Source organism: Nitrospirota bacterium (assembly GCA_013388455.1).
GTDB lineage: Bacteria > Nitrospirota > Thermodesulfovibrionia > Thermodesulfovibrionales > SM23-35 > JACAFF01.
This window is the reverse complement of sequence record JACAFF010000001.1, coordinates 1-81,478: the sequence shown is the minus strand read 5'-3', so window position 1 is coordinate 81,478 and position 81,478 is coordinate 1. Positions and strand designations below refer to the sequence as shown.

The following is an 81,478-nucleotide window of genomic DNA, read 5'->3' as shown; positions in this document are numbered from 1 at the left end:
GAACCATTCAAGAGGAATTCATTGATAATAATCTGGATGTGATTTATGATAAACCACTATTTAACCAGAGACTTGCTGATTATATGATCTTTTATAATACTCAGAGACCACATAAGTCTCTGGGATTAAAAACCCTATTCAGTATTTAATCGAAAAAGGAGAAATGTCGCAAAAGTCTTTAATCCAAAAAATGCAATTGAATAATGCAGATGTTGCGAGAAAATTTATTTTTCGATACCTTAGCTTACCTTTAACTAATGGTTTTACGAATATTTTTATTCATTGAATAAATATGGATAATTTAATAATTTCATCGAGTTAAAAAAATTTTTGAGCAATATCTGCATTATTTTGGTTAACGTAATAATAAAAAATAGATTGATATGTTAAATAATATGCTGTTGACAGAAAATACTGTTTGGTTTACTCTATAAATAAAATTTTAGAATTAAATTTACACATATCCTTATGAAAGATAAGATTCTAAAAGCATTTGAAGAAAGCATTCAGGTTAAACAAAATTTTTTAGACGATAAAAATATTAATAGGATTTTTGAAGTAGCAAGAGTTATTGCTGAAGCTTTCAATGAAGGGAAAAAATTAATTCTTTTTGGCAATGGCGGAAGTGCAACAGATGCCTCCCATATTGCAGCAGAATTTGTAAACAGATTCAAAAGGGAACGTCCCGGGCTCCCTGCAATAGCACTTAATACCGATATGGCTGTAATAACCTCAATAGCAAATGACTATGATTTTTCAGAAATATTCTCCAAACAGCTTAAAGCAATTTCCGAAGAGGGTGATATTATTATTGCTATAAGTACAAGTGGAAACTCTGCAAATGTCTTGAAGGCAATGGATGTTGCAAAGAAAAAACGATTAACAACAATTGCATTTACAGGTTTAAAAGGAGAGAAATTTGCCTCAAAAGCAACATTTGCCTTCATAGTTCCATCAGATAATACTCCACGTATTCAAGAAACTCATATCACACTCGGTCATGTTATCTGTCAGATGGTTGAAGAGATACTCTTTGAAGCCCCAAGAAAAAAATAAACTACCTAAGAATCAAAAGCTAACGATTCTCGGCATTGACCCCGGAAGTATTAATTGTGGTTATGGTTTAATCAAGTCGCCAAACTATCATTTTAATTCTTATAAAAACAAATCCTTAACACCTATCTATATAACATCAGGAAGGATAACAATGTCTCCTAAAAGCCCTCTCTATCTCCGGTTGAAAAAATTATATGATTCAATCATAGATATTATAAGAAAACACCGCCCAACCGAAATTGTTATCGAAAGCATTTTCTTTGCAAAAAGTATAAAAGCAGCATTAAGCCTCGGACAGGTAAGGGGAGTAGCGTTCCTCGCAGCAGCATCTGAAGGTATATCCGTCTTTGAATATAGTGCTCGAGAGGTAAAAAAAGCAGTTACAGGTTTTGGAGGCGCTGAAAAAAGACAGGTTCAGGAGATGGTGAAAAGGATACTGAATATCCATACACAAAATTCTTCGATATCAGAGGATAGTGCAGACGCACTTGCTCTCGCAATATGTCATCTACATTCTATAGAATTTAAAGAAAAGATTAAGGAAAAGAATGATAGGATCATTAAGAGGAAAACTTATATTCAAACAACCAAATAATGTAATCGTTGAAGTTCAAGGTGTCGGATATCAGGTAAATGTATCTGTGGGAACATTATCATCCCTTCCAGATGAGGGCAGTGAGGTTTTCATGCACATATACACGCATGTACGTGAAGATCTCTTACAATTGTATGGTTTCATATCAGAAGATGAAAAAAAAATATTTATAACACTACTCGGGATAACAGGAATCGGACCCAAAATGGCCCTTAATATTCTTTCAGGAATCTCCCATAACGATCTTTTACATGCAATCGAAAAAGAGGATGTAGATGTTCTATGCAAAATTCCTGGACTTGGTAAAAAGACAGCTCATCGGTTAATTCTCGAACTCAGAGAAAAACTCCCTCCTGTAAAAACTCTGTATGATAGACTTTTTGATGATACCTTATCAGCACTGATAAATCTCGGATATAAGAAATCAGTTGCCATAAAAGCTCTGGAATTGTCATATAAAAAAGGATTTAAAGATATTGAAGGACTTCTAAAAGAATCGTTAAAATATCTAACAGGAGAAGTTATTGAAAAAAACTGATAAGCAAATCAATCCCTCTGTATCATCTACTATAGATGGTGATGACCTTGGCTTCGAGCTTACTTTAAGACCAAGGTCATTTTATGAATTTATAGGACAGGATAAGATTATAGAAAATCTTAAGGTATTCATAGAGGCCGCACAGAAAAGAAAAGAGCATCTTGATCATATATTATTTTATGGTCCACCCGGACTTGGAAAAACAACCCTTTCTCATATTATTGCCTCTGAACTTAATGTAAATATAAAGTCAACATCTGGTCCTGTACTTGAACGGCCTGGTGATCTTGCGGCAATTCTAACAAATATATCAGATCTTGATATTCTGTTTATTGATGAAATTCACAGACTACCTCGAATTGTTGAGGAAATACTGTATCCCGCCATGGAAGATTTTCAATTAGATATCATTATTGGTCAGGGACCAACCGCCCGCACATTGAAATTGAATCTTCCGAGGTTTACTCTTATAGGTGCTACCACTCGAACAGGTTTGCTTACCTCTCCTCTGAGAGAACGTTTTGGTGTTATAAATAGACTTGAATACTATTCACCTGATGATCTTAAGAAAATAGTCCTTCGTTCATCTCGGATATTAAAGACTGACATTGATGATGAAGCTGCGTTTGAGATTGCATGCCGTTCTCGTGGAACACCAAGGATTGCTAACAGATTACTGAGACGCATACGTGACTTTGCACAGGTGAAAGGCGATGGCAAAATAGATATTAATATAACAAAGAGTTCCCTTTTATCTCTTGATGTGGACGAAAAAGGTCTCGATGAAATGGATAGAAAACTTTTAACAATAATCATTGAAAAATACAATGGTGGTCCTGTCGGGATAGAAACTCTTGCAGCTTCATTAAGAGAAGATAAAGAAACTATTGAAGATGTATATGAACCGTTTCTTCTGCAGGAAGGTCTCATAGAAAGAACACCTCGCGGTAGACAGGCTACTCGAAGAGCTTACCAGCATCTTGGAATCAATGCACCACAGGGGTTATTTTAATCTTTGTATATGAAACTCCTGGTGCATATCTGTTGTGCCAATTGCTATTTATATCCATTTCAGTCACTGTTTTCAAAAGGATTTGAGGTAAAGGGTCTTTGGTTTAACCCCAATATTCATCCATATACAGAATATAAGATGCGTCTTGATGCTTTACATAAGCTTCAGAATTTATGGAATCTGGACATAGAATATGTTGATCATTATGGACTAAAGGAGTTCATAAGGGCGGTGGTAAATAGAGAAGAATACGGTGAAAGATGTTTTCTATGCTATTCAATGAGGCTTGAAGAAACAGCAAAGAATGCAAAAAAAATGGGGCTCGATGGATTTACAACCACTCTTCTTGTAAGCCCATATCAGAAATTTGATATTATATTAAACATAGGGAATGAGATTGCAAAAAGACATTCAATCCAGTTCTATAAAGAAGATTTTAGAACTGGCTGGAATGAAGGAGTAAAGTTATCAAAAGAACTTGGATTGTATAGACAGAAGTATTGTGGATGTATTTACTCAGAAATGGAGCGTTATTTGAATAGAAAGAGTGATATTAAGGAAATAAAATAAATGGGTGAGAGCATACAATATTTTGCCAGATTTCTTATAATCACCGGTGTTGTGATAATAATTCTTGGAGCTGTATTACTTCTATCAGGGAAAATACCATGGATTGGGAAATTGCCAGGAGATATTGTAATACAGAGAAAAAATTTTACATTTTATTTTCCATTAGCTACAAGTATACTTTTAAGTTTGTTACTGACTCTAATCTTCTGGATTCTGGGAAGGAAATAAGTAAATATGCTAAATAAAATAAGTTTTTTAGTAGTATTGCTATTGAGCCTAATTTTACCATTACAAACATATGCGGAGGAAAGCATAAGAGTATTAATTATCAATGATGTTTATTCAAGATTACCATCAAAAAATGAAAAGATTGATAAAATTGGTAGCTTGAAAGGTGATCTACTCGTTATGGGTACTCGCTATACTGGAAATATTGATATCTGGAAAGGCGATAATGGTCTTTATGTTGTAAATGAAATACCTATTGAAGAATATGTCAAAGACGTTGTTGCTGCGGAAGTAAATCCTGAATGGGATATTGAAGCACTCAAGGCCCAGGCAGTTGTTTCACGTACATATAGTTTATATCAAAAAAGAATGAATGGAAACTCAATATATCACATAGCTTCCTCGGTCATACATCAGGTTTATAAAGGAAGCAAACCTGATATAAGGATATCATATGCTGTTAGTCAAACACGGGGCGAAGTTCTTACTTATAATGGAGAACTGATCGAGGCATTCTATCATTCCACCTGTGGTGGCATGACAGAAAATCCAGAAGAAGTATTCGGAAAAAGTTATCCCTACCTGAAATCATCAGAATCATCCTGCGAAATCTCACCATATTCCTTCTGGGAGAAGATTATACCGCTTGAAGAAATCGAAAAAGCATTAGGTATACAAGATATCAAAGAAATATCAATAAAGTCCTATACAAAATCTAAAAGGGTGAAACAACTTGAAATTGTATATCAAACAGGAAAAACTATAATCACTGGTAACGATTTAAGAAAAGCACTCGGCTGGAGTCGTCTCCCCAGTACAAATTTTCAGATGACCAGAAATGGTGATACATTCATTTTTGAAGGAAAAGGTTATGGCCATGGCGTTGGAATGTGCCAGTGGTGTGCTTTAAAAATGTCCCGTGAGGGAAAAAATTATAAGGAAATCCTATCATATTTTTACCCTGGAACAGTGATAAAAATTAATGAAGGTTTCTGATTTCGATTTTTTTCTGCCTGAAAGTCTTATAGCTATACGTCCTCTCAAAAAAAGAGATGCTTCAAGATTATTAGTCCTTCACAGAGATGGGTCTATTGAACATAAAAATTTTACTGATCTACCATCTTATCTAAACAAGGGAGATATGCTTCTCATTAATGACACAAAGGTATTTCCAGCAAGGCTTACCGGCTACAAAAAAAATGGGGATAAACTGGAAATTTTGCTTGTGAAAGAAAAAGAGAAGGATGTATGGGAAATACTCTCAAAAGGCAAATTCACAGGTAGACTAACCTTTTCCGACAATTTCTCTGCAGAAATCTATCAAGGTAAAATTGCACATTTTTCATATTTCGGTGAATTATCAGAAAATATCTGGAAATATGGCAAAATGCCGTTACCCCCTTACATAAAGCGATTACCGGATGATTCAGATAAGGAAACATATCAATCAATATTTGCAAAAAACATTGGTTCTATCGCTGCTCCGACTGCAAGTTTGCATTTTTCTGAAAGAGTAATCGATGAGATCTCCAGCAAAGGAGTAATAATACGACAATTAACACTTCATATAGGGATCGGGACATTCAAACCGATAAGGACAGAAAATGTTGAAGACCATAGGATGGAAAGTGAGTATTTCGAGATAAATAATGAACTTCTCGAAGAAATTAAAAAAACAAAATCTACTGGTAATAAAATTGTATCAGTAGGAACTACAACCACAAGAGCAATTGAAGGATATTTTAATAATCGATGTAACATTAAATCAATTAACGGAAAATTGTTCGGTATAACAGATTACTTTATTTATCCTGGTCATACATTTAAAATCATTGATTCCTTAATAACAAATTTTCACCTGCCCCGTTCAACTCCTTTAATGTTAGCATCTGCTATAATTGGTAGAGAAAAATTGATCAATGCTTATAAAGAAGCTGTAGAGAGAAGGTATAGATTTCTCTCATATGGTGATGCTATGCTTATATTATGAAACATTCTGATTTTAATGAAAAAGAATCTGTTTACTTTATTAGCAAATGGGTTATTATTCTTGCGATAGTAATTACCTCATCTGTTGGGTTTACTCTTGGTTTTCTTGTAGGCAAAAGCGTTCAATCACCAACTTATCAACCACAGATAATCCCACAGGGAGGAGATTCTCTTCAGCAGGATGTATTATCTCAAGAAAATATTTCTTCACCACCATCGCTTGAACAGACACAAGATACTTCAGGGTCTTCATCTTTACAGTCACAACAAGATGTTAATCTTACTGAAACAAAAACAAATGAGCTAAATCAAACAAAGCAGAAGGTTCAATCAATGAAACCTGAAGAAAAACAACAAAAGAATACAAATCAGCAAACTAATAAAGCACCATCAAATAAAGCAGAGCAAGAAACAACAAAATTAGTTAGATATACTGTTCAGACAGGAGCTTTTAAGAATCCAACTGAGGCTGAATCTTTAAAGAAAATTCTTGAAAAAAAAGGATACAAACCATATGTTGTTCTATCAGAAACAAAAAATAATGAAAAGATTTACAAGGTGAGGGTTGGTGAATTCAATACAAGAAAAGAAGCTGAGATATTATCCCTAAGGATTAAGAAATCCGATGGATTGAATACATTTGTCACATTTAAATAAAACAGGAGTTATTACGATAACTTTAGAGATTGAGCTTGATGTAGAGAAAGAACAGAACCTACTTTATGGCGGGCTCGATAAAAATCTGAGGATAATTGAAGAATCCCTTGGTATAATAGCTTCACAGAGAGGCAATAAGGTATTTCTGCAGGGAACATCTGAAGCTGTTGAAAGAGCAGAAAAAATAATACAGGATATAAGAATTATCAGTTCGAATGGATATTCTCTTGGGCCAGAAGACATTCGATTTGCACTAAGATCAACAGGTTCCGGAGAAAAATATACCTCAGTCAAAGAACTTTTTTTAAATAACATTCCAATTTCATCAAAAAAGAGATTTATCATTCCGAAAACAGAAACCCAGAGAAAATATATAGACGCCATAAAAACCTATGATATAGTAATCGGTATCGGTCCTGCAGGCACAGGAAAAACATATCTCGCTATGGCAATGGCTATTAACGCTTTTTTAAAAAAACAAATAAGTAGAATAGTCCTTGCAAGACCCGCGGTAGAAGCCGGTGAAAAACTTGGTTTTTTACCTGGTGATATTTATGAAAAATTTAATCCATATCTGAGGCCGTTGTATGACGCACTCTTAGATATGATGGAAGCAGAGAAAGCGGGAAAACTGATCGAGCGCGGGGTTATCGAGATTGCACCACTGGCATTCATGAGGGGTAGAACACTTAATGATTCTTTTGTGATACTCGATGAAGCACAGAATACTACTACAGAACAGATGAAAATGTATCTAACAAGACTTGGTTTTAACTCAAAGACGGTTATAACAGGTGATATAACACAGATAGATTTACCACATGGAAAGTTATCAGGTCTTATCGAGGCTGAAAAAATACTTAACGACATTGAAGGAATAAAGTTTATATATTTTACAGAAAAGGATGTCGTAAGGCATAGACTTGTGCAGGAAATCGTTAAGGCCTACGAAAAATATGAAAAACGGTCAGCAGAATAAAGGCAAAATAATTTCTTTCTTCAAAAAAATTGGCGATAGCAGCACTCCAAAAATTAATGGCACAATTATAAAACATGGCAAAAGTGACCTCTTTATCAGACTTTATTTCATAATTCTCTGTGGTTTTATACTCGCATTTTCTATACAAAAGATTTTTGTATTTAGCATTGAACAGTTAATTGGTGGGGTTCTTATCTCCTGCCTCATAATGTTCATGCTATACAGGGATATAATGCGTTATAAACCAGCCTATATTAAGAAATACAATATGCTATTACTTCTTGGGCTTTTGCTAATAGGCACCCTCATTGTCTCAAGACTGTTTGCATATTTTTTTGTAAATCTCTCCAAAGGATTTGAATATAGCTCTCTGGATAGCGCCTTATTCGGTATTCCTATTGCAGCAGGCGCTATGTTTGTTTCACTTCTTTTTGATTTTCACACCTCCATTACCTTTTCTTTTGCTGTTAGTCTACTTACCGGTCTCTGGCTTCAGGATGCTTCATTTACATTTTTTGCATTCGTTGGTAGCATAACAGCAGCATTCAGCGTTATACGCTGCAAAAAGAGATCTTCCTTGCTTAAAGGTGGAGGTTATCTTATAGCAGCGAATATCTTTTCTGTAATAATAATACTTCTATTTAAAGGTGAACTCTATACTGCAAAAGCTCCCTCTTCAATAATGTTTGCTACTCTTGGAGGAATGAGTGTTGCTGCAATTGTATCATTACTTCTACCACTTATAGAATATTCTTTTAAGGTTACTACGGATATAAGTCTGCTTGAATTGCTTGATCTCGATCAACCAATCATGAAAAGCATGATGGTAAATGCTCCTGGAACTTATCATCATAGCGTCATTGTTGGAAATCTTGTCGAATCAGCTGCTGAGGTTGTAGGAGTAAATCCCTTACTGGCACGCGTTAGCGCTTATTACCATGATATAGGTAAAATTAAAATGCCTGAGTATTTTGTTGAGAACCAGATTGGCTCAATTAGTAAACATGATAAACTTACACCTCACATGAGCAGTATGATTATAATCAATCACGTAAAGGAGGGGGTTGAAATTGCAAAACAATATAAATTACCATCCCCTGTCATTGATATTATAGAGCAACACCATGGCACAATGCTTGTCAGTTATTTTTATGAGAAAGCAAAAGAGAAAGAACATGATGTTTTACCTGTTGAGGAAGACTATAAATATCCAGGTCCAAAACCTCAGACAAGAGTAGCCGCTCTCGTAATGATGGCAGATGCTGTCGAGGCAGCTTCAAAAGTTCTTACTGATCCTACACCTGCAAGGATTGCTTCGCTGGTGGACAGAATAATAAACCGTATTTTTCTCGAAGGACAGCTTGATGAATGCGAGCTTACTTTAAAGGACATTCATGAGATCAAGAAACGTTTCACCTACATACTTACAGGTATCTTTCATAAAAGAATAGATTATCCGGGTTTTGATTTTTCTGATGAAAGTTTTATTAAAGAATCAACAAAAACGAATAGTAATAAATCCAGAGAGGATAAAAAAAGTTCTAAAAAAAGCGTTCAAGCTGCTCAATCTCCAGAAGGCTGAACTGAGTATTCTTTTCGTAAACGACAGGAGAATGAGGGCACTGAACCGTCAGTACCGTGGTGTTGACAGAACAACAGATGTCCTTGCATTTCCACAACAAGAAGGTTACAAGTTAAAAGTTGCAAGCTACAGGCTAAAGAATAAAGAAGACTTTTTACGAAACTCTTTACCCTTCACTCATAACTCACCACTGGTTTTGGGTGATATTGTTATCAATATCCATAAGGCTAAATGCCAGGCAAATGAATTTGGCCTTACTTTTTATGATGAACTGAACAGGCTTCTCATACATGGTCTACTTCACCTTCTTTATTACGACCACGAAAAAAGCAGATATCACAATCAGAAAATGAGAAAAAAGGAAAAAGAATTACTCAATAGAATTTCTTGAAAACTGTTAACCTGAAAAATGTAATTAAAATAATGCAGATTTTGTGAGTAAATTTATTTTTCGATACTTTAGTGCACTTTTAACTGATGGTTTTACGAATATTTTTATTCATTGAACATACATCCCCCTTTAATTCCCCCCTTGGCAAGGGGGGACTAAGGGAGGTGTATCAAGTTAAAAAAGTTTTTAAGTAATATCTGCATTATTTGAGCTGATTAGAATCAGGATTGCAATAGCTTTAAACTATTGCAATCCTTTTATCATTATAAGGCTGAGGCCATTGGAAAGTATCAATAAGCCATATTAAATGCTTCAATAGTTTTGGGTGACGCTGTATATTCAGCTCCTCATCAAAAATAATCCCGATAAGGTAGATATTTTTAAATTTCTTAAGCCAGTCGACTTTACCTTCTACAAATTCTTCAGTCGTTTTTCCTCTATAATCAATGAATGATATTGAAAGTTTAACTTTTTCACCCTTATCTATTTTTTTGTCTGAGTATAAACCTATGCCTGACATTGATATATTGGCTATAGTTGTATTAATAATGGTATTCCCTTTTGGAATCATCAATTCTGCAGTTCCAAAAAAGTGATATCTATACCATTTTCTAATATCGACTTTGACCTTCTTTCTTCTTCTCTGTTTAATCATTTTTACTCCTGTTCTACTATAAAAGACCGGCTCTCTCCATAATAATCGGCACTTTGTCTTCCATCCCTATAGCCATTATATGAACACCATCACATATATTTTCTTCTTTTAGTTGTCGTATATGTCGAGCAGCTATATTAAGTCCAGCATCAAGAGCCTTCTCTTTTCCTGCTGCTTTGAGTTCATCTATTAACTCCTGAGGGACTCTGATACCTGGAACATTTTTATTCAAAAAACTTGCCATTCCAGCACTTTTTAAAATAACAAAACCTGCCAGAATTTTCACAGGAAATCTTCGTGCAAATTTCATAAACTCTTTAAACCTCTCTATATCGTAAATTGCCTGTGTCTGGAAGAAATTTGCACCGGCGTTTATCTTTTTTTCAAACTTGAGGAGTTGAGGTTCAAGAGGTGTAGCTTCTGGAGTTACAACAGCTCCCTGATAAAAGTCTGTGGCTCCCTTCAAATCATTTCCCGCCATATCTTTCCCATGGTTTAAACTGTCAACAATCTGGAGCAATTGTACAGATTCTACATCATACACTGGTTTCGCATTTTTATGATCTCCTGCTGTCACATGATCTCCAGTCATACAAAGCACGTTTTTGATTCCAAGAATATGTGCTCCTAAAAGATCTGATTGAAGACCTATTCTGTTTCTGTCACGGCATGTCATTTGAAAAATCGGCTCAAGGCCATGCTCAATAGCTATTTTGCATACTGCCATTGAACAGATTCTCATAACTGCTGACTGATTATCAGTAACATTAGCAGCATCTATCTTTCCCTTTAGTAGTTCAATGTGATGAAGCATCTCATGGATATCTGTTCCTTTTGGAGGTCCTATCTCTGCTGTAACAACAAATTTCCCTGAATTTATAGCCTCACGAAATGTCATATTAGCCCCCTCTTCTTAAACTTAATTTTAAAGAAAATTTAATTAAAACTGAATAGGTTTTATCTTGTTCAATCATTGATTACTGTCAAGTCCTATATCACTTCTATACCTCATACCTTCAAAATGTATCTTCTCTATATTTCTATATGCAACTTCCCTTGACTCTTTTAATGTCTTCCCTTTTCCTACGACATGAAGAACTCTTCCGCCATCAGTTACAAACCCTTTTTCTGGTGAATTATTTACTCCAGCAAAAAATATCTTGCAATCAGGGTCCTGTAAACTATCCAGTCCCGAAATCGGATAACCTTTCCCATAACGACCTGGATAGCCTGGATACCAGCCTTTACTTTTCCCATTCTTTCTCTGTCTTGTTCTTCCTGCAGCAGCAACAACATCACAGTAATAATCCTGACTCCATTGTATCTTTTTATGACTCAAAAAACCTTCAATAATCTGAAAACTTATCTCTGTAAGTGGTGTTACCAAACGAGGAAGAATTACCTCAGCTTCAGGGTCACCAAGACGAACATTTGCCTCAAGAAGATATGGGATATTATCAACAAGCATAAGGCCCATATAAAGTATACCTTTATATGGAACACCTGTCTTGTTTAGAAATCCGTGTATAAGAGGCCTCGCAACCTTCTCGCAGACAAGGTTTGTAAGTTTTTCACTTTCAAGGCGATGAGGGGAATAAGCTCCCATACCTCCAGTATTCAGACCTTCATCATTATCATATGCCCGCTTATAATCTTGAGCAACTGGCATTGGTGCCAAAGACTCACCATCCGTAAAAACAAAATAGGATATCTCTTTGCCAAAAAGTCTTTTCTCTATAACAACTTTATTGCCTGCATCCCCAAAAATCTTCTCTTCCATCAGTTCTTGAATAGCCTGAATCGCACCTTCTTTATCTGAACAGACAATAGAACCTTTACCCTGTGCAAGTCCGTCTGCCTTAACTACAACAGGATATTGAATATGGTTTATATAATCTTTGGCTTTTTGTGGATTATCGAAAATTTCAAATTCGGCTACAGGTACGCCTATTTCGCGGCATAATAATTTTGTATATGCTTTACTTCCTTCAAGTATACTGGCCATTTTTGTTGGCCCGACGATTGGTATTCCCTCACTATTAAAAAGATCCACGATACCATTTGTCAGAGGGCTTTCAGGACCAATAAAGACAAGCTCAACCTTTTCTTTCTTTGCAAAATCAAGAATTTCATCATTTCTTCTAACTGCCTCACATCTAATCTCGCGGGCAATACCAGCATTGCCTGGAGTACAAATTACTTCTTTTACATTTGGATCCTTCTTGAACTGCCATGCTATAGCATGTCCGCGGCCTCCGCTGTCAACAACCAGAACTTTCACTATATAGTTAATCTCTCCTGATATTTTTGGAATAATGATAATATTTTTTTAGCCTTATTTCTTTTTAAGGTACCTTTTTCAACCGCTATCTGAACAGTATATTTTCCGAGCTCCGAATAGAGACTTAGGAATTTTGGTATTTCTCGTGATATTGCTTTCAAATGGCATTCAACAATACTGGCGTCACCTCTTGAAATAGGTCCTGTAAGAGCATCCGGGATTCCTATATTCTCAATATTTTTTACAGTTCCCTTTATCAGAGGCATCATTGCCTTCAAAGAATCTTTTTTTCTGATACCGGCAGCTTCGTATAACTCTATCCCAAACCCTATTGTTGCTACGAGAAAATTTGATACAACAGCAGCACCTGCATGATACAAAGGTTTTTTTTCAACATCTAACATTATCTCTTTTCCACCAAGTGCTTTAACAATCTCACGTGCAATACGAGCAGCTTCTTCATCACCTTCAATACAAAAATAGGAATTGGATAAATTTTTAACTGCCTCTTTCACATCAGCAAGACTCTGAAGAGGATGTATAGAGGCAATATAGGCGCCTTTCCTTTTTGCAGAATTTAGGATACTTGAAGGTAAAGCACCACACATATGAAATACAACAGAACCTTTACGAAAACCCCCTTCTGAAGCAATCTTTCTACATACTTCCTCAATAGCTCCATCAGAGGTCGTAATGAAAATAATTGATGCATTATTGGCTACACTTTTAAGATCTGTTGTAACCACCCCTTCCCCAATAAACGTTCTTGCTTTTCTTGCTGAATCAAGTGTCCTGCTGGCTATACCAGCAATTGAATATCCTGACTTTTTGAGCAGATATCCTATTGCAGTTCCAACTTTTCCAGCTCCTATTATCGCTACCTTTAACATAAATTTAATTGAAGAATTTAATGAATCCCTACCACTCCCAAAATCCTTCGAGATGTATAATCCAAAAGAAATTTCGGTGCAGGAATTATTTGCAATCTTACATTATTTAACGGTAACAGTCTCTGATTTTTCTTTTAAAATGTATTTGTCCGGTTTTTGGTCTTTCCCCCAGTCTTTAGGACCTATAGTCTTTTTTATCTCGTCAAGTTTACCCAATTGCTTCATTCTTTCGTATATCAAAACCCATGCACATGGAATATCAGAACTGACTTCACATTTGCCGTTTTTAGTTCCTCCACATGGGCCATTCAACAAGCCTTTCGGACATCTTGTAACAGGACAAATTCCACCTGTTAGTGATAGAATGCAGTCTCCACATGCTGCACACATTTCAAAAAAATTACCTTCTGAATCAGCAACACCAATAAATTTTGTATTCATTGCTGGCAGAACAACAATTGAATTCAATCGTTCAGTAAGCTCCTGAACTCCAGCTCCACAGCCCATTGATAGAATAACTTCATACTGTGAAGATTCATCTTTTATCTGATCAACAAATTTTGGTTCACATTGCCTTCCTATTGTCCGTTCACCTATAAGAATATCATCGCTATTTTCATTAATCTTTTTTGCCATACGGATAGCAGAAGCAAGTAACTCAACCTGCCTTTTTCCTCCGCTCAAACACACAGCCATACAAGTACCACATCCAAGAACAAGAATCCTTTTATAAGGCTTAAGCATATTGCTTATCTCTGTAAAAGGTTTTATTTCTGCAACTACCATTTTATCACCTTCTTTTATTTGGCATCTTTATATCTTTTGTTAATCTTTATTTTCATATACTATCTTAAGACATTCAGCATCAATTCCGATATCTTTTAATATCTTTTTTGCATTCTCTACATGTTTAACTATCCATTTGTCACAACCTTTGAATCGGCATTCATCTTTCTCGCACTTTGTAATCTGCACTCTGCTTGAACCTTTTTCAAAAGGCTTTATGAGCTGTAAAGCATCAACACGTGCCATACATGGTTTACCAATAGAATAAGTATCGGCCTTATCTCCTTTAATCCTTTCAGGTTGATCATAATGGCAGAAAAATTCTATTGTGAATGCCTCTTTTTTATCACTCTTTGCTTCTTTTAGTGTTTTTTCCAATTTTCTCCGACTTTCCTCTTTGGTTTCGAGTCTAACATCAATTGCTGATGCAGGACATTCAGATGCACAGATTCCGCAAGCCTGACACTGGCTTATATCTATTTTTGCTTTTTCTTCTCCAGCCTCAGGAACTCCATAAGGACATACAAGAACACAATTAAAACATGCAACGCATTCATCTGATATTATTGCTCCTGAACCACAACTCAAACAACGCTGAGCTTCTTTGATAGCCTGTTCACGTGTATAACCTAAATTAACTTCTTTAAAGCTCTTGATACGATCTGCAACTGGAAGTGTAGGCATTTTCTGACGTACTGCTTTAACAATAAGATCTACAATCTTCTGATCCAGTGGACGCAAAACTTCAGGTTCTTCAATCTCTTTTGGAGGTAATTTTCTGAGATAACGATGTATTGCATCTGCAGCCCGTTTACCAGATGCTATAGCGTGAATGACACTCAGAGGACCGCTTACTACGTCACCACCTGCAAAAACACCTTTTAGATTAGTAGTTCCGCTTTCATCCTTTACTACTATTGTTCCACTTTTCCCTGATATTATTTCTACATCTTTAATATCATCAGCCTTTGGACTGTAGCCGATTGCAAGAATAACAGCATCAACATCAATTTCGAACTCAGAATTCACAACACGCACAAGTTTACCCTTCTTGGATCGGGAAGTCTCATCAAGTCGCATCCTTGCACAACGAACTTTCTCGACTTTCCCACTTCCGAGGAATTCAACAGGTGCAGTAAGAAATTCAAATTTTACTCCTTCATTTTCCGCTTCCTCAACTTCAGCTTTTCCGGCTGGCATTTCTTTCAATGTCCTGCGATAAACAACGGTCACATCCTCTGAGCCCAATCTTATACAAGTCCTTGCTGCATCTATAGCAGTATGACCTCCTCCAAAAATAACAACTTTTTTACCAAGAGATGGACGTTGTCCTTGACTCACTTGTTTCAGAAACTCAACCGCAGTAATAATACCTGCAAGTTCAACACCTTTACATTTTGGGAAAACACTTCTTTCACTCCCCAGCGCCAGAAATACCGCCTGATATTCATTAAGAAGTTCTTCAATGGAAAAATCTCTCCCAAGCAACTTTCCAGTCTTTGCCTCTACTCCCATGGAGAGAATAAAATTGATGTCATCTTTTACAACACTTTTAGGTAGTCTATATTCTGGAACACCCCTGCTGAGCATCCCTCCAAGTTCACTCTGTGCTTCGAAAACAGTAACTTTATACCCAAGTAAAGCCAGATCATGAGCTGCTGTAAGACCAGATGGACCTCCACCTACAACGGCTATCTTTTCAGTATAATAAGGGACCAAAGGTCTCTGAAAATATTTCAGATCCATGGTCTGATCAGCCGCAAATCTCTTCAAATTGGCAATAGCTATGGGCTCATCCACCTGTGCACGTCTGCATGCAGACTCACAAGCACGTGTACATATTCTGCCACATACTGAAGGAAATGGATTTACCTGACGAATAATACGTATTGCTGTCTCAAAATCACCGCGCGCGATTGCAGAAACATACCCTCGAACATCTGTATGAACTGGACATGCTGCCTGACATGGTGTCATAGTTTTAATATTCATTTAGAATCACTCTCCTTTGAGAACATTGTAACTTATATTTTTATAATAACTTATTTTAAAAAATAATCATATGTCTGTTATTCCTGCATGCATCTTTGCAGATTCAACGGTATTTTTCATAAGCATCACGATAGTCATGGGACCAACACCCCCTGGAACAGGTGTTATTGCCTTTGCTTTTTCTTTTACTGTTTCAAAATCAACATCACCAACAAGACCCGTTTCCAGCCTGTTAACACCCACATCAATCACAACAACTCCATCTTTAACCATATCTGCAGTTACTGTCTTAGGTCTTCCAGCAGCAACAATTAATATATCTGCTCGCTTAGTATGAGAAGCAAGGTCTCTTGTTCCTGTATGGCATATCGTAACTGTTGCATTTCCACCTTTTTTCTGAAGTAACATATTTGCAACCGGTTTCCCGACAATATTACTTCTTCCGATAACAACTACTTCTGCTCCTTTTGTATCAGTTCCGCTTCTTTTTAAAAGTTCGAGAATTCCGTGAGGAGTACATGGAAGAAATGTAGGTTCTCCGAGCATCATTTTTCCTACATTAACGGGGTGAAATCCATCTACGTCTTTCGATGGATCTATCGCATATAAAACATGAGTTTCATTAATATGCTTTGGTAGAGGCAGTTGAACAAGTATGCCATGAATCTTTGGGTTTTTGTTTAACTTTTCAATCAAAGCTAACAAATCTTGCTCTTTTGTATCTACAGGAAGATCAATACGCTCTGAATAAATTCCAAGTTCTTTACATGCCTTTTCCTTTGCTCCTACATAAACTTTCGATGCTTCATCTTCACCTACCAATATCGTAGATAGACCTGGAGTAATATTATATCTTTCTTTCAATTTGACTATTTCCTGCTTAAGTTCTTCTTTTATCTGTTTGGATATCTCAGAACCTTTAATAAGTGTTGCTGACATTTCGCCCTCCTTTTGAATTGTTTAAAAATGCTTATACCAGAGAATTAAACTCAGTCCTTCTTTTTTATAAGCTCCAGCAATTCTTCTCTTGTTGATTGCTTAGTTCTGAATATACCTCTAACTGCTGAGGTTACAGTCTTGGATCCAGATTTTTTTACACCTCTCATACTAATACACAAATGTTCTGCATCAATAATAACCATTGCTCCCTTAGGCTTGAGTTTTTCCATTATTAAATCTGCAAGTTGTGTGGTAAGTCTTTCCTGAACCTGTAATCTTTTAGCGAAGACTTCTACAGCTTTAGCAAGTTCACTGAGTCCAGCAATTCTGCCACCAGATGGGATATAGGCAACGTGGGCTTTTCCAATAAATGGTAGGAGATGATGTTCACATACAGAATAGAAAGGAATATCTTTAAGAAGCACCAGTTCATCGTGACTTTCACCTTCAATTGCTTTCAGAATTTCTTCGGTGTGTGTTTCAAGTCCTGCAAATATCTCTTGATACATTCTTGCAACACGTTCTGGGGTGTCTTTCAATCCTGATCTATCAGGATCTTCGCCAATACCTTCGAGGATTAATCTGACACCCTTTTCTATCTTCTTTAAGTCCATGACAACTCAATACTGCGATTAATAGGCAAATTTTAGCACTTGTAATGACCTGATGTCAAAATTATTAACCCAAATATTGCATTTTCGAGCTAATATGCACAGGTCTATAATAAACTATATGGCTTAATTTATGAAGCAAAATCAAGGATACATTATATTTTTATTTATCAATGATTCCTGAAAATACTCTTCTTACTTCATTCAGTAATTCATTATGCACTGAAGGAATTCCTGCCACAACATTTCCTGTTTCAAGATAATCACTATCACCTCCAAAATCTGTAATAACACCACCTGCCTCTTTTATAAGAATTGCTCCTGCTGCTATATCCCATGGACTTAATCCTATCTCAAAAAACCCATCACATCTCCCACACGCAAGGTAAGCAAGGTCAAGAGCAGCAGACCCTGCCCTCCTTATATCGCTTACTCGCGAAAAAATGCCCTTAAATACCTTAATATAAGAGTCTATAAGTTCTTTTTTCCGAAAAGGGAAGCCGGTTGCAATAAGACTATAACTGAACTTTCTCATCGATGATACACTTATAGGTTTTTCATTTAAAAAAGCCCCTTTCCCCTTTTCAGCAGTAAATAGTTCTTCCCTTGTCGGGTCAAAAACAATACCCAGAAGTATTTCTTCATAATATTTAAGTGCTATAGATACAGAAAAAACAGGATATCCATGAATAAAGTTTGTAGTACCATCAAGTGGGTCTATTATCCATTTATATATACCTGTATCTGCTGCCACCACAGACTCTTCTGCAAGAAAAAGGTGATCAGGGAATTTCTTTTTGATTATCTCTATAATGATTTTTTCTGATTCTTTATCTATACGTGTAACAAAATCTGATAACTGTTTGCATACAACATCTTTTTCAGTAATTTTTCCAATGTTATCAACAATGTACTTACCAGCATGATGTGCTGCCTCTACTGCAGTTTTCAAAAATACACTTTGTCCTTTTTCAAGCATAATTCATTAAATATATAATATTTTCTATAGCTTTATTATCCTTTTGTCAGTAATTATCATATCAACCTTTACATCGTGTAATTCTGATGGTACTGAATCTACGATCTGTTCTTCATATGCTAATCCAATAATTGGTATCTTTTTCTTCATACTTGCTAAAAGAATGTCATAATATCCTCCACCGTAACCTAATCTATTACCTGAACAATCAAAAGCTACACCGGGTGCTATAATAAGATCAATATCTTCAAGTTTAAATAACCTGTTTTCAAATATATAAGGTTCAGGGATACCCATATAACCTGACTTCAATTCGTTTAAATCCTTTATTTCATATAAAATTAGAGCCTGATTTTTTATATCCACCTTTGGAAGAATAACCCTTTTGCCCATGTTTATTGACTCTTTTATTAAGCTTAATGTCTCAACCTCTGATCTGAAAGAAGCATAAAAAAATATTATGTCAGCTTCTCGGAATTCAGGAATCAAAAATACTTTTTCCTTTATGAGAGAATTTTTCACATCTCTTATAATTTTTGGGATTTCATCTCTTTTTCTCAACACGATACTTCTGATATTTTTCTTCATAATATTTTGCCTGTAATTAAAACGATAGCATATAAAAAATAAAGGGCGCCTCCGAAAAGAATTGTAAAAGGTGAAATCCTTTTTCTGATAGTCAATTCCATAAGCACAATAATGGAAGATAAAATTGCTATTATTGCAGAGAAAAGTGCCATACCTGTTAATTTCCAATCAGTAAAAAGAATGCCAATGGAAACTGGGAAAGTAGATTGAAAAACCATAGCACCTGTTATATTCCCCATTGCAAGTGTATCACGACCTTTCCATGTCCATGTTATGCTGTTAAACTTTTCAGGCAGTTCTGTTGCAATGGGTGCAAGGATCAGTGCAAAAAGCATTGGGCTCATTCCAAATCGTATAGAGATGTGCTCAAGGTGTTTAACAAAAGTATGAGCCCCTGTAATCATAATTGCAAGAGCACCTGTGATCTGTAAGAATATCAGGAAGAAATGAGGGTTTTTTGATTCAGTCAATCCAGCCTTTCCAAGTAATCTACACAAATACATTCCTTCTGAATGCTCTAAATCAGCGCTTTCACATCTTAGAGTTTTATATGCATATAAAATATATCCTGTAATTAGCGTTACAGCAATCAGTACTGTGAATGACCTCCCTGTAATAAATGGTAATGATATAGCCATTGTATACATTGGCAGAAAGAATAAAAGATCTCTCTTTATTGAACTTATTTCAACTTGAAATTTGAAGTTTCTCTTTTTCCTCAAATAAGAGATTATAACCGTTAGCCCGACAACGAAAAAAGCGAGTGTTGATAACATGAATGGTGCTCCAAGAATTGCACCCATTCCTATATCTTTTGCTGATTCACCTTTATAAAAAAATATTGCAACTACAGGAAGTATTGTCTCAGGCAATGCAGTACCAACTGCAGCAAGGAGGCTTCCTACTACCGCCTGAGATAGTGAAAATTTTCTCCCCAGAGTTTCAATTCCATTTGTAAAACTTTCAGCAGATATCAATATCAAAAAAAGTCCAAAAAATAATAAGAGTATATCACCAATCATTAGCTTATTACGAGGACTGGACAGGGAGAGGTTTTCAAGACAGCATCAGTAACACTTCCTATAAGCATTCCTTTGATCAGACCCAGTCCTTTTGCACCCATTACAACCAGATCCATATCTCTCTCTTCTACAAATGAGATTATTTTTTTTACAGGATCACCCTCATAAATAAATCCCTGCTCTTTTAATGATAAATTTTCTAAAAATGAATTGAGAGTTTCTCTTGTCTTTTCTTTTAACTCATTTAATGCTCTATCTTTCTCTTTTTCTTGTCCTTGCAATCTCTTTATTCTTTTTATTAAATAATCCTGAGAAACGTGCAGAATCTCTAATTTTGCTGAAAAAATATCCTTCAATTGCAATGCAACATTTAGAGCCTTTTTTGATTGATAGGAAAAATCAACAGGACAAAGAATTTTGTTTATCTTTAAACTTTTAATACTTGTAGAATTAGATTTCTTACCCCTTACAACAAGCATCGGTATCTGAAGTCCTTTGATCAATTTTTCTGAACTGCTACGTCTAAAGGTATGTGTCATAAATCCAAGAATCAGCATATCAGCATTTATTCTTTTAAGAGTTGCGTGAAAAGATTCTTGAAGCCTTCCAATGATAACTTCGGTTTCTATATTAATAATGTTAGCACTACTAAATAGTTTTTTTACTGCTTCAAAATTTTTTTCTGCGTTCTTCTTTTCTTCTTCGATATAAGGGATTAAATAAGCTGGAGGAGTTACGATGTAATCAATAACATAAAGAAGATGCAAAGAAGCTCTTAATTTATCAGCAAAATACGATGCATAACTGATAATACTATCTGTCTTTGGGCCGAAATCGATTCCTATAAGAATTTTTTCAATTTTCATTTTTTCAAATATAATTTTTCTAATCTATTTTTTATTTCTTCTACATCCTTAACTGTTTCTGGTGATAATTTATATGGCGATAATCCCCGAATATCCGCTTCCATAACAGCATTGTTAAATGCAATAGCTCCTATAAATTGCATATTTTCTATGTTTTCTTTTATAAAATCTAAATCTTTGGAATCCCTTATTTTATTTGCTACAACAAAAACATTTTTGACACCAAGACCTTTTGCTAACTCTTTAACTGCTCTTGCTGTCTGTATACTTCTCTGTCCTGGTTCAACAACAACTATAAATGCATCAACAGACTCTGCTGTTCCTCTCGTCAAATGCTCTATCCCTGCTTCCATATCAACAATAACAACTTCACTACGTTGCAAAATCAAGTGTTTAAGCAAATTTCTGAGAAGCACATTTTCAGGACAGTAACATCCGGATGCTGCTGCCTTCAATTTCCCAATAGTCATGAGTGTAATATCGTTTATTCGATACCCGATTTCATCTGGTAAATCATCAACTTTAGGATTTAATTTAAATATTCCTCCCATCCTGCCTCTTTTCGTTCCTGTTCTCTCCTCTATAAGCTCTTGCATATCTGATATTGGTTTTATCTTTTCTGCTTTTTCTTTTGGAACACCAAGGGCAGATGCAAGATTTGCATCCGGATCTGCATCAACAGCAATTACTCTTTTGCCATCTGCTGAAAAAAGTTGACTCAATAAAGATGCAAGAGTGGTCTTACCTACTCCACCTTTTCCTGTTATTGCTATTTTCATAACTTCCCCTCTTGAGATGGTTGAAGGGGTGTATTTTCCTGAAAAAATTTATTAATCAGTCTAAACATTTCTTTGTTGAAGGCACACCCTTAATCCTCGGATCGATAGTTACAGCTTGCTTTAGTGCTCTACCCAGGGCTTTGAATATAGCCTCAATTATATGGTGAGTATTCCTCCCATACTGAGATTCTATATGAAGGGTAATTCCACTGTTGCTCACAAATGCAAGCAAAAAATCCTCGATAAGATCAGGGTCGAAGTTCTTTAATTTACTCTTCTTCGAAAACTGAACCCTGTATACAAGGTAAGGCCTTCCACTGATATCAAGGCTAACCAGAGCAAGCGCTTCATCCATTGGCACAGATGCCTGACCGTATCTTGATATACCTTCCTTTTTTCTAAGGGCTTGTTTTATTGCTTTGCCCAGCACTATTCCTATATCTTCTACTGTATGATGATCGTCAATCTCGGTATCACCTTTTGCTTTTATCTTCATATCAAAAAGCCCATGCTTACACATAAGTGAAAGCATATGATCAAAGAACGGAATTGAGGTATCGATTGTATAATTTCCTTTACCGTCAAGATTGACTTTAACTTTTATATCCGTCTCCTTTGTTTTCCTCTCAATTGTTGCTGTCCTCATATTCTTCTCCTATTCAACTCTTTATACACGCAACCTCCTTTAATGCCTTCAGAAAAATTCTATTTTCCTCTGGTGTCCCTACCGTCACCCTTAAGCATCCATCTACGACACCTTTCATATTTCTCACAAGCACACCTTTTTTAAAAAGTTTTTTATAAATAAAATCAGGATTTTTAACTTTGAATAATATAAAATTTGCTTCTGATGGATAGGGCTTTATATTCTCTATCTTTGAAAGCTCATCGTGAAGTCTTTTCCTTTCTGAAACGATTGATTTTATGATTCCTGTCCTGATAGATTTATCTTTAAGAACTGCACAGGCTATTGCCTGAGAAATAGAATTGAGATTATATGGCAGTCTGACCTTATTCACTTCATTGATGATCTCTTTATCCGCGATAAGAAACCCTACCCTCATTGCTGCCAGTCCTATTTTACTTAACGTCCTTAAAATAACAAGATTTTCATAGTCGCTAAGTAAAGGAATAAACCCTCTATCACTCGCAAAAGGCTGGTATGCTTCATCAACTACAACAATAGCTTTATTTTGGGTAGCATCTATTATTCTTAAAATTTTGTCTTTAGAAAAACAATTTCCTGTCGGGTTATTAGGAGAGCTAAGAAAGATTAACCTGGGTTTCTCTTTTCTGATAGCGTATAAAGTGCCTTTTATATCGAGGTCAAATTCATTCCCCAGAGGAATTTCAATCCTTTTCTCACCTATAGCTTGCGAAATGATCCCATACATCGAGAATGTAGGCACTGGATAAAGAACAGGGCCTCCAAAAGTTGTAATAAGATAATAAATTAATTCATCTGACCCATTTCCCTGAAGTATATTTTCGGGTTTTAATTTTAAATCTCTTGAAAGGAGTCTTTTAAGATCTTTAGCTTCTGGATCTGGATATCTATTAGTCTTTATAGATTTTAAAAACTTTTGCAAACCTTTAAAACCGTATGGGCTTTCATTAGCATCAAGCTTGACCTTACAATTAATCTCCTTTGCATTATATGCAGATAATGACAAAATATTGGTTTTAACAATGTCTTTAATATTCATTCCAAGTGAATTATACCATAACTTATTCAAAGTAACGTTGAAAACTAAGAAGATTCTCTTTAAAATTCTTCCAAAGAAACTTTGTAATACAGCATGCAATTGATCGTCCTTTAATTATCTTCTTGTGTGGTAAAATAATTCTTATCTGAGGAGAAATTACTGTGAAAATTGCATATTTTGATTGTTTTTCAGGAATAAGCGGTGACATGAGTCTTGGTGCTCTTATTGATGCAGGACTTTCGTATAAAAAATTGGAAAGAGAGATAAAAAAGATCCATATTGAAGGATATAAACTACATGTTCAAAAAGTTAAACGTTCATTTCTTTCTGCAAAGAAAGTCACTATTAAAATTTCTCAAATACCTTCAGTGAAAGCTGATAAAGCTATAAGAAGATGGAAAGATGCTGAAAAATTAATCAATTCATCTTCACTTTCATCAGTTATTAAAGAGCAAGGACTTAGAACGCTGAAGAGAATTTTTGATGCTGAAGCACGCGTTCATGGTATTTCATTTGATAAAGTCCATCTACATGAGCTCAGCGCTGTCGACTGTATAATTGATATATTTGGAACAATCATTGGTTTAAACCTTATGGGCATAGATAAAGTCTATTCATCCCCAATAAATCTTGGAAGCGGCGTCATCCAAACAAAACATGGTAAAATTCCTGTCCCTGCTCCAGCAACTGCTGAAATACTTAAGAATGTCCCTGTTTATTCAGGAGGAGTGTCTTCTGAGTTAACTACTCCAACTGGAGCAGCAATCATTAGAGAAATTTCGTCAGCTTTTGGTGATGTTCCGATAATGAAAATCAATAAGATTGGAATAGGTGCAGGAGAAAATAAATTTCAAAACTGGCCAAATGTATTGAGGATTTTTATTGGTGAAACTACAGATAAAAACACTTTTTTTGAAAATGAAATTATCACGGTAATCGAGACTAATATCGATGATATGAATCCTCAGATTTTTGAACATGTTATAGAGAAGCTTTACAAAGCAGGTGCTCTTGATGTCTATCTCACTCAGGTAATCATGAAGAAGGGAAGACCTGGCATATTGATGACCATACTTTCACGGATAGAACAGAGAGATAACCTAATAGAGATAATACTTCGAGAGACCTCTACAATTGGCTTGAGATTTTATGAAACTAAAAGGAGAATCCTTGAAAGGCAAATAAGAACAATAGATACAAAGTGGGGTAAAGTAAAAGTAAAATCCTCAAAGCTCAACAAAAATCTAAAAAAAATAACACCTGAATATGAGGACTGCAAAAAAATTGCAGATAAATTTAATGTCCCTCTTATTTCAGTAATGAGAAAAATTACATAATCAATTTTTATTTATTCGAGAGAATAACAAATGAAGATGTGCCGCCTCTGAATATAAGAAGCATAATGTCATCTCCAGGTTTTATTTTTGATACTATTAATTCATATTCTTTTGTATTTGTTACAGGATTTCTGTTTATTTCCCTTATAATATCTCCCTCATTCAAAACTGCATCAGCAGGGCTGTCAGCTTCAATTTGTGTTATTATAACCCCTTTGATTTTTTTAGGAATATTATAGTTACTGTATATATCAGGGGTAAGATCACTTACTGTTACACCATTTAAAAGATTGTTATATTCACCCTTTGACAGTTTTTGCATATCTGAAGGCAGTTCAGTAATAACAATCTTCTTTGTATACTTATGATTATCCCGAATAATTTTTATTTCAACCTCTTTACCTGGTAAGGTATTTGCCACCATATTTCTTAACTGATTAGGCTCTTCTACTTTCTTACCATTATACTCAATGATGACGTCACCTCGTTCAAGACCGGCCTTTTCTGCTGGACTGCCTTCTACTACATCACCAACAAGGACTCCCCAATCATCTTTTATATTGAACTGCTCGGCGAGTTCTGGAGTTAGGCTCTGAATAGTAATACCAAGCCATCCCCTTATAACCTTACCTTCTTTAATAAGACTATCCATTACTGTCCTTGCCATATTTATTGGAACGGCAAAACCTATACCCTGATACCCTCCGCTTGTACTGAAGATAGCGGTATTGATTCCCACAAGTTCGCCCTTCACGTTGACTAATGCTCCACCGGAATTTCCAGGGTTTATTGCTGCATCTGTCTGAATAAAATCTTCATAATCAGCTATCCCGACATTAGCTCTTCCCACTGCACTAACAATACCCATAGTAACTGTCTGGCTTAATCCATAGGGACTACCAATAGCAAGAACAGTCTCTCCAACTCTAAGTTTTTCCGAATCACCCAACTTTATTGTAGGTAGATTTTCTGCTTCTATCTTTATAACCCCTATATCAGTCATCGCATCTGTCCCAATAATCTTGCCTTTGAATTCCCTTTTATCTGACAGAGTTACTCTTATTTCTTCTGCTCCTTGAATAACATGATTTGCTGTTAAAATATAGCCTCTGGAATCAATAATAACACCTGACCCAAGATTTGCAGCCTTTCTTTCCTTTGGAGTTCTAAACTGGTCTCCAAAAAATCTTCTAAAAAAAGGATCATCGAAAAAAGGATTAATTTTCTCTCTCACCTTTATTGTTCGCGTTGTTGAAATATTTACAACAGCAGGCCTGACAGCTTCAACAATTTCAGCAGTCGCTTCTCCGATCCTGCTTAAAACATTTATTGATTTCTCTGAACTTTTTAATTCATTTGAATAGGCATATGAACCTAAATCAGCAATTAAAAAACAAAGAATAGCAGATATCAGAACTACTTTAAGAGAATAAAGCAAAGTTTCCTTTTCCAGTTTGTAATTCATGGTTCCTCCTGAATAAAATGTTTGTATATTTAATATAACACTTTTGATAATATAAGTTTAAAAGTATGATTAAATGAATTAAACAAATGAATATTGCAATAATAGGACTGTCAAATTCAGGAAAAACAACGGTTTTCAACGCGCTGACAGGATTGAATATTGAAACTCATCCTTATCCCTCACTTTCTGGAGAACCTCATAAAGGAGTAGTGAAAGTCCCTGACATGAGGCTCAATAAACTCTCTGAGATATTCAAACCAAAAAAAACTACTAATGCCACTATAGAATATATTGACTTCATCGGCTTAACCAAGGGTGAAATAGATCAAAACAAAAAGGTATTTGATGTTATAAAAGATGCTGATGCTTTGCTTCAAGTTGTCAGGGTATTTAAAGACGATAAAGTTTTCCATCCTTTTGGTAATATTGATGCATTAAGGGATATTGAAACTGTCGATTTTGAATTAATATTCGGTGATCTTGAACTTATAGAAAAACGGCTTAATAAAATTGACTACGATATAAAGCGCGGTAAAAAACCTGATGAATCCGAAAAAAAACTTCTTCTTAAATGCAAAAATTTTCTTGAAAAAGAAATACCTCTCAGTGAAATCCAATTCAGTAAAGAAGAAAAGATGACCATGAAGCATTTACAGTTCTTATCTCTAAAGTCTGAAATAATAGTATTAAATATTAGTGAAGATTATTTAAATACTGATAAGATAAAAAAGCTTGAAGAACATATTAAAAAATATCTTGAAAATAAGAACAGAAAAAAAGTATCTATTTTATCTATTTGCGGTAAATTAGAGATGGAACTTTCCCAATTACTTCCTGAAGAAGCCCAATTGTTTTTTAATGATTTAGGGATAAAAGAACCTGCTCTGAACAAATTAGTTCGTATGAGTTATTATATTCTCGATCTTATATCATTCTTCACATACACAGGAAACGAATTAAGAGCATGGAGTATTAGAAAAGGAGCTACAGCTCAAGAATCTGCTGGAAAAATTCATTCTGATATTGAAAGAGGATTTATACGGGCAGAGGTTATTTCCTATGAAGATTTTATAAAAGTAGGCAATATACATGCTGCGCGTGATAAAGGATTGCTACGACTTGAAGGAAAGACATACGAGGTGAAGGATGGAGATATAATCTATTTCAGGTTCAATATATGAATTCTACATACCCTATTCTAATTCATGTTTATTTTCCTCTCTATTTGACAATTCCCTGTAGACAAATGGTTTTGTACTAATCGGGAGTGAAGGAAAATTGTATAATTCTCTCAGGTCAGATGTCTTTATATTACTAAGAAAATAAACAATTCGTGAAAGAGGAGTATGATTATTCATAATTAGCGACAACTGGACTGTATATCTAACCGACCATTTTGGATGATTTGCTATCTGTCGAATAACTTGTGATGTTATTTTCTTCATACTTATAATCTTGCATATATCTCCTTCTGTTATATATGGACTTTCAAGACATATGTCAACAACTTCTTTCATGCCATCTTCGATAAGCCTTAGCAGTACATTATTACTTGCCCTTCTTGCAAGAGTCATTTTGATTCCTAACGGCAGCGATATTATTTTCTCAATAATATGTGCCTCAGCTTTTGCTCTTACATTTATAGGAATATTTTTATTCCTTGTAAGATCCGCAAGATCTAATATTTTCAAAGATTTTATTAGTGATAAAGAAATCCTTTGCGGAGTTTTCGGGTTTTTACAGAGAGCTAATTTAATGCGGTAACTGTCCTTCCACCGATTATCTGCATAGATAGATTCAATTATTTCAAAGGGGAGATTTCTTCTGCCAGAAAGAATCAGTACGTGATCCTCTGTGAGATTGGGATTTATCAAAATCCGCTGAAGCACTCTAATAGATGAATGATATAAAAACTTGTTTAATTCCTCTTCGCTTGCGCTACAAGCTAAATTAAGAGCGTCTTGTAAATCCTTCATTTTTATATTTTAAACTAATCTACATTATTGAAGAAATAAAAGATTCCAAAAAGACTGTCTGGATAGGTTAATTAATGAACTTCATTACAACTGCGACGTAACAATCTCGCTTTTCCTATATGAGATTGCCACTCCTGAATAAAGTTAGGCCCGTAATGATATTGATTTCACAGGCTTATAACTTTTTATCGCTAAGTTTGGTCATCTTTTTTAATTGACTAAAAGGTTTAAATTTTGTTAATTTAAAAAATTATTTTTAGGAGTCCTAGTGAAAATGAAAAAAACTAAAGAAAAACTGAAAAAAGTTGCTCCAGTAAAAAAATCAACAAAACCAACTAAAAAGAAAAAAATTTTGACTATCAGAGAAAAGAAAATAGGTGAAATAAAGAAAAAACTTTTAGCACAACGAAAAGCCCTTTTAGCAGAAGCAATAGCTGCACTTAATGAACTCCCTGAAAAGACTGTTTATCCTGATCTTGGAGATCAGGCATCTGCAGAAATAGATAGAAATTTTATGCTAAGGCTTAGAGGTAGAGAACGTAAACTTCTCAAAAAAATAGAAGAAGCTTTAGATAGAATAAAACTTGGCACCTTTGGTATATGCGATAAGTGTGGACAGGAGATTGATATTAGAAGACTTGATGCAAGACCTGTTACCACTATGTGTATAGAATGCAAAACCTTACAGGAAGAGGAAGAAAAACTGATGGAAGTATAAATTTTCTATCAGTATTATCCTCTCATCTTAAGTTCATATTTATCACATAAATCTGATTAAAATCTCAGAAATGCTCCGATATTACCCGCATCTTGAAGTTTCCTGTTTTTTGATATAACTTCTACAATCGCACCCTGTTCTATAGATTTCTGAGCAATTAGATCAACAATATAATTTACTTCATCTATTTCTCCTTTACAATAAGGACATGAAGCAACAGATTGAATCGTTAGATATCCGCATTCTTTACAAGACTTACCTGAATGTTTGAAATCTTTAAGAACTATGAGTTTCATAATCCTACCTTCCTGCAATGCGAGCAAAACATCTTCTATCCCTATTACCGCATTTTCATTCTTCATAGCTTTTGTAAGTAACTCTTCAACATCCGCATCTTCTTTCTTTTCTTCTACTTTCTGAAGAATGGGTTTAACTTTTTTTAATATATCTTTAGTTCCTGCCTGCATATCAGCCTGAAAAGTACCTATCAATTTTTCTGCTATATTCGATGGAAGCATTGTTTTAACTTTTGTAACCGCCTCTTCCGATCCTCCGATAATCAATCTTCCCACGTATTCCCGTGAAAGGAATGTTTCCATCTGTTTTAGCACATCCTTCAGGTGCAGATTGACATGGTAATCGATATGCCTTTCATAACTCTTTTCTGAGAGAGCAAACCATCCACCTTTTTTGTGTCTTCCTGGAACATCTTTAGTATATAATTCTGAATATTCTTCTATCTCCCCAAGATGTATAACAAAAAATCTTGCGACATCCCTTCCAACAAGCAGTATTGCATATCTCTGATGATTATCAAGGATGTCAAGAAGCGGTTTTATATAAGGTGTTTTATCAATAATAATTTCATTTTTTACAGGAACTGCAAGATGAAATTCTTTCCAGAAACCTCTTTCATGGCAACTGATAAGAGCGAGCCCGTTTTTAAATATTTTTTTATTGTTTTTTATATATGACTCAATCTTTCCAAGATCATTGCCTATCTTTTTCAAAATTGATTTATCTAAAGTTTCAGACGTTTTTTTTAACATATTTTTTACATGAATCATGTAGTCATTCTTTATATTCATTGCAGGGTTTACATTTAAATAAAGACTCACAAACATTGATCCATCAGTATGTATCTTTGCCATTTCTTTTAGTTCTTCTCGACTAAGCATTTTCCCCTCCTTCTATATGTCTGAATATTTCAAAGACAGAAATAAAAAGGGCAAGAACTAAAGGGCCCATAATAAAACCTATGAAACCAAAAATTTTGATACCTCCAAGCACACTGAAAAAGACAGCAAGAGTAGGCATTTTTGTTCTTCCACTTATAATAATAGGTTTTAATATATTGTCTACCATGCTGATCCCAAGAGAACCTACTATTAAAAGTATAATACCTTTCCCATAAAGACCTTGAATAAATAGATATCCTGTCATTGGACCCCATACTGAAAATGTTCCAAGCATCGGTAAAAAGGACATCACAGAAATAGCTGCCCCCCAGAGGACAGCAGATGGGATTCCGAGCAAATAAAACGTTATACCACCTATTAAGCCCTGAACAAGAGCAACAACAACCCCGCCATAAACAGTAGATATAATCATGTCCTTTACCTTTGATATCAACCTGTTCTTGTCCTCATCAGGAAAAGGTAGGTAATCCCTGATTCTCGACAAAAAGCCCGGTCCGTCTCTTAGGAAAAAAAATACTGCAAAAAGCATGAAGATAAAATTCAGGAAGACTATAGTAACATTTTTCAGACTTGATGATAATCTCATTACGATTTCATGCCCTATTTTTTTAATGTTCTCTGTGATAATCTTGCCAAAATCAACACCTTCCATCCCAAGATTACTCTGTATCCCGTCTACAATCTGAGATATTTTTGAATTAGTTAAGATGTTTTTGAGAGATTCAAACGTTCCGGAATTTAAACCTTCCAGAAAGTTTCGTATATCATCCACAAGAAGAAAAGATAAATATGTAAAAGGACCAAGTATGATCAAAATTATTATTGAAACAGTCATTGCTGATGCAAGTGATTTGTATTTCATATATTTAAGTAGAGATATGTATAATGGATAAAATACTATTGCAAAAACAATAGCCCATGCGATTGAGTTAAGAAAAGGGTCAAGTATTTTGTATGTCAGATATCCAAGTAGTGTTACTAAAAAAATAGATGTAATTGTATAAAATCTATTTACTGTCATAAGCCGCCGCAATAAAAGTTTGAAATAATTGAAGTGAAAGGTCGCTATTTTTAAGACGTTCTGGATGCCATTGAACTCCTACAAGAAATGAATAGTCTTTTTTATATAATGCTTCTATCACATTATCAAGAGAATATGCAAAAGATATAAGACCTTTTCCGAGGTCTTTAACTGCTTGATGATGTGTGCTGTTTACAGAAAACATTCCTTTTTGTAAAAACCTGTTTTCTGTGATCACAATATTATGATACCCTTTTTTATGATTAATTTCTACTCCATCCATAAAAGAAATATCCTGATAAAGTGTCCCTCCAAAGAATATATTGAGCATTTGCATACCATAGCAAATTCCAAGTATTGGTTTACCGAGAACTATCATTTGCTTTATTAGTGAAATTTCGAAATCACTCCTTACTCTTGAGACAACTTTCATTTCAGTCATTGTTGGCTCATGATAATAGAAAGGGTCTATATCATAACCTCCGGGAATCATAAGGCCACTTATGATTTCTGCATACTGAGATGGTTTTTTGACTGGAGGCAGGTAAAGTGGAATTCCTCCATTCATTGTTATAGCTTCTGCATAATCATTTTTTATTCTATAATAACCAGTTCTGCTTTCTATTATAATTCCGATAAAAGGTTTTCTTTCACTGTTTAATCTCATTTCCCGTTTCTCAGTATTCTTCCTGATCTACTCCCTGTTATTTCACCATCTTTTACAGCAGGAACTCCGTTAACAATAACATAATAAATTCCTTCTGGTTTTAAGAAAGGTTTTTCGAAAGTTGCCCGGTCTTTTATCTTCATGGCATCAAATATAACTATATCTGCATATGCACCTTTCTTCAAAATACCCCTTTTGTGTATTTTGAATATCAGGGCAGGTAATAGAGTTATTTTATGGATGGCTTCACTAAGGCTCATAATTGATTCGTCTCTTACATACTTTCCCAGAAACTTCGGAAAAGTACCAAATCCCCTTGGATGAGGATTTCCTTTACGTGTTATTCCATCAGTTGAACGTGAAGAGCTATCTGTTCCTAATGTAAGATATGGTAATGAAAGTAATCTTATAAGATTAGCCTCATCCATTGAGAAAAATATCGCACCAACCTTAAGTTTCTCATCTATGAGTAATTCAAATAACATGTCTACAGGGTCAAAACTTCTGTGCTTTGCAATTGAATAAAGACTTTTACCCTCCATCCATTTGTTTTTTCCTTTTGACACACTCGAAATATATATATTCTTCCAAAATACATCACTATTATCGGCTGTTGTCAGTTGTTTTTTTATCTTATTTCTTATATCTGAACTCTTCAGTCTTTCAAGTTCTTTTTCAAAACCTCCTTCAAAAACCCATGAAGGTAGAATTGAGTCAAGATCAGTAGATGAAGCGATATATGGATATCTGTCACAGCTTATCTTTATTTGCTTTTGTCGTCCTTCCTCTATAATTTCAATCATCCTGTCTATTTTGTGCCAATTCTTTCTTCCACTAGTCTTTATATGTGAAATATGAACCTTAATCATGGATTCCTGCCCTATGCGAATTGTCTCCTGAATAGATTCAAGCAATTTATCGCCCTCGCTTCTCATATGCGTCGTATATATGTGATTTCTACAGGATTTAGTTAGTTCTATTAATTCTTCAGTATCTGCATAAACCCCGGGTGGATAGATAAGTCCTGTAGAAATACCAATTGCACCTTCCGAAATTGTCTTTTTTAAAAGCGTTTTCATTTTTTCTAATTCATTATTTAGAGGTTTCCTGTCTTTATACCCAATTACGCTAGCCCTTATATTGCCATGACCTACGAGAGTTGCAAAATTCAGAGGTATTTTCCTTCTTTCGAGGAGATTAAGATACTCTCGTAAATCTAACCATCGTTCCTTAATATCAAATTCTTTCAAGTCATGTTCTCTTTGTTTTATGGCTTCTCCATAAAGTGGAGCAGCAGAAAGACCGCAATTACCGTTTATCTCGGTTGTGACACCCTGACACAGTTTTCCTTCTGCACGTGGATCAGCGAGAAGGGTAAATTCTGAATGCCCGTGGGTATCTATAAAACCTGGAGATACTACATAATTTTTTGCGTATATTGTTTGAGAACAATTGAATTTGGATATGAAATTTTTCTTTCTTGATTTCTTATTTACAAAAACAATTGTATCTTCTGAAATACCAATATCTCCTTCATAAGGTTCAGAGTTTGTTCCATCATAGATCAAACCTCCATGAATAAGAAGATCAATTCTCTTTTTTATCTGTCTTTCTATCATTGTAAAATCTCTCAGGGTTCTGTATGCTTGTTATAAAAAAGGCAATAAAATGTTTGATAAACCTTTGCACGATTCCAGAAGCTCTCTACACGTTCATTTTTTATTTTTTTTCGGTAATTTTCTGCGATTTGATCTTTTATGATTGGTAAATATTTAATTGTGAGTCCCATTGTTAAGAAAAATTTTCGAACAGGCACCCCTATTCGCTCAAGAGGCTTAAATATATTTCCCAGAGCATTAACAAAATCTTCAGGTTGTGTTGTTGAAGTTAATATCTTTGCTCCTGCTATCATAATAAAGATCCTCACTGTCCTGATATAAGCCATCTGTAAACCTTCATCTGTAATAACGAAAGAGCCGATTTTGTATAAAATTCTGCCTTTCTGAAAAAATATGTTGCTTAAAAATGTGAATGAAAGAAAAAGTGTAATTGGAACCCATCCTTTCTTAAGATACTGATAAGGAATTCTGATAAGAAAAAATGACATGACAACAAAAATAACTGTAAAGATTATAAGATTATCATTTAAAAATAAATATACAGTAAGAACAGCATACAGAAAAATCTTTATTTCAAGAGGCAATTAATTACCTTTAAATTTGTTTATTATTTTTCAATCCAGCAACCTTTTGTGTTGCAGGTATTGACGTGAAATAAGTTAAAATACCTTCAGAAATTGATTTAGCAATTTCCATTCTGTATGAATCTTGCGAAAGTAATTTTTCTTCTTCTATATTACTGATAAAGGAAACTTCAACAAGGACAGATGGCATTCTTGCACCAAAAAGCACATAAAACAATGCCTGCTTAACCCCGAGATTATGCCTTTCATCCAGATTTGTTATGAGAGATTTTTGAATATAATGAGCAAGCTTTATCGACTCATCCCTCTTATTCTGCCTCATCAGGTCATCGGTAATTACTTTCACGGTATCCATCTGCTTATACATTGACTTCATTTTTTTCAATGATATGGCATTTTCCCTCGCAGCAACCTTCATTGCTTCTTCATCATCTGTCCAGTTGAGTAAATATGTCTCAATACCTTTCGCCTGTCTGTTTGAGCTGGCATTTGCATGAACGGATACGAACAGATCAGCTCCCTTTTTGTTTGCAAATGCTGTCCTTTCTTCAAGCGACAGATATTTATCGTTTTCTCTGGTAAGATAAACTTCATTTATGGGGTCCTGCATAAGAATTTTTTTGATTCTAAATGCAATATCAAGAACAACATCCTTTTCATAAAGCCCGTTAGGACCAATCGCACCTGGGTCATGACCTCCATGTCCGGGATCAATTACAATTTTTCTTTTTACAGCAAATACACGTTCATCATCCTTTTCATTACCATAAATATCAATAACAAGCCTTACAGGATTATCGAGAACAAAAACATTAAAATCTCTAAATTCCTCCAGATCAAGAACTACTCTTGTGGTATTTTGATTAAACTTTCCTATTCTAACCGTTTTCAAAACTCCGTCTCCAATTTGAAATGTAGTTCTGAGACCCTTTACAATATCAGTATTTGCGAAGTCAAAATAAAGCCTTTCAGGGTCAGAAATCCGATTTTGTGAAAACTCAATATTTCCTGAAAGGTCAATAACTACTCTCGTGTAATCAGAAGATGACCAGTATCGGATATTCTCTATTTTTACATAAGTGGAAGCTTCTGTATAAACAGATACATAACAAGACAATAAAACAAAAAAACAGAATATAAAATAAATTCTTTTGAGGTTTAAAAACAAATTTTGTTCTCCAAACCTCTTTTTCTTTAATTTAAACAGCTTGTACTGAAACAATTTCTGGTATTTCTTTACGTAAATAAGCCTCTACCCAGTTTTTTAATGTATATGTTGACATTGGGCATGAACCACATGCCCCTTTAAGTTTTACATAAACAACTTTGTCTTTTATTTCAACAAGCTCTATATCTCCACCATCTCTTGCTAATCCCACCCTTATCTTTTTGAGAACTTCTTCTACCTTTTCCTTCACTTTCAAACCTCCAGATTTTTATTTAATAATAATAAAATAGAAAAATTTATTCAAGTTTTTATTTATTAAATAATATTAATAAAGCCAAAACTTGAGAATTACAAAAAAAATTTAAATATGTTAAATTAACTATTGTAGAAAAATACTGAGAAAAATTCCCTTTAAGTATTGTAAATCTATCTTTTTATAATAATTCAGGATATACGATTGATAAAAGATATATTCTTAAAAGCTTTTTTATTTTTCTTTATATTACAAATTTTTCTGTTTCAATCGCCTCTTCAAGCATTGGATATTTTTAAACAGGAAGGTGTCTGTTCACAGGATGAAGAAACATCTCAGGAATGTATAGAGGCACATATAACATCAGAAAGCTCATCCCAAAATGTTACTAAACAACCTCTTGAGAAAAAAGATATAGGCAAAATAAAGATACCTAATACAATTCTTACAAATCAAGGGAAAATAGTACTTTATTTTTTCTGGGGAGACGGATGCCCTCATTGCAAAGTTGAAAAAATCTTTCTCAATGAAATGAAAAAAAAATATCCTTCTCTTGAAATAAAAGACTATGAGGTCTGGTATAGTCAGAAAAACGCCTCACTCTTGAAAAAAATGGCTGAGGCGTATTACCTTCAGGCATCAGGGGTCCCAGTCACATTCATTGGTGAAAAGGCATTTGTCGGGTTTTCCGAACAGTCTAAAAAAGAAATTGCTAAAGCTATTGAAAATTGTTTATCAAAACCATGTGTAGAGCCATCTGTCATACTCTCTGGAAAAGAATCTATAAAAAAACATAATAAAGGGGTGGAAAAATCAGACATAGTAAGTGAATCTACAGAATTAGAATGTAAAGAGACCAGCAAAACAGTCTATATCCCATGGCTGGGTAATCTTAATATCACAGAAATGTCACTTCCGGTCATAACTATTGTAATAGCAGGTCTTGACAGTTTTAATCCATGTGCATTCTTCGTGCTTTTTGCACTTCTCGGAATTCTGATACATGCGAAATCCCGTGCAAAAATGTTTTTAATAGGATGCATATTCGTCTTTTTTTCCGGATTTACATACTTTCTCTTTATGGCAGCCTGGCTGAACCTTTTTCTTGTCATGGGACAAGTAGGTATTATCACAAAAATAGCAGGAATTACAGCAATTTTAATAGCAATAGTCAATATAAAAGACTTCTTCTTATTTAAAAAAGGCATATCTTTAACCATACCTGATACTGCAAAACCAAAACTTTTTGATCGTATGAGAAAATTACTGAAGTCATCCTCTCTTGTTTCAATACTAATAGGAGCTTCCATTCTTGCCATTGCAGCAAATTCATATGAATTACTTTGTACTGCGGGATTCCCCATGGTTTTTACAAGAATACTTACATTAAATCAATTGTCAATTCCCTTGTATTATGCTTATCTTGTTCTTTATAACTCCATCTATATTGTTCCTTTATTAAGCATCGTTATTATATTAACACTCACTCTCGGTAGGAAAAATTTAAGTGAATGGCAAGGAAGAATTTTAAAACTTGTATCCGGCACCATGATGTTAGGTCTGGGGGGAATATTATTAATAAATCCTTCAATTTTAAATAGCATGACTGCTTCAATTATGTTGCTTTTCGGGACCCTAATTGTTTCAGTTATAATTGTTTTTTTAACAAAAAGACTAAAATATTTTAAATAATCATTACTTGTTACACTTATGAAAAAAGTAATGTTTCTCTGTACAGCAAATTCTTGCAGGAGTCAGATGGCAGAAGGCTTTGCAAAGGAATTCGGCAAAGGTTCTATTGATGTTTATAGTGCTGGCCTGATATCAGCAGGCGTTCACAAAAGGGCAGTGGCAGTTATGAATGAAATTGACATTGATATATCAAAACAAAAATCAAAGTCAATTGATGTTTCACTTCTAAATCAGATGGATATTATTGTGACACTCTGCGTTCATGCAGAAGAATATTGCCCTTCAACTCCTCCTAATATTAAAAGAATTCATTGGCCTATCAAAGACCCTGTTGGGACATTAGGGACTGAAGAATATATAATGCACGAATTTAGACGTGCACGCGATGAAATAAAAGATAGGGTAAAAAAATTAATTGAAGACATTGCTAATTCAAAATTATGAGAAATAAACGTATCTAAGACATTGCTTATCCTCCTCTATATTTTTTTTTGATAGCTAAAATACTTTATCCAAAAAAGATAGCGATGCCTACTACTTATATCGATTTTTTATCAACTTTTTGGAAGAAGAACCAAAAAATTTTTCAAAATAAAAAGCCCCTGATAGATTTTCAGGGGCTTAAAGGTTTCATAATTAAAACTCTACGGTTTAACCACAAGCACAGGGCATGGTGAATATCCTATAACCTTTGCAGTAACACTTCCCATGAGAAGTCTTTTAAGACCTGTTCTTCCATGACTTCCCATTAAGATAATATCAGCCTTTTTCTCCTTTGCAAGGTCTGTTATTACCCTGTAAGCCTCACCTTCTCTCACATATGTTGTGGTCTTAATATTAGACTCCTCAGCCCTCTTTCTCACGTCTTCTACAAATCCCTTTGCTTTCTTAACCAGTTCCTCAAGCATTCCAGGGGCACGCGTTATGAACTCTTCGGTTACATCAACTACTGAAAGGACCATTAAATCTCCGCCATAAGACTTTGCAAAGTTTATTGCACTTTCTGTTGCGGCTTCACTATATTTCGAACCATCGGTGTTGAGAAATATAGTTTTCCATCCTATAGCAGAACCCCCTGGAACAACAAGGACATCTCTCTGGCTGTGTCCGATAACCCTTGCTGTTACACTTCCCATGAAGGCCCTTTCTATTTTTGACAGACCTTTTCTCCCAAGTACTATCAAATCGCAATTCTCTGCGTCTGCAAGGTCAACAATCCTTTCGTATATCTCTCCTTCTTCACAAACTGTTTTTATTAAAACCCTTTCAGATTTTGCTATATTTTGCGCTTCAGAAAGTGCCTTTTCACATGGCTCAGCCATAGCCTTTCTCATATCCCCGATAAATGTAGCTGAAAGGTCTCCTGTGTATGACGGGATTACTGAAACAACAGTAATCCAGCACTTTTCACTATTTGCCAGCTTTATCGCCTGTCTAAGTGCATTCTTACTCGATTCAGAGCCATCTATTGCAACAAGAATCTTTCTATATTTTCCCATGTTCTAAAACCTCTTTTGTAGAGTGTTGTAACTTCTCTTCCTTTATGCCCTTCCATAATGCAGTCAAAACAACAATAGCCCCTGTAAGTAAAGCTATAATCATTATAGCAAAACTTGTGGTCTTCAACAATTTAGTTGTAGTCTCACTCAATGCCTGAATTATTCCAAGTTGCGATAGATATACAGGAACCATCAAACCACGGCTGAAAAGTACTATAACCATTATAAGCCCCATTACGAGCTTTATCATAAATGGTTTTACATATGTTGTTCCAATTGCGCCTAATTGAATCCCAAAGAGAGAGCCTGCAAGGATAATCATCGAAAGACGGATATCAACAAACCCGTGCAATGCATACTTAAATGAACCTCCCATACCCATAACAAATGCTATCACTAACTCTGTCGCAGATGCCATCAAACTTGGTGCTCCGAGGACGTAAATCATTGCCGGTACGCCTATAAAGCCTCCTACTGCTATAGTTGCAGCGAGCATACCAGTTGCAAAACCTAAAGGTATAGTTAACAGAACTGATACCTTTGCCTTGAGGCTTTTAAAATAGACCATTGTTCCAGGGATATGGAGAGACTGCACCCAGCGAGCAATCTTAGTTACCTTCTCTTCTTCCTGGCTGTTTCCTGCCTTCTGGGTTTTGAAAGCATCACGTAATACATAACCTCCAACTATTGCCAGGACAACAACAAATGCTACGCTTACATAGAGGTTTGAGCCTGCATCTCCCCATGCCCTCTTTATACTTTCCTGTATATGCGCTCCATAAAGAACCCCTGCCTCTGCTGATGCACCCATGATCAATCCAAGCTTAACATCTACCTGACCATATTTAGCCCGTTTTAAAGCACCAACAAGTGCCTTTGGAAATTTATGGCACATGTTGCTTGCAACTGCAACAAGACCAGGGACCCCGAGGCTCATCATCCCCGGTGTGAGAACAAAGGCGCCTCCAGAACCGATAAAACCGCTCACAAGACCTCCGACAAACCCAACAAAGAACAGATACAGCATGTTCATCGATGTTAGGTCAATAAAATTACTGACCTGACTTACAACATCATGCATCTTATTTCACCTCCTTCTTCTTTTTTGCCTCTACTCCAATTACTGTCCAAAAACAACTCGTAAAATTTCCGTGAAAAAAAGAGAATATGAATGCCGTTGCTATAGGTAGCAGAGCATAGAATCCTCCTCGCACAAAATAATTATTAATCATGTCCTGCTTCAGTAGCAAAAATGCATACAATACTACTGTAATAACTCCTGTTAAGAGCATCGTTCCAACAGGTTTCTTTTTCTTAACACTTTCCTTTGCCATTATTACCTCCTTCTCATTTTATTATTTTTTTCCTCTAATTTATTTGAACAGACTTTTATTTTTAGGGGACATCTACAACTACTAACGGGCACTTAATCTTTTCCACTATCTTAGAGAGCCCCTCCTCTCTATCCCAGCGTTCAACAGCAGGAGACTCCACAACAACGAAATCAATATTACTCTCACAGTCTGTGTATTTCTTAATCTCTTCTCTTAATAGACCAATCTTTTGGATCACTTGATAATTTATTCCCTCTTTTTGAAGTTCTAAAAAAAAATCATTCAGCATTGGATTTTCACCTGCATCAGTTGTTGAAAGATATAAGATATCCATGTCAGCTCGAATTCTCTTGCAGGTATTCAAAGCATATTTGAGGACTTTCTTCTCAACCTCTCCTTCTCGCATTGCAAGTAGAACCCTTCTTTCACCTCTCAGTATTTCCCTTGCAGTTTCAAACTCACCTGCCTCTGCAAAAGTAGAGGCAGTCATCATATCTTCTAACTTTTTTATCAATTTTTCTAAATTATCCTTTTTCATAACTTCTTTAATCTTTTCACTTTCCGTCAGATCCATCAAGTTGTTTGATTTAACAATCTTTGTGCCAATTAATAACTACTTAATTTTTATTAGTTTCTTATTAATTAAGGGATAATCTCCATATTTAATTTTGCAACATTCCTTATCTAATCCAGCTATTTTTCAAATTCTTTCAGGCTTTTCTATACTGCTACATGGAAAGGCATTGATGTTACAAATTGCAACTTCTTTTGAATTATAAGATTTTGCCACTGTCTTTTCCTGCACATCTAACAATGATTTATCCATGAGCACAATGGAGACTATTTCCTCAATTCTATCTACAAGTCTAATATCCAAACCTCTTTTTACATCTTCAGGAAGACTTTCTATATCTACCTTATTCTTAACAGGGAGGATTACTGTCTTTACTCCTGCTCTGCGAGCAGCCAGCAACTTCTCTTTGATGCCTCCAACAGGAAGAATCCTTCCACTCAATGTTATCTCCCCTGATATAGCTACATCTCTTTTTGCAGGTGTTCCAGTCAAAAGTGAAATAAGGGCGAGTGCAATCGTAGTACCTGAAGAAGGACCATCTTTTGGTATAGCCCCAGCAGGAACATGAATGTGTATATCGTGATTTTCAAAGAAATTCTCAGGAATTTTAAACAGTGATGAATTACTTCTTATATAACTTAAGGCTGCATGTGCTGACTCACACATCACATTCCCAAGTGAACCAGTAAGGATTAGTTGTTTATTTCCTTTCATCTTTGCTGCCTCTACAAAGATGATCTCCCCTCCTGTTTCTGTCCATACAAGACCTGTTGTAACACCAATCCTATTTTTCTCATCAGCAATTTCGCGATAATATTTTCTCGTTCCAAGATACCTCTCAACCTCCTGAGGTGTTACTTTGACATTCTGAATAGTCTTTTTATGCAGGACATATTCTGTGGCTATCTTTCTGCAAATGTTTGCAATCTGTCTTTCAAGATTTCTGATACCTGCCTCACGAGTATATTCTTGAATTATCTTTAATATAGCGTCAGGGGTAAATTCGGGTGGATAATCTGATAATCCCTGTTCACGAATCTGTTTTGGAACAAGATACTGCAAACCTATTTTTATCTTTTCATCCTCTGTATAACCCGAGAGTTCTATTATCTCCATCCGGTCTCTGAGTGCTTCATGAATATTATCAGCGATATTAGCGGTTACAATAAACATAACGCTTGAAATGTCAAATGGTACATCAAGATAGTGGTCAAGAAAATTCTGATTCTGTTCTGGGTCAAGAACTTCAAGCAATGCAGATGCAGAATCACCCTTGAAATCCTGTCCTATCTTATCAATCTCATCGAGCATAAAAACAGGATTGGAAGATTCTGCACGTCGAATCTCCTCAATAATACGACCCGGCATTGCACCAGCATATGTTCTCCTATGCCCTCTAATCTCAGCTTCATCCTTCATCCCTGCAAGAGAAATTCTTGCAAACTTTCTTCCCAGCGCTTCAGCGATAGATTTTCCAAGAGATGTCTTTCCTGTTCCTGGTGGACCTGCAAAACAGAGAACAGAACCTTTCGTAGAAATAGTAGATATCTTTTTCTCAATTGCATTCTTAACAACAGAGCGAACGGTATCAACTTTAAAAGGCTTCTCAACATAATGAAATGCACCTTTCTTCATGGTTTCAACAGCCGAATCTATTGACGCATAACCTGTAATCATAATGACCTTAGTTTCGGGGCAAATGTTTTTAGCCCTTTCGAGAACCTCAATCCCATTCACCTTCTCCATTCTGATATCAGTAAGAATCACGTCAAAATTTGATGCGCTCATCTTTCGAATAGCATCTGCACCATTTTCTGCTGTAACGACTGTGTAATTCTCTTTCTTCAATATATGTTCTAAGTTCTTCCTTGCAACCTCTTCGTCATCTACTATCAGTATTCTTGGTTTTTTGTTCGCTATCAAAATCTTGACTGACAGGTGTTCTAATATCCTCTCTTTGACCTTCTCAAGTCCATAGTGCTTCTCATTCAAAATCCTCTCTGCCCTCTCAAGATCAAGGTTATCCTCAGTCTTCTTATCCCATGGTAAGCTAACAAGATATTCAATATAGGCAAGTCCTATCGCATATTCCGCTACGGTAGGACTTGTTTTTGATAGTACTTCAAGCTCCTTTTTTGCGACTTGCTGCACATATAGGGGCATCTTTGATGAGGCAATCATTTGCCCTATCTCCTCTATCGTTGCAGCCTGTAGCTTTTCTACTGATTTCTTAAAGATATTCATTGTGTTCAGTTAGTTTTACCTTTTTATTCCTGGTGCTCTTAGCTCTTTCCTTGGTCTTAGTGTTGGGGCTATTATTTCTCTTTTCTGTTCTCTTTCTTCTTCTCGTAATATCTCTCTTGCAGTATCATATTCACCAGCCTCTGCAAAGGCTATTGCTGAAAATAGCTTTTCTAATTTTTTTGCGAGCTTTTTCATCGTATTAACACCTCCTTTTTATATTTATTTAGAGCATATTTCATGCCAGAAACCGATATCTTTATAAAACCCTGTTTTTTCAATATTTTTAGAAAACATAAAGTACGTAGTGGGAACTTTAAATTGATGCATAATTCAACGTATAATTAAATCCTTAATTATCTAAAATTATGTGGTGTAAACAAAAACTGATTGAGGTAAAGATTACCGACTGTTTGTTGTTTTATGTTGCAAAGAAATGAGCAAATATTGCTTTTTGCAATAATATTTTTTAAAATTAAATGTATGTTTAAGTTTCCATCAAGTATAAGACAAAAGATTATGGTCGGTTATTATGGCGGGATAGTAGTACTCATCTTGATTACTGCCTTTACTCTATCAGAACTCTGTTATATGGAGAGAAAGGTTCAATTCGGGGAGGTCATCTCTGAATTATTTGATAGCACTCTCGAGATGAGGCGGTTCGAAAAGAATTTCTTTTTATACAATAGATATGAGGATTATCAGGAAAATATTAATTATGTTAGCAAGGTTCAGGGAATACTCGATCGAAATATCAGGGAATATAAAAGGCTTTCTATTGCACCACAGCTTGATTTTATAAAAAAGGCTTTAAGTGAATATAAAACATTGATGACTGAATTCGCTGCAACGAATGAAAATAATCTCGATAAACGCATGGTTCTCGAAAAGTCAATAAGACAAAAAGGCAAGGAGATAGTGTCAGTTTCTGAAGATGTCTCAAAGACTGAAAGAAAGAGATTTCAAGAATTACTCATAAAAACTCAGAGGACACTTGTATTCTTGATTATTTCCTTATCACTTGTAGGAATTATAATAGGTCATATTCTATCAAGCATGGTTGGAAAACCTCTTCGATCCTTAGAAGAACAGATGAAATTAGTAGAAGAAGGAAAACTAAGAACTGTATCGATTAATTCAAAGGACCGTGAGATAGTTTCTTTAATAGATGCATTCAATAAAATGTTAAATGAACTTGAACTAAGACAGAAACGCCTAATACAGAGGGAAAAACTTGCTTCACTTGGAACTCTACTTTCTGGGGTCGCACATGAATTGAATAATCCATTATCAAATATATCATCATCCTGCCAGATACTCAATGAAGAGCTTGAAGAAGCTGATATAGAGTATAAGAGAGAACTGCTTTCACAGATTTCTACACAAACTGATAGGGCACGTGATATTGTGCGATCTTTATTGGAATTCTCAAGACATAAGGAATTCAAAAAAGAGAGTCTTCATCTTAAAAAACTTTTTGAAGAGACGATTTTCTTTATCAAGGGTGAAATACCAGCAGGGATAGAAATCAATGTTGATATAGCAGATGATATGTCAATTTATGCTGATAAACAGAGGATTCAGCAGGCATTTTTAAATCTATTAAAAAATGCTGTTGAATCCATAACTGATGAGGGAAAAATATTTATTATGGCGAAGAAACATATTGAAAAAGAAGAAGTAGAAGTAGATGTAGATGGGGAAAATGTCTGTAAATATCAAAAATACCGTTACGTATGTACGGGTGAATGTCCTATTGGCAAGGACACAATAGACATCGAAATAAAAGATACAGGTGAAGGAATACCCCCTGAGATTCTACCGAAAATATTCGAACCTTTCTTTACAACAAAAGATTCTGAAAAGGATTCTGTATCAAGGATTGACATCCGGAAAGGTTCTGGACTGGGACTCTATGTTGTTGAGGAGATTATTGAAGAAAATAATGGCTGTATCGGAGTCTATAGCGAAGTTGGTAAAGGAACATCGTTCTTGATAAGATTACCAATGAAAAAGGAGAAATAATGCAGGGAACAGCAAAGATATTAATTGTCGATGACGAAAAGGTAGCACTTAAAAACCTCGAACATGTTATGAGAAAAGAGGGCTATGAAGTGACAGGGACAGAAAACGGACCTACAGCACTCAGACTCATTGAAGAACAACAATTTGATGTTGTACTTACAGATTTAAAGATGGAAAAGGTAGATGGAATGCAGATACTTAAAAAATGCCGTGAGCTCTACCCTGATACAGAGGTAATAATAATAACAGGTTATGCAACCCTTGAGTCTGCTGTTGAAACAATGAAACATGGTGCATTTTATTATGTCGCAAAACCTTTTAAACTTGATGAGGTGAGAAAGGTTGTTAAAGAGGCTTTAGAAAAGGTAAGATTAAAGAAGGAGAATATTGAACTCAGGGAACAGATAGAAAAATATGAGGGAAAGGTCAAGATTATCACTCAGGATGCAAAGATACAGAAGCTACTTGAGACTGCAAGGCAGATAGCTCCAACTGAGTGTAATGTCCTTATAAGTGGTGAGAGCGGAACAGGTAAGGAAATTCTTGCAAAATTTATACATTTTAATAGTGAACGTGCTGGGGGACCATTCTTTGCTATAAATTGTGGTGCCTTCACAGAAGAGCTTTTATCAAGTGAACTCTTCGGACATGAAAAAGGTGCATTTACTGGTGCAATATCAATGAAAAAGGGTTTAATAGAGACTGCATCTAAAGGAACCCTCTTTCTTGATGAGATAACAGAAATGCCTTCCTCCATGCAGGTAAAGCTTTTAAGGGTTATTCAAGAAAAGGAGGTCCTAAGAGTAGGAGGTACAGAGTCAATAAAGGTTGATGTAAGATTCATTGCTGCAACTAATAGAGATATACTGGATGCAGTAAAAAGTGGTCGTTTCAGACAGGACCTTTATTTCAGATTAAATGTGGTATCATTACACATACCACCCCTCGCTGAAAGAAAGGATGATATACCTCTCTTAGGTTATTATTTTTTGAAAAAATATGCATTACTCATGAAAAAAGACATAAAAGAGATATCTCCTGAAGTAATAGCTATTTTAGTAAACTATGACTTTCCGGGAAATGTAAGGGAGCTTGAGAATATCATTGAAAGAGGTGTAGCACTTGCAAGTGGAGATACGATCGAGGTTGCTCATCTTCCTGAAGACCTCAGGCAATTAAGCATAAGAACCTTCAGGAAAAAAGAGGGAAAATTTCCAACCCTTGAGGAGCAGGAGAAGTCCTATATTAATTGGGTCTTAAAAGAGGCAGGAGGCAATAAAACACTCGCTGCACAAATACTGCACATTGACAGGGTTTCTTTGTGGAGAAAGCTAAAGAAATATGGACTTGAAGGAGATTAAATAAAAAGGTCAATCCACAAACTCTAATCCCACCCGATATGTTTTATCTTCAATTTCTTCTGCCCACCGAACTACAGAAGCCTTTGCTGTAATGTTGTTTATTATATTCCCATCTTCAAAGAGTAAAAAACTACCCACCTCAAGTGGATATTGTGTTATCAGACCAATTCCTTTTGCACTTATATCAACAGATACACCTATTCCCTGAACTTTCTTCAGTCTATTCTCATCAAAGACATTTAGATAATACCTAACGAAAACAACATAGTACTGTCTCTTATATCTTCTCCTGAATTCGATAGCCATTTTAACAGTCAATAGCTATTATAAAAATTTATTCTTCTTCTATAACTACTTTACCACTCAGTCTATAAATTAGTTTTAGTCAACCATCAGATATACTAAATATTAGCATATGATTTATTAAAAGTAAACTGATAATTAACAACAATTAATGGTAAAGCATCACAAACAAAAATATTATCATGCAGGTTATGTATCACCCATGTGATATTGTATTCACTCCTTGTTTTTCTTATATAAAGTTAGTAATGTCCGCTAAAAATTAGCATAAGGCTTGAGCTCACTATCAAAGGTGATAGAATATCACCTACAAAATCAATAAAAACAGGAGGTTCAAGCTATGTCCCATCATAACATAATTTATAATCAACTTCTACATCTCATACCGAGACATCAATTTCCTCAAAGGTACAATAAATTCCATAGGGCCCTGAAAATTCCATAGGCAAAAAACAGCAAAAAACTAAATAATTCCCTTCTTGAAAACAATCAAGGAGGGTCTATGTTAGTGGTGGCTATGTACACAACGATAAAGACATTAAGAGAACTTGGCAAAAGCAAGAGCGAGATTGCACGATTGACAGGGACATGATTGGAAGACAGTAAGTAAGGTCATCAAAAATATTGAAAATGGGAAGGGAGCTCCAGAGATGAAAGAAAGACAAATTCAATACATTGGCAAAGAAGTTGATATAGAAGTAACTGATAAGATGGTAAAGATATTTTACAGGGACAGTTGCGACATTTCTTTTTTTTCCATTAACCAGAAAAATACACGTAGAATAATGCAGATGTTGTGAGAAAATTTATTTTTCGATACCTTGGTGCACCTTTAACTCCTCCCTTGCCAAGGGGGAACTAAGGTGGGTGTATTGAGTTAGAGAAATTTTCGAACAATTTCTGCAGTATTTGGGTTAATCTCAGAGATTATACTTTTTTGCAATAACAGCAGCATCAAGATAGCGCCTTGCATTATATAATGCTCTATAAACTTCATCAACATAATCGTTTAAAAAATCATCATTTAAATTATATTCTTTAATAGTTTTATCTATCTCTTCGAGAACATCCTGAAGACGTTCAGCAGTATAAATTGATTTATCTATTTTTATACCAATGATGGTTTCATTAAGTAGATGTCTTATACCAGCTTTAGCAGCTCTCTTTGCTTTGGATAACCTTTCCATGATTCTCTTTCAGCCTGTGTTTACTATTTTAAATTAATTATGAAGGACTTTGCTTCTAAATTTTTTATTTCAGGCTGAGTGCTGATCTGATTTCTTGTTCATTATACCCCACAATAACACCATCACCAATGATTATTGTCGGAAAGCTACATTGAGGATTATACTTTTTAACATCATCAAGAACTGCATTCTGCTGCTCAAAAGGTAACAAATCTACATCGATAAATTCATATTTTATTTCTAATCTGTCAAGCAATTTCTTGGTAGCCTTGCAGTGGCCACAGGTGCTTAGTGTATAAATTCTGACAGGTTTTTGCATTGTTTTCTTCTTTATCTTACTCCATACTCTTTATATGGTGAACCCTCTTCTACAAACATTGATTTAGGAGCGCCACAGGCAGGACATACCCACTCATCAGGCAATTTCTCAAATGGTGTGCCAGGTTTAATTCCATTGTCAGGATCGCCTTTTTCAGGATCATAAACATAACCACATGCTGAACAAACATATTTTTTCATAAATTTCTCCTTATTATATTATTTAATAAATAAATTATAATAAATTAATTCATTTGTCAACTATCGAAATGACCCAAATCCAGCGATAAAAACCGTCATTGCGAGTGAAACGAAGTAATCTCGCTTCTTACAGTGAGATTACCTGTTAATACTATTAAGTCCAACCTTCATTTCTCACTGTATCCCTTTTCTGTAACTATACTGAAGTTTGTAATATCTGCAATTTTAACTTCATCTATAACTCTCACTAATAATCCAACATTTGCCTCTCTATCTACTTTAATCCGAATAAACTCCTTTTTTCCCTCAGATGTAGATTCTTTAATAGCTCTTTGCAAGTTCTCTATATCTACTCTTTTATCCATAAAATATATATCTGCGTTTTTAGTAATATAGATTGTGCTCAAATGCTCATTCTGTGTTTCTGATGTTTTTGATTCAGGGAGTTTTATTTTGATTGCGGGTTCCTGAATCAGATGTGAGGTGAGCATAAAGAAAAGCAACAGAAGAAAAACAACATCTACAAGTGGTGCAATGTTCAAATGAACATGGTTATGTCTCCTTCTCTTAAAATCCATTTCTCTTTTTCATATAAAGGCTAATTGTAATCTCCTTCAAAATAAAAGCAATGTCATCTGCCTGTTTTTCGAGATAGTGATGCCCAATATGAATTGGGATTGCAACGAGTAAACCGGCAGCAGTGGTAATAAGCGCCTCCCAGATGCCTCCAGCAAGCATTGAAGGGTTTACGCTTGAACTTTCAGCAATCACCATGAAAGCTTTAATCATCCCTGTGACTGTCCCTGTAAGGCCAAGAAGTGGTGCAATAGTTGCAATAAGTGCAAGCCAGCTCAATCCTTTCTCGATTTCTCTTATTTGTTTTGTACCTGTAACAGAAAGCTCCTGTTCGTTATAACCATTTTCAATCCCTTTTACTAAAGGGTCTAAAATATCAGAATGTTCTTTTAAGATTTCTTGTAGAGGCCTTCCGACACTTTTTAATATTCTTTTATACTGAATAAACTTATTTATTAAAATTGTAAGCCCTGTTAGAGAACATAGCAGGATCGGATACATTAATAAACCGCCTTTTAAGAAAAAATCTATCATTAGTCCCTCCTGAGAGTAAATCTAATTGGTAATATAACCCTCGATGATACTGGTTTGCCGTCTTTTTTTGCCGGTAGAAATGTTGACTTTTTTATCGCATTCACAGCAGACTCAGTAAAACCATAGCCAGCTTTATCTACAACTTCTACTTTCAGTAGACTACCTCTTTCATCAATTGTAAGTCTTAGAACAACTTTTCCCTCTTTTCCGAGCTTCTTTGCGAGAAGTGGATAAACTGGCATTTCCTTGTGCAGAAACGATGGAGCCTCTGCAGATCCAAATTCAGTATCAATCGTTTCAGGTTGACCATAAACAGGTGTAATTTGTTCAACATGTATTTGTTTTGATTCAGCTTGCACCATTGGCTTTAGGTTCACAATCTCCTTGGCCGGCTCGACAATTTCAATTTTTTTATCCTCAGGAATTGGAATATCAATAGGTTTGATAATTTCTTTTACTATTTCAGGTTCCATTTTCTTTTCTACAATCAGTTTCTTAATCACTTGTCTTTTTAATACCTGATCTTGTCGTTCATATGCATCTTCAATTGTGACAAACAATTCAATTTCCTGTATATGCTTTTTCACAATCAATGAAACTGGTATCAAAAAAATCAACACATGAATAAATAATGATAAAAATAAACCATGGTGTACGTTTAAAGATGATTTACTATGAATTTTTTTATACATTTCCAATAAATATCTTTCTAAATAAAATTATCGCGTTAAATAAATTTTTGAGTAATGTCTGCATTATTCGGCTTGATTAAACTTTCCAGAAAATAAAAAAGCCGCGAAAGCAATGCCTTCAAGACATCTTCAGCCTTCGTGGCTTAAAGTTCCTTTTCTTCCTAAAAGTTTTATTACAATCTGAACTTTATGTTCAATATATTTTGATTGTGTTTTAATTAAAATAATAAAAGATAGTAAAATATGTCAATGCATAAACAGAAATTGTACATTATATTTCTACTAATAATTTAATCTAAAAGCAAAAATTTAAGCTCATAATTCATATTGTATAAAAATGTTCTTAAATTATAATTTATGATTTTAGTGTTTTCTTATGAGTCTATCTCTACCAAATGGAGAAAGCAGTCTAAGATCGTTAACTATACCTGGTAATATTTCTATAACCTTATCAATCTCTTCTTCAGTATTATATCTGCTCAATGAGAATCTTATTGATCCGTGAATTGCGGTAAAAGGCACCCCCATCGCCCTCAATACATGAGAAGGTTCGAGAGAACCAGAAGTGCATGCTGATCCAGAAGAAGCACATATGCCATATTCGTTCATCCTTAGAAGTATCGCTTCTCCCTCAATATATTCAAAACTCAGGTTTGTTGTGTTTGGCAATCTATTCTGAGGATCTCCGTTTATCCTTACATCTGGGCATAGTTTGATAAGAGATGTTTCAAGCTTATCACGAAGTTTTGAAATATAATTATACTCAATATTAATGTTCTGTATAGCAAGTTCACATGCTTTTCCAAGTCCAATTATTGATGGGACATTCTCGGTACCAGCCCTTCTTCCTTTTTCCTGATGTCCACCTCTAATGTATGGAAAGAACCGTGTTCCTTTTCTGATATACAGTACGCCTATACCTTTTGGTGCATGCAATTTATGTCCTGAAAGAGATAGCATGTCTACAGGTAGTTTTTTGAGGTCTATCGGAATCTTTCCTACAGCCTGGACAGCATCGGTATGAAATAATATATGTCTCTCTCGAAGTATTTCACCTATTTCTTGAATAGGAAAAATATTTCCCACTTCATTGTTAGCGAACATAACTGATACAAGCAAGGTATCATCATCTATAGCTTTCAAAAGATCATCTATATTCAGCTGACCCTGATTGTTAACAGGCAGAAAAGTTATTCTGTAACCCCTGCGTGCAAGGTGTTTACAAAAATTTCTTACTGCAGGATGTTCTACTCGGGTAGTAATTATGTGCTTTTTTGTTGGATATAATTCGGCAGCACTAAATATAGCTGTGTTATCACTTTCTGTCCCACCGCTTGTAAATATTATCTCCTCAGGGTCAGCTCCTATAAGCAGTGCTACTTTCTCCCTTGCTTCTTCTATTTTTTTCAGAAGTTGCCCTCCGAATGTGTGCATACTCGATGGGTTCCCATAAAAAATACTCAAATAAGGAATCATTTCTTCGATTACTTCAGGGGCGACCTTTGTTGTAGCATTATTATCAAGATATATGGTATTCACTGGACTTCGACTGTTATCTCCTCACCTACGAATTCTCTTAGCTTATTCTGTATGCTATCTATGGTAACACCTGACATAACACAACCTGTGCACATTCCACGCATGGCAATAACAACTTTATTACCTTCTATATCTATAATTTCTATATCGCCTCCATCGGACTGCAATGCTGGTCTGATTTCTTTTTCAATGATCTCCTGTATAAGTGCAATTTTTTGTAAATTGGTAAGCTTTTTTTGTTTTGTCAATTTCTCGGGTTTTTTAATTAACCATATATCCCTGAGTATTGCTTCGATTTCACTCTTGCATTCACCACAACCACCACCAGCTTTTGTATAATTTGTTATATCATCAACAGTTGTAAGATGATTTTCCATTGCCACTTTTCTTATTTTTTCTTCAGTTACATTAAAACACTGACAGACAACTCTTCCCTCTTCCTCAACTACAGTTGGGATCCCCTTATAATTATTTATCGCAGCTTCAAGAGCCTCTCTCCCCATAACAGAGCAATGCATCTTTTCTTTTGGAAGGCCTCCGAGAAAATCAGCAATGTCTTGATTTGATATCTGAAGAGCCTCATCGAGTGTTTTTCCTTTAATTAGTTCTGTGAGTGCTGATGAGCTTGCTATTGCACTTGCACAACCGAATGTCTGGAATCTTGCATCAATAATCCTATTCGTCTCTTTATCTACTTTGAGTGTCAACCTCAATGCATCACCGCATATAATACTTCCAACTTCACCAACTGCATCAGGATTATCTATTTCTCCGATATTCTTTGGATTCAAGAAAAATTCCTTAACTTTATCTGTATAATCCCACATTTTATAATTTAAACAAAGCTTTCATTAAAATGTCAATTTGACAAAATTAATATAATTGTCTATAAATGTATGCACAGGTTTAGATTGAAATAAATTTCAATTCATAATGATTTATAATGAAAGGAGTTAGGAAATGGCATACTACGTTATATTAAGCACATTGACTGACGAAGGGCGTAAAACAATAAAAGAGAATCCAAAGAGGATTCTCGAGGTCAACAAAGAAATAGAAAAGATGGGAGTAAAGGTAATAAAGCAATATGCAGTTCTTGGTCCGTATGATTTTGTTAATATTGTTGAAGCCCCTGATAATTCTACTATTATGAAAATGTCTGTTGAACTCGGAGCACGTGGATCTGTCCAACTTCTCACTCTTGCAGCTTTACCAATAGAGGATTTTATCAAGAAGATAAAATAAGAATCTGTTCGATATATTAACAAACTAATTTGGAGCAAATAAGAAACATATGAAAATATGTGCTTTCTGTGGCAAAAAAGTCGAAATAGATAAATATTTTTCAAGGAAGTCTATATGTCCAACTTGCGGAAGTGATCTTCATGTCTGTCTAAATTGCAAATTCTATTCGGAAAAAAGCCACAATAAATGCATTGAACCAAAGGCTGAATTTCAGAGAACAAGGGACAAGGCAAACTTCTGTGACTATTTTATTTTTAGAGAATCTTCATCAATATCTTTATCGCAAGAAAAAGAAGAGGCTATGAAAAAACTTGATGCTTTATTTAAAAAGTCTTCTTAATATATCTTCCTTATCCAACTTTTTTCTATTTCAACAGCAAAGAAAACAATAGAGGACAAGCCAAAACATATTAATAATTCATTAATTGTTAGAGGTTTTGTTTTAAATATTGGATTCAGAAAAGGCATATATATTGTCGACAATTGGAGTAAGATGGTCAGAATAAACGCGCCAAACAAAGGCTTATTAGAAAAGAGTCCTTGAGAAAAGAGAGACTCCTTTTCAGAACGAATTGCAAGCACATGTCCCATCTGACTGAGGCATAGTACTGTAAAAACCATTGTCTGCCAGTGAGCGTGACCTGTCTTTATAGACCAGGCCTGTGTAAATATAGATACAAATCCCATGAGGAGTCCTACCCAGATGATATGTGCAACAAGGCCGTGTGCAAATATACTCTCCTGCGGGTGACGAGGTGGTCTTTTCATTATTTCTTTCTCAGCAGGCTCTGCTGCAAGGGCAAGACCAGGAAGTCCGTCTGTAACAAGATTAATCCACAGGATGTGGATTGGCAGAAGAGGAATTGGTAGCCCAAGAAATGGCGCGAGGAAAATAGTCCAAATCTCACCTGAATTACTTGTCATCGTATATTTTATAAACTTACGGATGTTGTCAAATATCCTTCTGCCTTCTTTTACAGCTTTCACAATGGTTGCAAAGTTGTCATCAAGGAGTATCATGTGCGAAGCTTCTTTTGCAACATCAGTTCCTGTAATACCCATTGCTACGCCTATATCTGCTCTTTTTAATGCTGGTGCATCATTAACTCCATCTCCTGTCATAGCAACAAATTGGCCTTTGTCCTGGAGTGCTTTAACAATCTTCAGTTTTTGTTCGGGAGCTACTCTAGCATAGACCTTAATCTTTTCGACATGGTCTTCAAATTCCTCTATGGGAAGTTCAGCAAGCTCTTTACCTGTAATGATCGACCTTGAGTCATCCTCAAGAATTTTAAGACGTTCTGCTATCGCTTTTGCTGTGAGTGGATGGTCACCTGTAATCATAACAGGTTTTATTCCTGCGGTTTTGCACAAGGCTACGGACTCTTTTGCCTCTTCTCTTGGTGGGTCTATCATGCCAACAAGGCCTAAGATAGTAAAATTTTTCTCAACATTCTCAGGTGAGATATCCTGTGGTATATTGTCCCAATATCTCATAGCTATACCTAATACGCGTAACCCTTCAGAAGCCATTTTGTCGTTAATTTCTGAAATCTTTTTCTTATCAATTGGGATTAACCCTTGAGCAGTCAAAATATTGTCAGCTTTTTCGATCAAGACATCTACTGCCCCTTTGGTAAAGGAAAAAAAAGATGCATCATGCATAATGTCAGATAGATTAGTTTTTTCTTTATTAATACTGTGGAAGGTAGTCATACATTTTCTTTTGGAGTCAAATGGAATCTCTGCAATGCGTGGAAAAATTTTTTCAAGTTCATTTTTATCAAACCCTTTTTCCTTAGCAATCTTATATAAAGCTGTTTCTGTTGGGTCTCCTATCTCTCTGCCTTCTTTATCTAAAAATGCATCATTGTTTAATGCCATTGCTGTCATAAACAAGGCAAGAGGTTGAGAAGTTGAGATTTTTTGCTTATCTTCATAATTTTTTTTCTTCTCGCCTTCTGTCTTTATAAGCTCCTCATCCACATATATCTCTTCTACTGTCATTCTATTTAGCGTGAGAGTTCCTGTCTTATCTGAGCAAATATAAGTCACAGACCCAAGGGTCTCAACCGCAGGAAGTTTTCTTATGAGGGCATTTTGCTTTACCATCTTTTTTGCACCAATAGCAAGAGATATAGTGATAACAGCAGGAAGTGCTTCAGGTATTGCAGCAACGGCAAGTGATATAGCTGTAAGAAGCATCAAAAGAGGGGATTCTCCTCTAAAGATTCCAATAATAAATATTAAAGCACAGATTATCAGGACAGCTACTGCAAGTTTCTGCCCAAACACTGCCAGTCTTTTCTGAAGAGGTGTTTTCACCTCTTCTTCCTCTTGAAGCATCTTGGCGATTCTACCGAGTTCGGTGTTCAAACCTGTCGCAACGACTACACCTTTTCCCCTTCCATATGAAATAACCGTTCCTTTATAAACCATGTTTTTTCTGTCACCCAGAGGAATCATTTCATCTTGAAGAATATCGATATGCTTTTCTACAGGAACAGATTCACCCGTAAGGGCTGCCTCTTCAACCTTTAATTGAATGCCTTCAATAAGTCTCATATCTGCAGGAACAATTTTCCCTGCCTCTAAAAATACAATATCGCCAGGGACGAGCTTAGAAGCAGGTATATCTGAGGGTTTTCCATCTCTTATAACAGTTGCACTTGGGGCAGCCAATTTTTTAAGTGCAGCCATGGCCTTTTCTGCGCGATATTCCTGAACAAAACCGATAATGGCATTAAGAATTACAATTACTATGATGGCAATGGTATCTGAAGGCTCGCCTATAATTCCAGAAATGATTGCTGCGGCAATAAGGACAATGATCATAAAGTCCTTGAATTGATCGAGTAACATCATGAGATGGGTCTTTTTCTTTTTTTCTTTTAATTCATTGGGACCATATTTTTTAAGACGCTCTGCAGCCTTTTGTGAGGAGAGACCCTCAATGGATGTTTTTAATTCTTCAATAACCTCATCTATTGATTTCTGATGCCAATACATATTTATTCGCTATTATTCTATAACAACTTTTATTTTACGCATAATCCATTAAGCCACTTCAAAAATATCCTCAGCAATAAAATCAGGTTTAATAGTAAGTTTTTAGTTTTTGTATCTGTCATCTCATCATCCCTTTAATACCTAATACCATATACCATAACCTCAAGTCTCGCTATCCTTTCTTCTATTGGAGGATGGGTACTAAAGAGTTTACAGTTCTACTCCATAAATAGCCCCAACGCCTATAAGCATGAGTATCAAAGTAACTATTAACCCAAATAATGCAGATATTGCTCGAAAATTTCTTTAACTCGATGAAATTATTAAATTATTTTTATTTGTTATATGGATAAAAATATTCATAAAACTATTAGTTATAGGTACACTAAGGTATCGAAAAATAAATTTTCTCACAAATCTGCATTAATCTAAATGCATTTTTTTAGGTTAATATCATTGTTTTTAAAGTGTTCATATTCACCTTTCATAAAAAAAGACCTTCACCTCATATTCTTAAAAATATGTGGTAAAGGTCTCGCTTGTTAGTTTTACTAACCAGTGGTACCGGCCCATTTATATGAACGTATTGACGATAGCCACTGTTCAGCTACTCCCCTTTTATAAAATAATTACTACAAAATTATTGTTCCTGTCAATAAATTTTGATGCTATATTTTGGTACAGTTTATCTTGTTTCAAATATATATTTTTGATTTTTTATTATTGTTTTTCTAAGATAAATAAAAGCTGGCCTTCAACAACAAAGTCGTTCAGTCTTACACATATTTCAGTAATTTGCCCATCGAAAGGAGCAACAATTGCGTTTTCCATCTTCATTGCTTCAAGATTTGCTATCTCTTCACCCTTGTGAACTATATCACCAACCTTGAGTTTACCTCTCTCAGGATTACCAATCCTCCAGATATTGCCATTAATAGGTGCTCCTATTTCATTTGGACGTTTAGCTATTCTAATCTCTACCTTCTTTGCTCTTGGAGTCTCTACACTATAAACCCTTGTCTTATTGTTAACACGCATAACAACATGAATTATGCCTTCATGTTCAGCCCCAACTGATACAAGTTCAATACTATAAGGCTTTCCCCACAGCTCAAAATCTACTCTGTCATCCGGTCTTTTCAGACCTTCTCTCCATACAGGTGTTGGTAATACCAAAGGCGATTCTCCATACTTTTCTCTAAACTCAATCATCTCTAATGCATCTTTCGGATGCATCAGGTATAGAATGAACTCTTCCTCTGTTGGTTCTCTGTTAATAGCGACTGTTAGTTCCTGCCTTAGACTAACCAGATCATCATCGGGTAATGAATCAAGCGGAGAAAGCTCTATTCTTTCCTTTATCTTTTGCTCCCATTCATCACCGAATGTACTTTTATAAACCCATTCCGGTGGCCATCCCATAGGTAACCTGCCATAATGGCCAAGAATAAGATTCTTGAAATCCCCTGGTGCATTCTTGAAAAGATAAAGCAACTCATCCTGTTCAATTTTATCCATATCGTTAAAATTCAATGATTTCTGTTCAATAAATTTTGTGAGAAGCTCTATGAGATGTCTGACTCCGGCCTCCCCTTTTGCTTTTGCATACCTGTTTACAATACCACTACATGTTACCCAAGTAATCTGAGAACCTGGGGTAACATCAAAGTAATGGATAATTTTGTTATATAAAGACATTACTTTCAAGATTGCTGGCATTAAATGAAGGAACCCCCCTTTATCAGCCTGTTCGAATGAACTTGGGAAAGCACCTCCTGGCATTTTATGATAAGTAACTGTATGATCAAAACCTTTAAAAGGTGATTCAGCCCAATCATAAAAACCTATCCATTCCCTTACCTTCTGTACTGCTGACTCAGCCTCATTCCTATCAAGATTTACGTGTATTCCCATCTCTTCAAAATACGCATGAACACCTAATATGGGTGAGTGTCCGTAAAAACGGACAAGAGAATCTTCTTCAACATCAAAAATCTTAGCTCCTGCCCGAGCCGCAGATAGAAAGGCAGGCATTGCAAGACCATCGGTTATATGTCTGTGATAATTAATTACAAGTTCAGGATATTTTTGTTTTATTGCATCAATAAGATTCCCTATTCTTTTAATGCTACCCACCCCAGCCATATCCTTAATGCATAATATTATTTGATCTGTGCCTCCGCAGAGATTAACAATTTCTTTCACAACATTTAGATAATATTCATTTGTTGTCCAGTCTGCCATTGTAAATGATATCGCAGGTTCAAAAAGCTTTCCCCTGTTCATTACAACTTCTGCAACTGCTCGCATATTTCTAACATCATTCAGAAACGAGAAACACCTCCAGACATCGATGTCAACCCGTGAGATAACATATTCAATCACATTCTTAGGATATGGTCGATATCCCCATAGATTTGTCTCACGTATAAGAGTTTGCAAAAGCACATTTGGCATTGTCTCTCTTAAGATGTTTAACTCTTCGAATGGACTTTCCCTGCGGTTCATGACACCAACATGCCACCTTGCACCTCCATGGCATTCTGCACTAAATAAGCCCATCCTATTGTAATAGGGTGCAAGAGTTGAAAGGTCATAAATACGATGACGGTTCTTATAATCAGATTGTCCTGCGTCACGCATACCAACCGATGTAAAGCAAACGCCCTTGAGAGAACGCACAGTCCTAACAATATCAACAGGTGACATGCCTGGTTTTACGAATATATAATTTTTCTTATTCTCTTTTTCTATTTTTTTCTTTTTTGCTTTTTTGTTATTCATCAAACACAATCCTTTACATCCATTTCTGAGGTCCGAGAGCAGATATTTCAGCAACATATCTTGCGATCTTCAGTACTTCATCTTCACTGTCTTTTTCCTTAAACATAGAGATGAGTTCATCCATATGTTCTTCAATAAAACGTGTGGAGTACTCCCCAGCAATAAAAGCAGGATGCCTTATTATACTTAAAAGTAGTGGTGCAAGAGTTTTAACACCCTCGACACGCAGGTTTCTACTGAGAGCTCGATCCATAACGCGTATTGCATCCTCTCTGTCTACCCCTGCTGTTATAACTAACATAAAAAGTGAATCATAATAAGGTGGTATATCTGCACCCTCGTATACGCCTGTAGCGATTCTCACGCCAGGACCTTGCGGCACCTGTAATCTGGTAATCTTTCCGAATGATGGACTGAAGGTTTTTGGATCTTCTGCATTCATTCGCACCTCAAGTGCCCATCTGTTTGGCATAATATCCGATTGTTTAAAAGCAAGTTTCTTTTTCATTGCAACATCAATCATAATTCCAACAATATCCAGACCTGTTATGAGTTCAGTTATACCATGCTCAACCTGAAGCCTTGTATTTACTTCAAGAAAATAGAATTTTCTTGTTGATGAATCAAAAATAAATTCTACAGTTCCAGCAGATGTATAACCTATTTCCCGCATCAGTCGCACTGCTGTAAAACATATCTCTCTACGAAGATCTTCATTAATTGATGGAGACGGAGCTTCTTCTATAATCTTTTGATTGCGCCTCTGTATTGTGCACTCTCTTTCATAAAGATGGACTACATTGCCATACTCATCTGCAACTATCTGAACTTCTATATGCCGCCCAAGTTCTATATACTTTTCTACCAGAACCCTTTCATCACCAAATGCTTTAAGGGCTTCGGATCGTGCTTGTTGAAAAGCCCGAGTTAATTCATCTTCACTCGAAACTTTCACCATACCTTTCCCACCACCGCCTGCTACTGCCTTTATCATTATTGGATACTTTATATTCTCTTTTTTCATCCACTTCTTTATCTGCTCAGTGTTTGTGACATTTATGATACCAGGGATAGTTGGAACATTTGCTTTTTGAGCGAGTCTTTTTGCCTGAATTTTATCTCCGAGAGACTTGATTACTTCAGGAGAGGGACCTATCCAGATAAGACCAGCATCCTGAACCATTTTAGCAAAAACAGGATTCTCTGCAAGGAAGCCCCATCCAGGATGAATTGCATCTGACTTGCTTTGAATAGCTGCCGCTATCATCTTCTCCATATTTAAATAAGATTCCAATGGAGGGGCTTCACCAATATGAATTGCTGAATCAGCCGTAAATACGTGATGTGCCAGACGATCAGGCGTGCTGTAAACTGCAGTAGTCGGAATTTTTCTGTCCCTGCAAGTATGCATAATTCTTACAGCAGTAACACCACGATTAGCAATTAGTATCTTATTGATTTTCCTATGCATGGATATTCCTTAATATTTATCGAAAATAATTCATATTCTAACATAACTTGCGTCATACTTGTCCAAAACAAATATTCCGCTAAAAAGAGAGAGGATAGTAAAAAGGTTACCAAACAAACGTAGGACAGGCGTCTCGCCTGTCAAGACAAAGAATTATTTCTGTCAGCAGTGAACTTGAACAATTCATAAAATAATTATCCTATTTCAGAAGGTAGCTGTTGTCCATTAAGCTCAGGTATAATAATAAATACTTTGAATCGGAGGATACATATGACGATAACAGAAAAGATTCTATCTGTCCATGCAGGTAAAAAAACCGTCTCATCTGGTGAGCTCATAAACGCAAAGGTGGATCTCATTTTAGCTAATGACATAACAGCTCCTATTGCAATATCAGAATTCAAAAAGATCGGGGCAAAAGATGTTTTTAACAAAACCCGCATAGCTTTAATTCCTGACCATTTTGCACCACAAAAAGACATAAAAGCAGCAGAACAGTGCAAGATGCTCAGAGATTTTTCAAAGGAATATAATCTCGGTCTTTATTTTGAGATAGGTAGAATGGGTATTGAACATGCGCTTCTACCTGAGGAAGGATTGGTTGTATCAGGTGATCTTGTAATAGGTGCTGATAGCCATACATGCACATATGGTGCACTTGGAGCTTTTTCAACTGGTGTTGGCTCAACAGATGTAGCAGCAGCGATGGCAACAGGCGAATGCTGGTTCAAAGTTCCTGAATCAATGAAATTTATTTATTATGGCAAACTTAACAAATGGGTCAGCGGCAAGGATCTGATACTTCATACAATCGGTGATATAGGGGTTGATGGTGCTTTATATAGAGCAATGGAATTCGAAGGAGAAACCATAAAAAATCTTCCTATGCACGGAAGACTTACCATGTGCAATATGGCAATAGAGGCTGGTGGAAAGAGCGGTATCATTGTGCCGGATAGAATCACAAAATCTTATGAGAGAAAAAGAGCAAAAAGACGACCGGTTTATTATAAGTCTGATAAAACTGCTAAATATATTGAAGTACGTGAATATGACTGTTCAAAAATTCCATTAACTGTCTCGTGTCCACACCTGCCATCTAATACCAGACCTGCAGTAGAATTATTCGAAGTCTATCTTGATCAGGTTGTAATTGGGTCATGTACAAATGGAAGACTTGAGGATTTAAGGGAGGCTGCATCTGTAATAAAAGGGAGAAAGGTGAACCCAAATGTAAGAATGATTGTAATTCCTGCTACACAACAAATTTTTCGCCAGGCTATGAAAGAAGGCCTCCTCGATATTTTTATTGAAGCAGAGGCAGTTGTCTCTACTCCAACATGTGGTCCTTGTCTTGGTGGGCATATGGGAATTCTTGCAAAAGGCGAAAGAGCGCTCGCTACAACAAACAGAAATTTTATTGGGAGAATGGGGCATCCTGAGAGTGAGGTTTATCTCTCCAATCCTGCAGTAGCAGCAGCATCTGCAGTGCTTGGCAGAATAGGAACACCTGAGGAATTAGGATTGTAATGTCACCTGAAAAAAAATTGAAGGAATTAGGCATAGACTTACCTGAAGTCCCTCAGCCTCTTGGGTCTTATGTTCCGTTTATCCAAACAGGAAATTTAATTTTTTTAAGCGGTATACTTCCTCTCATTAACGGGAAATTGTTAAGGACAGGACGGGTTAATGAATCTGTTTCTCTGGACGAGGCAAGGGAAGATGCCAGAATTGCTACTATAAATGCTCTCTCGGTTCTAAAAAAATATCTTGGAACCCTTAACAGGGTCAAAAGATGTATAAAGATTACCGGTTATATTGCATCATCACCTGATTTCATAGAGCATCCAAAAGTCCTCAATGCTGCCTCCGATTTAATTGCCGAGATATTTGGCGAAGCTGGCAGGCATTCACGCGCAGCAATAGGTGTACCTGTGCTCCCTCTGAATTCAACAGTTGAAATAGAGTTTATCTTTGAAATCTGAATAGACAAAGTCCCTCTATATTTTTATAATATAAAAAAATACTCTTGAAAGGAGATTATATGAGATTTTACATAGTATTTATTTTGGGTATCATTCTTGTTGCTCAGGGGGTTTTTGCAGAAGATAAAAAGTTTGAATTGAAAGATGACAAAGATAGAATAAGTTATAGTATAGGAGTAAATATCGGAGCAAATATGAAAAACCAATCTCTTGATATTAATCCTGATGCCCTTGCAAAAGGCATAAATGATGCGATTGAAGAAAAAAAGACATTATTGAGTGAGCAAGAGATGAACGATATTCTCGCTACCCTTCAGAAAGAGTTAATGGCTAAACAGATGGAACGTCAAAAAGAGCTTGCTGAAAAGAACAAAAAAGAGGGCGATGCTTTCCTTGAAGAAAACAAGAAAAAAGAAGGCGTCATTACTCTTGCCAGTGGTCTTCAATATAAAGTAATAACTGAAGGAACAGGTGAGTCTCCCTCATTATCAGATACAGTAACTGTTAATTATAGCGGAAAACTAATTGATGGAACAGAATTCGACAGTTCATATAAAAGAGGACAACCTGCTGTTTTTAGGGTAAATAGTGTAATCCCTGGATTTTCTGAAGCTCTTCAACTCATGAAACCTGGAGCTAAATGGCAAATCTTTATCCCGGGTAATCTTGGTTATGGAGAACGCGGTGCTGGTAAAATAATAGAGCCTAATGCAACTTTAATCTTTGAAGTTGAACTTATATCTTTTGAAAAAGGTATGAAATACCATACTGACCAGATGATGCAACAGATGATGAATCCTTAACCCAAATAATATCGAAAAATAAATTTTCTCATAAAATTTGCATTATTTTAATTACATTTTTCGGGTTAGTTTTTATATTCAAGAAATGCCTGTAACTCTGATAATCTCATCTACAGTAGTTATTCCCTGTAGAAGTTTTCTTATTGCACTTTCCCGTAGGGTAATCATACCCTGACCCAATGCGATCTTTTTGATTGTTGTGGGCAATGCTTTTTCGTTTATTTGTTCTCTAACTTTATCATTTATTTCCATAACTTCAAATATACCGGTTCGACCTATATATCCTGTGCCTCTACATTCCGGGCAACCTCTACCAATAGCAACCTGATAATTTTTTACCTTCTCATAATCAATCTTCAATATATAGCATTCATCTTTTGATAAATTATAATTTTCTTTACAATATGGGCATACTTTCCTAACAAGTCTCTGTGCAATAACCCCCAGCAATATAGCATTTATTAGGAAAGGCTGAACTCCCAGATCAAGTAACCGTGTTATAGAACTTGGAGCATCATTGGTATGTAAAGTCGAAAGAACAAGGTGCCCTGTCAGAGCTGCTTGTATAGCATTTTCTGCGGTCTCGAGGTCTCTTATTTCTCCCACCATAATTATGTCAGGATCCTGTCTCAATAATGTCCTCAAATAATTTGCAAATGTGCCGTCTATTTGCGGCTGGACCGCGGTCTGATTGAAACCTTCATATATCATTTCTATTGGATCTTCAATCGTGGATATATTAACCTCTGAAGTCGAAAGTATTTTTAAGAGAGAATATAAAGTAGTTGTCTTTCCACTTCCAGTTGGTCCGGTAACAAGAATCAGGCCATGGGTATTAGCAATAAATGACTTGACAAGTTTTAATTCTCTTGTAAAAAATCCTAAATCTTCTATATCCTGCATAAGCACTGCTGGATCGAATATCCTGATTACAACCTTTTCTCCGAAAGCAACGGGAAGTGTCGATACACGCAATTCTACTTCTTTTCCCTCGTAATCTGTCTTAATTCTTCCATCCTGAGGCTTTCTTTTCTCTGCTATATCCATACGCGAGAGCATCTTGATTCTCGAAATAATAGGTGGGTGCACAGCTTTTGGAATCTTATAGACATTATGCAGGATGCCATCAATTCTGAATCTTATTAGACTGAAGTCTCTCTTTGGCTCAATGTGTATGTCTGATGCTCTGCTGGAATAAGCGTAATGGAGAAGATACTCAACCGCATTTATAATATGCTGATCTGTTGCCTCCAGTTCTGCTATTGACTTCAATTTAATATACTGTTCAAGATTTCCGAGATCTGTTTTGCTATCGATCTCTTTATGTGCTGATACAATTGAAGATTTAAAACCATAGAATTCTGTAATTATCCTCATAATGTCTGCCTTTGTTGCAACAACAACTTTTATCGTATAGCCTGTTATCCTTCCTATCCTGTCTATTGCCTCTATTTCAAAAGGATTAGCTGTTGCAACTGTAAGTATATTATCTGTGAGCTCTATAGGCACAAGTTGATTTTTTATTGCGTAAGGTCTGGATATCAACTGTGTTACAACATCCACATCCAGCTTTAAAGGATCAATCTTTACAAAAGGCATATTCAGATATTTTGCGATTATTTCCATTATCATTTCGGCTGTAATGAGTTTATTAGCATCGTTTGATGAAGTAAGTTTCAGAGATTCAATAACATCAATGAGGGATACCATGGATTGATCAGCAATGTCATAACGTAATCTCTGTGTCTTTGTCTTCAGTATCTTTGACCTTTGTATAGACTCTTTTGACTTTATAAACTGTATCTGCTCCTCACTGAGAATACCCTCAGCTAATAGAATATCGAGTAATCTGTCTTTTTCATTAATCTTCATCAGCTATATAATAACACTGTTTATATTTGTCTTAAAGTCCTAAAAATCTAAAAACGCAAACTATGAATGTGATAAAATAAATTCAACTTAGCAAAAATTTTTGACAGGCGAAAAGGAGTCGGGCACTTCTAAGAAAAAGTGTTAAATGTAAAAGTATATTTTCGCATTCTATCGATCTTCATCATTGTCCTGCTGTCTATTTCATGTGATAGAGAACCAGAAATCAGAACACCTCACTCAATAACTATTGGTTCACTCGCAGATGCCAAACGTTTACTTCCTTTACTCGCCTCTGACAGTGCTTCTGGAGATATAAGCGGATGGATTTTTAATGGTCTTACAAAATATGATAAAAACATAAGAATAATCGGTGATCTTGCAGAATCATGGGATATTTTATCCAATGGACTTGAAATCATCTTTCATTTGAGAAAGGGCGTCCTGTGGCATGACGGTGTTGAATTCACAGCAGATGATGTAATTTTCACCTATAATAAAGTGATTGATCCGAAAGTTCCAACTCCTTACAGCAGTATTTATGGACCTGTTGAGAGGGTCGAGTCTTTAGATAAATATACTGTAAGAATTTTGTACAAAGAACCATATGCTCCTGCACTTGAGTCATGGGGAATGGGTATTTTACCTAAACATATTCTTGAAGGAAAAGATATATCAGATGAATATTATAACAGAAATCCGATAGGTACAGGACCTTATATGATTAAAGAATGGATAACTGGACAGAAGATTGTCCTTAAAGCATTTAATAATTATTTTGAAGGAAAACCGAAAATAGAACATTATATAGTGAGAGTTATCTCTGATACAGCAACTATGTTTCTTGAACTTAAATCTGGTGGTATAGATTTCATGGGGTTAACTCCACCACAATACAAGTTACAGGCAAATAAAGATAAATTCAATAGATATTTTCAAAAATTCAGATATCCTTCTTTTGGATATACCTATCTCGGTTATAATCTTCTTGACCAAAGATTTGCTGATAAACGTGTTAGAAAAGCATTAACTCATGCAATTAATAAGAAAGATATTATTGCTGGTGTCCTTCTTGGTTATGGAATTCCATGCACCGGTCCATTTCCTTCAGAATCATGGGCTTATAATACACAGGTTAAAGATCTCGAATATAATCCTGATAAGGCAATAGAGTTACTTACTGAAGCAGGATGGAAAAAAGGCAAAAATGGATTACTCCAAAAGCATGGTGAAACATTCTCTTTTACAGTTCTGGTAAATCAGGGCAATGAAGCAAGACTTAAAACTGCACAGATAATTAAGGAAAATCTGAAAAAAATTGGAATTGATATGAAAATAAAGGTTCTTGAATGGCAGGCTATGCTTCATGAATTCATTGATAAAAAACGATTTGAGGCTGTTATTATGGGGTGGGCTCTTTCAAGAGACCCTGATATATATGATATCTGGCACTCCTCAAAAACAAAAGAGGGTGAGTTCAATTTCATTTCCTATAAAAATGAAGAAATTGACAAACTTCTCATTGAAGGAAGACGGACTTTTGATTTTTCAAAAAGGCAAAAAATATATCACAGGATTCACGAAATACTATCAGAAGAACAGCCATGTACATTTCTTTATGTTCCTGACGCCCTTCCAGTTATTCATAAAAGATTTAAGGGAGTCGAAAAAGCACCTATAGGTATATGGCACAATTTCATACATTGGTATGTTCCAAAAAACCATATTGATTGGTATAGTTAAATCAACCTGTCAATTAGTTTGAAAAAAACTTCAACAATTCTTGGATCAAAATGTTTACCCGCCTGATGAAAAATATAGTTCCTTGCATCTTCCTCAGTCCATGCTTTTCGATATGGCCTATCAGATCTCAAAGCATCCCATACATCTACAACTGTAAAAATACGTGCCTCAAATGGAATCTGTTCACCCTTTAGTCCGCGCGGATATCCTTTTCCATCCCATCTTTCATGATGACAGTAAGGAATGTTGATTGCAGGACGCAGAAAAATAATTGGCCAGAGTAATTCATAAGCAAAAACAGGATGTTGATGCATAATTCTTCTTTCTTCTTCGTTTAGGGGGGTTGATTTATGTAGAATATTGTCAGGTATTCCCATCTTGCCAATATCATGTAGAAGAGCTCCTCTCCTAATATGAAGAATTTCATTCTCATTAACTCCCAGAGCCCTTGCCAGATTTACAGACATTTCGGTAACGCGCTGTGTATGTCCTTCAGTCTCTTTGTCACGCATATCAAGTGCACGCGACCATCCCTCGATGGTAGCGTCATAAGCGATTGTCAATTCCAGATTTGATTTCTGCAATTTATTAAATAGATCAGCATTATCTATTGCTATTGCAGCTTGTGCAGCAAGAGCTTCGAAAAATTCAAACCACTCAGGATCAGGTACAAGTTGCGTTCGATGGAATACCTCAAGTACTCCTTTTACCTGTCCTTTTGCTATTAACGGGACAGCATGATGAGCAATAAATACCTCTCCTGCCAATATCTGAGAACGGACACAAGGATCATCTGTTTTCAGTACATTTGGAATACTAATTATACACCGTTCGAGAGCAGCCCTTCCTGCATGTCCTTCGCCTAACCTTAAGCGAGTTTTATTAATAGAGCGAGATCTAAAACCACGACTTGCTGCACATTCTAAAGTTTGAGTAAAAGGATTTAATAGTAGTACTGTAGCAGCATCTGTGTTAAGCTGGGTAATAACATGTTCAAGAAGAACATTAAGTGTTACCCTGATATCTAAACTTGAACTGATTGCCATATCAATAGCGTGAAGAGCAGAAAGACGCTGTAATCTCTGTTCTGTCTGTTCATATAGTGTTATTCTATTTATAGCATTTGCAGCAATTTCACTAATTGCATACAGCAGACGCACTTCGTAATCAGCAATTACAGATTTTCGTCCAATCCATATTGCTCCTATTGTCTGTCCATGTGCGATAAGAGGAACACAAGCAACACATTGTAATTCACCAAGTAATTCAGGCCGCGCAAAACGTTCATCTTCAAAAATATTATTATTGAGATAAGGCTTTCCACTTCCCATAACATAACTACTTATACCCTCATCACTTCTTAATCGAACCCCTACCCAATTAGACCATTTTCCTCTTGCTATTTCGAACACGATTTCTTCAAGTAGAGGGTCACGAAATGCAAGGGCAACTCCATCTGTTCTTAATAGTTCCATTATTTGACCAACTATAATCGGCAACATATCAGTCCGTGTAGTTGATGACCTCAAGGCTGTTGATAGGGTAGCTATAGCTTCCATCTCCTGATATCTTCTTTGTGTAATCTCAACAAAAGAGGCCACTTTCATCTTAGTCCCTGGAATCAAGGACATAACAGCAATAATATCCCTTATTTCGCCTTTTCTATTTATTGCTCTCAGTTCACAATAGGCAGGTTCATGATCTTTAGTTGTAGAAAGTGATTCAGCAAATTCGAGAAACTTGTTTATGTCATCTTTTATTATAAACTCTAAAAATGACTTCTTATATTCCACCTCATTTTTAAAATATCCAGAAAACTTTTCAAATTCTTTATTAGACATAAAGATTATCATGTCTTCCTGGATAATTACTGTAGGGGTTCCTGTATTTTCGAAAATGGTTCGGTATCTTTTTTCAGATTCATGAAGTGCCTTTTCTGCTTTTATACGTCTTCTAATCTCCGTAGAAATATTTTCTATAGTTTCATTTGTAACATACTTTAATGACTCAAGAAGTTCTATTTTAGATTTGCCCATTACCCTTGCATCAAGATCACCCTTAGCCACCCTGTGCAAAACATCAAAATGTTCTGCGAGAACAATGGCAAACTCATGTGAAAGATTAACGATTTCACCTATTTCCTGAGCTGTACTATTAACTATCTGCTTTAATTTACTAATCAAATCTACTTTAGATTTTTCTGATATTCTGACGGTAGGGTCACCTGAGGAGATTTTTCTTAATGCCTCAAATACCTCGGAAAGGCCAATTGCTAATTCAAGACCAATACCTTCGACCTCTTCATCACGTTTTTGAACGATCTTTCTATATTCCTTAAATTGCTTATCTATAACACTCAACGTCTCTCTCATTGAGAAAGTATCCAGATTTAACATTAGAACATCACATTTAAGGCATATCTCAATTTTATCCAGACAATTTCCCTGAATACTACCCCAACAGTAGGTTCCCGAGATCAACCAGCATTTAAAATCTTCTGTTTTATAAGCAGGACATTCTTTTTTTATACATTCAAGTACCTGCCAGCATTTCACTTTAACTCCGTCAGTTCCTTTTATATTTACACTTTTCATATTATACTGTAATTAATAGCTTTTGCTTTAATTGTTTCTAAAATAAAATTAAAATTTAAAAGGCTTCCAAATTTAAGTCTTTTTTTAAATATACAAAATTTAAGCAATTGTAATGCCAGATATATTCACTTTACTAATCCAAAAACATTTTCGAATTCTTTTTCGGGTTTTCTATATATATTTTAATAAGATATGTATTTTCATAACTCTGAATTAATTTAATATTTCACATTAACTATTCTAAATTTTTATGAAAATGAGAATCTTTCATAAATTTTCTTAAAGATAAAGAAAATACATGATAAACTATTTAAAATGAACATCATCCAGGTAGAAAACTTAGTAAAAAAATTCGGGGATATTACAGCTGTTAATAATATATCCTTTGAAGTTAAAGAAGGTTCTATTTTTGGATTTCTTGGTCCAAACGGTGCAGGAAAAACAACTACAATAAATATTCTATGTACATTGCTCAGTCCAACATCCGGAAGAGCACTTATTGCAGGTCATGACTGTATGAAAGAGCCATCAAAAGTTAGAAAAGCAATCGGTATAGTATTTCAGGATACAACCCTTGACAAGGACTTAACAGCATATGAAAATTTGATCTTTCATTCATATTTATATGACATACCAAAGATAGAGATTAAAGATAGGGTAAATGAAGCACTGAAATTTGTTGAATTGTATGATCGCAAAGATGACATGGTTAAAAAATTCTCAGGCGGGATGAAACGCAAACTTGAGGTAGCACGTGGACTTATTCATAAGCCGAGGGTTCTGTTCCTTGATGAACCAACACTCGGCCTCGACCCTCAGAGCAGAACAAATCTCTGGGAATTTATTGCAGAGCTTCCCAAAAAGTATCAAGTAACCATATTCATGACCACTCACTACATGGAAGAGGCAGAGGTATGTGACAGGATTGCAATCATTGACCATGGAAGTATAATTTCAATTGGAAGCCCAGAAGAATTAAAACAGATGCTTGGTGGGGATATTGTCTATATCAAAACAAGTGATAATATGAATGCAAAGCAGGAAATAAAAAATTTATTCGGACTCCATGTATCAGAAAAACAAGATGAATTGTTTATGACATGCCCGATAGGAGATACATGCATCCCTGAAATGATCAGGGCATTGAGTGACAAGGTTCTTTCAGTAAGGATTCAGAGGCCAACTTTAAATGATGTTTTTCTTAAATTAACAGGAAAAACCATAAGAGAAGAAGAAACATCTGACGAAGATTCTATAAAGGAGTCAATTCGTGCATACAGGCGAAGACATTAAGAGATAAATGGAAGTTAATGCAATTTACGTTTTAGTTGCAAGAGAATTGAAAAAGTTTGTAAGGGAAAAAAGTCGTCTTTTTTCTGCGATAGCAAGACCTTTATTATGGCTTTTTATTGTTGGTGCAGGAATATCACGGCTTGTGCCAGGAGATACTGGTATTCCTTATTCTCAGTTTATATTCCCCGGTATTATAGGAATGACAATTCTATTCAGCTCAATCTTCTCCTCCATTTCAATAATATGGGATAAAGAATTCGGATTCATGAAAGAAATTCTCGTTGCCCCGGTTTCGAGATTATCTATTGTTGTTGGTAAGGCTCTTAGTAGTACCATTGTTTCAACTATTCAGGCAATCATCATACTTGCAATGTTTCCTTTTATTGGGCTCAAACTTGGGTTTTTGCAAATTATAACAGTTATCTTTATTTGTGCTTCATTGTCTTTCTGCATCTCAACTTTCGGAATAGTCATTGCAACATTCTATGACAGTTACGAAAGTTTCAGTGTAATTATGAACTTCATTATCATGCCAATGTTCTTTCTTTCAGGTGCTATGTATCCTGTAAAACTCTTGCCTCATATTTTAAAGGTTGTTGCAAAATTGAATCCTTTAACCTACGGTATTGATGCCTTAAAACATGCTATTTTTCCTCATAAGATTGGCATAATGAGCCCTGATTTTTCGATAATTGTCAGCATGTTGGTAATATTTATTACTTCAATATTGTTTGTTCTACTTGGAGGAATACTTTTCGAAAGAAAAGATTAGTTAAACTAAGAGGACAGGTTCTTAAAACTCATATATGCCTGTCCTCTTAGTTTAAATATTTACTTCATTTCAATCTATTTTATCTTTTTGAGTAGAGAATTAATGATATCAGTAAGTGTAATTATGCCGACCAGCTTATTTTTGTCTACTACCGGAACCTGTTTTATTCTGCGGAGTAACATGGTTGAGCCGGCTTTTACTATGGGAGTATCACTGCTAACTGTAATGGGAGGTGCCCCCATTATATCGCTTACTTTCATTTCATATAGCATATGTGCACGCTCTTCAATATACTCGAGATCTGTCATATATCTCTCTTCATCAATAATATCAGGGTAGCGTGGAAGTACAGCTTTAAAAATATCAGCCTTTGTAATAACTCCTACTACTTTCTCATTCTTCATAACAACAAGCCCGTTTGCACGATACTTGTTCATAGCTAAAATACATTCTTTTAATGATTTGTCAGGTTCGATTGTGCGAACCTCTTTTGTCATTATGTCGGCTACTTTCATGCTTTTCACCTCCTTTATATTTAAATAAAATATTTAAAATTAATAAACTTGCTTCTCACCTCCCTATTATAGATTTGAGCATCTTAAATATCTCACAATACCCTAAAAATCAAGGTTCTACAAGAATATAAAAATTTTCTCTTACAGCACCATTGAACACCCTATATAACTTCAGTGTATAATGTTACAGATTTATATCGATTTTGTAAACCTAAAAATTCATTTAAACTCTAAAAATCTGTAAAGTACCTATAAATTTATGAATGAATTTGTCTAAAATATTAAATATAGGATAGGTAGAAATAATAAAAAGCTAATTGTGATATAGCCTAATAGACAGACAATAACAAAACACGAATTTATACACAGACACCATTTAAAGATAAGGAGACAACAGTGTATCCATTTTGTTTAATAGCTAAAACAATCGCTGATGCATGGTTTCAAATTATATATAATCTCTTTGATAAAGCATATTCTCAAAAAATTCAGAAAGGTTCTTTTGAAAATGAGCAGTATAGACTTCAGTATCCTGGTATCGCTGTATTTATTGAACATCCTTCAGATGACATGATACCGATTATGCCACCAAATTCGGGGATACCAGCTCCAACAACACGGCAGTACATTGATGATTATTTCGTCAATTACCTGATGAATCCAGAATTGGCAGAGAATGAAACATATACATATGCAAGCAGGATACAACATAAAATGCCTGATGGCGGAACACAGCTTGAACGTATAATACAAATATTGAAAGAAACACCTCTTACAAATCAGGCTGTTATCGAAATTGCAACACCTGAAGACCTTGATGTTTGTTATGGGAAAGATGGCAAACTTGATCCTCCTTGTTTAAGACTTCTTGATTTTAAAGTTTTACCTTTAAACAATCACTTAGTGCTAACGGTTAGTGCATATTTCAGGTCATGGGACCTGTGGGCAGGCTTTCCTACCAATTTAGGCGGGATAGAACTTCTTAAGCAGTTTATAGCTTCTGAGACAAATCTGAAGAATGGCCCCATCTATGCATATAGCGCAGGAGCTCATATTTATGGATATCAGGAAGAAATTGCAAGATTAAGAACATTAAGACAAATAAAAGTCTAAATGTTATACTGATTACTCGCCGGAAAAGTTATTGAAATAGTCGTTCCTTTATTTTCTTCACTCTCGACTGATACAGTGCCTTTGTGTTCCTGGATAATTTTAAGAGCAAAAGTAAGTCCAAGACCTGGTCCGTAAATTTTAGAGGTAACTAAAGGGTCAAAGATATTCTTGATTTTATCTTTCGGGATACCTTTACCTGTATCTGAAATAAGCACTTCCACTTTTCCTTCATTCAATCTGCTGACAATTTCTAACTTCCTGGGTTCTTTTTCCATTGCTTCAATGGAATTTTTTATTATATTGCAAAAAGCCCTTTTTAAGAGCTTTCTATCAGCTATAATAGGTAAAATTTCATCACTCATATCTGTTTTTACTGTTATGGCTTTATGCTGAAAATCCTGCTCAAAAACTTTTAACGATTCCTGAAGAATATCTTTGATATTTGATTCCTGTTTCATGGAAATAGATAAAGATTTTAATTCTATTAACTGTTTAATCATATTTTCCAGCACCCCTACATCTTCTATTATCATTTCCATATATTTCTTATTTGGATCACCTTCCGGAAGCTTTCCATAAACCTTTCGTGCAAAACCTCCTATGGAAGTAAGCGGGTTTCTAATCTCGTGAGCAACCTGATCCATCATCTGTTCAAGTGCACCTTTCTTTTCTTCTACTACCAATTTCTCGTGAGATGCTTTAATAGAAAGCAGTGACCTAATTCTCGCAGAAAGTTCCTTATAGTCAAAAGGCTTGGCTAAATAGTCATCTGCACCAATATCGAGCCCTTTAACTTTGCTTTCAACCTCTCCTTTAGCGGTTAGCATTAGTATTGGAATATATTTTGTTTTCTCATTAGATTTAAGTTTTCGGCAGACTTCATAGCCATCGATTTTCGGCATCATAACATCCAGAACAATTAAATCAGGATTGTATTCTGCTACTTTCTGTAAACCTTCTTCTCCATTATATGCCTCAGCAGTTTCATATCCTTCGGAAATGAACCTTTTTTTTAATAACTCAACAGTATCAATAGCATCATCAACAATTAATATCTTATTCTTCTTCGCCACCTAATATACTCTCCCATTTTCCTCTAAGATATGCCCTTATCTGTTCAGGAAATTCATGTATATTAATTGGCTTTGAAATATATCCTTCGAATCCTGTTGATATAAATTTTTCCCTGTCTCCTTTCATTGCATGAGCAGTGAGTGCAACGATGGGTATGTTTTTAAACTCCTCCATTTCCTTCAATCTTTTAGTAACTTCATATCCATCTATTTTTGGTATAGAGATATCCATAAGTATTAAATGGGGTTTTTCTGTTACTGCTTTCTCCAATGCTTCCTCCCCATCTTCAGCTTCAATAGTTTGATATCCCTTGTTTTTAAGTATTTTTACAACTAATTCACGACTGTCGAGATTGTCTTCTACAATCAATATCTTACGGGCTATTCTCGGCAGATTCTCGTCCATTTTATCGTAACCTTTCAACCCTGCTTATGGTATCTCTGAGTTCAATTAAAAGGTCTTCTTTTGTAAGCATGCCTTTGTTCAGGATTCCCTGTATTCTACCATTAAGTTCATCTATCTGTTCTTCTGTAAGATCTTTATTCGTAATTATAATCACAGGTATATTCTTAAGATTTTCTTCTTTCTTTAAATATTCAATAACATCAAATCCTACATCAGGAGATGTTGGGTTCAGTACTATAAGATCTGGGATGAAATTTTTTATTGAGTTAATAGCATCATTACTATTATATGTATTCGAAACCTGATAATTTGCCTCTTTTAAAAGGCTTCCGATCAATCTAACTGTTTCCGTATCATTATCAACTATTAGCACACGTTTTATATTTCCAGTTTTCTCGAGATTTTTTATTTTTCTCAAAAAAATCTGTTTTTCTATTGGCTTAACTATATATTCAGTAGCACCAAGACTGAACCCTAGCTTTCTGTCATCCACAATAGTAAGCACGATTACTGGAATATCTTGAGTCTCCGGATGACTTTTTAGCTCTCGTAAAACTTGCCAGCCATCTTTCTTTGGCATCATTATATCTAATGTTATCGCAAGAGGCTTAATCTCCTTCGCCTTCTTAAGTGCATCTTCTCCACTAAGAACTCCAACCACATTATAGTCATTTCTCAGATATTTTCTTATAATATCTATTGCTTCAGGATTATCATCTACAGCTAAAATCGTCTTTTTTTCAGGATATCTTTCAGGAACTTCAATTTCTGCAAAAGCATATTCTGATTCCGGGCAAACAACAATATTTTTTATAAGCTCACACCCTTTGCAAAAATCTACCTTTTCAGGATAGGAAGCTATCTTCATGCCAGCACAATGTGTTCCAAAAATCATCCAACATCTGCCTTCTTTACTTCCATATGCTGGACAACTTGGCTGTCCACATCTCACATATTCCCAGCATTTTAACTTTTTCCCAGCATATTCAGGCTCTTTTAAAAACTTCTCAACCGGTAATCCAAAATACTCTGCAAGACCTTCTGCCATCTTTTCCTCTATTATAGGTTCAGTAGGTTTTTCAAGAACTTCCTTTTTTATAGGAATTGTGAAACAGAATTTACTCCCCTCGCCTAACTTGCTTGTCGCCCAGATCATACCTTTATGTAATGATACCAAGCCTCTCGCAATACTCAGACCAAGACCCGTGCCTTCATATTGACGAACAGTGGTAAGATCTACTTGAACAAATTTGTCAAAAATCTTGCCTAAATCTTCTTCTTTAATCCCTATTCCAGTATCTTCTATACATATCTCAGCAAATATTGGTGACTCCCCCTGTTTAACTCCTCGTTCCGAGATTTTTGCATTTATATTAATTCCACCTTTATGTGTAAATTTAATAGCATTTGAAATGAGATTTATCAGTATCTGTTTTATCTTATCTTCATCTCCATAAATAAGAGGCATGTCTTTCGGTATATTTATGGTAAGAGATAGATTCTTTTGTTCTATAAGTGGTTCAAACGTGGGTAGAACAGACTCAATCAGCCATTTTATATCTATCTCCTTTGGAGACAACTTCATCTTACCTGACTCTATCTTTGAGATATCGAGAACATCATTGATTAACTGCAAAAGATGCCTTGCATTTGCTACAACCTTTTTAAGGCTCTTTTCCTGTTCTTCATTGATAGGGCCATCGACTCCATCAAGGAGTAAATCTGTATAACCAATTATTGCATTCATAGGTGTTCTTAATTCATGAGACATGTTGGCCAAAAAAGTAGATTTCAACTTATCAAGCTCTCTCAATTCTTTATTGGCAGCTTCAAGAAGGGTCAATAATCGTGTTCTTTCATTTAATAAGTCCGTCTTTCTCTTAATCTCTTCTTCCAGTTTTCTGTTAGTAGATGAAACACTCTCAACCATATAGTTAAATGTTTTACCCAGAACTCCAATCTCATCTTCTGTATTTACCTGAACTGATACATTCATATCACCATCTGCAAATTTTTTAGCCTTTTTCGCTAAATTCTCAACGGGTCTTCTTACAAGTTTATTTAACATCAGATAAATTAAGATTATTGCAATAGTTAAACCGAATAAAGTAATTAAAATTGTCCTATTTCTCTGAGCAGCAACAGTAGCATAGACCTTTTCAACACCAACTCTTACAATCATACCTCCTATAACACTTCTTGAAGAACCATGACAATGATAGCATTCCTTTTGATTCAAAATAGGGAATATTGTAACAAGATATTTTTCTCCTGAAATTTCTTTATCCTCAAATGATCTCATACTTTCGATACCGCTTTCTAATATTTCTTTTAAATTTGTAAGTATAATCCTATTTTTAATCGCTTCTTCTACCCTTTTTGTAACAATATCTTCATCGGTAGAATAACTTATTTTCTGATTAAAATCACATATAAAAACATCAATTTCGTCAGTACGCTCTTTTATGTCTAATAAAGTTCTTTTAACACCTTCTTTATCGCCAACTCTCATAGGATGTTTAATTCCAGCATATGTAGATACCGCTGTTTCTTTAGCGAGCATTGTCATTAGCTCTACTCTGTCTTTTGTTCCAAAATATATTCGCATATATATTTCGACCAATATTAGAGAAATTATTATGACGACTATTGCAAATGTTATCTTATTACCCAGAGATTTTTTTATATAACCAAACATTTTATTTCCGAACTCTTTTTAACAAAATATTATTTATTGAAATTAAATTTCTAATGCGCCCCTCCATGAATCAATGGTTTGTATCTAAAAGCTTTAACTCTCTCCTCTGTGTGACATACTTCACAATCTTTTATAGTCAACTGTCTTTTTATATAATCAGGGTTTTTTGTTTTTATTTGTAATTCTCCAGGTCCATGACACACCTCACAGCCTGCATTTTTAAGATGTGGTGTCTTTTCAACACTTATAAATCCACCTGGCTTGCCATATCCGGTAGTATGGCAAAAATAACAACCTTTAAGTTCCTCTTCAGTCAACTTATCTTTCAATCTCTCTATGCTCCTATAAGATGTCGCCTTCTTTGCATAGGTTTTAAAGCTCTGATATTCATTATTATGGCATTCCATACAGGCTTCTGAACCTACATATATGGGAACTTCCTTTTTATTTTCTCCCAGGTTTAAAGATGGATTTGATGTGATTAAAAAAATAGCTGCCCAAATAATAAAGAATTGTCTGGTATGAACTTTTATAAAATGTATCATATTAGATATTATTTTCTTTTATTATCTAAAAAAATTCAACTAATCTTGTTATATAATAATTCATGTCTTTTATAATAGCTATGGCTGGTAAGGGCGGGACAGGAAAAACAAGTCTTGCTGCCCTCACAATCCGATATATTATTGAAAAGAAGAAAATGCCTGTACTTGCTGTTGATGCAGATCCAAATAGCTGTTTAAATGAAGCTCTAGGTGTAGAAGTGTTAACAACTATAGGAAAATTACGTGAAGAATCTCTTCAGGTTATTAGAAGCGGTTCTGAAAGGCCTGGGGGTATGTCTTTAGAAGAGATATTTGATTATCAGATACAGCAGTCTATTACAGAATCAAAAGGTTTTGATCTGATAGTAATGGGAAGACCTGAAGGCCCCGGATGCTATTGTGCAGCAAATAATATAATAAGAAAATATACAGATAAGCTTGCGGAAACATATCCATATATCATTATTGACAATGAAGCAGGGATGGAACATCTAAGCAGGAGAACAACCCATAAAGTCAATTTGCTTTTTATAGTAAGCGATCCCTCTCTGAGGGGTATCCAGACAGCAAAGAGAATTAATTCTTTGATTGATGAACTTCAGCTTGATATTGAAAAACGCATAATAATAATTAATAAAGTATCTGAAAAAGATGGATTGGAATTAAAAAATTTTGCACATGGTTTAGGATTGGAGATTGAAGGTCTAATACCAAATGATGAAACAATTTTTAATTATGATCTTAAAGGAAAAGCGGTATTTGAGGTTCCAGAAAATTCACCAGCTATAATAACTCTTTTCAAAATACTCGACGCACTTAATATACCTTAAATTTGCCATACCTATTTACGTTTTCACATTCCTCATAAATTCAGCGACTTCTTCAGGAACGGCTGCATTATAGTAAATCCCGGAGCCAAGTTCAAAACCTGATGCCTGTACAAGACGTGGGACTATACTTATGTACCAATGAAAATACTCATTTCCAGAATTTTTAATGATTTCTGAACGTATAACTAAATTATAATCCGGATTATTTAAACCAAAATACAACTTAGATAATATCGTTTTAAGGTTACATGCTAAATCTGCTATTTCCTCTTCATGCAAATGTCCAAACGCAGATTGATGTCTTTTAGGAAATATCCATATATGAAATGGCGATAAAGCTGCATATGGAATAAATGTAACAAAATGGTTTGAATTAAGTATTATTCTTCTTCCATCATTCAGCTCATCCTTAAGTGAAACACACATAAGGCATTCACCTGTAAGATCAAAATGTCTCCTGACCTCAGATATTCTATCCCTCACCTGAAGTGGTGTGACAGGGGTGCCTATAATCTGAGAGTGTGGATGCACCATAGAAGTTCCTGAGGCTATCCCCTGATTTTTGAATATAATTACATGTTCGACTGAAGGATTGTTGCTTAATTCAATGAATCTCTCCTTATAAACTCTGAGAACATTTGATATATCTCCGACAGACATAAGGGCTATCATCGTATTATGCACGGGTGTTTCTATAATAACCTCATGTCTTCCCACACCATTTACAAGATGCTTGAGTCCTTCATTCGTTCTAAATTTCTCGCCTTCATGGGAAAGTACTGCAAATTTATTAGGTATAACCCTTATGAGCCATTTATTATTGTGTTGAATTCTCATGATTTCAGGAGGGGTCTTATGTTCATTCCCAGGACAGAAAGGACATGTATCAACAAATTCAGGAAATATTTTTTTATCTCTTTTCTGTATGAAATCCTTTGGTTTTCTGGTTCTCTCTGTTGAGATGATGACCCACTCACGAGTAATGAGATTCAATCGGAGTTCAGACATGATAAAAAATAATATCATAATTTCTGATTATATTTAAATATTAAAAATCTATATAAAATAATTATATTTAATACCATTTATTTTCTTGACAACTATATTTTTTGTGTTATATTTTATCTATAAAATATGATTAAGTTTATATGTATTTCTGAAGTGCGGGGGGAAAAATTTTTTTCATTTCAAATATTCTTCAATATATTAGTTAAGGTCTCTTTTAAACATTTTATTAACCCTTAAGAAAGGAGGTTTTCATGAGTGTCCTTACAAGGAGAGATTTCTTGAAGTATTCTGGAGTCGCTGCTGCTGGACTTACACTAAGTCAACTCGGATTTGATCTCACGCCCACGGAAGTCTATGCTGCAGAACTTCGAACATCACTCCGGATCAAAGATGCCAAGGAAACTCCGACTATCTGCTGTTATTGTTCAGTAGGTTGCGGAATCTTGGTATCAACAGACAAGAAAGGAAAGGTAATTAATGCTGAAGGTGATCCTGATCATCCTATCAGCGAGGGTGCGCTTTGCGCAAAGGGAGCTTCGAGTTATCAGATTGCTGTAAATGAGAATCGTTTGAAAAAAGTACGCTATAGAGCACCTTACAGTGACAAATGGAAAGAGGTTAGCTGGGACTGGGCACTTGATAAGATTGCAGCAAACATTAAGAAAAGTCGCGATAATAGCTTTGTAGAAAAGAACAAAGACGGCAAAGTCGTCAACCGAACAGATGGCATTGCATCTGTTGGCAGTGCAGCAATGGACAATGAAGAATGCTGGCTTTACCAAAAATTCCTCAGATCACTTGGCCTTGTTTATATTGAACATCAGGCACGTATATGACATAGCGCCACTGTTGCGGCTCTGGCAGAGTCGTTTGGACGCGGTGCAATGACAAATCATTATATCGACTTCCGCAATGCAGACGTCATTCTCAACATGGGTGGCAATGTCGCAGAAAACCATCCTGTTTCATTTAAATGGATACAGGCAGCACGTGAAAAAGGTGCTATCTTCATTCATGTTGACCCCCGCTATACTCGTACATCAACAAAAGCTGATATATTTGTTCGTTTACGTTCAGGAACTGACATTGCCTTTTTGGGCGGTATGATTAAGTACATATTGGATAATAATCTCTATGATGAGTTTTATGTAAAAAACTATACAAATGCATCTTTTATCGTAAATCCTAAATACAATTTTGATGACGGACTTTTTTCCGGATATGACCCAAATAAACGTTCATATGATCAATCCACCTGGGCATTAGAAAAAGATGAAAATGGAATTCCAAAAAGAGATATGACTTTACAGCATGAACGTTGTGTATTCCAGCTTTTGAAAAAACATTATTCAAGATATACTCTTGAGAAGGTAACAGCGATAACAGGGACTCCTCAGGAAGACCTTGAAAAAGTCTATAAAGTTTATAGTTCCACAGGAAAACCTGACAAAGCAGGGACAGAGCTTTATGCAATGGGGTGGACGCAACATACTGTTGGTGTTCAAAATATCCGCGCAATGTCTATTATTCAGTGTCTTCTTGGAAATATGGGTATAGCAGGCGGCGGTATAAATGCATTAAGAGGCGAATCCAATGTTCAGGGTTCCACGGACCAGGCATTGCTTTATCACATTATTCCAGGATATTTGCCGACGCCAAGAGAACAATGGCAGACACTGGAAGATTATAATAAAACCACTCCTTCAACAAAAGATCCGAGAAGTGTTAACTGGTGGAAAAATAGACCTAAATATTTAGCAAGTCTTTTGAAATCTTTCTATGGCGAACATGCAAAAAAGGAAAATGATTTTTGCTATTCATGGCTTCCAAAACTTGACAAAACACAGGATGCTTCATGGTTAAATCTTTTTGATGAAATGTACAAAGGAAAATTTACAGGCTTTTTTGCATGGGGCATGAATCCAGCATGCTCAAGTGCAAATGCTGG

The 81,478-nt window shown here is 35.4% G+C and carries 83 protein-coding genes; 33 read left to right on the top strand and 50 right to left on the bottom strand.

Translation table 11 applies throughout. The features are described 5' to 3' along the window. The 13 genes from HXY53_00415 to ybeY form a co-directional block, all read left to right on the top strand. A partial coding sequence (locus HXY53_00415) for a transposase (protein NWF75031.1) occupies nt 1–149 on the top strand: 149 nt, incomplete at its 5' end. A gap of 319 nt (nt 150–468) precedes the next feature. Continuing rightward, nucleotides 469–1,056, top strand: coding sequence for a D-sedoheptulose 7-phosphate isomerase (locus HXY53_00410; GenBank protein ID NWF75030.1), 588 nt, complete (start codon nt 469–471; stop codon nt 1,054–1,056). Further along, nucleotides 1,001–1,651 carry a crossover junction endodeoxyribonuclease RuvC gene (gene ruvC, locus HXY53_00405; protein ID NWF75029.1) on the top strand — a complete coding sequence of 217 codons (651 nt, stop codon included), beginning with the start codon at nt 1,001–1,003 and terminating at the stop codon, nt 1,649–1,651. Before HXY53_00410 ends, ruvC begins: the two co-directional genes overlap by 56 nt. Further along, nucleotides 1,605–2,189, top strand: coding sequence for a Holliday junction branch migration protein RuvA (ruvA, locus tag HXY53_00400; protein NWF75028.1), 585 nt, complete (start codon nt 1,605–1,607; stop codon nt 2,187–2,189). The genes ruvC and ruvA overlap by 47 nt, the downstream gene beginning before the upstream one ends. A 7-nt stretch (nt 2,190–2,196) precedes the next feature. Continuing rightward, nucleotides 2,197–3,201: a Holliday junction branch migration DNA helicase RuvB gene (gene ruvB / locus HXY53_00395; GenBank protein ID NWF75027.1), complete on the top strand. Its 1,005-nt coding sequence runs from the start codon at nt 2,197–2,199 to the stop codon at nt 3,199–3,201. Nucleotides 3,202–3,210: 9 nt separating this feature from the next. Next, on the top strand, nt 3,211–3,771 hold the full coding sequence (locus tag HXY53_00390; GenBank protein ID NWF75026.1) for an epoxyqueuosine reductase QueH: 561 nt from the start codon (nt 3,211–3,213) through the stop codon (nt 3,769–3,771). Next, a complete protein-coding gene (locus tag HXY53_00385; GenBank protein ID NWF75025.1) occupies nt 3,772–3,999 on the top strand; it encodes a DUF2905 domain-containing protein in 228 nt (75 codons plus the stop codon). A 6-nt stretch (nt 4,000–4,005) separates the two neighbouring features. After that, a complete protein-coding gene (locus HXY53_00380; protein ID NWF75024.1) occupies nt 4,006–4,995 on the top strand; it encodes a SpoIID/LytB domain-containing protein in 990 nt (329 codons plus the stop codon). After that, a complete protein-coding gene (queA, locus tag HXY53_00375; protein NWF75023.1) occupies nt 4,982–5,989 on the top strand; it encodes a tRNA preQ1(34) S-adenosylmethionine ribosyltransferase-isomerase QueA in 1,008 nt (335 codons plus the stop codon). Before HXY53_00380 ends, queA begins: the two co-directional genes overlap by 14 nt. Continuing rightward, complete coding sequence (locus HXY53_00370) at nt 5,986–6,645, top strand: SPOR domain-containing protein (GenBank protein NWF75022.1); 660 nt, start codon at nt 5,986–5,988, stop codon at nt 6,643–6,645. Before queA ends, HXY53_00370 begins: the two co-directional genes overlap by 4 nt. Before the next feature lie 10 nt (nt 6,646–6,655). Further along, the gene (locus tag HXY53_00365) at nt 6,656–7,624 is read left to right on the top strand and encodes a PhoH family protein (protein ID NWF75021.1); all 969 of its coding nucleotides are present in this window, start codon (nt 6,656–6,658) and stop codon (nt 7,622–7,624) included. Continuing rightward, nucleotides 7,602–9,206, top strand: a complete 1,605-nt coding sequence (locus HXY53_00360) for an HDIG domain-containing protein (GenBank protein ID NWF75020.1) — start codon at nt 7,602–7,604, stop codon at nt 9,204–9,206. The genes HXY53_00365 and HXY53_00360 overlap by 23 nt, the downstream gene beginning before the upstream one ends. After that, nucleotides 9,100–9,597 (top strand): rRNA maturation RNase YbeY, encoded by a 498-nt coding sequence (ybeY, locus tag HXY53_00355; protein ID NWF75019.1) that lies wholly within the window; start codon nt 9,100–9,102, stop codon nt 9,595–9,597. The genes HXY53_00360 and ybeY overlap by 107 nt, the downstream gene beginning before the upstream one ends. A gap of 238 nt (nt 9,598–9,835) precedes the next feature. Here ybeY and HXY53_00350 read toward each other — a convergent pair whose 3' ends face one another. The 15 genes from HXY53_00350 to hisC all read right to left on the bottom strand — a co-directional run bounded on the left by HXY53_00350 (nt 9,836) and on the right by hisC (nt 23,691). Next, on the bottom strand, nt 9,836–10,252 hold the full coding sequence (locus tag HXY53_00350; protein NWF75018.1) for a PilZ domain-containing protein: 417 nt from the start codon (nt 10,250–10,252) through the stop codon (nt 9,836–9,838). Nucleotides 10,253–10,268: 16 nt separating this feature from the next. Continuing rightward, nucleotides 10,269–11,150 (bottom strand): methylenetetrahydrofolate reductase, encoded by an 882-nt coding sequence (locus tag HXY53_00345; GenBank protein ID NWF75017.1) that lies wholly within the window; start codon nt 11,148–11,150, stop codon nt 10,269–10,271. A gap of 72 nt (nt 11,151–11,222) precedes the next feature. After that, complete coding sequence (gene purD, locus HXY53_00340) at nt 11,223–12,533, bottom strand: phosphoribosylamine--glycine ligase (GenBank protein NWF75016.1); 1,311 nt, start codon at nt 12,531–12,533, stop codon at nt 11,223–11,225. Continuing rightward, nucleotides 12,533–13,423, bottom strand: a complete 891-nt coding sequence (locus tag HXY53_00335; GenBank protein NWF75015.1) for a DUF2520 domain-containing protein — start codon at nt 13,421–13,423, stop codon at nt 12,533–12,535. The genes purD and HXY53_00335 overlap by 1 nt, the downstream gene beginning before the upstream one ends. 102 nt (nt 13,424–13,525) lie before the next feature. Next, entirely contained in the window at nt 13,526–14,209 is a 684-nt protein-coding gene (locus HXY53_00330; GenBank protein ID NWF75014.1) for a methylenetetrahydrofolate reductase C-terminal domain-containing protein, read from the bottom strand. A 39-nt stretch (nt 14,210–14,248) separates the two neighbouring features. Then, nucleotides 14,249–16,201 (bottom strand): FAD-dependent oxidoreductase, encoded by a 1,953-nt coding sequence (locus HXY53_00325; GenBank protein NWF75013.1) that lies wholly within the window; start codon nt 16,199–16,201, stop codon nt 14,249–14,251. Between the two features lie 66 nt (nt 16,202–16,267). After that, the gene (gene folD, locus HXY53_00320) at nt 16,268–17,140 is read right to left on the bottom strand and encodes a bifunctional methylenetetrahydrofolate dehydrogenase/methenyltetrahydrofolate cyclohydrolase FolD (protein ID NWF75012.1); all 873 of its coding nucleotides are present in this window, start codon (nt 17,138–17,140) and stop codon (nt 16,268–16,270) included. 50 nt (nt 17,141–17,190) lie between these two features. Next, complete coding sequence (gene folE, locus HXY53_00315) at nt 17,191–17,754, bottom strand: GTP cyclohydrolase I FolE (protein ID NWF75011.1); 564 nt, start codon at nt 17,752–17,754, stop codon at nt 17,191–17,193. Nucleotides 17,755–17,914: 160 nt separating this feature from the next. Next, complete coding sequence (locus tag HXY53_00310) at nt 17,915–18,730, bottom strand: inositol monophosphatase (protein ID NWF75010.1); 816 nt, start codon at nt 18,728–18,730, stop codon at nt 17,915–17,917. A 24-nt stretch (nt 18,731–18,754) separates the two neighbouring features. Further along, on the bottom strand, nt 18,755–19,318 hold the full coding sequence (locus HXY53_00305) for a 5-formyltetrahydrofolate cyclo-ligase (GenBank protein ID NWF75009.1): 564 nt from the start codon (nt 19,316–19,318) through the stop codon (nt 18,755–18,757). Continuing rightward, the gene (locus tag HXY53_00300; protein ID NWF75008.1) at nt 19,315–20,340 is read right to left on the bottom strand and encodes a sodium:calcium antiporter; all 1,026 of its coding nucleotides are present in this window, start codon (nt 20,338–20,340) and stop codon (nt 19,315–19,317) included. Before HXY53_00300 ends, HXY53_00305 begins: the two co-directional genes overlap by 4 nt. Continuing rightward, nucleotides 20,340–21,206 carry a universal stress protein gene (locus HXY53_00295; protein ID NWF75007.1) on the bottom strand — a complete coding sequence of 289 codons (867 nt, stop codon included), beginning with the start codon at nt 21,204–21,206 and terminating at the stop codon, nt 20,340–20,342. The genes HXY53_00300 and HXY53_00295 overlap by 1 nt, the downstream gene beginning before the upstream one ends. Beyond that, complete coding sequence (locus HXY53_00290; protein NWF75006.1) at nt 21,203–21,985, bottom strand: AAA family ATPase; 783 nt, start codon at nt 21,983–21,985, stop codon at nt 21,203–21,205. Before HXY53_00290 ends, HXY53_00295 begins: the two co-directional genes overlap by 4 nt. Nucleotides 21,986–22,040: 55 nt before the next feature. Further along, nucleotides 22,041–22,631, bottom strand: a complete 591-nt coding sequence (gene hisB, locus HXY53_00285; GenBank protein ID NWF75005.1) for an imidazoleglycerol-phosphate dehydratase HisB — start codon at nt 22,629–22,631, stop codon at nt 22,041–22,043. Between the two features lie 13 nt (nt 22,632–22,644). Then, nucleotides 22,645–23,691 carry a histidinol-phosphate transaminase gene (gene hisC, locus HXY53_00280; protein NWF75004.1) on the bottom strand — a complete coding sequence of 349 codons (1,047 nt, stop codon included), beginning with the start codon at nt 23,689–23,691 and terminating at the stop codon, nt 22,645–22,647. Nucleotides 23,692–23,852: 161 nt separating this feature from the next. Between hisC and larC the strand changes: the two genes are divergently transcribed. Continuing rightward, nucleotides 23,853–25,028: a nickel pincer cofactor biosynthesis protein LarC gene (gene larC / locus HXY53_00275; GenBank protein ID NWF75003.1), complete on the top strand. Its 1,176-nt coding sequence runs from the start codon at nt 23,853–23,855 to the stop codon at nt 25,026–25,028. Nucleotides 25,029–25,035: 7 nt separating this feature from the next. Here the strand turns inward: larC and HXY53_00270 are convergent, their stop codons facing one another. Beyond that, on the bottom strand, nt 25,036–26,493 hold the full coding sequence (locus HXY53_00270; protein NWF75002.1) for a DegQ family serine endoprotease: 1,458 nt from the start codon (nt 26,491–26,493) through the stop codon (nt 25,036–25,038). A gap of 86 nt (nt 26,494–26,579) precedes the next feature. Between HXY53_00270 and ychF the strand changes: the two genes are divergently transcribed. Continuing rightward, a complete protein-coding gene (ychF, locus tag HXY53_00265; GenBank protein ID NWF75001.1) occupies nt 26,580–27,674 on the top strand; it encodes a redox-regulated ATPase YchF in 1,095 nt (364 codons plus the stop codon). 12 nt (nt 27,675–27,686) lie between these two features. On the opposite strand, the gene HXY53_00260 is transcribed toward ychF, so the two are convergent. Next, the gene (locus HXY53_00260; protein NWF75000.1) at nt 27,687–28,469 is read right to left on the bottom strand and encodes a hypothetical protein; all 783 of its coding nucleotides are present in this window, start codon (nt 28,467–28,469) and stop codon (nt 27,687–27,689) included. Nucleotides 28,470–28,743: 274 nt separating this feature from the next. Here HXY53_00260 and dksA point away from each other — a divergent pair, with 274 nt between their 5' ends. Continuing rightward, on the top strand, nt 28,744–29,187 hold the full coding sequence (gene dksA, locus HXY53_00255; GenBank protein NWF74999.1) for an RNA polymerase-binding protein DksA: 444 nt from the start codon (nt 28,744–28,746) through the stop codon (nt 29,185–29,187). Nucleotides 29,188–29,243: 56 nt separating this feature from the next. Here the strand turns inward: dksA and HXY53_00250 are convergent, their stop codons facing one another. Genes HXY53_00250 through HXY53_00220 form a run of 7 tightly spaced genes read right to left on the bottom strand, consistent with a single transcriptional unit; the run spans nt 29,244 to nt 35,695 of the window. Beyond that, nucleotides 29,244–30,365, bottom strand: a complete 1,122-nt coding sequence (locus HXY53_00250; GenBank protein NWF74998.1) for a hypothetical protein — start codon at nt 30,363–30,365, stop codon at nt 29,244–29,246. Next, nucleotides 30,358–31,407, bottom strand: coding sequence for an AI-2E family transporter (locus tag HXY53_00245; GenBank protein ID NWF74997.1), 1,050 nt, complete (start codon nt 31,405–31,407; stop codon nt 30,358–30,360). The genes HXY53_00250 and HXY53_00245 overlap by 8 nt, the downstream gene beginning before the upstream one ends. After that, the gene (locus HXY53_00240; protein NWF74996.1) at nt 31,394–32,074 is read right to left on the bottom strand and encodes a gamma-glutamyl-gamma-aminobutyrate hydrolase family protein; all 681 of its coding nucleotides are present in this window, start codon (nt 32,072–32,074) and stop codon (nt 31,394–31,396) included. The genes HXY53_00245 and HXY53_00240 overlap by 14 nt, the downstream gene beginning before the upstream one ends. Beyond that, complete coding sequence (locus HXY53_00235) at nt 32,071–33,693, bottom strand: D-aminoacylase (GenBank protein ID NWF74995.1); 1,623 nt, start codon at nt 33,691–33,693, stop codon at nt 32,071–32,073. Before HXY53_00235 ends, HXY53_00240 begins: the two co-directional genes overlap by 4 nt. Before the next feature lie 11 nt (nt 33,694–33,704). Continuing rightward, complete coding sequence (locus HXY53_00230; protein NWF74994.1) at nt 33,705–34,277, bottom strand: hypothetical protein; 573 nt, start codon at nt 34,275–34,277, stop codon at nt 33,705–33,707. A 10-nt stretch (nt 34,278–34,287) separates the two neighbouring features. Next, on the bottom strand, nt 34,288–35,445 hold the full coding sequence (locus HXY53_00225; GenBank protein ID NWF74993.1) for an N-acetylmuramoyl-L-alanine amidase: 1,158 nt from the start codon (nt 35,443–35,445) through the stop codon (nt 34,288–34,290). A 31-nt stretch (nt 35,446–35,476) separates the two neighbouring features. Then, entirely contained in the window at nt 35,477–35,695 is a 219-nt protein-coding gene (locus HXY53_00220) for a NifU family protein (GenBank protein ID NWF74992.1), read from the bottom strand. 207 nt (nt 35,696–35,902) lie between these two features. Here HXY53_00220 and HXY53_00215 point away from each other — a divergent pair, with 207 nt between their 5' ends. Together HXY53_00215 and HXY53_00210 are read left to right on the top strand one after the other, a co-directional pair. Next, nucleotides 35,903–37,390, top strand: coding sequence for a hypothetical protein (locus HXY53_00215; GenBank protein NWF74991.1), 1,488 nt, complete (start codon nt 35,903–35,905; stop codon nt 37,388–37,390). Between the two features lie 18 nt (nt 37,391–37,408). Continuing rightward, complete coding sequence (locus HXY53_00210) at nt 37,409–37,834, top strand: arsenate reductase ArsC (protein NWF74990.1); 426 nt, start codon at nt 37,409–37,411, stop codon at nt 37,832–37,834. 200 nt (nt 37,835–38,034) lie between these two features. On the opposite strand, the gene HXY53_00205 is transcribed toward HXY53_00210, so the two are convergent. The 6 genes from HXY53_00205 to HXY53_00180 form a co-directional block, all read right to left on the bottom strand. Then, nucleotides 38,035–38,889 (bottom strand): universal stress protein, encoded by an 855-nt coding sequence (locus HXY53_00205; protein NWF74989.1) that lies wholly within the window; start codon nt 38,887–38,889, stop codon nt 38,035–38,037. Then, nucleotides 38,876–39,970, bottom strand: a complete 1,095-nt coding sequence (locus HXY53_00200; GenBank protein NWF74988.1) for a sulfite exporter TauE/SafE family protein — start codon at nt 39,968–39,970, stop codon at nt 38,876–38,878. The genes HXY53_00205 and HXY53_00200 overlap by 14 nt, the downstream gene beginning before the upstream one ends. Before the next feature lies 1 nt (nt 39,971). Further along, complete coding sequence (locus tag HXY53_00195) at nt 39,972–40,223, bottom strand: hypothetical protein (GenBank protein ID NWF74987.1); 252 nt, start codon at nt 40,221–40,223, stop codon at nt 39,972–39,974. Nucleotides 40,224–40,284: 61 nt separating this feature from the next. Next, nucleotides 40,285–40,797, bottom strand: a complete 513-nt coding sequence (locus tag HXY53_00190; GenBank protein ID NWF74986.1) for a hypothetical protein — start codon at nt 40,795–40,797, stop codon at nt 40,285–40,287. A 126-nt stretch (nt 40,798–40,923) separates the two neighbouring features. Continuing rightward, nucleotides 40,924–43,041 carry an endopeptidase La gene (gene lon, locus HXY53_00185; protein NWF74985.1) on the bottom strand — a complete coding sequence of 706 codons (2,118 nt, stop codon included), beginning with the start codon at nt 43,039–43,041 and terminating at the stop codon, nt 40,924–40,926. Between the two features lie 15 nt (nt 43,042–43,056). After that, on the bottom strand, nt 43,057–43,236 hold the full coding sequence (locus tag HXY53_00180) for a hypothetical protein (protein NWF74984.1): 180 nt from the start codon (nt 43,234–43,236) through the stop codon (nt 43,057–43,059). 285 nt (nt 43,237–43,521) lie between these two features. On the opposite strand from HXY53_00180, the gene HXY53_00175 reads away from it, so the two are divergent. After that, nucleotides 43,522–45,063 carry a HAMP domain-containing histidine kinase gene (locus HXY53_00175; GenBank protein ID NWF74983.1) on the top strand — a complete coding sequence of 514 codons (1,542 nt, stop codon included), beginning with the start codon at nt 43,522–43,524 and terminating at the stop codon, nt 45,061–45,063. Next, nucleotides 45,063–46,424, top strand: coding sequence for a sigma-54-dependent Fis family transcriptional regulator (locus tag HXY53_00170; protein ID NWF74982.1), 1,362 nt, complete (start codon nt 45,063–45,065; stop codon nt 46,422–46,424). The genes HXY53_00175 and HXY53_00170 overlap by 1 nt, the downstream gene beginning before the upstream one ends. A 9-nt stretch (nt 46,425–46,433) precedes the next feature. Here HXY53_00170 and HXY53_00165 read toward each other — a convergent pair whose 3' ends face one another. Further along, nucleotides 46,434–46,742, bottom strand: a complete 309-nt coding sequence (locus HXY53_00165; GenBank protein ID NWF74981.1) for a PilZ domain-containing protein — start codon at nt 46,740–46,742, stop codon at nt 46,434–46,436. Nucleotides 46,743–47,377: 635 nt separating this feature from the next. Here HXY53_00165 and HXY53_00160 point away from each other — a divergent pair. Continuing rightward, nucleotides 47,378–47,527 carry a hypothetical protein gene (locus tag HXY53_00160; protein NWF74980.1) on the top strand — a complete coding sequence of 50 codons (150 nt, stop codon included), beginning with the start codon at nt 47,378–47,380 and terminating at the stop codon, nt 47,525–47,527. Nucleotides 47,528–47,647: 120 nt separating this feature from the next. Here HXY53_00160 and HXY53_00155 read toward each other — a convergent pair whose 3' ends face one another. The 8 genes from HXY53_00155 to nifU form a co-directional block, all read right to left on the bottom strand. Further along, a complete protein-coding gene (locus HXY53_00155) occupies nt 47,648–47,914 on the bottom strand; it encodes a hypothetical protein (GenBank protein ID NWF74979.1) in 267 nt (88 codons plus the stop codon). Nucleotides 47,915–47,978: 64 nt separating this feature from the next. Then, nucleotides 47,979–48,233, bottom strand: a complete 255-nt coding sequence (locus HXY53_00150; GenBank protein ID NWF74978.1) for a glutaredoxin family protein — start codon at nt 48,231–48,233, stop codon at nt 47,979–47,981. Between the two features lie 11 nt (nt 48,234–48,244). Then, a complete protein-coding gene (locus HXY53_00145) occupies nt 48,245–48,433 on the bottom strand; it encodes a rubredoxin (protein NWF74977.1) in 189 nt (62 codons plus the stop codon). Between the two features lie 167 nt (nt 48,434–48,600). Next, nucleotides 48,601–49,011: a biopolymer transporter ExbD gene (locus HXY53_00140; GenBank protein ID NWF74976.1), complete on the bottom strand. Its 411-nt coding sequence runs from the start codon at nt 49,009–49,011 to the stop codon at nt 48,601–48,603. Next, a complete protein-coding gene (locus HXY53_00135) occupies nt 49,001–49,543 on the bottom strand; it encodes a MotA/TolQ/ExbB proton channel family protein (protein ID NWF74975.1) in 543 nt (180 codons plus the stop codon). Before HXY53_00135 ends, HXY53_00140 begins: the two co-directional genes overlap by 11 nt. Continuing rightward, nucleotides 49,543–50,235: an energy transducer TonB gene (locus HXY53_00130; GenBank protein ID NWF74974.1), complete on the bottom strand. Its 693-nt coding sequence runs from the start codon at nt 50,233–50,235 to the stop codon at nt 49,543–49,545. The genes HXY53_00135 and HXY53_00130 overlap by 1 nt, the downstream gene beginning before the upstream one ends. Nucleotides 50,236–50,598: 363 nt before the next feature. After that, nucleotides 50,599–51,774, bottom strand: coding sequence for a cysteine desulfurase NifS (nifS, locus tag HXY53_00125; GenBank protein ID NWF74973.1), 1,176 nt, complete (start codon nt 51,772–51,774; stop codon nt 50,599–50,601). Next, nucleotides 51,771–52,601, bottom strand: a complete 831-nt coding sequence (nifU, locus tag HXY53_00120; protein ID NWF74972.1) for a Fe-S cluster assembly protein NifU — start codon at nt 52,599–52,601, stop codon at nt 51,771–51,773. Before nifU ends, nifS begins: the two co-directional genes overlap by 4 nt. 133 nt (nt 52,602–52,734) lie before the next feature. On the opposite strand from nifU, the gene HXY53_00115 reads away from it, so the two are divergent. After that, complete coding sequence (locus HXY53_00115; GenBank protein ID NWF74971.1) at nt 52,735–53,019, top strand: GYD domain-containing protein; 285 nt, start codon at nt 52,735–52,737, stop codon at nt 53,017–53,019. A gap of 49 nt (nt 53,020–53,068) precedes the next feature. Next, on the top strand, nt 53,069–53,359 hold the full coding sequence (locus HXY53_00110) for a hypothetical protein (protein ID NWF74970.1): 291 nt from the start codon (nt 53,069–53,071) through the stop codon (nt 53,357–53,359). On the opposite strand, the gene HXY53_00105 is transcribed toward HXY53_00110, so the two are convergent. The 3 genes from HXY53_00105 to HXY53_00095 form a co-directional block, all read right to left on the bottom strand. Next, the gene (locus tag HXY53_00105; GenBank protein NWF74969.1) at nt 53,356–56,028 is read right to left on the bottom strand and encodes a calcium-translocating P-type ATPase, PMCA-type; all 2,673 of its coding nucleotides are present in this window, start codon (nt 56,026–56,028) and stop codon (nt 53,356–53,358) included. The genes HXY53_00110 and HXY53_00105 overlap by 4 nt on opposite strands. A 720-nt stretch (nt 56,029–56,748) precedes the next feature. Further along, the gene (locus HXY53_00100; protein ID NWF74968.1) at nt 56,749–58,812 is read right to left on the bottom strand and encodes a biotin attachment protein; all 2,064 of its coding nucleotides are present in this window, start codon (nt 58,810–58,812) and stop codon (nt 56,749–56,751) included. 13 nt (nt 58,813–58,825) lie between these two features. Next, complete coding sequence (locus HXY53_00095) at nt 58,826–60,283, bottom strand: ATP-grasp domain-containing protein (protein ID NWF74967.1); 1,458 nt, start codon at nt 60,281–60,283, stop codon at nt 58,826–58,828. 264 nt (nt 60,284–60,547) lie between these two features. Here HXY53_00095 and leuC point away from each other — a divergent pair, with 264 nt between their 5' ends. From leuC to HXY53_00080, 3 genes are read left to right on the top strand one after another with little or no spacing between them, the layout of a single operon-like run. Then, nucleotides 60,548–61,813 (top strand): 3-isopropylmalate dehydratase large subunit, encoded by a 1,266-nt coding sequence (gene leuC / locus HXY53_00090; GenBank protein ID NWF74966.1) that lies wholly within the window; start codon nt 60,548–60,550, stop codon nt 61,811–61,813. Beyond that, on the top strand, nt 61,813–62,268 hold the full coding sequence (locus HXY53_00085; GenBank protein ID NWF74965.1) for a RidA family protein: 456 nt from the start codon (nt 61,813–61,815) through the stop codon (nt 62,266–62,268). Before leuC ends, HXY53_00085 begins: the two co-directional genes overlap by 1 nt. 59 nt (nt 62,269–62,327) lie before the next feature. Continuing rightward, on the top strand, nt 62,328–63,071 hold the full coding sequence (locus tag HXY53_00080) for an FKBP-type peptidyl-prolyl cis-trans isomerase (GenBank protein ID NWF74964.1): 744 nt from the start codon (nt 62,328–62,330) through the stop codon (nt 63,069–63,071). A 78-nt stretch (nt 63,072–63,149) separates the two neighbouring features. On the opposite strand, the gene HXY53_00075 is transcribed toward HXY53_00080, so the two are convergent. Continuing rightward, complete coding sequence (locus tag HXY53_00075) at nt 63,150–64,943, bottom strand: type II/IV secretion system protein (GenBank protein ID NWF74963.1); 1,794 nt, start codon at nt 64,941–64,943, stop codon at nt 63,150–63,152. A gap of 165 nt (nt 64,944–65,108) precedes the next feature. Here HXY53_00075 and HXY53_00070 point away from each other — a divergent pair, with 165 nt between their 5' ends. Further along, nucleotides 65,109–66,683 (top strand): peptide-binding protein, encoded by a 1,575-nt coding sequence (locus HXY53_00070; GenBank protein ID NWF74962.1) that lies wholly within the window; start codon nt 65,109–65,111, stop codon nt 66,681–66,683. Here HXY53_00070 and HXY53_00065 read toward each other — a convergent pair. Next, nucleotides 66,680–69,277: a GAF domain-containing protein gene (locus HXY53_00065; GenBank protein ID NWF74961.1), complete on the bottom strand. Its 2,598-nt coding sequence runs from the start codon at nt 69,275–69,277 to the stop codon at nt 66,680–66,682. The genes HXY53_00070 and HXY53_00065 overlap by 4 nt on opposite strands. Before the next feature lie 315 nt (nt 69,278–69,592). Between HXY53_00065 and HXY53_00060 the strand changes: the two genes are divergently transcribed. Both HXY53_00060 and HXY53_00055 read left to right on the top strand, forming a co-directional pair. Continuing rightward, complete coding sequence (locus tag HXY53_00060; GenBank protein ID NWF74960.1) at nt 69,593–70,570, top strand: ATP-binding cassette domain-containing protein; 978 nt, start codon at nt 69,593–69,595, stop codon at nt 70,568–70,570. Nucleotides 70,571–70,577: 7 nt separating this feature from the next. Further along, entirely contained in the window at nt 70,578–71,342 is a 765-nt protein-coding gene (locus HXY53_00055) for an ABC transporter permease (protein ID NWF74959.1), read from the top strand. A gap of 74 nt (nt 71,343–71,416) precedes the next feature. Here the strand turns inward: HXY53_00055 and HXY53_00050 are convergent, their stop codons facing one another. After that, complete coding sequence (locus HXY53_00050) at nt 71,417–71,857, bottom strand: CBS domain-containing protein (protein NWF74958.1); 441 nt, start codon at nt 71,855–71,857, stop codon at nt 71,417–71,419. Between the two features lie 433 nt (nt 71,858–72,290). On the opposite strand from HXY53_00050, the gene HXY53_00045 reads away from it, so the two are divergent. Together HXY53_00045 and HXY53_00040 are read left to right on the top strand one after the other, a co-directional pair. Continuing rightward, the gene (locus HXY53_00045) at nt 72,291–72,431 is read left to right on the top strand and encodes a YggT family protein (protein NWF74957.1); all 141 of its coding nucleotides are present in this window, start codon (nt 72,291–72,293) and stop codon (nt 72,429–72,431) included. A gap of 8 nt (nt 72,432–72,439) precedes the next feature. Further along, a complete protein-coding gene (locus HXY53_00040) occupies nt 72,440–72,970 on the top strand; it encodes a hypothetical protein (protein NWF74956.1) in 531 nt (176 codons plus the stop codon). On the opposite strand, the gene HXY53_00035 is transcribed toward HXY53_00040, so the two are convergent. Genes HXY53_00035 through HXY53_00020 form a run of 4 tightly spaced genes read right to left on the bottom strand, consistent with a single transcriptional unit; the run spans nt 72,967 to nt 77,692 of the window. Next, entirely contained in the window at nt 72,967–74,043 is a 1,077-nt protein-coding gene (locus HXY53_00035; protein ID NWF74955.1) for a response regulator, read from the bottom strand. The two genes, HXY53_00040 and HXY53_00035, sit on opposite strands and share 4 nt — an antisense overlap. Further along, a complete protein-coding gene (locus tag HXY53_00030; GenBank protein NWF74954.1) occupies nt 74,027–74,449 on the bottom strand; it encodes a response regulator in 423 nt (140 codons plus the stop codon). The genes HXY53_00035 and HXY53_00030 overlap by 17 nt, the downstream gene beginning before the upstream one ends. 1 nt (nt 74,450) lies before the next feature. After that, entirely contained in the window at nt 74,451–77,147 is a 2,697-nt protein-coding gene (locus HXY53_00025; GenBank protein ID NWF74953.1) for a response regulator, read from the bottom strand. A 50-nt stretch (nt 77,148–77,197) separates the two neighbouring features. After that, entirely contained in the window at nt 77,198–77,692 is a 495-nt protein-coding gene (locus tag HXY53_00020) for a cytochrome C (protein NWF74952.1), read from the bottom strand. Between the two features lie 62 nt (nt 77,693–77,754). Here HXY53_00020 and HXY53_00015 point away from each other — a divergent pair, with 62 nt between their 5' ends. Beyond that, nucleotides 77,755–78,522 (top strand): AAA family ATPase, encoded by a 768-nt coding sequence (locus tag HXY53_00015; protein NWF74951.1) that lies wholly within the window; start codon nt 77,755–77,757, stop codon nt 78,520–78,522. A gap of 15 nt (nt 78,523–78,537) precedes the next feature. On the opposite strand, the gene galT is transcribed toward HXY53_00015, so the two are convergent. Further along, nucleotides 78,538–79,530, bottom strand: coding sequence for a galactose-1-phosphate uridylyltransferase (gene galT / locus HXY53_00010; GenBank protein NWF74950.1), 993 nt, complete (start codon nt 79,528–79,530; stop codon nt 78,538–78,540). 251 nt (nt 79,531–79,781) lie between these two features. Here galT and fdnG point away from each other — a divergent pair. After that, the coding region (gene fdnG, locus HXY53_00005) for a formate dehydrogenase-N subunit alpha (GenBank protein NWF74949.1) at nt 79,782–81,478 on the top strand (1,697 nt) is incomplete at its 3' end.

Coding starts and splice junctions, on each gene's coding strand:
- HXY53_00410 (NWF75030.1), top strand. CDS start 469: ATGAAAGATAAGATTCTAAAAGCATTTGAAGAAAGCATTCAGGTTAAA.
- ruvC (NWF75029.1), top strand. CDS start 1,001: ATGTTATCTGTCAGATGGTTGAAGAGATACTCTTTGAAGCCCCAAGAA.
- ruvA (NWF75028.1), top strand. CDS start 1,605: ATGATAGGATCATTAAGAGGAAAACTTATATTCAAACAACCAAATAAT.
- HXY53_00390 (NWF75026.1), top strand. CDS start 3,211: ATGAAACTCCTGGTGCATATCTGTTGTGCCAATTGCTATTTATATCCA.
- HXY53_00385 (NWF75025.1), top strand. CDS start 3,772: ATGGGTGAGAGCATACAATATTTTGCCAGATTTCTTATAATCACCGGT.
- HXY53_00380 (NWF75024.1), top strand. CDS start 4,006: ATGCTAAATAAAATAAGTTTTTTAGTAGTATTGCTATTGAGCCTAATT.
- queA (NWF75023.1), top strand. CDS start 4,982: ATGAAGGTTTCTGATTTCGATTTTTTTCTGCCTGAAAGTCTTATAGCT.
- HXY53_00370 (NWF75022.1), top strand. CDS start 5,986: ATGAAACATTCTGATTTTAATGAAAAAGAATCTGTTTACTTTATTAGC.
- HXY53_00360 (NWF75020.1), top strand. CDS start 7,602: ATGAAAAACGGTCAGCAGAATAAAGGCAAAATAATTTCTTTCTTCAAA.
- ybeY (NWF75019.1), top strand. CDS start 9,100: ATGAAAGTTTTATTAAAGAATCAACAAAAACGAATAGTAATAAATCCA.
- HXY53_00350 (NWF75018.1), bottom strand. CDS start 10,252: ATGATTAAACAGAGAAGAAGAAAGAAGGTCAAAGTCGATATTAGAAAA.
- HXY53_00345 (NWF75017.1), bottom strand. CDS start 11,150: ATGACATTTCGTGAGGCTATAAATTCAGGGAAATTTGTTGTTACAGCA.
- HXY53_00335 (NWF75015.1), bottom strand. CDS start 13,423: ATGTTAAAGGTAGCGATAATAGGAGCTGGAAAAGTTGGAACTGCAATA.
- HXY53_00330 (NWF75014.1), bottom strand. CDS start 14,209: ATGGTAGTTGCAGAAATAAAACCTTTTACAGAGATAAGCAATATGCTT.
- HXY53_00325 (NWF75013.1), bottom strand. CDS start 16,201: ATGAATATTAAAACTATGACACCATGTCAGGCAGCATGTCCAGTTCAT.
- folD (NWF75012.1), bottom strand. CDS start 17,140: ATGTCAGCAACACTTATTAAAGGTTCTGAGATATCCAAACAGATAAAA.
- folE (NWF75011.1), bottom strand. CDS start 17,754: ATGGACTTAAAGAAGATAGAAAAGGGTGTCAGATTAATCCTCGAAGGT.
- HXY53_00310 (NWF75010.1), bottom strand. CDS start 18,730: ATGCTTGAAAAAGGACAAAGTGTATTTTTGAAAACTGCAGTAGAGGCA.
- HXY53_00305 (NWF75009.1), bottom strand. CDS start 19,318: ATGAAGAAAAATATCAGAAGTATCGTGTTGAGAAAAAGAGATGAAATC.
- HXY53_00300 (NWF75008.1), bottom strand. CDS start 20,340: ATGATTGGTGATATACTCTTATTATTTTTTGGACTTTTTTTGATATTG.
- HXY53_00295 (NWF75007.1), bottom strand. CDS start 21,206: ATGAAAATTGAAAAAATTCTTATAGGAATCGATTTCGGCCCAAAGACA.
- HXY53_00290 (NWF75006.1), bottom strand. CDS start 21,985: ATGAAAATAGCAATAACAGGAAAAGGTGGAGTAGGTAAGACCACTCTT.
- hisB (NWF75005.1), bottom strand. CDS start 22,631: ATGAGGACAGCAACAATTGAGAGGAAAACAAAGGAGACGGATATAAAA.
- hisC (NWF75004.1), bottom strand. CDS start 23,691: ATGAATATTAAAGACATTGTTAAAACCAATATTTTGTCATTATCTGCA.
- HXY53_00270 (NWF75002.1), bottom strand. CDS start 26,493: ATGAATTACAAACTGGAAAAGGAAACTTTGCTTTATTCTCTTAAAGTA.
- ychF (NWF75001.1), top strand. CDS start 26,580: ATGAATATTGCAATAATAGGACTGTCAAATTCAGGAAAAACAACGGTT.
- HXY53_00260 (NWF75000.1), bottom strand. CDS start 28,469: ATGAAGGATTTACAAGACGCTCTTAATTTAGCTTGTAGCGCAAGCGAA.
- dksA (NWF74999.1), top strand. CDS start 28,744: ATGAAAAAAACTAAAGAAAAACTGAAAAAAGTTGCTCCAGTAAAAAAA.
- HXY53_00250 (NWF74998.1), bottom strand. CDS start 30,365: ATGCTTAGTCGAGAAGAACTAAAAGAAATGGCAAAGATACATACTGAT.
- HXY53_00245 (NWF74997.1), bottom strand. CDS start 31,407: ATGACAGTAAATAGATTTTATACAATTACATCTATTTTTTTAGTAACA.
- HXY53_00240 (NWF74996.1), bottom strand. CDS start 32,074: ATGAGATTAAACAGTGAAAGAAAACCTTTTATCGGAATTATAATAGAA.
- HXY53_00235 (NWF74995.1), bottom strand. CDS start 33,693: ATGATAGAAAGACAGATAAAAAAGAGAATTGATCTTCTTATTCATGGA.
- HXY53_00210 (NWF74990.1), top strand. CDS start 37,409: ATGAAAAAAGTAATGTTTCTCTGTACAGCAAATTCTTGCAGGAGTCAG.
- HXY53_00205 (NWF74989.1), bottom strand. CDS start 38,889: ATGGGAAAATATAGAAAGATTCTTGTTGCAATAGATGGCTCTGAATCG.
- HXY53_00200 (NWF74988.1), bottom strand. CDS start 39,970: ATGCATGATGTTGTAAGTCAGGTCAGTAATTTTATTGACCTAACATCG.
- HXY53_00195 (NWF74987.1), bottom strand. CDS start 40,223: ATGGCAAAGGAAAGTGTTAAGAAAAAGAAACCTGTTGGAACGATGCTC.
- HXY53_00190 (NWF74986.1), bottom strand. CDS start 40,797: ATGGATCTGACGGAAAGTGAAAAGATTAAAGAAGTTATGAAAAAGGAT.
- lon (NWF74985.1), bottom strand. CDS start 43,041: ATGAATATCTTTAAGAAATCAGTAGAAAAGCTACAGGCTGCAACGATA.
- HXY53_00180 (NWF74984.1), bottom strand. CDS start 43,236: ATGAAAAAGCTCGCAAAAAAATTAGAAAAGCTATTTTCAGCAATAGCC.
- HXY53_00175 (NWF74983.1), top strand. CDS start 43,522: ATGTTTAAGTTTCCATCAAGTATAAGACAAAAGATTATGGTCGGTTAT.
- HXY53_00170 (NWF74982.1), top strand. CDS start 45,063: ATGCAGGGAACAGCAAAGATATTAATTGTCGATGACGAAAAGGTAGCA.
- HXY53_00160 (NWF74980.1), top strand. CDS start 47,378: ATGAAAGAAAGACAAATTCAATACATTGGCAAAGAAGTTGATATAGAA.
- HXY53_00155 (NWF74979.1), bottom strand. CDS start 47,914: ATGGAAAGGTTATCCAAAGCAAAGAGAGCTGCTAAAGCTGGTATAAGA.
- HXY53_00150 (NWF74978.1), bottom strand. CDS start 48,233: ATGCAAAAACCTGTCAGAATTTATACACTAAGCACCTGTGGCCACTGC.
- HXY53_00145 (NWF74977.1), bottom strand. CDS start 48,433: ATGAAAAAATATGTTTGTTCAGCATGTGGTTATGTTTATGATCCTGAA.
- HXY53_00140 (NWF74976.1), bottom strand. CDS start 49,011: ATGGATTTTAAGAGAAGGAGACATAACCATGTTCATTTGAACATTGCA.
- HXY53_00135 (NWF74975.1), bottom strand. CDS start 49,543: ATGATAGATTTTTTCTTAAAAGGCGGTTTATTAATGTATCCGATCCTG.
- HXY53_00130 (NWF74974.1), bottom strand. CDS start 50,235: ATGTATAAAAAAATTCATAGTAAATCATCTTTAAACGTACACCATGGT.
- nifU (NWF74972.1), bottom strand. CDS start 52,601: ATGTGGGATTATACAGATAAAGTTAAGGAATTTTTCTTGAATCCAAAG.
- HXY53_00115 (NWF74971.1), top strand. CDS start 52,735: ATGGCATACTACGTTATATTAAGCACATTGACTGACGAAGGGCGTAAA.
- HXY53_00110 (NWF74970.1), top strand. CDS start 53,069: ATGAAAATATGTGCTTTCTGTGGCAAAAAAGTCGAAATAGATAAATAT.
- HXY53_00105 (NWF74969.1), bottom strand. CDS start 56,028: ATGTATTGGCATCAGAAATCAATAGATGAGGTTATTGAAGAATTAAAA.
- HXY53_00100 (NWF74968.1), bottom strand. CDS start 58,812: ATGAATAACAAAAAAGCAAAAAAGAAAAAAATAGAAAAAGAGAATAAG.
- HXY53_00095 (NWF74967.1), bottom strand. CDS start 60,283: ATGCATAGGAAAATCAATAAGATACTAATTGCTAATCGTGGTGTTACT.
- HXY53_00085 (NWF74965.1), top strand. CDS start 61,813: ATGTCACCTGAAAAAAAATTGAAGGAATTAGGCATAGACTTACCTGAA.
- HXY53_00080 (NWF74964.1), top strand. CDS start 62,328: ATGAGATTTTACATAGTATTTATTTTGGGTATCATTCTTGTTGCTCAG.
- HXY53_00075 (NWF74963.1), bottom strand. CDS start 64,943: ATGAAGATTAATGAAAAAGACAGATTACTCGATATTCTATTAGCTGAG.
- HXY53_00065 (NWF74961.1), bottom strand. CDS start 69,277: ATGAAAAGTGTAAATATAAAAGGAACTGACGGAGTTAAAGTGAAATGC.
- HXY53_00060 (NWF74960.1), top strand. CDS start 69,593: ATGAACATCATCCAGGTAGAAAACTTAGTAAAAAAATTCGGGGATATT.
- HXY53_00055 (NWF74959.1), top strand. CDS start 70,578: ATGGAAGTTAATGCAATTTACGTTTTAGTTGCAAGAGAATTGAAAAAG.
- HXY53_00050 (NWF74958.1), bottom strand. CDS start 71,857: ATGAAAGTAGCCGACATAATGACAAAAGAGGTTCGCACAATCGAACCT.
- HXY53_00045 (NWF74957.1), top strand. CDS start 72,291: ATGCATGGTTTCAAATTATATATAATCTCTTTGATAAAGCATATTCTC.
- HXY53_00040 (NWF74956.1), top strand. CDS start 72,440: ATGCCACCAAATTCGGGGATACCAGCTCCAACAACACGGCAGTACATT.
- HXY53_00030 (NWF74954.1), bottom strand. CDS start 74,449: ATGGACGAGAATCTGCCGAGAATAGCCCGTAAGATATTGATTGTAGAA.
- HXY53_00025 (NWF74953.1), bottom strand. CDS start 77,147: ATGTTTGGTTATATAAAAAAATCTCTGGGTAATAAGATAACATTTGCA.
- HXY53_00020 (NWF74952.1), bottom strand. CDS start 77,692: ATGATACATTTTATAAAAGTTCATACCAGACAATTCTTTATTATTTGG.
- HXY53_00015 (NWF74951.1), top strand. CDS start 77,755: ATGTCTTTTATAATAGCTATGGCTGGTAAGGGCGGGACAGGAAAAACA.
- galT (NWF74950.1), bottom strand. CDS start 79,530: ATGTCTGAACTCCGATTGAATCTCATTACTCGTGAGTGGGTCATCATC.